The sequence below is a fragment of the Demetria terragena DSM 11295 genome, from assembly GCF_000376825.1.
GTDB classification, from domain to species: Bacteria; Actinomycetota; Actinomycetes; order Actinomycetales; family Dermatophilaceae; genus Demetria; species Demetria terragena.
Window position 1 is genome coordinate 1 of the sequence record NZ_AQXW01000004.1, and the last position, 115,343, is coordinate 115,343.

General features: G+C 64.5%; 111 protein-coding genes, 1 tRNA gene, 2 rRNA genes, 1 pseudogene and 1 riboswitch (1 of these 116 running past the window's edge). Of the genes and pseudogenes, 91 read left to right on the plus strand and 24 right to left on the minus strand.

Annotated elements, in window-relative coordinates; genetic code table 11:
- The 5 genes from F562_RS0104055 to F562_RS18000 form a co-directional block, all read left to right on the plus strand.
- A 23S ribosomal RNA gene (locus tag F562_RS0104055) occupies positions 1–87 on the plus strand; the annotation flags it as partial.
- Between the two features lie 137 nt (positions 88–224).
- Positions 225–342 (plus strand): 5S ribosomal RNA (gene rrf / locus F562_RS0104060).
- A gap of 115 nt (positions 343–457) precedes the next feature.
- Entirely contained in the window at positions 458–1,402 is a 945-nt protein-coding gene (locus F562_RS17990; RefSeq protein WP_018155654.1) for a tetratricopeptide repeat protein, read from the plus strand.
- A 121-nt stretch (positions 1,403–1,523) separates the two neighbouring features.
- A complete protein-coding gene (locus tag F562_RS17995) occupies positions 1,524–1,877 on the plus strand; it encodes a single-stranded DNA-binding protein (protein WP_040385243.1) in 354 nt (117 codons plus the stop codon).
- Between the two features lie 4 nt (positions 1,878–1,881).
- A complete protein-coding gene (locus F562_RS18000) occupies positions 1,882–2,910 on the plus strand; it encodes an HAD-IIA family hydrolase (protein WP_051080142.1) in 1,029 nt (342 codons plus the stop codon).
- A gap of 61 nt (positions 2,911–2,971) precedes the next feature.
- Here F562_RS18000 and F562_RS21005 read toward each other — a convergent pair whose 3' ends face one another.
- On the minus strand, positions 2,972–3,190 hold the full coding sequence (locus F562_RS21005) for a hypothetical protein (protein ID WP_211206430.1): 219 nt from the start codon (positions 3,188–3,190) through the stop codon (positions 2,972–2,974).
- The gene (locus F562_RS21010; protein WP_018155658.1) at positions 3,187–3,531 is read right to left on the minus strand and encodes a hypothetical protein; all 345 of its coding nucleotides are present in this window, start codon (positions 3,529–3,531) and stop codon (positions 3,187–3,189) included. The genes F562_RS21005 and F562_RS21010 overlap by 4 nt, the downstream gene beginning before the upstream one ends.
- Positions 3,532–3,567: 36 nt before the next feature.
- On the opposite strand from F562_RS21010, the gene F562_RS18010 reads away from it, so the two are divergent.
- From F562_RS18010 to F562_RS0104145, 12 genes are read left to right on the plus strand one after another with little or no spacing between them, the layout of a single operon-like run.
- On the plus strand, positions 3,568–3,813 hold the full coding sequence (locus tag F562_RS18010; RefSeq protein ID WP_018155659.1) for a hypothetical protein: 246 nt from the start codon (positions 3,568–3,570) through the stop codon (positions 3,811–3,813).
- A 20-nt stretch (positions 3,814–3,833) separates the two neighbouring features.
- Entirely contained in the window at positions 3,834–4,661 is an 828-nt protein-coding gene (locus F562_RS0104095; RefSeq protein ID WP_018155660.1) for a TlyA family RNA methyltransferase, read from the plus strand.
- Positions 4,658–5,605 (plus strand): NAD kinase, encoded by a 948-nt coding sequence (locus tag F562_RS0104100; RefSeq protein WP_018155661.1) that lies wholly within the window; start codon positions 4,658–4,660, stop codon positions 5,603–5,605. The genes F562_RS0104095 and F562_RS0104100 overlap by 4 nt, the downstream gene beginning before the upstream one ends.
- Positions 5,606–5,641: 36 nt before the next feature.
- Positions 5,642–7,378 (plus strand): DNA repair protein RecN, encoded by a 1,737-nt coding sequence (recN, locus tag F562_RS0104105; RefSeq protein WP_018155662.1) that lies wholly within the window; start codon positions 5,642–5,644, stop codon positions 7,376–7,378.
- 30 nt (positions 7,379–7,408) lie between these two features.
- Positions 7,409–8,590: a putative cytokinetic ring protein SteA gene (steA, locus tag F562_RS0104110; RefSeq protein WP_018155663.1), complete on the plus strand. Its 1,182-nt coding sequence runs from the start codon at positions 7,409–7,411 to the stop codon at positions 8,588–8,590.
- Complete coding sequence (locus F562_RS0104115) at positions 8,587–9,531, plus strand: copper transporter (RefSeq protein ID WP_018155664.1); 945 nt, start codon at positions 8,587–8,589, stop codon at positions 9,529–9,531. Before steA ends, F562_RS0104115 begins: the two co-directional genes overlap by 4 nt.
- Positions 9,528–10,313: a hypothetical protein gene (locus F562_RS0104120; RefSeq protein WP_018155665.1), complete on the plus strand. Its 786-nt coding sequence runs from the start codon at positions 9,528–9,530 to the stop codon at positions 10,311–10,313. Before F562_RS0104115 ends, F562_RS0104120 begins: the two co-directional genes overlap by 4 nt.
- Positions 10,310–11,923 carry a murein biosynthesis integral membrane protein MurJ gene (gene murJ / locus F562_RS18015; protein ID WP_018155666.1) on the plus strand — a complete coding sequence of 538 codons (1,614 nt, stop codon included), beginning with the start codon at positions 10,310–10,312 and terminating at the stop codon, positions 11,921–11,923. Before F562_RS0104120 ends, murJ begins: the two co-directional genes overlap by 4 nt.
- Positions 11,920–13,026, plus strand: a complete 1,107-nt coding sequence (locus F562_RS18020) for a glycosyltransferase (protein WP_018155667.1) — start codon at positions 11,920–11,922, stop codon at positions 13,024–13,026. Before murJ ends, F562_RS18020 begins: the two co-directional genes overlap by 4 nt.
- A 16-nt stretch (positions 13,027–13,042) precedes the next feature.
- On the plus strand, positions 13,043–14,728 hold the full coding sequence (locus tag F562_RS0104135) for a CTP synthase (RefSeq protein WP_018155668.1): 1,686 nt from the start codon (positions 13,043–13,045) through the stop codon (positions 14,726–14,728).
- Positions 14,725–15,351 carry an NUDIX domain-containing protein gene (locus tag F562_RS0104140; protein ID WP_018155669.1) on the plus strand — a complete coding sequence of 209 codons (627 nt, stop codon included), beginning with the start codon at positions 14,725–14,727 and terminating at the stop codon, positions 15,349–15,351. Before F562_RS0104135 ends, F562_RS0104140 begins: the two co-directional genes overlap by 4 nt.
- Before the next feature lie 36 nt (positions 15,352–15,387).
- Positions 15,388–15,960, plus strand: a complete 573-nt coding sequence (locus F562_RS0104145) for a phosphotransferase-like protein (protein WP_169333363.1) — start codon at positions 15,388–15,390, stop codon at positions 15,958–15,960.
- Positions 15,961–16,022: 62 nt separating this feature from the next.
- On the opposite strand, the gene argG is transcribed toward F562_RS0104145, so the two are convergent.
- On the minus strand, positions 16,023–17,435 hold the full coding sequence (gene argG, locus F562_RS0104150) for an argininosuccinate synthase (RefSeq protein ID WP_018155671.1): 1,413 nt from the start codon (positions 17,433–17,435) through the stop codon (positions 16,023–16,025).
- Between the two features lie 94 nt (positions 17,436–17,529).
- On the opposite strand from argG, the gene F562_RS0104155 reads away from it, so the two are divergent.
- Complete coding sequence (locus F562_RS0104155; protein WP_018155672.1) at positions 17,530–18,633, plus strand: DNA glycosylase AlkZ-like family protein; 1,104 nt, start codon at positions 17,530–17,532, stop codon at positions 18,631–18,633.
- A 24-nt stretch (positions 18,634–18,657) separates the two neighbouring features.
- A complete protein-coding gene (locus tag F562_RS18025) occupies positions 18,658–19,065 on the plus strand; it encodes a YchJ family protein (protein ID WP_026180985.1) in 408 nt (135 codons plus the stop codon).
- A gap of 1 nt (position 19,066) precedes the next feature.
- On the opposite strand, the gene F562_RS0104165 is transcribed toward F562_RS18025, so the two are convergent.
- Genes F562_RS0104165 through F562_RS20040 form a run of 6 tightly spaced genes read right to left on the minus strand, consistent with a single transcriptional unit; the run spans position 19,067 to position 22,583 of the window.
- A complete protein-coding gene (locus F562_RS0104165) occupies positions 19,067–19,594 on the minus strand; it encodes a GNAT family N-acetyltransferase (protein WP_018155674.1) in 528 nt (175 codons plus the stop codon).
- Positions 19,591–20,262, minus strand: coding sequence for a peptidylprolyl isomerase (locus tag F562_RS0104170; RefSeq protein ID WP_018155675.1), 672 nt, complete (start codon positions 20,260–20,262; stop codon positions 19,591–19,593). The genes F562_RS0104165 and F562_RS0104170 overlap by 4 nt, the downstream gene beginning before the upstream one ends.
- 28 nt (positions 20,263–20,290) lie before the next feature.
- Positions 20,291–21,097 carry an alpha/beta fold hydrolase gene (locus F562_RS0104175; RefSeq protein WP_018155676.1) on the minus strand — a complete coding sequence of 269 codons (807 nt, stop codon included), beginning with the start codon at positions 21,095–21,097 and terminating at the stop codon, positions 20,291–20,293.
- A 1-nt stretch (position 21,098) separates the two neighbouring features.
- A complete protein-coding gene (locus tag F562_RS0104180; RefSeq protein WP_018155677.1) occupies positions 21,099–21,485 on the minus strand; it encodes a type II toxin-antitoxin system VapC family toxin in 387 nt (128 codons plus the stop codon).
- Positions 21,479–21,733, minus strand: coding sequence for a type II toxin-antitoxin system VapB family antitoxin (locus tag F562_RS0104185; RefSeq protein ID WP_018155678.1), 255 nt, complete (start codon positions 21,731–21,733; stop codon positions 21,479–21,481). The genes F562_RS0104180 and F562_RS0104185 overlap by 7 nt, the downstream gene beginning before the upstream one ends.
- Positions 21,734–21,785: 52 nt before the next feature.
- On the minus strand, positions 21,786–22,583 hold the full coding sequence (locus F562_RS20040; protein ID WP_156822532.1) for a GNAT family N-acetyltransferase: 798 nt from the start codon (positions 22,581–22,583) through the stop codon (positions 21,786–21,788).
- Positions 22,584–22,878: 295 nt separating this feature from the next.
- Here F562_RS20040 and aspS point away from each other — a divergent pair, with 295 nt between their 5' ends.
- Both aspS and F562_RS18035 read left to right on the plus strand, forming a co-directional pair.
- A complete protein-coding gene (aspS, locus tag F562_RS0104195; protein ID WP_018155679.1) occupies positions 22,879–24,663 on the plus strand; it encodes an aspartate--tRNA ligase in 1,785 nt (594 codons plus the stop codon).
- A 118-nt stretch (positions 24,664–24,781) separates the two neighbouring features.
- Positions 24,782–25,396 carry an HAD family hydrolase gene (locus tag F562_RS18035; RefSeq protein WP_018155680.1) on the plus strand — a complete coding sequence of 205 codons (615 nt, stop codon included), beginning with the start codon at positions 24,782–24,784 and terminating at the stop codon, positions 25,394–25,396.
- A gap of 38 nt (positions 25,397–25,434) precedes the next feature.
- Here F562_RS18035 and F562_RS0104205 read toward each other — a convergent pair whose 3' ends face one another.
- Both F562_RS0104205 and F562_RS0104210 read right to left on the minus strand, forming a co-directional pair.
- Positions 25,435–26,196, minus strand: coding sequence for a GNAT family N-acetyltransferase (locus tag F562_RS0104205; RefSeq protein ID WP_018155681.1), 762 nt, complete (start codon positions 26,194–26,196; stop codon positions 25,435–25,437).
- Between the two features lie 26 nt (positions 26,197–26,222).
- Positions 26,223–26,633, minus strand: coding sequence for a DNA/RNA non-specific endonuclease (locus F562_RS0104210; protein ID WP_018155682.1), 411 nt, complete (start codon positions 26,631–26,633; stop codon positions 26,223–26,225).
- A gap of 116 nt (positions 26,634–26,749) precedes the next feature.
- Between F562_RS0104210 and F562_RS0104215 the strand changes: the two genes are divergently transcribed.
- From F562_RS0104215 to F562_RS0104240, 6 genes are all read left to right on the plus strand, one after another.
- Positions 26,750–28,162: a replication-associated recombination protein A gene (locus F562_RS0104215; protein WP_026180988.1), complete on the plus strand. Its 1,413-nt coding sequence runs from the start codon at positions 26,750–26,752 to the stop codon at positions 28,160–28,162.
- Positions 28,163–28,307: 145 nt separating this feature from the next.
- A complete protein-coding gene (locus F562_RS0104220) occupies positions 28,308–29,324 on the plus strand; it encodes an ABC transporter permease (protein ID WP_245553611.1) in 1,017 nt (338 codons plus the stop codon).
- Between the two features lie 98 nt (positions 29,325–29,422).
- Positions 29,423–31,213, plus strand: a complete 1,791-nt coding sequence (locus F562_RS0104225) for an ABC transporter substrate-binding protein (protein WP_018155685.1) — start codon at positions 29,423–29,425, stop codon at positions 31,211–31,213.
- 104 nt (positions 31,214–31,317) lie between these two features.
- On the plus strand, positions 31,318–32,295 hold the full coding sequence (locus tag F562_RS0104230; protein WP_018155686.1) for an ABC transporter permease: 978 nt from the start codon (positions 31,318–31,320) through the stop codon (positions 32,293–32,295).
- Positions 32,292–33,353 carry an ABC transporter ATP-binding protein gene (locus F562_RS0104235; RefSeq protein ID WP_018155687.1) on the plus strand — a complete coding sequence of 354 codons (1,062 nt, stop codon included), beginning with the start codon at positions 32,292–32,294 and terminating at the stop codon, positions 33,351–33,353. Before F562_RS0104230 ends, F562_RS0104235 begins: the two co-directional genes overlap by 4 nt.
- Positions 33,354–33,364: 11 nt before the next feature.
- Positions 33,365–34,468, plus strand: a complete 1,104-nt coding sequence (locus F562_RS0104240) for an ABC transporter ATP-binding protein (protein ID WP_018155688.1) — start codon at positions 33,365–33,367, stop codon at positions 34,466–34,468.
- Positions 34,469–34,859: 391 nt separating this feature from the next.
- Here F562_RS0104240 and F562_RS0104245 read toward each other — a convergent pair whose 3' ends face one another.
- Positions 34,860–35,165 carry a GIY-YIG nuclease family protein gene (locus F562_RS0104245; RefSeq protein WP_018155689.1) on the minus strand — a complete coding sequence of 102 codons (306 nt, stop codon included), beginning with the start codon at positions 35,163–35,165 and terminating at the stop codon, positions 34,860–34,862.
- 329 nt (positions 35,166–35,494) lie between these two features.
- Here F562_RS0104245 and alaS point away from each other — a divergent pair, with 329 nt between their 5' ends.
- From alaS to aroB, 7 genes are read left to right on the plus strand one after another with little or no spacing between them, the layout of a single operon-like run.
- On the plus strand, positions 35,495–38,191 hold the full coding sequence (gene alaS, locus F562_RS0104250; RefSeq protein ID WP_018155690.1) for an alanine--tRNA ligase: 2,697 nt from the start codon (positions 35,495–35,497) through the stop codon (positions 38,189–38,191).
- A 7-nt stretch (positions 38,192–38,198) separates the two neighbouring features.
- Positions 38,199–38,705: a Holliday junction resolvase RuvX gene (gene ruvX, locus F562_RS0104255; protein WP_026180989.1), complete on the plus strand. Its 507-nt coding sequence runs from the start codon at positions 38,199–38,201 to the stop codon at positions 38,703–38,705.
- The gene (gene mltG, locus F562_RS0104260; RefSeq protein WP_018155692.1) at positions 38,702–39,907 is read left to right on the plus strand and encodes an endolytic transglycosylase MltG; all 1,206 of its coding nucleotides are present in this window, start codon (positions 38,702–38,704) and stop codon (positions 39,905–39,907) included. The genes ruvX and mltG overlap by 4 nt, the downstream gene beginning before the upstream one ends.
- On the plus strand, positions 39,907–40,755 hold the full coding sequence (locus F562_RS0104265) for a shikimate dehydrogenase (protein ID WP_026180990.1): 849 nt from the start codon (positions 39,907–39,909) through the stop codon (positions 40,753–40,755). Before mltG ends, F562_RS0104265 begins: the two co-directional genes overlap by 1 nt.
- A gap of 34 nt (positions 40,756–40,789) precedes the next feature.
- Complete coding sequence (gene aroC / locus F562_RS0104270) at positions 40,790–42,004, plus strand: chorismate synthase (protein ID WP_018155694.1); 1,215 nt, start codon at positions 40,790–40,792, stop codon at positions 42,002–42,004.
- Positions 42,004–42,525, plus strand: a complete 522-nt coding sequence (locus F562_RS0104275; RefSeq protein ID WP_018155695.1) for a shikimate kinase — start codon at positions 42,004–42,006, stop codon at positions 42,523–42,525. The genes aroC and F562_RS0104275 overlap by 1 nt, the downstream gene beginning before the upstream one ends.
- Entirely contained in the window at positions 42,518–43,603 is a 1,086-nt protein-coding gene (gene aroB, locus F562_RS0104280; protein ID WP_018155696.1) for a 3-dehydroquinate synthase, read from the plus strand. Before F562_RS0104275 ends, aroB begins: the two co-directional genes overlap by 8 nt.
- Here the strand turns inward: aroB and F562_RS0104285 are convergent.
- Positions 43,600–45,162, minus strand: a complete 1,563-nt coding sequence (locus F562_RS0104285; RefSeq protein WP_018155697.1) for an FMN-binding glutamate synthase family protein — start codon at positions 45,160–45,162, stop codon at positions 43,600–43,602. The genes aroB and F562_RS0104285 overlap by 4 nt on opposite strands.
- 158 nt (positions 45,163–45,320) lie before the next feature.
- On the opposite strand from F562_RS0104285, the gene efp reads away from it, so the two are divergent.
- The 3 genes from efp to F562_RS18040 are packed head-to-tail and all read left to right on the plus strand — an operon-like array spanning position 45,321 to position 47,148.
- Positions 45,321–45,878 carry an elongation factor P gene (gene efp / locus F562_RS0104290; RefSeq protein WP_018155698.1) on the plus strand — a complete coding sequence of 186 codons (558 nt, stop codon included), beginning with the start codon at positions 45,321–45,323 and terminating at the stop codon, positions 45,876–45,878.
- On the plus strand, positions 45,875–46,330 hold the full coding sequence (gene nusB, locus F562_RS0104295; RefSeq protein ID WP_018155699.1) for a transcription antitermination factor NusB: 456 nt from the start codon (positions 45,875–45,877) through the stop codon (positions 46,328–46,330). The genes efp and nusB overlap by 4 nt, the downstream gene beginning before the upstream one ends.
- A gap of 23 nt (positions 46,331–46,353) precedes the next feature.
- Positions 46,354–47,148, plus strand: a complete 795-nt coding sequence (locus F562_RS18040; protein WP_051080144.1) for a heparan-alpha-glucosaminide N-acetyltransferase — start codon at positions 46,354–46,356, stop codon at positions 47,146–47,148.
- Between the two features lie 3 nt (positions 47,149–47,151).
- On the opposite strand, the gene F562_RS18045 is transcribed toward F562_RS18040, so the two are convergent.
- A complete protein-coding gene (locus tag F562_RS18045) occupies positions 47,152–48,081 on the minus strand; it encodes a sugar-binding transcriptional regulator (protein ID WP_018155701.1) in 930 nt (309 codons plus the stop codon).
- Positions 48,082–48,186: 105 nt separating this feature from the next.
- Here F562_RS18045 and F562_RS0104310 point away from each other — a divergent pair, with 105 nt between their 5' ends.
- The 29 genes from F562_RS0104310 (at position 48,187) to F562_RS0104450 (ending at position 78,018) form a co-directional block, all read left to right on the plus strand.
- On the plus strand, positions 48,187–49,509 hold the full coding sequence (locus tag F562_RS0104310) for an ABC transporter substrate-binding protein (protein WP_211206431.1): 1,323 nt from the start codon (positions 48,187–48,189) through the stop codon (positions 49,507–49,509).
- Positions 49,510–49,536: 27 nt separating this feature from the next.
- The gene (locus F562_RS0104315; protein ID WP_018155703.1) at positions 49,537–51,456 is read left to right on the plus strand and encodes a purine-cytosine permease family protein; all 1,920 of its coding nucleotides are present in this window, start codon (positions 49,537–49,539) and stop codon (positions 51,454–51,456) included.
- Positions 51,457–51,537: 81 nt separating this feature from the next.
- On the plus strand, positions 51,538–52,119 hold the full coding sequence (gene pyrR / locus F562_RS0104320; protein ID WP_018155704.1) for a bifunctional pyr operon transcriptional regulator/uracil phosphoribosyltransferase PyrR: 582 nt from the start codon (positions 51,538–51,540) through the stop codon (positions 52,117–52,119).
- On the plus strand, positions 52,116–53,042 hold the full coding sequence (locus tag F562_RS0104325) for an aspartate carbamoyltransferase catalytic subunit (protein WP_018155705.1): 927 nt from the start codon (positions 52,116–52,118) through the stop codon (positions 53,040–53,042). Before pyrR ends, F562_RS0104325 begins: the two co-directional genes overlap by 4 nt.
- On the plus strand, positions 53,042–54,358 hold the full coding sequence (locus F562_RS0104330; RefSeq protein ID WP_018155706.1) for a dihydroorotase: 1,317 nt from the start codon (positions 53,042–53,044) through the stop codon (positions 54,356–54,358). The genes F562_RS0104325 and F562_RS0104330 overlap by 1 nt, the downstream gene beginning before the upstream one ends.
- Positions 54,355–55,533 carry a glutamine-hydrolyzing carbamoyl-phosphate synthase small subunit gene (carA, locus tag F562_RS0104335; RefSeq protein WP_018155707.1) on the plus strand — a complete coding sequence of 393 codons (1,179 nt, stop codon included), beginning with the start codon at positions 54,355–54,357 and terminating at the stop codon, positions 55,531–55,533. The genes F562_RS0104330 and carA overlap by 4 nt, the downstream gene beginning before the upstream one ends.
- The gene (carB, locus tag F562_RS0104340) at positions 55,533–58,907 is read left to right on the plus strand and encodes a carbamoyl-phosphate synthase large subunit (RefSeq protein ID WP_018155708.1); all 3,375 of its coding nucleotides are present in this window, start codon (positions 55,533–55,535) and stop codon (positions 58,905–58,907) included. The genes carA and carB overlap by 1 nt, the downstream gene beginning before the upstream one ends.
- Complete coding sequence (locus tag F562_RS0104345; RefSeq protein WP_018155709.1) at positions 58,904–59,746, plus strand: iron-sulfur cluster-binding protein; 843 nt, start codon at positions 58,904–58,906, stop codon at positions 59,744–59,746. The genes carB and F562_RS0104345 overlap by 4 nt, the downstream gene beginning before the upstream one ends.
- The gene (locus F562_RS0104350) at positions 59,743–60,693 is read left to right on the plus strand and encodes a nitronate monooxygenase (protein WP_018155710.1); all 951 of its coding nucleotides are present in this window, start codon (positions 59,743–59,745) and stop codon (positions 60,691–60,693) included. Before F562_RS0104345 ends, F562_RS0104350 begins: the two co-directional genes overlap by 4 nt.
- A 31-nt stretch (positions 60,694–60,724) precedes the next feature.
- Positions 60,725–61,582, plus strand: a complete 858-nt coding sequence (gene pyrF / locus F562_RS0104355) for an orotidine-5'-phosphate decarboxylase (RefSeq protein WP_018155711.1) — start codon at positions 60,725–60,727, stop codon at positions 61,580–61,582.
- A 30-nt stretch (positions 61,583–61,612) separates the two neighbouring features.
- Positions 61,613–62,032 carry a VOC family protein gene (locus F562_RS0104360; protein WP_018155712.1) on the plus strand — a complete coding sequence of 140 codons (420 nt, stop codon included), beginning with the start codon at positions 61,613–61,615 and terminating at the stop codon, positions 62,030–62,032.
- Positions 62,033–62,157: 125 nt separating this feature from the next.
- A complete protein-coding gene (gene mihF / locus F562_RS0104365) occupies positions 62,158–62,478 on the plus strand; it encodes an integration host factor, actinobacterial type (protein ID WP_018155713.1) in 321 nt (106 codons plus the stop codon).
- A gap of 36 nt (positions 62,479–62,514) precedes the next feature.
- Entirely contained in the window at positions 62,515–63,099 is a 585-nt protein-coding gene (gene gmk, locus F562_RS0104370) for a guanylate kinase (RefSeq protein WP_040385422.1), read from the plus strand.
- Between the two features lie 6 nt (positions 63,100–63,105).
- Positions 63,106–63,369, plus strand: coding sequence for a DNA-directed RNA polymerase subunit omega (gene rpoZ, locus F562_RS0104375; protein ID WP_018155715.1), 264 nt, complete (start codon positions 63,106–63,108; stop codon positions 63,367–63,369).
- A 30-nt stretch (positions 63,370–63,399) separates the two neighbouring features.
- Positions 63,400–64,644 (plus strand): bifunctional phosphopantothenoylcysteine decarboxylase/phosphopantothenate--cysteine ligase CoaBC, encoded by a 1,245-nt coding sequence (gene coaBC / locus F562_RS0104380; protein WP_018155716.1) that lies wholly within the window; start codon positions 63,400–63,402, stop codon positions 64,642–64,644.
- 88 nt (positions 64,645–64,732) lie between these two features.
- The gene (metK, locus tag F562_RS0104385; RefSeq protein ID WP_018155717.1) at positions 64,733–65,953 is read left to right on the plus strand and encodes a methionine adenosyltransferase; all 1,221 of its coding nucleotides are present in this window, start codon (positions 64,733–64,735) and stop codon (positions 65,951–65,953) included.
- A 56-nt stretch (positions 65,954–66,009) separates the two neighbouring features.
- The gene (locus F562_RS0104390) at positions 66,010–68,091 is read left to right on the plus strand and encodes a primosomal protein N' (RefSeq protein WP_018155718.1); all 2,082 of its coding nucleotides are present in this window, start codon (positions 66,010–66,012) and stop codon (positions 68,089–68,091) included.
- Positions 68,092–68,125: 34 nt separating this feature from the next.
- Positions 68,126–68,806, plus strand: coding sequence for an HAD family hydrolase (locus F562_RS0104395; RefSeq protein ID WP_018155719.1), 681 nt, complete (start codon positions 68,126–68,128; stop codon positions 68,804–68,806).
- Between the two features lie 137 nt (positions 68,807–68,943).
- Complete coding sequence (gene fmt / locus F562_RS0104400) at positions 68,944–69,894, plus strand: methionyl-tRNA formyltransferase (RefSeq protein WP_018155720.1); 951 nt, start codon at positions 68,944–68,946, stop codon at positions 69,892–69,894.
- Positions 69,887–71,410, plus strand: a complete 1,524-nt coding sequence (locus F562_RS0104405) for an RsmB/NOP family class I SAM-dependent RNA methyltransferase (protein WP_018155721.1) — start codon at positions 69,887–69,889, stop codon at positions 71,408–71,410. Before fmt ends, F562_RS0104405 begins: the two co-directional genes overlap by 8 nt.
- Positions 71,407–72,072 (plus strand): ribulose-phosphate 3-epimerase, encoded by a 666-nt coding sequence (gene rpe, locus F562_RS0104410; RefSeq protein WP_018155722.1) that lies wholly within the window; start codon positions 71,407–71,409, stop codon positions 72,070–72,072. Before F562_RS0104405 ends, rpe begins: the two co-directional genes overlap by 4 nt.
- Before the next feature lie 59 nt (positions 72,073–72,131).
- A riboswitch (FMN riboswitch) is annotated at positions 72,132–72,258 on the plus strand.
- A 124-nt stretch (positions 72,259–72,382) separates the two neighbouring features.
- On the plus strand, positions 72,383–73,435 hold the full coding sequence (ribD, locus tag F562_RS0104415) for a bifunctional diaminohydroxyphosphoribosylaminopyrimidine deaminase/5-amino-6-(5-phosphoribosylamino)uracil reductase RibD (RefSeq protein ID WP_018155723.1): 1,053 nt from the start codon (positions 72,383–72,385) through the stop codon (positions 73,433–73,435).
- Positions 73,436–73,437: 2 nt separating this feature from the next.
- Complete coding sequence (locus tag F562_RS0104420) at positions 73,438–74,049, plus strand: riboflavin synthase (RefSeq protein WP_018155724.1); 612 nt, start codon at positions 73,438–73,440, stop codon at positions 74,047–74,049.
- Positions 74,046–74,747, plus strand: coding sequence for a nicotinamide riboside transporter PnuC (gene pnuC / locus F562_RS0104425; protein WP_018155725.1), 702 nt, complete (start codon positions 74,046–74,048; stop codon positions 74,745–74,747). The genes F562_RS0104420 and pnuC overlap by 4 nt, the downstream gene beginning before the upstream one ends.
- Complete coding sequence (gene ribB, locus F562_RS0104430; protein WP_018155726.1) at positions 74,744–75,973, plus strand: 3,4-dihydroxy-2-butanone-4-phosphate synthase; 1,230 nt, start codon at positions 74,744–74,746, stop codon at positions 75,971–75,973. The genes pnuC and ribB overlap by 4 nt, the downstream gene beginning before the upstream one ends.
- Positions 75,970–76,443: a 6,7-dimethyl-8-ribityllumazine synthase gene (gene ribH / locus F562_RS0104435; protein WP_018155727.1), complete on the plus strand. Its 474-nt coding sequence runs from the start codon at positions 75,970–75,972 to the stop codon at positions 76,441–76,443. Before ribB ends, ribH begins: the two co-directional genes overlap by 4 nt.
- Positions 76,444–76,454: 11 nt before the next feature.
- A complete protein-coding gene (locus F562_RS0104440; protein WP_018155728.1) occupies positions 76,455–76,718 on the plus strand; it encodes a phosphoribosyl-ATP diphosphatase in 264 nt (87 codons plus the stop codon).
- Positions 76,719–76,726: 8 nt separating this feature from the next.
- The gene (gene hisG / locus F562_RS0104445) at positions 76,727–77,575 is read left to right on the plus strand and encodes an ATP phosphoribosyltransferase (RefSeq protein WP_018155729.1); all 849 of its coding nucleotides are present in this window, start codon (positions 76,727–76,729) and stop codon (positions 77,573–77,575) included.
- Positions 77,563–78,018 carry a PH domain-containing protein gene (locus F562_RS0104450; RefSeq protein WP_018155730.1) on the plus strand — a complete coding sequence of 152 codons (456 nt, stop codon included), beginning with the start codon at positions 77,563–77,565 and terminating at the stop codon, positions 78,016–78,018. Before hisG ends, F562_RS0104450 begins: the two co-directional genes overlap by 13 nt.
- A gap of 6 nt (positions 78,019–78,024) precedes the next feature.
- Here F562_RS0104450 and F562_RS0104455 read toward each other — a convergent pair whose 3' ends face one another.
- Together F562_RS0104455 and F562_RS0104460 are read right to left on the minus strand one after the other, a co-directional pair.
- Positions 78,025–79,185 carry an FUSC family protein gene (locus tag F562_RS0104455; RefSeq protein ID WP_018155731.1) on the minus strand — a complete coding sequence of 387 codons (1,161 nt, stop codon included), beginning with the start codon at positions 79,183–79,185 and terminating at the stop codon, positions 78,025–78,027.
- Positions 79,186–79,211: 26 nt separating this feature from the next.
- A complete protein-coding gene (locus tag F562_RS0104460; RefSeq protein ID WP_018155732.1) occupies positions 79,212–79,778 on the minus strand; it encodes a nucleoside/nucleotide kinase family protein in 567 nt (188 codons plus the stop codon).
- A gap of 54 nt (positions 79,779–79,832) precedes the next feature.
- Between F562_RS0104460 and hisF the strand changes: the two genes are divergently transcribed.
- Genes hisF through F562_RS0104475 form a run of 3 tightly spaced genes read left to right on the plus strand, consistent with a single transcriptional unit; the run spans position 79,833 to position 84,354 of the window.
- Positions 79,833–80,585 carry an imidazole glycerol phosphate synthase subunit HisF gene (gene hisF / locus F562_RS0104465; RefSeq protein ID WP_026180995.1) on the plus strand — a complete coding sequence of 251 codons (753 nt, stop codon included), beginning with the start codon at positions 79,833–79,835 and terminating at the stop codon, positions 80,583–80,585.
- A 59-nt stretch (positions 80,586–80,644) separates the two neighbouring features.
- Positions 80,645–82,561 carry an ABC transporter ATP-binding protein gene (locus F562_RS0104470; RefSeq protein WP_051080185.1) on the plus strand — a complete coding sequence of 639 codons (1,917 nt, stop codon included), beginning with the start codon at positions 80,645–80,647 and terminating at the stop codon, positions 82,559–82,561.
- A complete protein-coding gene (locus F562_RS0104475; protein WP_018155735.1) occupies positions 82,558–84,354 on the plus strand; it encodes an ABC transporter ATP-binding protein in 1,797 nt (598 codons plus the stop codon). The genes F562_RS0104470 and F562_RS0104475 overlap by 4 nt, the downstream gene beginning before the upstream one ends.
- Positions 84,355–84,447: 93 nt before the next feature.
- Here F562_RS0104475 and F562_RS0104480 read toward each other — a convergent pair whose 3' ends face one another.
- The gene (locus tag F562_RS0104480; protein ID WP_020404945.1) at positions 84,448–86,199 is read right to left on the minus strand and encodes a hypothetical protein; all 1,752 of its coding nucleotides are present in this window, start codon (positions 86,197–86,199) and stop codon (positions 84,448–84,450) included.
- 179 nt (positions 86,200–86,378) lie between these two features.
- Between F562_RS0104480 and hisI the strand changes: the two genes are divergently transcribed.
- The 13 genes from hisI (at position 86,379) to pyk (ending at position 101,988) form a co-directional block, all read left to right on the plus strand.
- Positions 86,379–86,741 (plus strand): phosphoribosyl-AMP cyclohydrolase, encoded by a 363-nt coding sequence (gene hisI / locus F562_RS0104485; protein WP_018155736.1) that lies wholly within the window; start codon positions 86,379–86,381, stop codon positions 86,739–86,741.
- On the plus strand, positions 86,738–88,300 hold the full coding sequence (locus F562_RS0104490) for an anthranilate synthase component I (protein ID WP_018155737.1): 1,563 nt from the start codon (positions 86,738–86,740) through the stop codon (positions 88,298–88,300). Before hisI ends, F562_RS0104490 begins: the two co-directional genes overlap by 4 nt.
- On the plus strand, positions 88,290–88,877 hold the full coding sequence (locus F562_RS18050) for a Trp biosynthesis-associated membrane protein (protein ID WP_018155738.1): 588 nt from the start codon (positions 88,290–88,292) through the stop codon (positions 88,875–88,877). Before F562_RS0104490 ends, F562_RS18050 begins: the two co-directional genes overlap by 11 nt.
- 84 nt (positions 88,878–88,961) lie before the next feature.
- Complete coding sequence (locus F562_RS0104500) at positions 88,962–89,237, plus strand: HGxxPAAW family protein (protein WP_018155739.1); 276 nt, start codon at positions 88,962–88,964, stop codon at positions 89,235–89,237.
- A gap of 21 nt (positions 89,238–89,258) precedes the next feature.
- Positions 89,259–90,053 carry an indole-3-glycerol phosphate synthase TrpC gene (gene trpC / locus F562_RS0104505; RefSeq protein ID WP_018155740.1) on the plus strand — a complete coding sequence of 265 codons (795 nt, stop codon included), beginning with the start codon at positions 89,259–89,261 and terminating at the stop codon, positions 90,051–90,053.
- Complete coding sequence (trpB, locus tag F562_RS0104510; RefSeq protein WP_018155741.1) at positions 90,050–91,282, plus strand: tryptophan synthase subunit beta; 1,233 nt, start codon at positions 90,050–90,052, stop codon at positions 91,280–91,282. The genes trpC and trpB overlap by 4 nt, the downstream gene beginning before the upstream one ends.
- A complete protein-coding gene (trpA, locus tag F562_RS0104515) occupies positions 91,282–92,085 on the plus strand; it encodes a tryptophan synthase subunit alpha (RefSeq protein WP_018155742.1) in 804 nt (267 codons plus the stop codon). The genes trpB and trpA overlap by 1 nt, the downstream gene beginning before the upstream one ends.
- A 7-nt stretch (positions 92,086–92,092) precedes the next feature.
- A complete protein-coding gene (locus F562_RS0104520) occupies positions 92,093–92,557 on the plus strand; it encodes a MauE/DoxX family redox-associated membrane protein (protein WP_018155743.1) in 465 nt (154 codons plus the stop codon).
- 101 nt (positions 92,558–92,658) lie between these two features.
- Entirely contained in the window at positions 92,659–93,399 is a 741-nt protein-coding gene (locus F562_RS20045; protein WP_018155744.1) for a DsbA family protein, read from the plus strand.
- Positions 93,400–93,412: 13 nt separating this feature from the next.
- A complete protein-coding gene (lgt, locus tag F562_RS0104530) occupies positions 93,413–94,285 on the plus strand; it encodes a prolipoprotein diacylglyceryl transferase (RefSeq protein WP_018155745.1) in 873 nt (290 codons plus the stop codon).
- A 162-nt stretch (positions 94,286–94,447) separates the two neighbouring features.
- A complete protein-coding gene (gene gltB / locus F562_RS0104535; RefSeq protein WP_018155746.1) occupies positions 94,448–98,986 on the plus strand; it encodes a glutamate synthase large subunit in 4,539 nt (1,512 codons plus the stop codon).
- Positions 98,979–100,433: a glutamate synthase subunit beta gene (locus tag F562_RS0104540; RefSeq protein ID WP_018155747.1), complete on the plus strand. Its 1,455-nt coding sequence runs from the start codon at positions 98,979–98,981 to the stop codon at positions 100,431–100,433. Before gltB ends, F562_RS0104540 begins: the two co-directional genes overlap by 8 nt.
- A gap of 100 nt (positions 100,434–100,533) precedes the next feature.
- A complete protein-coding gene (gene pyk / locus F562_RS0104545; protein ID WP_018155748.1) occupies positions 100,534–101,988 on the plus strand; it encodes a pyruvate kinase in 1,455 nt (484 codons plus the stop codon).
- A 5-nt stretch (positions 101,989–101,993) separates the two neighbouring features.
- Here the strand turns inward: pyk and F562_RS0104550 are convergent, their stop codons facing one another.
- Both F562_RS0104550 and F562_RS0104555 read right to left on the minus strand, forming a co-directional pair.
- The gene (locus F562_RS0104550) at positions 101,994–102,716 is read right to left on the minus strand and encodes an aspartate/glutamate racemase family protein (protein ID WP_018155749.1); all 723 of its coding nucleotides are present in this window, start codon (positions 102,714–102,716) and stop codon (positions 101,994–101,996) included.
- Positions 102,717–102,739: 23 nt separating this feature from the next.
- The gene (locus F562_RS0104555) at positions 102,740–104,206 is read right to left on the minus strand and encodes an NCS1 family nucleobase:cation symporter-1 (RefSeq protein WP_018155750.1); all 1,467 of its coding nucleotides are present in this window, start codon (positions 104,204–104,206) and stop codon (positions 102,740–102,742) included.
- Positions 104,207–104,394: 188 nt separating this feature from the next.
- Here F562_RS0104555 and F562_RS0104560 point away from each other — a divergent pair.
- Positions 104,395–104,477 (plus strand) — tRNA-Leu (locus F562_RS0104560).
- Between the two features lie 85 nt (positions 104,478–104,562).
- Here F562_RS0104560 and F562_RS21015 read toward each other — a convergent pair.
- Both F562_RS21015 and F562_RS0104570 read right to left on the minus strand, forming a co-directional pair.
- A complete protein-coding gene (locus tag F562_RS21015; RefSeq protein ID WP_018155751.1) occupies positions 104,563–104,769 on the minus strand; it encodes a hypothetical protein in 207 nt (68 codons plus the stop codon).
- Positions 104,770–104,901: 132 nt separating this feature from the next.
- Positions 104,902–105,210 (minus strand): ArsR/SmtB family transcription factor, encoded by a 309-nt coding sequence (locus F562_RS0104570; protein ID WP_018155752.1) that lies wholly within the window; start codon positions 105,208–105,210, stop codon positions 104,902–104,904.
- 89 nt (positions 105,211–105,299) lie between these two features.
- Here F562_RS0104570 and F562_RS0104575 point away from each other — a divergent pair, with 89 nt between their 5' ends.
- Positions 105,300–105,911 (plus strand): ANTAR domain-containing response regulator, encoded by a 612-nt coding sequence (locus F562_RS0104575; protein ID WP_018155753.1) that lies wholly within the window; start codon positions 105,300–105,302, stop codon positions 105,909–105,911.
- A 653-nt stretch (positions 105,912–106,564) separates the two neighbouring features.
- On the opposite strand, the pseudogene F562_RS21130 reads toward F562_RS0104575, so the two are convergent.
- Positions 106,565–106,816 (minus strand): annotated as a pseudogene (locus F562_RS21130) (hypothetical protein); the annotation flags it as partial.
- 365 nt (positions 106,817–107,181) lie between these two features.
- On the opposite strand from F562_RS21130, the gene F562_RS18065 reads away from it, so the two are divergent.
- The 6 genes from F562_RS18065 to F562_RS0104610 all read left to right on the plus strand — a co-directional run bounded on the left by F562_RS18065 (position 107,182) and on the right by F562_RS0104610 (position 112,612).
- Positions 107,182–107,481, plus strand: a complete 300-nt coding sequence (locus F562_RS18065) for an ANTAR domain-containing response regulator (RefSeq protein ID WP_342661914.1) — start codon at positions 107,182–107,184, stop codon at positions 107,479–107,481.
- Between the two features lie 159 nt (positions 107,482–107,640).
- A complete protein-coding gene (locus tag F562_RS0104590) occupies positions 107,641–108,858 on the plus strand; it encodes a branched-chain amino acid ABC transporter substrate-binding protein (RefSeq protein WP_018155755.1) in 1,218 nt (405 codons plus the stop codon).
- Positions 108,859–108,935: 77 nt separating this feature from the next.
- A complete protein-coding gene (locus tag F562_RS0104595; protein ID WP_018155756.1) occupies positions 108,936–109,919 on the plus strand; it encodes a branched-chain amino acid ABC transporter permease in 984 nt (327 codons plus the stop codon).
- A complete protein-coding gene (locus tag F562_RS0104600; RefSeq protein WP_018155757.1) occupies positions 109,916–111,082 on the plus strand; it encodes a branched-chain amino acid ABC transporter permease in 1,167 nt (388 codons plus the stop codon). Before F562_RS0104595 ends, F562_RS0104600 begins: the two co-directional genes overlap by 4 nt.
- The gene (locus F562_RS0104605) at positions 111,079–111,912 is read left to right on the plus strand and encodes an ABC transporter ATP-binding protein (RefSeq protein ID WP_018155758.1); all 834 of its coding nucleotides are present in this window, start codon (positions 111,079–111,081) and stop codon (positions 111,910–111,912) included. Before F562_RS0104600 ends, F562_RS0104605 begins: the two co-directional genes overlap by 4 nt.
- Complete coding sequence (locus F562_RS0104610; protein WP_018155759.1) at positions 111,899–112,612, plus strand: ABC transporter ATP-binding protein; 714 nt, start codon at positions 111,899–111,901, stop codon at positions 112,610–112,612. The genes F562_RS0104605 and F562_RS0104610 overlap by 14 nt, the downstream gene beginning before the upstream one ends.
- A gap of 15 nt (positions 112,613–112,627) precedes the next feature.
- On the opposite strand, the gene F562_RS0104615 is transcribed toward F562_RS0104610, so the two are convergent.
- The gene (locus tag F562_RS0104615; RefSeq protein WP_018155760.1) at positions 112,628–113,407 is read right to left on the minus strand and encodes a DUF554 domain-containing protein; all 780 of its coding nucleotides are present in this window, start codon (positions 113,405–113,407) and stop codon (positions 112,628–112,630) included.
- A 21-nt stretch (positions 113,408–113,428) separates the two neighbouring features.
- Positions 113,429–113,860: a PaaI family thioesterase gene (locus F562_RS0104620; RefSeq protein ID WP_018155761.1), complete on the minus strand. Its 432-nt coding sequence runs from the start codon at positions 113,858–113,860 to the stop codon at positions 113,429–113,431.
- Between the two features lie 48 nt (positions 113,861–113,908).
- On the opposite strand from F562_RS0104620, the gene polA reads away from it, so the two are divergent.
- Positions 113,909–115,343: the 5' portion of a DNA polymerase I gene (gene polA / locus F562_RS0104625; RefSeq protein WP_018155762.1), read on the plus strand. 1,238 nt of this gene lie beyond the right edge of the window; only the first 1,435 of its 2,673 coding nucleotides appear in the window; the start codon lies at positions 113,909–113,911; the stop codon falls past the right edge of the window.

A 115,343-nucleotide genomic window follows, 5' to 3' on the forward strand; every position in this document is an offset into this window, starting at 1 on the left:
CAGCAGACTACTGGGTTGATAGGCCGGATGTGGAAGCACAGTAATGTGTGTAGCTGACCGGTACTAATAAGCCGATAACTTGACCATAATTAACCATAAGAACAAAACAAAGCATGAATACGCGTCCACTATACAATATCTGAAACAACACACCACAACACCAAACCCCCCGTACGCGGGAACAAGGGTTTGAGAAGAATGTTGGTGAAACAGTTTCATAGTGTTACGGCGGTTATAGCGGAGCGGGAAACGCCCGGTCACATTCCGAACCCGGAAGCTAAGCCCTCCAGCGCCGATGGTACTGCACTCGGTAGAGTGTGGGAGAGTAGGACACCGCCGGACTACCATTCATGAAGATGGTGTCAGGGACTGTGCGACTTTAGTCGCTGTCTCTGGCACCATCTTTTTGTCGTTCCGTAGTGCTATCTGCCGAATGCGGCAGGAGGAGAGGTCCGTCGTGAGTCGCGAAGAGGATGCAGGCAAGGGTTCCGCACGACGCCCGGACGACGGCCGTGGCGAACGCTGGCGCCGTGCGAGTGGTCGTGACAACGAACGCCAGGACAGCCCCCGTAGCCGCGACGGTCGTAGTGAGGAGCGTCGTACCTCGGCGTCACGTCCTGGACCGCGTTCCTGGGACCGGGGACCACGTCCAAAGGATGGTGGTCCCCGAAGGGAGCCGGTCATTCCCGAGGACATCACCGGTCAGGAACTTGACCGGTCAGTGTGGCGTGAGATGCGGACACTGTCCAAAGAGAACGCTGAGGGCGTGGCGCAGCATCTGGTAGCGACGGTGTCCTTCCTGGATGACGATCCGGACCGTGCCCTCGAGCACGCACAGACGGCGGCGCGGCGCGCTGGGCGTGTGGCGGCAGTGCGTGAGGGGCTCGGCCTGGTCCACTACCGGCGGGGAGAGTTCAGTGATGCCCTGCGGGAGTTCCGGACGGCTCGGCGACTGTCTGGCTCGCACCACCTCCTGCCCTACATGGCGGACTGTGAGCGTGGGCTGGGTCGACCTCAGCGCGCCCTCGACCTGGCCGCTTCTCCGGAAGCCAAGACGTTGGGCGAAGAAGACAATATTGAACTCGCGATCGTGGTGTCAGGTGCGCGACGTGACCTAGGACAGCCTGATGCGGCCGTCATGGTTCTCCGCATTCCTGCGCTGCAGAAGGCTAACCAGCAGCCCTGGGCCGCTCGGCTGCTGTACGCGTACGCCGACGCGGTGCTCGCCACCGGTAAAGACGACGAGGCCCAGGAGTGGTTTAGCCGGGCGGTGGTTGCCGATCAGAACCAAGAGACCGATGCCGCGGAGCGTCTGGCCGAACTTCAAGGCGTGGTTCTGGAAGACCTGGACGACGGCGAGGACCTTGACGATGCTGAGCCGGCAGACGACGAGACCGAATAGTTCACAGGCCTACGTCCTGGTCTGCCCGCCTTTAGCCGGTTTTCCACAGGGCCCGGTCCGCGCCGTGCGCTTGATTGCAGTTCGGACCAGGCTTGCCCTTACCTAGAGGAAGGGCGAACACGTGGACAAGGCTTACATATCCAGCAACGAGGTACGCCTCGTGGGGCGGGTCAGTGCAGCCGCTGAAGAGCGAACGTTGCCAAGTGGCGATGTGCTGGTGACCTTTCGGATTTCCGTACCTAGAGAGACACATCGTCGGTCGCCCGGCGCTCGGCAGGGGCGTACGCCATCAGTGGATGCGATTGACATCGCGTGCTTCACGGCCGCCACCCGTCGTCGCGCCCTGCGGTTCAAGGATGGTGAGCGCGTTGAGGTTGCGGGCGCTCTGCGAAGGCGTTTCTTTCGTACCGCGCGCGGTACGGAGTCGAGGTACGACGTGGAGGCCACCGGACTGCGGAAGGCACCGGCACAATAGGACTATGTGTGATGTGGTCTCGACCCCGCTCGATGGCATGGATGGCTTGGTCTGCGACCTCGATGGGGTGGTGTACGCAGGACCTAAGGCAATCCCGGGGGCAGTGGAATCGCTGAATGAGATCAGTGACCGGCTGCCGGTACTTTTTGCCACGAACAACGCCTCCCGCCCGCCAGATGTGGTGGCTGGGCACCTGCACGATCTGGGCATCACGACGACCACTGACCGAGTGGTGACCAGTTCCACCGCCGGAGCGCGCGTGCTTGCCGATTTGTTGCCCGCTGGCACGCAGGTTCTTGCGGTGGGCGGTATCGGTGTCGCTCGCGCGCTCGAGGACGTCGGCCTGCAGCCGGTGGGCGCGGTTGATTGCACGACGTCGCTTCCGACCGCCGTTCTGCAGGGCTACGGGCCCGATGTCACCGCGACCGACCTCGCGACGGCGTCCTTCGCGGTGGCGGCTGGTGCACGATGGGTCGCGACCAATCGTGACCTGACCTTGCCGACCGAGCGGGGTCCGGCGCCGGGCAACGGTGCTCTCGTCGCCGCAGTCGCGATCGCCACCGGTGTGGAGCCCGAGTCGGTCGGCAAGCCAGGGCCGTTGATGTATCAGCAAGCGGCTGATCTGGTGGATGCTCAACCCCGACGCATGCTCGGTGTGGGCGATCGACTGGAAACCGATATTGCGGGTGCCAGAGCCGCGGGGATGAAGTCGGCGATGGTGTTGACCGGCGTACACGGGCCGCTGGATCTGGCCGTCGCGCTGCGCGACATGCGGCCGGACTTCATCCTGAACGACCTCACGGACCTCTTGACCCCCTATGAACCAGTGTGCCGCGCCGGGGAGTGCGAGTTCACCTGCGGTCCCGCGCGATCAGGCTGGACCGGCAACCGTCTTGAGTTCTCCGGCGGCGGGATTGAACGCGTACGCGTCGTGCTCGCCGCGCTATGGCAGGCACGCGATCAGGAGATGCTCGACGCGGACGCCGCCAGGGAGGTGATGCGCAGTAGCGTGGGCCTTGATGAGTTGCGTTAAAGCGACGCACCCACAGCGTGAAGGTTAAGAGAGGCTGACGATGACACTGAATACCCATCACCTACGGGCTGCGATGCAATTCCTTGCGGGCGCTGGAGAAGTAACGCGAACCAAGGCTGTCGAGACTGCGCAGTTCCTGCTGAGCCTTCCGGCTCAGATACCCGGTGGAGCCGAGACGGCTGATCGTGCCGTGGCAGTGTCGAAGCAAGCGAGTGACCTCGCGGACGAGTTGATCAGCGCCGCAGCGGCGAACCAAGAGAATCTGCGACACATGATTCAACACGAGATCTCTACCCAACTCGGGCGTCTTGGCCTGTCAGGTGGCGCCGACCAGGAGGCTCCGTCCGCCGCGCCAGCGACGAAGACTGCACCGGCAGCGAAGAAGACGGCGGCAAAGAAGGCCACAGCGAAGAAGGCTGCGCCAGCGAAGAAGGCCGCGGCAAAGAAGTCGGCACCTGCCACGAAGAAGGCCGCGCCAGCGAAGAAGACGGCCGCGAAGAAGGCCGCGCCAGCCAAGAAGGCCGCCGCAAAGAAGACCACAGCCAAGAAGGCTGCGCCAGCGAAGAAGACGGCGGCAAAGAAGACTGCGCCGACGTCGAGCACCTCAACCACGACATCCACTCAGACTCCACCATCTGGAGCCACTGAGGGTCAGGCGTGACCGAAGACCAGACACCTGTTCAGGCGCCGGAGCCGACTGCTCCTACGCCTGAACCGGCCACCTCACCCCCAGACCGAATCAACCTCGATCTCCCTCCTCGTGAACCCACCGGGGACGCAGACGTCGACCATGCGCTGGCGGCACTGGACGATGTCAGCGGCGCTGGGCTCCAGGAACACCTGGAGGCAGTGGAGGCCGCTCAGGGTGCGCTGCAGCAGCGGCTAGCCGATACCCGTGGGTGATACCGAGCCGGGTAATCGCGATGGCCGACTCTGAATCCGACCTGTCGCACGCTCCGCGAGAGCGAGTCGACCAGGCCCTGGTGGCCCGCGGGCTGGCGCGTAGTCGCGCGCTCGCACGGGAGTACGTCAAGGCCGGTCGAGTGCTCCGTGATGGGGTCCCCGTTCGCAAGCCGTCCGAGGCTGTGGCGACGGACGCAAGCCTGGAAGTCTCGGGCGAGGTCGACCCTTGGGTGGGGCGCGCGGCGTACAAACTGTTGGCCGTGGTGGAGGCATTCCGGCCATACCTTGACGCCGCTGAGCGCCGGTGCCTAGATATCGGTGCCTCGACGGGCGGGTTTACGCAGGTGCTGTTGGCGCAGGGAGCATCGGAGGTGACGGCCCTCGACGTCGGACATGGTCAACTGGCGCAAGTGCTGCGTGATGACCCGCGAGTGGTGGAACGCTCCGGCACGAGCATCCGCGACGTGGGAGCCCAGGACCTTGGCGGTCCCTTTGACATGGTCGTAGTCGACCTCAGTTTTATCTCCCTTCGGCTGGTGATGGACCGGGTCGCTCAATGTGTGACAGCCACTGGCGATGTCATCGTCCTAGTCAAGCCGCAGTTTGAAGTAGGCCGCGCCGCGTTGAGCAAGACGGGCGTCGTGACGTCGGCCGTGCAGCGCGTCCAGGTAGTCCAAGACGTAGTGGAGTCGGCGCGCGCGCAGGGCCTGTATCCGCATGGGCTCCTCCATAGTCCCGTGCGTGGGACAACGGGCAACGTGGAGTACCTGCTCTGGTTGGCGCCGCGGACAGACGGCATGATGAGCACAATGGACCTCACCACCGCACTGGACCCGGCCGGCCGATGACCGCGACCGGAGACGTCCGCCCGCGAGCGGAGTCAGGCCAGCCGCGCCGAGTGTTGTTGGTCGGGCACCCCGGTCGCCCACGCGCCGTCGAGGTGGCGCGCGAACTGGTCGATGCGCTGGGCCGCCACGGAATCACCATGACCGGAGACGAGGTCGAGCTCCAAGAGTTCGGCCTGCTGGGGCGATCCAACGTCGAAGCGGTCAATCTGCATGAGCCAGCCGAGGGCACCGAGCTCGTCGTCGTCCTCGGCGGTGATGGCACGATCCTGCGCGCGGCCGAGATCGTTCACTCCTATGGACTGCCCCTCTTGGGTATCAACCTGGGGCACGTTGGATTCCTGGCTGAAGCCGAACCCGAAGACATCGACCACATCGTGGCCGGAATTGTGGACCGTTCCTGGACGGTGGAGCAGCGACAGACCCTCGAGGTCACCGCGCGCAAAGACGGCGAGATCATCTGCACCGGTTGGGCACTCAACGAGGCCACGGTCGAAAAGGCGGCCAGAGAGCGGATGCTCGAACTGGTCATCGAGATTGATGGCAGGCCACTGTCCCGGTGGGGCTGCGACGGGGTGGTCATGGCGACGCCCACGGGTTCGACTGCCTACGCTTTCAGCACAGGTGGACCCGTGATCTGGCCCGGAGTTGAGGCGCTCCTGGTGTGCCCGATCTCGGCGCACGCACTGTTCTCTCGACCTTTGGTGCTCGGTCCCGATGCGCGTCTCGCGATTGAACTTCTGACCTCCACAGAGAGCCGGGGCGTCCTGTGGTTTGACGGACGTCGACCCTTCGAGTTGCCCGCTGGTGCCCGCATCGAAGTGCAGCGAGGCCATCGGACCGTCGACTTAGCTCGGCTGACGCCGTCGCCATTCGTGGATCGGCTCGTCGCCAAGTTCGACCTCCCGGTCGCAGGTTGGCGCGGTCAGCGTGAACGGCGCGGCTGAATCGCCCCGCCTCCCTAGCCTCACTACAGTGATCGCGTGCTGAAAGAGATCCGCATCCAAGGGCTTGGCGTCATTGACGACGCCACGATTCCCCTTGGCGCCGGCCTCAACGTGCTCACTGGCGAAACCGGCGCAGGCAAGACCATGGTGGTGTCGGCGTTGGGCCTGCTACTCGGGGAGCGTGCCGACAGCGGCCGCGTGCGTACCGGCAGCGATCGTGCCTCAGTCGAAGGCCTCGTCGACGTGCCGCCAGATCATCCTGCTGCTGTTCGAGCCAAAGAAGCCGGTGGCGACGTCCAGGACGGCTTGATCCTTGCGCGAACCGTCGCAGGCACGGGCCGCTCCCGGGCGTTCGTCGGTGGGCGCTCGGCGCCGGTCTCGGTGCTCGCCGATCTTGGTGAGCACCTGGTCGCGGTCCACGGTCAGGCCGATCAATGGCGATTGCAGCGACCCGACCAGCACCGTGTCGTGCTGGATGCCTTCGGCGGCGACGCGATCCGCAAGCCGCAGGAGCGCTACCAGGAGCTCCTGCACGATTGGCGCCAGAGCCGACGTGAGCTGGCCGACCTCATGGCCCAACGTCGAGAACGCGCGCAACGCCTGGCCATGTTGACCAAGGCCCTTGAGGAGATCGAGCAGGTCAACCCGCAACCAGGGGAAGACGACTCGCTCCGGGAAGAAGCCGACCGCCTAACCCACGTTGATGCCCTGCAAGATGCCGCGCACACCGCGCAACTGGCCCTTCTCGGCGACGATCACGACGCGACCCACACTGCCGCCACCGTGACTGAGCTCGTGGCGCAAGCCCGTAGCGCGCTCAATGCTGCGGCCGGTCTGGATCCGACGCTGGCCGGGCTCGACAAGAGGCTCCAGGAGGTGGGTGTGCTCGCCGGCGAGTTGGGCGCCGATCTGGCCAGTTACCTCGCCGACTTGGACTCTGACCCGGCCCGGCTCGCGCAGATCCACGAGCGTCGGGCCACCCTCACGGCCCTGCAACGCAGCTACGGCGACACCCTCGAGGACGTCCTTGAATGGAGCCGCAACGCGGCAGTCGAGGCCGGCGAACTCGCCGGAACTAGTGATCGTGTCGAAGAACTCGAGCGCGCTGTTGCCGAGCTCGAACCGGCGGTGGGAGAGGCCGCAAGCGCGCTATCCGAGGCCAGGAAGGTAGCGGCCGCTGATCTTGCCGAGCAGGTCAGTGATGAGTTGGACCACCTCGCGATGGCCTCGGCCCAGCTCAGCGTTCAGGTGAGCCAACGCGAGGAGCAGGACGGACTGCCGCTGCCCGACGGGCGGCGCGTCCTGGCCCACCCCCATGGCGTCGATGACTTGGAGATCCTGCTGGCCGCAGGGTCGGGAACTCCGCCCCGGAGCGTGGCCAAGGCCGCCTCCGGCGGTGAGCTGTCCCGCGTGATGCTTGCCCTTGAGGTCGTGACTGGGTCCGGTGATGTCCCCACCTTTGTGTTCGACGAGGTCGACGCCGGCATCGGTGGTGCCGCCGCATTAGACGTCGGAGCACGCCTTCAGGCACTTGCCCAGCATGCGCAAGTGATCGTCGTGACCCACCTCGCCCAGGTCGCGGCGTACGCCGATCGGCACTTGGTAGTACGCAAAGAGGACGACGGTCATGTGACGTCAAGTGGTGTTGTTCTAGTCGAGGGGCGAGAGCGCGAATCTGAACTTGCCCGGATGCTCGGCGGAAAGAGCGATAGCTCGACCGCCCGCAAACACGCACGCGAACTCCTGGCCGCAGCGGCTCAGGTTGACCAGTAGAGGGCGCGTCCCGTGGCACGATGGACCGCGATGAAGAGTCCGCTCCGTCGGCGCGATAACGCCAAGCCCGCCGCACAGACCATCGGCACCGTGCGTGTGGATTCTCGGACCAAGAATCTGACGAAGCGGTTGCGTCCAGGAGATCTGGCGATCATTAATCATCGCGACATCGATCAAGTGAGCGCTGAGGCGCTGGTGGCGTGTCGGCCGTGTGCGGTGGTCAACGCCGCCCCATCGATCAGCGGGCGCTATCCCAACCTCGGCCCGCGCATCCTGATTGACGCGGGAATCCCGCTCCTCGATCATGTCGGCGCGGGCGTCATGGCCGTAGCAGAAGGCGAACTGGCGCACGTCGAAGCAGACCAACTATTCCTCGGTGATGAGCCAGTCGCGACTGGAACTGTCTTGACGGCTGAGCTGATTGAGGACCTCATGGACGAGGCCCGTGCTGGCCTCTCGGTGCAGATGGAGGCATTCGCCGACAACACCATGACCTACCTGCGAGAAGAGCGGGATCTGCTGCTCAACGGCGTGGGCGTGCCCGACGTACGCACCGACATGGACGGTCGAGCCGTGCTAGTTGTCGTACGTGGCTACCACTACAAGGAAGACTTGCAGATGCTTCGGCCCTTCATCCGGGATCGAAAGCCTGTCCTGATCGGTGTTGATGGCGGGGCCGATGCGCTGGTGGAGGCCGGTTACCGGCCCGACCTCATCGTGGGCGACATGGACTCAGTCAGTGATGCCACGCTTGCCAGCGGCGCTGAAGTGGTCGTGCACGCCTACCGCGACGGCCGGGCGCCGGGAATGCAGCGAGTCGAGGAACTGGGCGTCGAGAACGCCGTCGCCTTCCCGGCCACCGGGACCAGCGAGGACATTGCCATGTTGCTCGCGGACGACCTCGGAGCAGAGCTCATCGTGGCTGTCGGCACGCACGCGACCCTCGTGGAGTTCCTGGACAAAGGCCGAGCAGGCATGGCCTCAACCTTCCTCACCCGACTACGAGTCGGCGGCAAACTCGTCGACGCTAAAGGCGTGAGCCAGTTGTACCGCAACAGTGTCCCCACCTGGTCTCTCTTCATGTTGGTGGTGGCCGGTCTGTTTGCCTTAGTGGTGGCGCTGTCGGTCACACAGGCTGGATCAGCCATGCTTCAGGTCATGGGTGCTCGGTGGGATGACCTCTGGTCGTGGTTGGTAGGAGTCGTGACGTGATTGATTTCCGCTACCACCTGGTGTCCATCGTGGCGGTCTTTCTGGCTTTGTCGGTCGGCATCGTGATCGGCGCGACCTCGCTGCAGGGCAAGGTCGCTGGAACCCTCGAAGGCCAAGTCACTCAGTTGCGCGATGACAAGCAGCAACTACGTGGTGAACTCGGTGCCGCGAACGAGGGCAGCCGCCGCCAGGACCAGTACGCCGAGGACGTGGCACCGCGTGCCCTCAACAGTCAACTCAAGGGGCGCACGGTTGCGGTCGTGGCCCTGCCTGACACGCCGGGCTCCTTCGTCCGCGACAGCCGGGACAGCCTGGCACTGGCTGGCGCGACCGTCACCTCGACCACCGAGCTCAGCACCAATTGGGTCGACGGCGACGCGAAAGAGACCATGCAAGTGCTCAAGCGGGCTGGTCGAGCGCAAGGGGTCGCGGTCGACTCGCTTCCCGAGAGCCGCCTGGGTGGCCTGGTGCTCGCCGAGGCATTGAGTGTCAAGCCTGGTGCAGGAGCCTCCGCACGCGACCTGCGGCCGGGCCTATCCACCCTGGTGGATAGCGACCTGATCTCGGTAGAACCCAGTACCCCTCCGCGCGCCGACTCAATCGTCGTGCTGTGGCCGGGGATGGAGAAGTCGGTGCCGGGATGGGTCAATCTAGTGACGGCGGTTGGGCTCTCTGGTCGACCGGCTGTCGGCGTCTCGGCGGAACCCGTGAAGTCGAATGGCCAGCCCGCCGACGCGATGATCTCTACGCTGCGAGACAGCGCCGAGGTGACCGGAACGATGAGCACGATTGATCACGGGGAGCGGCCCACGGGTCTCGCCGCTATGGTGCTCGCGCTGCGTGACGAATACTCCGATAACTCCGGCCACTACGGCTTGGACGAAGATGCGGTCGCCGCCGCACCCAAGGTCAATGAAAAGGCCGAGGAGCCCGAGCCGTGACCCGCGCGCGCGTCGTGGCAGGCGCCGCGGCGGGCGCGACGTGCGTACGTCTCCTGCTGCATCGATCTGACCTGCTCCCGGGAGGTCGCCAGACCTGGGAGCGCACCAACCACGCTGGACGGACCGTGTCCCTCGCGGAAGGCCCGGCGGTGGTGTGCGGGACCGCAGCCGCCATCATCGGGTCACCACCCGCAGGGTGTGCGGCGGTGGCCTCCGGTGGCCTGGGCATGCTCGATGACCTCCTCGGAACGACCGAAAGCAAGGGCCTCCGTGGACACCTTCGGGCCCTTCGCGCCGGTGACCTGACCACCGGTGCCGTGAAAGTGGTCGGCTTGGCGGCGGTGGGCCTCATGTCCGCGGCGGCGATAGACCGCCGGATGACACCTAGCACGCTGGCCGCAGGCGCGGTGATCGCGGGGTCGGCCAACCTCATCAACTTGTTCGACCTACGCCCCGGACGAGCGCTCAAGGTTGGTCTGGTGCTGAGCGGGCCCATCCTGGTCGGCGGCGATTTCGCTGAAGGAGTGCTCGTCGGGACGTGCCTTGCCGCACTCCCGGAGGATGTGGCCGCTCAACAGATGATGGGGGACACCGGGGCAAACGCCGTGGGCGCACTGCTCGGTGCGGTGCTCGTCGAACGGGTCGGGTGGCGGGGGCGTACCGCCGCACTGGCACTGATCACCGGTCTCACCCTGGCCTCTGAGCGAGTCAGTTTTTCGCGCGTCATCGCAGGCAACACCTACCTGCGCCGCTTCGATGAGTGGGGTCGAGCGCGCTCGTGAGTGGCAGCGGGTCTGGACGCGGGCAGCAGATCGTGGCAGCGGTGGGACTCATTGCCGTCGCGACGCTGGCATCACGCATCGTTGGATTCGGCCGCTGGTTGGTCTTCTCCGCCACGGTGGGCGGCACCTGTGTAGGGGAGACGTACGCCACCGTCAACCAACTCCCCAACGTGTTGTTCGAAGTCGCTGCAGGAGGCGCGCTCGCCGCCGTGGTGATCCCGCTCGTGGGGCGGGCGCTTGCACAACGGGATCGAGTACGCGCCGATCACATCGCCTCCGCGCTGCTGACCTGGGCGTTGGCGCTCCTGCTCCCACTGGCCGTGCTGTTGGGCCTACTCGCGCAGCCGCTGACCTCGGCGCTGCTGGGTGATAACTGCTCGTCCGGTGCTCGCGATGACCTTGCGGTGCGCATGCTGCTGGTGTTCGCGCCGCAGGTCCCGCTCTACGCGGTGGGGATCATCCTGGGAGCCGTGCTCCAGGCACATCGCCGATTCCTGGCTGCCGCCATCGTGCCGCTGCTCTCCAGCGCGGTCGTCATCGTGGCCTACCTGACGTATGGCGTACTCGCCGACGCGTCGGGAGAACCGGGGAGTCTGTCGACGGGAGCGGAAATCGCTCTCACCGGCGGGACGACCCTGGGGGTGGTCGCTATGAGCCTGCCGCTGCTGTGGCCGATCCGACGGGCTGGGGTACGACTGCGTCCCACCTGGGCCTTTCCGCCCGGTGAGGCAGCGCGAGCCCGGCAATTGGCAGGTGCCGGAATGCTGGCGCTGATGGCGCAACAGGGAGCTGTTCTCGCCACGATCTGGGTCGCTAACCACGGAGGCTCAGTGGGCGCGCTCAACGTCTATACCTACGTCCAGGCCGTGTACCTCCTGCCTTACGCGGTCCTGGCGGTGCCCATTGCCACCGCGGCGTTTCCCAGCATGGTGGGGGCCGATGACCTCGACCCCGCTCCGGGGCGCGTACTCACCGCGGCGCTGCGCGGGGTACTCGTCGCTGGTGGGGTTGGTGCCGCAGTGCTGGTGGCGGCAGCACCAGCCATCGGAGATTTCTTCCTGTATCTCGATGTCGGTCGCGACACTGGCGGCGCCTCGAGCCTTGCGGCGATGGGGTCCACCGTGACTGCCTATGCCGTTGGGTTGTTGGGTTTCGCAGTTGCGGCGCTGCTCCAACGTGCCCTCTACGCGCGTGGGCGCAGCTGGACGACCGGCGCGGCAGTGGCCGTGGGCTGGTTGATTGCTGCGGTGATGCCCCTTCTGCTGGTGCGCTCACAGATCGGATCGGCCGATGCGTTGCGGATCCTCGGGTGGAGCAGTTCCGCGGGGATGTTCGTTTCGGCGGGAGTCCTTGCCGTCCTCGTCGGTCGAGTCTGGGGAAGGACCGTGATCAAGGAGGCAAGCCGCACCTGGATCACGGTGCTCGTCGCGGCGCTCGTATCGGGCGTTGTCGGTCGACTTGTGGCGAGCACCATGCCCACCGACGGGCTCGGATCGGCGGCCGGTGCAGGAATTCTGGGTGGCGTTGTGACACTGGTGCTATTTGTCGGCATTCTGTGGCTCGGGGACCGGAGCGCGTTGCGCTTGGCATGGACCAGGAAGGTGGCATGAGCGAGAACTCCGTACTCCTGGTTGTGGGCCGGGTCGCTGGTGGGGCGGGACGCCACGTCTATGAACTTGCCGCGGGGCTCGACGACCTCGGTTGGCGAGTAGTGGTGGCGTGTCCGGAAGCCGTCGCCGAGAACTATCGCTTTGCCGACATTGGTGTCGACGTCGTGACGGTTGAGATCGGCGCACGTCCCGACCCTCGACACGATGTGGTCGCCGTACGCAGGTTGCGCCGCGCGGCCGGCGACGTCCAGGTCGTTCATGCCCATGGCCTGCGCGCGGGTGCATTGGCGTGTCTCGCGGTGGCCGCGACCGTGCCGGTGGCGGTGACACTGCACAACGCGGCGCCCTCGGGTCGCTCGGGCCGGGTGGTCTTCGACATCCTGCAGCGGATCGTGGCGCGGCGTGCCGACGCGATCCTCGCGGTGTCAGAAGACCTCAACGCTCAACTGGCGCAGTTGGGTGCGACGTCCATACGGCCGGCCGTTGTTGCGGCCGCGCCGCCACGGCCACCTGAACGAGAGCGCGCCGAGGTACGCGAGGAACTGGGCGACCCTGACGTGCTCGCCTTGACGGTGGGTCGGCTGGCACCGCAAAAAGACCTTGACGGGCTCCTCGACGCGATCGGGCAACTCAGCCCGGATCTCGACCTCCTGCTCGTGATCGCCGGCGATGGTCCGCAGCGAGACGCGCTCGCGGACCGGATCGCGACCGAGGGACTGCACGTGCGTCTTTTGGGCAGTCGTGACGACATCCCGGATCTGCTGGGCGCCGCGGACCTGGTGGTTTCCTCGGCGCGCTGGGAGGGGCAGCCCGTATGGCTACAAGAAGCGATGCATGCCGGCGTGCCGGCCGTCGCGACGAACGTGGGCGGGACACGCGCAATCGTCGGAGAAGGCTCGCTCCTCATTCCATCCGGAGATTCGGCGCGCCTCGCGCAGGCGATCGAGAGACTCGCGCTCGACCGAGAATTGCGGGATTCTCTTGCTGCACAAGCCCTTTCGCAAGGCCAGACGTTGCCGACCCGGGCGGACGCCGTACGCGCCGCGGAAGCGATCTACACAGAGCTGAAGGGGCGCCCGCGCGCAGGTCACCGTTCGCGATGACGTAGGGTGACAGTCCGTGGCGGAGCAGACCAAGCACATCTTTGTGACCGGAGGCGTAGCCTCATCGCTCGGCAAGGGGCTCACGGCCTCAAGCCTCGGACGTCTACTTCGAGCGCGTGGCCTTAAGGTCACGATGCAGAAGCTGGACCCTTATCTCAACGTCGACCCTGGGACGATGAACCCGTTCCAGCATGGCGAGGTGTTCGTCACCGACGACGGCGCCGAAACGGACCTGGATATCGGGCACTACGAACGCTTCCTCGACGTCAACCTCAGCGGCAGCGCCAATGTGACAACCGGCCAGGTCTATAACACGGTGATCGCCAAGGAGCGCCGTGGCGAATACCTCGGCGACACCGTGCAGGTCATCCCGCACATCACCAACCAGATCAAAGACCGCATGCGCGCGGAGGCATCCGCGGCGAGCCCGCCAGACCTGATCATCACCGAGATCGGCGGAACTGTCGGGGATATTGAGAGTCTGCCCTTCTTGGAGGCGGCCCGCCAGATTCGTCAGGATGTCGGCCGTGACAACGTCTTCTTCCTGCACGTGTCGCTCGTGCCATACCTGGCGCCAAGCGGCGAACTGAAGACCAAGCCGACGCAGCACTCGGTGGCAGCGCTCCGCCAGGTCGGTATCCAGCCGGACGGCTTGGTCTTGCGCGCCGACCGCGAAATTCCCGTGGATATCAAGGACAAGATCTCGCGGATGTGCGACGTCGACTCCGAGGGCTGCGCCGCGTGTGTCGACGCGCCCAGCATCTACGACATTCCCAAGGTGCTGCATCGCGAAGCGCTAGACGCATTCGTCGTGCGACGCCTGGGCCTGCCCTTCCGTGATGTCGATTGGTCCGCCTGGGATGACCTCCTGGCCCGGGTGCACCACCCCGAGCACGAGGTCGAGGTAGCCCTTGTCGGCAAATACATCGACCTGCCGGACGCGTACCTATCGGTGACCGAGGCCTTGCGCGCCGGTGGTTTTGCGCACGACGCCAAGACACGCATCCGGTGGGTTGCCAGTGACGACTGCGGCACGCCAGAGGGCGCCTCGAAGGCGCTCGCCGGCGTCGATGCGGTCCTGGTGCCGGGCGGATTCGGGATTCGCGGGATCGAAGGCAAACTCGGCGCTCTGACCTGGGCTCGCGAGCGGAAGGTACCCACGCTCGGAATCTGCCTCGGCCTGCAGTGCATGGTCATCGAGTACGCCCGCAACGTCGCCGGCATCGAGGGCGCCTCGTCCAGTGAGTTTGACTCCGAGACCAAGGCGCCTGTCATTGCGACGATCGAAGAGCAGAAGGCATTCGTTGAGGGCGGCGGCGACCTGGGCGGCACGATGCGCCTTGGAGCGCAGCGCGCGGTGTTGAAGGAGGGCTCTGTGGTGGCGCAGGCATACCGTGCGTCAGCGGCCTCCGAACGCCATCGGCACCGTTACGAGGTCAACGGCGAGTATGTCGAGCAACTGGAACAGGCGGGGCTGGTCGTGTCTGGGAAGCACCCGGACCTGGGGTTGGTCGAGTTCGTCGAGCTCCCGTCCGAGGCGCACCCGTACTACGTCTCGACCCAGGCGCACCCAGAATTCAAGAGCCGTCCCGACCGGGCTCATCCGCTCTTTGCGGGCCTGATCGGCGCGGCGATCGACGAGCAGCGTGCGAGTCGGCTGGTTGAGGTCGAACGGCCTAAGGCCGAGGACGCATCATCGTGACCGAGCCGCTGGCAGACCGCGTCGAGTCCCGGCCGGTCCGCTCGCATGAAGTCCTTCATGACGGGCTGGTGTGGTCGTTGGTTCGCGACGAGGTGGACCTGGGCGACTCCATCGTCACTCGCGAATACATCGAGCATCCTGGCGCCGTCGGTTGCGTGGCCCTGGATGACCAGGCGCGGGTATTGCTAATCCAGCAGTACCGCCACCCCGGGCAAATCCTCGATTGGGAATTGCCCGCAGGTTTGCTCGATGTCGAGGGTGAGGCGCCGTGGATTGCCGCACAGCGCGAACTTGCCGAGGAGGCCGACATGGCCGCGGGTACCTGGCATGTACTCGCTGACTGGCAGAACTCACCCGGTGGGTCGAGCGAGAACTGGCGCTGCTTCCTCGCCCGGGATCTGAGTGCGGTCGAGACCGACTACGTGCGTGAAGGCGAAGAAGCCGAGATCGTGGTGCGCTGGGTTTCGTTGGATGAATGTGTCGAGGCCGCCCTGGCGGGCCGTCTCCATAACGCGTGCACTGTCGCGGGCGTGCTCGCTGCCGCAGCCGCACGTGATCGCAACTGGGCCACCTTGCGAGCCCACGACACACCTTGGCCGGAGCACCCGGCGTACGCCCGCTGAGTCGGCGAGCAGATGCCCGAGTCCTCACGTCGAAGCATGGGCCGTTTGGTGTTGCTGAACGGGCCGTCGAGCGTCGGGAAGTCGACGGCCGCTCGCGCCTTTGCTGACGCTCAGGCGACACCGTGGTTGGTGCTGCCGGTTGACCTCTTTCATGCTCAGCGTTCGCGTCCGGATCTGACTGTCCCGCAACACTGTTCGATGACCGAGGGTGATTGGCAGACCGTTCTTCACCAGACCAGGGCGGCGTACCACCGGGCGCTCGCTGGAGCCGCGGCCGCGGGTATGGATGTGGTGGGCGACCACGTTCTCAACGAGCCGTGGCGACTGGTCGACCTGCTCGACGTAACGCAGGGCCTCGATGTGTTTCTGGTGCACTTGCGTGCTGATCTGGACACATTGGAACGGCGTGAGCGAGAGCGTGGTGATCGTCAGGTTGGCACGGCACGAATTCAACAGAATCTGGTGTACGACCACGTGGACTGCGATCTCGAACTCGACACCACGAGGCGAGGCCCGCTCGATCTCGCATCCGCGATCACTGCACTGATGACCTCACCACCGCGAAGTCGCGCCTTCGATCGTCTGCGGACTAGGCAACCGCGCGGTTGAGTCGGCGTGTTGTGCTAGCTAACACGCGTACGGACTAGCACGACACGCCGACTCAACGGGTGTCAGTCGGCGCCGAACTCCATCGCCACGTCGTCCATCGCGTCGTCATCGCCCACGTTGGGGTTAGACGCGATCCGCTGAGCGCCGCCGGCCTCGAGCTCGCCGACCAGGGCGGTGTCACGGGTCGGCAGCGAGCCCTGGCTGGCGTACAGCTCGAGCTTCTCGCGGGTGTCTGCGATGTCGAGGTTGCGCATGGTGAGCTGGCCGATGCGGTCGGTCGGACCGAAGGCGGCGTTCTCGGTGCGCTCCATCGACAGCTTCTCCGGGTGGTAGGAGAAGGTCTCGCCCCGGGTGTCGACGATCGTGTAGTCCTCGCCGCGGCGCAGCCGCAGCGTCACCTCGCCGGTGACTGCGGAGGCGACCCAGCGCAGCAGCCCCTCGCGCAGCATGAGCGCCTGCGGGTCGAACCAACGGCCTTCGTAGAGAAGGCGGCCCAGCCGACGGCCATCGTTGTGGTAGGCCTCGAAGGTGTCCTCGTTGTGCACCGCGGCGACCAGGCGCTCGTACGCTGTGAAGAGCAACGCCATGCCCGGCGCCTCGTAGATGCCGCGGGATTTCGCCTCGATGATGCGGTTCTCGATCTGGTCGCTCATCCCCAGGCCGTGCCGTCCGCCGATGGCGTTGGCCTCCTGGAAGAGCTCGACGATCGAGTCGAACGACTCGCCGTTGATCGTGGTGGGGCGACCGCGCTCGAAGCGAACCGTGACTTCCTCGGGGCGGATCTCCACCGAGTCGTCCCAGTACTTCACGCCCATGATCGGCTCGACCGTCTCGAGCGAAGTGTCCAGGTGCTCAAGGGTTTTGGCTTCGTGCGTCGCGCCGAGGATGTTGGCGTCGGTGGAGTACGCCTTCTCCGCAGAATCGCGGTAGGGCAGGCCGTGCTCGACCAGCCACTCCGACATCTCCTGCCGGCCGCCGAGCTCCTCGACGAAGGTCGCGTCCAGCCACGGCTTGTAGATGCGCAGGCTCGGGTTGGCCAGCAGGCCGTAGCGGTAGAACCGCTCGATGTCGTTGCCCTTGAAGGTCGAGCCGTCGCCCCAGATGGAGACACCGTCCTCCTGCATCGCCCGCACCAGCAGCGTGCCGGTCACCGCGCGGCCCAGGGGAGTGGTGTTGAAGTAGGTGCGGCCACCGGAGCGGATGTGGAAGGCGCCGCACGCGATGGCGGCCAGGCCCTCCTCGACCAGCTGGGTCTTGCAGTCGACCAGGCGAGCCAACTCAGTGCCGTACTGGTCGGCGCGGCTCGGGATCGACTCGATGTCGTCCTCGTCGTACTGGCCGAGGTCTGCGGTGTAGGAGCAGGGGATCGCACCGTGATGCCGCATCCAGGCCACCGCCACCGAAGTGTCGAGGCCGCCGGAGAAGGCGATGCCGACGCGCTCGCCCTGGGGAAGTGAAGTCAATACCTTGGACACGCGGGCCAGGATACGTGTCTGGGAGCCCAGCGCGCTTGGCGGTCTTGCTGAATAAACCGGATCGCGGTGATGCGAGTTGGTTAGCCTCGAGTTCATGGAGTCCATTGGTCGCGCACAGGCTCTCGCGTGGCGGATGCGCCAGCAGTTGTTGGACCCGATCGGCGACGAGCCTCTCGAACGTGTCGTGCACCGACTCGGGGCCGTGCTCTCGATGGATGAAACCCTCGCGAACTTGGCAATCGGGGTGCGGCGTACGTCGCCGCAACCAGGCGACCTTGGCGCCGCGCTCGAACAGGGGCGGCTACTCCAGGTGTTTGCCTTTCGAGGGGCGATGCATTTGGTCTCGCCCAAGAGTGGCGGCGCTTTGCTGAGCGTGCGATCAGCTAGCCGTCAATGGGAGTTGCCCAGTTGGCGCGAGCACTACGGGCTAGAGCCCTCCGACTGGACGGGCTTCCGCGAGGCCGTGCGAGACGCGCTTACCGACGGTCCGCTGACGATCACCGAGCTGGGTACGGCCGTCACCCGAGACCGCCGATTCCGGCATCTGCGAACGGTATTCGACGAAGGCGCGGACACTCTGATCAAGCCACTGTCCTGGCAGGGCGACCTCAGCTTGGGATCGCTTCGCGATGGGAAGCGCACCGTTCAGGGATTGGGTGACCAGGCGGACTGGGCGGGAGTCTGGGACCTGGAGCAGGCGGGGCCGTATGTGCTCGCGGAATACTTCCGCCACTACGGCCCGGCGACCGTGGAGCAGGTCGAAACGTACTTCTGCGAGGGGCTTAGTGCGGGCCGAGCGCGGGTGAGGCGGTGGCTGGCGGACCTGAAGGATCGACTGACTGCGGTCGACCTGGCAGGGCAGACTCGGTATGCGTTGAGCGAGGACATCGATGACCTTGCCACCAGTCGCCCCAGCACCGCGATTCGACTGCTTCCCGGGCACGACCAGTGGTTAATGGGCCCGGGTACCAAAGACGAGCTAGTCGTCCCGGCTCCGTTGCGAACCTTGATGACCCGGAAGGCGAATGCCGTGATCATTGGCGGTGTTGTCGGTGGGACGTGGTCCATCCACGGCGAGCAGGTAGTGGTGCGAACAGTTGCGTCGGTGCCCGCGCACGACTTCGCGGACGAAGCGGCCAGGCTCAGCGCGGTTTTGGGTCGCTCGCTGGCGGTGGAGGCCAGTCGCATCGAGGTCTAAGCCGAGCGGGCTACGGTGTGGGACGTGAGCGCCTCTACGCCGGTCGAGCCTGTCGAGACCCCAGATCCGTGCCCGTGTGAATCTGGCCGCCAGTACGACGACTGTTGCGGCCCGCTCTTGTCGACCGAGCGCCTGGCCGACACTGCCGTGGAACTCATGCGCTCACGGTTCACGGCCTACCACTACGGCAACGCCGAGCACCTATGGCGCACCTGGCATCCGAAAACGCGCCCGGCGGAGGTCGAGGTCAACGACGGGGTCGAGTGGTCGGGGCTGACCATTCACCGCACCGAGGCCGGTGGTCCAGATGACCAGAGCGGGATCGTGGAGTTCACCGCGACCCACCAACAGGGTGACCTGCATGAGGTGGCCGTCTTTGAGCGCCGCGCCGGACGCTGGTTCTATGTCGGAGAGCAGTCCGACGAGGCGTGAGTCAGCGCAAGTCAAGGACGTGAAAGACCTTGTCTAGGCGTCGACCGTCTGAAGGTGCGACGAACTCGGCGAGTCGTCCATATTCGACGAAACCCTCTGACAGATAGAGCGACTCGGCCCGGGTGTTGTCTCCGCGGAAATCGAGGGTGAGTTGCTCGATACCGGCGCTTCGTGCACGAGCAACCAAGGCACGGACCATCGCCCGGCCGACACCCCGCCGGGAGTGGGGCGGAGACACAACCAGCTTCCCCAGGTCCGCGTGCGGCCGATGAGTCGGCCGGATGTATCGCGTCCAGTAGCCGAAACCTGCGACGCTCCCATCGAGCCAGGCGAGTAGCGCACAGGCATCCTCGGGTCCTGGCGCTGTCACCTCCTGAAGTAGGGCCGTGGTCTCGCGGAGCGTCGGCGGCTCGGTCCATCCGATCGCAGCATCGGCACAGACCAAGTCGCCGAAGATCTCGGTCAGCGTTTCGGATACCTGCGGGGTGAGGTCGGCCGTGCCAAGCCGGGTGAGTTGGATTGCCGTCATGGTCCTTGGCGCCCGGCCTTCACGTCGTAGATCCACACCGGCTGTGCGGGCGGGCCGTCCAGGTCGGGGTCGGCGATGCCGGCCGCGACGATCGCGTCGAGGGCGTCGTACCCGCTGATGAGGCGGCCGAGCACGGTGTAGTCCGGGTCGATGTTGGCGTGACTGTGCACTATGAAGAACTCGCTGCCGTTGGTGCCCGGGCCTTGGTTGCCCATGGCGATGGTGCCACGCGGGTAGGTCTCGGTACCGTCGACCTCGTCGTCGAACTCGTACCCCGGGCCGCCGACTTCCTGCTTGATCAGGTCGCCGCACTGCAGTACCCCGAGTCGCTCTGAGTTGGTGAGTCGGAAGCACTGGGTTTGGTCGTAGAAGTTATTGCGAGCCAGATGAACCAGGTTGCCGACGGCGCACGGCGCGGTGTCCCGGTTGAGCCGGAAGGTCATCGGGCCGTAGTTCGTCGCGATGCGTACGTCCACCGTCCCGTGGCTCTTCTGCTTCGCCTTCGGCAGCCGTACCGGTCGGGCGGCGGGTCGGTCTGGCGTCGGACGGAATTCACAGACCGCAGGCTTGTGGCCGCGGTCGGCGGCTGCGTTGGCGGTCGGTACGACGACAGCAGGAGCGGCGAGCGCTGTGACGGCGACGAGGGTGGAGATCAGTCGGGTACTCATGCCCGCGAACCTAACGCGGATGACGCTGCTACCGGGCGATTCTCGGGAGGTCGATTGCGAGATGCTCGGCGAGGTGCCGGGCGAGCGTCGTCGGGTCCTCCAGGTGCAGGTCGTGCCCGACTCCCGGCATCACCACGTGGCGTACGTCCCGCCCGGTCCGACACATCTCCTCGATCTGCGCCGGCGGGATGACTCCGTGCTCGCCGGTGACCAGCAGCGTGGCCGCGGTGACCGAGCGCCACTCGGCGCGCGCCTCGCGGGCGTGCACGTCGGTCAGCGCCGCAGCGAGCTGGTCGGGCCGCCAGGGGCGCCGGCCCTGAGGGAGACCCGCCCACCACCCATGCGCGACGGTGCCTGCGTCACCGAAGAACTGCTCGAACTCCTGCCGGCTGCCGAACTGATCCGGCCACGAATGCAGCCAGCGTGCAATCGGAGCGGTCGCCTCGGGGCCGTCCCCGCCAAGGCCGCCTTCGACGAGCACGAGGCGATGGATCAGGTCCGGTCGAGCGGCCGCGACGAGGAGCGCGGTGTGGGCGCCGACGGACTGCCCGACGAGGTCGACCGCGCCCAGGTCGAGTTGCTCGATCAAGGCGACGACGTCATCGACGAAGGCCTGCCGACTCATGTCCTCAGCCGCAGGTGTGCTTTCGCCGTGCCCGCGCAGGTCGACGCCCACGGCGTGCGGTGCGTCGAGCGCCGCCAGCACGCGCAGCCACTCGCCGCGGTGGCCGGCCAGGCCGTGCAGCAGGACCATTGGGCGACCAGGACCCACGTGATGGTCCGCGATGATCCGGGTTCCGTCCGGACGATCCAACTCCAGACGCACAGCGCTCATCTCACCGTGCCGGACGTACGTCGGTGTGGGTGAAGTCGTCGCCCTTGAACAACAACGCCTCGTCTCGGGTGATGGCTAAGGCGTAGCTGAAGCAGTCCCCGAGGTTGAGGCGGGCGGGGGAACCCGAACCTCGCCCAAAGCGGGCATGGGCGATGCGTGCGGCCTCGCTCTGGCGATCGTCGAAGGGCGCCGTCCGGATGCTCAGCGTCGACAGGAGGTCATGGGCTCGGGGCCAGGAGTTTCGTCCCGCGACCAGGTCTAGCTCCACTTTGCTCGCGGCGCTCAGATGTACGACCGAAGCTGAAGCCAGGACTTCCTCGAATTGGTCTGCCTCGGGCTCGCCGCGAAGGATCGCGATCAGGGCCGATGTGTCGACGACAATCACCACGGAAGTCCGGTCTCCGGATCGTAAAGGTCGTCGTCGGTGAGGAAGGTTTCGTCGCTTTCTGCAACGCGGCGTTGAATCTCCTTGATACGCGCACGAATCTCCTGACGACTAGGTCGGGTATCAGGCGTCTGCGCGAGGGCATCTCGGAGGGCATCACGAACGGCCCCGGTCGCGGTCGTGTGATTGCGACGGGCCAGTTCGTGCGCCATGCGGTGGACCTCGGGGTCCTTGATGTTGAGCGTCGGCATGGGCCGATTCTACCGTGGGTAGAACAGGGCTGAACAGCGGAATTTCGCGAGATCAGGTGGCCGGCACCGACAGCTGATAGACCCGCTCCTCGCCGTACTCGACGAAGCCTGCTCGCCGCAGGATCGGTGCCGAGGTGTCGACCCGGCCCTTGACCAGTGCCATCCGAGCGCCCCGGGCGGCGGCGTCCCGAAGGCGCCAGTCCAGCGTCGCGCGGTAGGCGCCGCGGCCGCGCTGGTCCGGATGGGTGCTGCCGCCCCACAGCGCCGCGACCCCGCCTGGGTAGAAAGTCGTCCCGCCACAGGCCGCAGGTACTCCGTCCAGATACGTGACGACGCGGACGGCGCGCCCGGCTTCGCGGTCCGCGACGTCCCGGTCGAGGCTGATCTGCGGGTCAGGGGCTGCTGAGCCCGTTGATCCGAAGGCTGCCTCGCTGATGGCGCGTATGTCGCGCACGTGGTCGACACCGGTCGGCAGGACGACCTCGGCGTCGTCGGGAATCTCGAGGTCGGGCAGCGGGCCGGTCAGGTCGAGTGCCAGAACGGCAAGTCGCTCGACCACCGCACCGCCGCGGGCAATCAACGCTTCCTCGAGACTGCGGGGCCGAGTGTGCTCGGAGATTGCGTTCCACCAGACCGAGTCTCTGCCCCAGGTGCGCGTCTGCTCGTCGACGATCGCGATGACCTGGCTGGTCGGTCGGTCGGACTGCACGGCGAAAACGCAGGTTTGGTGGAGGAAGTCGTTGCCGTACCGGACCATCGTGAACTCGTCTGTGTCCACTCGCTCCGCCTCTGGCGGCACCCAGATCATCCGCGCGGAAGCGGCCAGCACCGCGTCGGCATCTAGAGGCATGACCCGACAGTACGTCGCCGACCGGACCGGCATAAACCGATTCGCCGTAGCGGCGCCGTCTTCGTAGGATGAGCCACGTCTACAGCGGCGGCCTGACAAACCGCCGGTCACCCCTCACGGGGAGTCAGCCGTGGGCCGCGCGTACGGCGTACCGACGAGAGGCCGAGGATCCCTCGGCGAAGGTGTGGTGGCACCGCGATCTGGCCCCCGCCCACACCTCCCGGGCTGCCGTCTCCTCGGCAGGCAACCCGCGTGAATGCCCTTCGAGGAGAACCTGATTCGAAGGGATGAGTTCATGTTGAGAACACACGAGGCTGGCAGCCTGCGCGCCGACAACACCGGCGCCACCGTGACTTTGGCGGGCTGGGTGGCCCGCCGCCGCGACCACGGAGGCGTTGCCTTCCTTGACGTGCGCGACGCCAGCGGCGTCGTCCAGGTCGTGGCGCGCGATGAGGTGCTGACCGGAGGAGCGCACGACCTGCGCAACGAGTACTGCATCAAGGTCACTGGCGCCGTGCAGCCGCGCGAACCCAAGGACGTCAACCCGGACCTCCCGACGGGCGAGATCGACGTGGTCGCCGAGTCCATCGAGGTGCTGAGTGAGTCCGCCGCACTGCCCTTCCAGATTGATGAGCGCGTGACCGTCGGTGAGGAAGCGCGCCTCAAGCACCGCTACCTTGACCTGCGCCGCCCGGGCCCCGGCGCGGCAATTCGCCTGCGCAGCAAGGTGAACGCGGCCGCTCGCACGGTTCTGGCGGAGCGCGACTTCGTCGAGATCGAGACGCCGACCCTGACCCGATCGACGCCGGAAGGCGCTCGTGACTTCGTGGTTCCGGCGCGCCTGGCCCCCGGCAGTTGGTATGCCCTCCCACAGAGTCCCCAGTTGTTCAAGCAGTTGCTCATGGTCGGTGGCATGGAGCGCTACTACCAGATCGCGCGCTGCTACCGCGACGAAGACTTCCGTGCCGACCGTCAGCCGGAGTTCACCCAACTCGACGTCGAGATGTCCTTTGTCGAGCAGGACGACGTGATCGAGCTCGGTGAGGCGATCGCCAAGGCCGTGTGGGGAACGATCGGGATCGAAGTCCCGACGCCCATGCCACAGATGACGTACGCCGACGCGATGGCCAAGTACGGCTCGGACAAGCCGGACCTGCGCTTCGGCAACGAGTTGGTCGAGTGCACCGAGCTGTTCGAGGACACCACCTTCCGCGTTTTCCAGGCCGAGTACGTCGGTGCTGTGGTGATGCCAGGCGGCGCTAGCCAACCGCGGCGCCAGCTCGACGCATGGCAGGACTGGGCCAAGCAGCGCGGCGCCAAGGGGCTGGCATACATCCTCATCCAAGAAGACGGCGAACTGACCGGGCCGGTCGCCAAGAACCTGTCCGACGCCGAGAAGGCCGCGCTGCCAGAGCACGTTGGTGCCAAGCCTGGCGACTGCATCTTCTTCGCGGCTGGTGACACTAAGTCGTCACGCGCGCTGCTCGGCGCGGCTCGCCTGGAGATTGGCAAGCGCTGCGAACTGATTGATGAGGACGCCTGGTCGTTCCTGTGGGTCCTGGACGCACCGCTGTTCGAGCCGGCGGCCGACGCGGTGGCATCGGGTGACGTTGCAGTCGGAGCCGGGAAATGGACGGCGGTGCACCACGCGTTCACCATGCCCAAGAAGGAGTACCTCGACTCCTTTGACACTGAGCCCGGCGAGGCGCTGGCGTACGCCTACGACATGGTGTGCAACGGCAACGAGATCGGTGGCGGCTCAATCCGTATCCACCGCAAGGACATTCAGGAGCGAGTGTTCAACGTCATGGGCCTGTCCGAGGAAGAAGCCCAGGAGAAATTCGGCTTCCTGCTCGACGCCTTTTCATACGGCGCACCGCCACACGGCGGCATTGCCTTCGGTTGGGACCGCATCGTCGCCCTGCTCGCCGGCACCGACTCCATCCGTGAGGTCATTGCCTTCCCCAAGTCCGGCGGTGGGTATGACCCGCTGACGGCAGCACCGGCACCGATCAGCGATGCGCAGCGCGCAGAGGCCGGAGTCGACGCGAAGCCCGAGCCGCCCACGCCGGTCGAGTAGTCCCACGCCGGTCGAGTAGTCGGGAAGCCCGAGCCGTCCACGCCGGTCGAGTAGTCGGGAAGTCCGCGAGGCACGAGCGGACCTCCCGACGTATCGAGACCCCCGAGAGGAATCACCAATGGCTGAACTTCGACCTGAGGTTAAGGCCGTGCTGTGGGATGCCGACGGCGTCCTGCAGCACGGCACGCAGGACTGGCACCAGCGATTCACCGAGCTGGGCGGTCCAGGGTTCGCCCGAGCGGTGTTCAAGGCCGAGGAGCCTTCGCTGCGTGGTGAGGAGCCGCTGCGCAAGGGGATCGCGGCACTTCTGACGGAATGGAAGATCGACCTGACCGTCGAGGCGATGCTGGAACTGTGGACGCACGTCCGGCTCGACCAGGAGGCATTCGAGTTGATCGCCCAGGTGCGCAACGCAGGGACGCCCTGTTATCTGGCGACCAACCAGCAGGACTACCGGGTGGACTTCATGCGCAACGAGCTGGGCTATGACCGTCACTTCGATGGGACCTACTACTCCAGCGAGGTCGGCGCGATGAAACCGGAGCCTGCCTACTTTGAACACGTGCTCAAGGACCTCGGCCTCGAGCCGCACCATGCCGTCTTCATCGACGACAACCCACCGAATATCGATGCGGCCAAGGCGATCGGAATCCGGGCGTTCCATCATGAGCCGACAGCCGGGGTCGCTGGCCTACGTCGGATTCTGCGGTCGGCGTGCGTGGCGGGTTGTTGACGCGCTGGTGCGATACATCGCACCAGTCGGTGAACAAGTCACAGCGGCCGCACGAGTCGGCTCGCGAAAGCGTGGGCGACGCGATAGCCGAGTGAGGCATACAACGCGCGGGCGGCCGAGTTGTCGGCGTACATCCCCAGGGTGGCGACGCCGTCGGCCGCCACGCAGCCCCGGGTGAGGTTCGCTGTCATCGCTCGACCTAGTCCCTCGCCGCGGTGTTCGGGGTGCGTGACGATCCCGGTCAGGACACCATGACCAGTTTGACTGCGGTGCAAAGCGGCTGCGCCGACCAGGGCGGACTCGTGCCGCGCGCCCACCCATCGCTCGGTACGATCGGTGCCCGGCTCGGACTCTGCCGTCGGGTTGCCTAATTCGTTGAGCCGGGTGATCTCTTCGGCGTCGGCAGCATCGTCCAACTCGATGAGCCGGTCCTCGACGGGCGTACGCGCCGGCAGAGAATCGCTCCACAGCCAGTCCCAGTTACCGCCGGTCCCGACCCGGAAGTGGTGGTGCAGGCTCGGTTCCCGGTGTCGCTCCACCGAGATCGCCGCCACGCGCGGTGCCCAGGGTTGCTCGCGGGCCACCCAATCCAGCAGCTGTGCGGCGTCGGAGTCATCCGGCCCGATGACGCACGCGCGTGGCGGCCGAAGCGAGAAGTGTGGAACCAAGCGCATCGCCAAAGCGCTCCCGTGCCGGTACGCCGTCTCGCCGGCCTGCAGGGCCGCGTCGTAGAGGACGAACGGGTCGTTGTTGCTTGCTGCGGCGAGCGCGCGTTGATCAGTGATTGTTTCCGGACGCACCCGCAGATCGAATCAGATGCGGCCGGCTAGTCGATGGTCGGCTGGTCCCAGGTGATGATGATGTAACTCTGGCTGCCGGCGGTGAAGGTGATGCGCTGCGGGACCAGGCTGTGGCTGTCCCCGTAGTCCGGCACGACGTCGTAGGCCAAGTCCTCACACTGCTCAAGCGCAGTCACGACCGCAGTATCGATCTCCTGCTTGGCCCGAGCCGCGCCTTGCCCGGCCGTCACGATGTTCCGAATGTCTTCGGCGCCGCCGAAGATGGGGGACACGAGGTAGATCCGCTCCAGCTGTCCGGCATTGACCAGCCGTTCGACATCGTCGGGCTCGATGACGTCGGCGTACTCGGACCCATTGCGCAGGTCGAACATGCTCGTCGTGCTCGAGTCCTCAGCCTCCTCGGCTGGGTCGGCACTTGCGATCACATTGTCGAACATTTGAGTCCTCGGCTCCGGGGATGACGCATCGGTATGTACGTCGGGCTCTCACTCCACCAGACCACGTGTCGAGGCAGGACACAAACTCGCGGGGCGGGCGACGTAGCGTAGAGCGGGTGACTGACGACCTGTTCTCATCAGCGCGCCGCGACGCCTCGAGCGGGCCGAATCCAGGGGATTCGAGTCACGGGCCGCTGGCCGTGCGGATGCGCCCACGAAGCCTCGAGGAAGTACGCGGACAAGCGGACGTCCTGCGTGCGGGCAGTCCGTTGCGACGGCTCGTGGAGGGCGCCAAGGGCAGCGCTGGACCCATCTCAGCCATCTTGTGGGGACCACCGGGCACCGGGAAGACGACGTTGGCTCACCTGGTCGCCACCGCATCCGATCGCGCCTTCGTCGAGATGTCGGCCATCAACGCCGGCGTGAAAGACGTCCGTTCTGTCATGGATCAGGCAGCACGGGATAGAGATCTGTATGGGCGCCAAACGGTGCTCTTCCTCGATGAGATCCATCGGTTCTCCAAAGCCCAACAGGATGCGTTGCTTCCTGGTGTCGAGAACCGCCTGGTCGTGCTCGTGGCAGCTACGACGGAAAACCCGTCGTTCAGCGTGATCGCGCCGTTGCTGTCGCGCTCGATCATGGTGCGGCTGACGTCATTGACCGACGAAGACGTGGCGTCCCTGATCGATGCTGCGGTCAGCGATGAGCGTGGCCTCGGAGGACGGTTCGCGCTGAGTGACGAGGCGCGCAACCACCTAGTCCGGATGGCCGGCGGCGATGCGAGGTCTGCGCTGACGGCACTCGAGGCCGCCGCTGGAGTAGCCGAGGACGTGGCGCCGGGTGAGTCCTCAACTCAGGACGGCATCCCGATTGGCGTCGAGCAGGTCGAACAAGCCGTCGCGATCGCGGCGGTGCGCTATGACCGCGCCGGTGACCAGCATTACGACATCGCCAGTGCCTTGATCAAGTCGATGCGGGGCAGCGATGTTGACGCGGCCTTGCATTACCTGGCGCGCATGCTGGAGGCGGGGGAGGACGCCCGATTCATCGCTCGACGGATCGTGATTGCCGCGAGCGAAGATGTCGGGATGGCCGACCCGACCGCGCTGCAAACGGCTGTGGCGGCGATGCACGCAGTGGCCCAGATCGGGATGCCAGAGGCGCGGATAGTCCTCGCGCAGGCGGTCGTACACAACGCGATTGCACCCAAGTCCAACGCGTCGTACGCCGCGATCAACGCCGCGATTGCTGACGTCCGAGATGGCCGTGGGGGCGCGGTGCCCGCCCATCTACGCGACGCCCACTATGCCGGGGCATCGACACTCGGACATGGCGGCGGCTACCAATACAGCCACGACCAGCCCGGTGGTGTCGGAACACAACAGTTCCTTCCGGATGACCTGCACGACACGGCCGACTACTACCAGCCGACCGATCGCGGCTGGGAAGAGCGAATTGGTCCACGCTGGGCGCAAGTCCGCAGGACGATTCACGGCGGTTCACCCCAGATCGCGGAAGATAACGATTGAGTGACCTAGATCGCAGATGTCCCTCGATTCGGACGAGCGCTGTGGCAAAGTTGCGACGTCGGTCACCCTTCGAGGGTGCCGACGTCTGTCCATGTTTGTGAAACTGGCCCCTGGTGGTCAGTCTCGACGGTCCACGGAGGCCACATTGAGTGGAGTCGCCCCTGGCGATGCGGCAATTCTCGCCGAGGAGACCCCCGGCGGAGAGCAGCCCGAGAGTCAAGCTCCCCGCGAAGGTCGGTCCCCCTCGCAGATTGCGATTGAGCGGCTGCGCACGGACATTGTCGCGATGGTCAGCCTCGGCGTCATCATCTTTTTTGTCATCGTTGCGGTTGGCGCTCCGTTGTGGACTTCGCTCCTCGGGGTGGACGATCAACAGCATCAGGAACTCCTCGACATCAACACAGGTATCGGGCTAACGCAGATGAGCGCGGCGCACCCGTTTGGCGTGGAGGCTGGCAGCGGCGTCGACTTGTTCTACAAGTGGGCTTATGGAGCCCGGCCAAGTCTGGTGATTGGGATCCTGGCCGCCGGCGCGTCAGTCGTCATCGGTGCGATACTCGGTCTATTGGCCGGGTTCTTCGGGGGCTGGACCGATCGGGTGATCCAGTGGCTTATCGACTTCTTCCTCGCCTTGCCGTTCCTCCTGATGGCGATCGGCATCATCCCCATCGCGATCCTCCGTTTCGGCGGAGCCGACAGCATTGGCTTTATTGAACCAGAGACCGAGGCGAAAATTCGTTTCGCGGCGGTGGTCCTGGTGCTGGCACTGTTCGGGTGGACGACCGTCGCCCGCCTGGTCCGCGGTGAAGTGCTTTCACTGCGTGAGCGCGAGTTCGTGCAGGCGTCCAAGGCGCTAGGTGCCTCATCGTCCCGGGTGCTCTTCAAGGAGATGCTGCCCAATCTGGTCAGCCCCATTCTGGTCAACCTGACCATCCTGATCCCTGCCTACATCTCGGCCGAGGCTGGTTTGTCCTTCCTGGGAGTCGGTCTACAACCACCGACCTACTCCTGGGGTCAGACCATTGCCTCTGCCGAGTCCTACTTCGAGGCCTATCCGATTTGGCTCTGGGTGCCTGCGGGATCCGTGGCGATTCTGGTGCTGGCGCTGAGCCTGTTCGGCGACGCGGTCTCGGATGCCTTCAACCCGCAAACCCGGCGATAACGGCCCAGACACGAATGTCCATTTCAGTGCACCTAACCCTGTAGTTCCCGAACAAACTCTCGCGCATCGGACCGAGAGAACCTCAGAAGGAGATCACCATGCGTTGGACCAAGGTTGCGGCCTTTGCCGTCACCGGAACACTCGCTCTCGCGGCCTGCGGCGGCGGCGGAGATAGTGATAAGACCGGAGGATCTGGCAATTCCGGAAACGACGGTGAGGATTTCACGAAGGTGCCGGCGAGCGCTGCGTTTAAGCCCGACGCCAAGGGACCAGCGCCGGCGCCTGACGGCGCGAAGAAGGGGGGCACGCTGACGCTGAATGTCGAAACCGTGCCAGGCAACATGGATCCTTCCACGCAGTACTACTCCGACACGGGCATGATTCACCGGCTCCTGACTCGCCGCCTGACCACCTACAAGATGGAAGGCAAGAAGTCGGTGCTGGTGCCCGACATGGCTACCGACCTCGGTCGTCAGTCGGAGGATGGACTGACCTGGGAGTTCACCCTCAAGAAGGGTCTGAAGTACGACGACGGCACGCCGATCAAGGCCTCCGACGTCGAGTACTCAGTGAAGCGAGCCTTTGCGACCGAAGAGATGCCCGGTGGTCCGACCTTCCAGCTCGAGTACCTCAAGGGAGGTCAGGACAAGGACGGTAAGCAGACCTATCTAGGCCCGTACAAGCAGCCCGACGCGAAGTTCCCTGGCATCGAGTCGGACGACAAGGCCGGAAAGCTCACCTTCCACCTGACCAAGCCCATGGAGACATTCCCGTATCTCGCGGCGTTTACGATGTTCGGCGCCATTCCGAAGGACAAGGACACGAAGTCCGGCACCGACTACGAGAAAAACCCGGTTAACACCGGCCCGTACAAGGTCGACAAGTACGCCGAGGGCTCTTCGCTGAAGTTGTCGAAGAACACTAACTGGGACCCTAAGACTGACCCAGCGCGCAACCAGTTCCCGGACAAGATCAATCTGAATTTCGGGCGCCCCCAGGCACAGACCGCCAAGTCGATTTTCGCCGACAACGGTCCGGACCAGACGACCCTGTCCTACGACGGCGTCGACCCCTCCATTATCAAGCAGGCGCTTGGCGGGCAGAAGAGCCAGGTGGCGACCGGCCCGGACTCGTGCAACCAGTGGAGCTACTCCACGATGGACACGCAGATGATCCCGTTGGAGGTGCGCAAGGCTGTGGCCATGGCCTGGCCGACCCAGCAGATCCGGCTCGCTGGGAGTCTGACCGAGTTTGACGTGGCTCCCGGTGGCACCATCTCGGCGCCGCAGGTGCCCGGCTTCAAGAAGTACAGTTTGCCTGAGGGCCTGAACGGCCAGGGCTCAGGCAACCCCGACAAGGCCAAAGCCATGTTGAGCAAGGCGGGCAAGGCGGGCTTCGAGTTGTCCTTCTACTACGTCAATGACGACGACCAGGCCGTGAAGTCCTACCAGGCCAAGAAGCAGGGTTTGGAGAAGGCCGGCTTTAAGGTCAAGGGGATTGGGGTCAAGCAATCCCAGATCCGCGACAAGATTAAAGACCCTAAGGCCAAGGTCAACATGGGCAAGGGCGTAGCGACTGGCTGGTGCTACGACTGGCCAGCCGGCGACTCGATCTACCCGCCGCTGTTCAAGAGCAGCCTTCCGACCAATGGAGGCGTCGGCAACATCAAGGACAAGGCCCTGGACAAGAAGATGTCCAAGATCGCGGCCATGCCGATTGCCGAGCAGGGCGCCGAGTGGACCAAGCTCGACAAGGAAATTATGACGACGTACGTCCCGCTGGTTCCGATGTTCTATGCCAAGCAGGCCAATATCTTCGGTTCCAAGGTGAACAACGTGGTGCTCGACCCCAACGGTGGAACAGCACTAGAGAACATCTGGGTCGGCTGATCAGATTCGGTGGCGGTGGCTTCGCCGAGACATCTCAGGAAGCCGCCGCCACCGACTTGATTGCCAGCATCTGACCTATCTTCTGCCAGTGGGAGCCAGAACCCGTGCTTGTCTACATCTTTCGCCGTCTGCTGCTCGGTATCTCCGTGATGTTCGGGGTGATCGTGGTGACGTTCTCCATCTTTTTCCTCGGACCGAACGATCCCGCAGGTGCCATTTGTGGGGAGCAGTGCACGGCCGAGCGCTATGAGTCAGTCGTCAAGAGCCTTGGCTTGGACAAGCCCAAGACCGAGCAGTTCACGACATACACCAAGGGCTTGTTCGTCGGCACCGAGACCGAAGTGCGCAAGTGCGACGCGCCGTGCCTGGGCTGGTCTTACATCCAGAACCGCCCGGTCACTGACATGGTGCTCGAGGCGCTCCCGGTCACGACCTCGCTCATCGCGGGAGGTGTGATTGTCTATGTCAGCATCGCGCTCCTGTTTGGAGTCCTGGCCGCTCGACATCGGGCGACCTGGATAGACCGCACGATCGTGACGGTGAGCCAGTTGATTGGCTCGGTTCCTTACTTCGTGATCGCTCTGCTCTTCTATCTCTATGTGATGGTGATCTGGGGTGTGTTGCCCCGGCCCGAATATTCGCCGATCTCCGACGGCCCAATCCAATGGGCTATCGGAATGTCCGGGGTCTGGCTATTCTGGGGCGGCGTGGCGTCGTGCAGTTACATTCGATATGTGCGTGCCTCCATGATCGACACCCAAAATCAAGACTATGTGCGAACGGCGAGATCCAAGGGCCTGTCTGAGCGAACGATCTCAGTCAAGCACGCTCTGCGTGCCGCGATCGCGCCGTTTGTGACCTTGGTCGGATTGAACGTCGGACTGGAATTTGCCGGATCGATCTTCACCGAAACAATCTTCAACATCAACGGCATGGGCAATCTCGCCATCGATTCCTTTAATACGGGCGACCTGCCCGTCATCGCTGGCGTAGTGCTGGTCGGCGCGTTCTTCGTTGTGACCCTGAACCTCATCGTTGACCTGCTATACGGAGTGGTGGACCCCCGCGTGAAGCTGTCATGAGCACGGCATACGAAACCCAGCCGACGGTTCCCTCGGCGGGCGAAACAGTTCTTCAGGTTAAAGACCTTACGGTTCAGTTCCCCACGGCCGATGGCTTGGTGAGTGCGGTGAACGGTCTGTCGTACGAGGTTCAGCTGGGAAAAACCCTCGCCATCGTTGGTGAGTCTGGGTCAGGCAAGAGCGTGTCCAGCATGGCCGTCATGGGACTGCACGATCCGAAGAAGACCTTGATGAGTGGGTCGATCAATCTTGATGGCACCGAATTGGTCGGCGCGGCGCCGGATGTCATCCGTAAGGCACGCAGCAAAACAGTGTCGATGATCTTCCAGGATCCGCAAAGCTCGTTCCACCCGTTTAAGAAGATCGGCCCGCAATTGGCGGAGGCCTACCGAGTCCACAACAAGGTGTCCAAAGACGTTGCCATGAAGCGCGTCATTGAGATGCTCGATCGGGTCGGTATTCCGAGCCCGGACAGGCGTGCCAAGCAGTACCCGCACGAGTTCTCCGGCGGAATGCGCCAGCGCGCGATGATCGCGCTAGGGCTGATCAATGACCCCAAGTTGCTGATCGCGGACGAGCCTACGACTGCACTCGATGTCACCGTTCAGGCACAGATTCTTGACCTGATGTCGGACCTGCAGAAGGAGTTTGGCTCGGCCATCATCCTGATCACCCACGACTTGGCCGTCGTGGCCGAGGTCGCGGACGACGTGCTGGTGATGTACGGCGGGCGGTGCGTCGAGTACGGCACTGCCCACGAGGTCCTTGCCAATCCGCGGCACCCATACAGTTGGGGTCTGCTTGGTTCGGTCCCAAAACTGTCTGCCCAAGGCGGCGACCTGCAGACGATTCCCGGCTTGCCGCCATCCTTGATCAACCTGCCGACTGGTTGCTCGTTCCACCCCCGGTGCGCGTTTAAGGATCGGGTGGGCGAATCTTGCTCCACCACCCTGCCGGATCTCGTGGTGGCGCCGGGCGACCAGTCCCGCCGAACACGCTGCCATCTGGCCGACCCTGCGGAGATCTTCGATCACGAGATCGCCGCGACGCTGGAGTGAGGAACGCCAACATGACACACGACGAGAATCTGCCGCATGACGCTGACCACGCGGCATCGGCTCACTCCGAGACCATCGTGCACCCGCGCCGCGGTGGCGATCGTAAGCCTCTGCTGGAGGTGAAGGACCTCGTCAAGCACTTCCCGATCAAGGAGTTTGACGGGCTGTTGCCGACTAAACAGACGGTGCGTGCGGTGGACGGAGTGTCCTTCGACGTCGCGCCCGGCGAGACGCTCGGTCTGGTCGGAGAATCCGGCTGCGGTAAGACGACGACCGGTCGGATGATCACCCGACTCATGGAGCCGACGTCAGGCTCGGTGATATTCGATGGTCAAGAGATCGCGCACGCCAAAGAGCGCACGTTACGGCCGTTGCGTCGAGACTTGCAGTTCATTTTCCAGGACCCGTACCAGTCGTTGAATCCGCGGCAGACCGTCAGCAGCATCATCAGCACCCCACTGGAGATCCACAACCTTGTGCCGAAAAACAGGCGTAAGGCGCGTGTTCAGGAATTGCTCGAATTGGTCGGACTTAATCCTGAGCACGTGAACCGTTACCCCAACGAGTTCTCCGGTGGTCAGCGTCAGCGCATCGGTATCGCCCGGGCCCTCGCCGTGGAGCCGCGGATGATTGTGGCGGACGAGCCGGTGTCGGCACTGGATGTGTCGATTCAGGCGCAGGTGATGAACCTCCTGGAGAAGTTGCGCAAGGAGTTTGACCTCGCGTTCGTCTTCGTGGCTCACGACCTGGGTGTCGTACGCCACTTCTGCGACCGAGTCGCCGTCATGTACCTCGGCAAGATCATGGAGGTCGGTGACCGAGAAGACATCTACGACCAACCACAGCATCCCTACACTCAGGCGCTGTTGTCTGCGGCACCGGACATTAATGTCGTCCGGGGTGCCGAACCCGGCGAACGGATCAGGCTTGAAGGCGACCTGCCCAGCCCGATTAACCCGCCGAGCGGGTGCCGATTCCGGACACGTTGTTGGAAGGCGCAGGAGATTTGCGCCACCGAGGAGCCCGTGCTGGAGGAGAAGACCGGCGGCAAGCAGCTGCACCAGATCGCCTGCCACTTCGCCGAGAAGAAGACCGAGTTGGTCGCCCACATCTAAGCGTGTCCAAGCCCAAACCGCCGGTCGAGACCAAGCCCCGCAACGCCGGTCGACACCAAGCCCCACAACGCCGGTCGAGTAGGTCGAGGCGCTAGCCGAGGCCGTATCGAGTCCGAGCCCTCAACGCCGGTCGAGTAGGTCGAGGCGCTAGCCGAGGCCGTATCGAGATTGTTGTTTGCCTGTGGGCCTCGACTCGGCTGGACCGGCGGGTGGTGTGGCGCTGGTCGAGTCCAAGCCCTCAACGCTGGTCGAGTAGGTCGAGGCGTTAGCCGAGGCCGTATCGAGACCGATGTTTGCCCGGGGGGGTCTCGACTCGGCTCGCGCTGGGGCGTGCGGCTCGACCGGCGGGAGGTATGGCACCAGCTGGCTCGACCGGCTGATTGGTCACGGCTCACCGCGGTCGCGACCGCTTACGCGCAAGTTTCGGAAGGTCACCAAAACGGCCTTCGATGAGCGCCTCACGCTTCGCTCGGCTCCAGCCCTGAATCTTCTTCTCCATCGCGTACGCCTCGGCGACGCTTGCGTACTCCTGAGACCACACCAGCTCGATAGGTAGACGGCGAGCGGTGTATTTCGCGCCGTGTCCGCTGGCGTGCTGGTCCAGTCGGGTCTGAAGGCTCCTGGTGCTCCCGACGTAGTACGTGCCGTCACCGCACCGAAGCATGTATACCGAAGGCATGTCGTCAGAGTGCGACATGTTCTCGACGGTGTCGCGCTATCCCGGAGTGCCTGTGCACAGATCTTGCTTGGTGTGGGTCCCTGTGGATAGGTGTTTGGGTGGTCTCGATACGCCCTCGGCTAGCGCCTCGGTCTACTCGACCGGCGTGGTGGGGCAGCGCCTCGGTCTACTCGACCGGCGTGGTGTGGCAGCGCCTCGGCCTACTCGACCGGCGTGGTGGGCTTGGTCTCGATACGGCCTCGGCTAGCGCCTCGGTCTACTCGACCGGCGTGGTGGGGGCTCGGGGGGATATGGCATTAGGGTTGGGCGCGCTGCCTTGTTCGCTGCTCTACCCAAAGGAATGCCCCATGGAGACCGCTGAGATCCGCCGTCGCTGGCTGCGCTACTTCGAGCAGCACGGGCACGCCGTGGTTCCCAGCGCTCCGCTCATCTATGACGACCCGAACCTGTTGTTCGTCAACGCGGGCATGGTGCCGTTCAAGCCGTACTTGCTTGGCCAGCAGACTCCGCAATGGAAGCGCGCGACGAGCGTTCAGAAGTGCGTACGCACCGGGGACATCGAGGAGGTCGGCAAGACCTCCCGGCACGGCACGTTCTTTCAGATGAACGGCAACTTCTCCTTTGGCGACTACTTCAAAGAGGGCGCGATCACCCTCGCGTGGGGCTTGATCACCACGCCACAGTCTGAGGGTGGGTACGGCCTAGACCCCGAACGCATCTGGCCGACGGTCTTCCGCGAGGACGACGAGGCCTACGCGATCTGGCGCGACGTTATTGGCATCCCTGAAGAGCGCATTACTCGCCGCGACGAGGAAGACAACTACTGGAGTATGGGTGTGCCCGGACCTGGCGGTCCCTCCTCAGAACTGTTCTACGACCGTGGGCCGGAGTACGGTGCCGAGGGTGGTCCGGCGGTCGATGAGGACCGCTACATGGAGTTCTGGAACCTGGTGTTCATGCAGGACGAACTGTCAGCGGTGCGTTCGAAATCTGACTTTGACGTGCAGGGCCCCCTGCCCGCGAAAAACATCGACACCGGCATGGGCCTGGAGCGGATGGCCTGCCTGCTGCAGGGCGTCGACAACCTCTATGAGATCGACGAGGTCTTCCCGGTGCTGGACCGGGCGGCTGAACTCACCGGCAAGGATTACGGCGCGCTCTCCCAGGCCGACGCGGCGCACAGCCACCCCGACGACGTCCACCTGCGCGTTGTAGCCGACCACATTCGTTCCTCGCTGATGCTGATCGGCGACGGCGTGACGCCAGGCAACGAGGGCCGCGGCTACGTGCTGCGCCGCATGCTGCGTCGTGCGGTGCGAGCCATGCGACTCCTTGGTTACGACAAGCCAGCGTTGCCGGAGCTCTTCCCGATCAGCATTGAGCGGATGAGTCAGTCCTACCCGGAGCTGGAGGCGGACGCGGCCCGCATCAAGCAGATCGCCTACGCCGAGGAAGAAGCCTTCCGCCGCACTCTCGCGCAGGGCACGACGATCCTGGACTCAGCGGTATCCCGGGCCAAAACCGCTGCAGGAGGCGCGACGCCATCCCTCGCGGGGGACCAGGCCTTCGCCCTGCACGACACCTACGGATTCCCTATCGACCTCACCTTGGAGATGGCCGCCGAGCAGGGGGTCAAAGTCGACGAAGACGGTTTCCGCCGGTTGATGACCGAGCAGCGAGAGCGCGCCAAGGCTGACGCCAAGTCGAAGAAGTCCGGCCACGCAGACACTCACGTCTGGAAAGACCTGCGCGGCAAGGGCGCGACCGAGTTCCTCGCCTACGACGCGCTCGACTGCGAGGCAACAGTCACCGGCCTGGTGCTCGACGGAACGCAGGTCAACGAACTGCAGCCGGGCCAGAGCGGGCAGGTCATCCTGGACCGCACCACCTTCTATGCCGAATCCGGCGGGCAGATCGCCGACGACGGCATCATCGTCACGCCCCAGGGTCGCCTGCGCGTCCGCGATGTGCAGCGTCCGGTCAAGGGCCTCATTGCCCACACGGTGGAGGCGCTCGACGGCCCGGTGAGCATGGGCGACCTGGTGCAAGCCCAGGTCGATTCAGAGTGGCGCGTGTCGGCCTGCCAGGCACACTCAGGCACCCACGTCGTCCACGCGGCCCTGCGCCAGGTGCTTGGCCCGTCCGCGCTTCAGTCCGGCTCCTACAACAAGCCGGGCTACCTGAGGCTCGACTTTGCCTGGAATTCCGGGCTGTCCAGCGATACCCGTAGCGAGATCGAAGAAGTCGCCAACCTCGCGGTCCGGCAAGACCTTCCGGTCGCGGCGGCCTATATGACCCTCCCGGAAGCCAAGGACCTTGGCGCGTTGGCGCTGTTCGGAGAGACCTACGACGAGCAGGTCCGCGTCGTCGAGATCGGTGGCGAATGGTCACGAGAGCTGTGCGGTGGCACGCACGTGGCCCACTCCTCGCAGGTCGGAGCGCTCAGCCTGACAGGGGAGTCCTCCGTTGGCTCCGGCGTACGTCGGCTCGAAGCCTTCGTCGGCATGGAGGCATTGCGCTATCTCGCCAAAGAACGTGCGCTGGTCACCGAACTCAGCCAGTTGGTCAAGGCCCAACCTGCCGAGCTCAAGGACCGAGTCGCGGAGTTGCTCGAACGAGTCAAGGAGGCGGAGCGGGCCCTCAACCAGCTGCGTCAGCAGCAGGTGCTCGCCCAAGCGGGAAGCCTCATCGACCAGGCCCGTGACCTCAATGGCGTCCGTTTCGTCGCGCACGATGGCGGCGCGCTGGACGCGGGAGACGTCCGCACTCTCGCTCTGGATCTGCGAGGACGACTGGGTGACGAGTCGCCAAGCGTCGTGGCTGTCACCGGAGGCGGCGAGCGCCCGGTCGTGGTGATCGCCACCAACGATCAAGCTCGCGGACGAGGAGTCAAGGCGGGGGACCTGGTGAAGGTCGCCGCGCAGACTCTCGGCGGTGGCGGCGGCGGCAAGCCCGACCTTGCCCAGGGTGGCGGCAGCGATCCGAGCAAGCGTGGGCTCGCCCTAGAGCAGGTCGAGCAGACTATTCGCGACATCGTTCGCTGAGCCGCGGATGAGACGTGGAATCCGACTGGGGGTAGATGTTGGCCAGGCCCGCGTGGGCCTGGCGGCATCGGATCCCGACGGGATTCTCGCGACCCCAGTCGAGACGGTTGCTCGTGATCGCGACGGCCGCAAAGACATCCGGCATATCGCGCAGATTGCTCGAGACCGCGACGCCATCGAGATTCTGGTCGGGCTCCCCATCGGCCTGTCCGGCCGGGAAGGCGAGGCGGCGGACGGGGCACGTGCCTGGGCCCGCGAGTTGAAGAAGGAACTGGCGTCGACCGGGGTACGGTTGGTGGACGAACGCCTCACCACGGTGGATGCGCATCGATCACTGCGCGACAGCGGACTACGGATGCACGAGCATCGTGCGCACATTGATCAGCAGGCAGCTGTGCTCATTCTGCAAGTCGCGCTTGACTCCGAGCGCCTCACCGGACAGCCTGCCGGTGAATTAGTCGGCGGACGAAAGCCGCGTACGAAGCGTTCAGCCCACCCGAAAGGTGAGGAATGAAAGACCCGCATCTCGAAGATTCGCTCTTCGGGGATGAGCCCGAGCGGCGGCCAGAGCATGCCGCTGCGCAGCCACCACCGCGCAATCGCCGAGAGCACCGCGAGCATGTCGACTACGGTGACCCGTTCGATGAGGAGCCTCGTCAGCCCCGACGGTGGATCCCGATCGTTATTGCGCTCGCCTTGGTGGTGGGCGGCGGTGGGATCGCGTTGAAGACCCTCGGGTTGGGTGTGCCGTCGCTGAGTCTCGGATCCAGTGACGAAGGCGACTACTCGGGCGAGGGCCACGGCAGCGCTGAGGTCAAAGTCAGTAAAGGCGATACCGGGTATGACATTGGCGCGAGCCTCGCGGATGCGGGAGTCGTGAAATCCGCGTCCACATTCGCGGCGGTGTTCGGCGCCGACCCGGAGGCGGCGAAGGTCCGACCAGGCACCTACGCGATGCGCAAGGAAATGAGTTCGTCGTCAGCGCTGGCACTCATGCTGGACCCGTCCAGCCGCCAGAACGGCGGCGTGACCATCCCGGAGGGCCTGTGGGCTTCGGAGATTTTTGAGCGTCTGTCGAAGGCGACCGGACAACCGGTCGCGGACTACAAGAAGGTGAAGTCCGCCGACTTGGGCTTGCCCGCGGGCGCCGAAGGCAATATGGAGGGCTATCTCTTTCCCTCAACCTACGAGTTCTCCGACGACGAAAGCGCCAGCGATCAGTTGAAGCGGATGGTCACGGAGTTTGAGAAGCAAGTCAAACCCCTGGGCATCAGCCCCGCAGAGATGCATAGGACGGTCACGATCGCCAGCATCGTGCAGTCGGAGTCTCCTGGTGGCCAGGACGACGACAAGGTCGCACGGGTGATCCTCAACCGTATGCAGGACGGCGGCGAGACGGCCGGCAAGCTGCAGATGGATTCCTCCATCCATTTCGCCTTGAAGAAGCGCGGCACGATTACCACCTCAGACCAGGATCGGGCGGTCAAGAGCCCGTACAACACCTATGAGGAACAGGGTTTGCCTCCCGGTCCGATTAGCAACCCCGGACTGGCGGCGCTCAAGGCGGCGTCGAACCCTGCAGAGGGGGACTGGATCTATTTCGTCACAGTCAACCCGGAGACGGGCCAGACGAAGTTCGCGACGGACAAGAACGGCCATGATGCGAACGTGCGGGAGTTCCAAGCCTGGTGCAAGAAGAACGACGGAAAGTGCTGATGGCGCGGTCGCGAGCGGCCGTGTTGGGCTCACCCATCGAGCACAGCCTGTCACCTGTTCTCCATCGAGCGGCCTACGCCGAGCGTGGTCTGCACGACTGGGCGTATTCCTCCCATGACGTGAAGGTGCCAGAGCTTCGCGACTTTTTGCTCAGCCTGGGTCCGCACTGGCGCGGCCTATCGATCACCATGCCCCTTAAGGAGGAGGCATTGATGGTGGCCGAGCAGGCCAGCCCGACCGCCTTGCAAGTCGGCGCGGCGAACACCTTGATCCGCCGAAATGACGGTGGCTGGGATGCGGAAAATACCGACGTTCACGGTGCCACCGCTGCGCTGGCCGGTGCGTTCGCCACCACCTCGAAACCGATCACTAGCGCCGCGGTCATCGGGTCTGGTGCCACGGCGCGGGCGGTGCTCGCCGGGTTGCATCACCTGAACGTGCAGGCGGTGACCTTCGTTGTCCGCAAGGGCGTACGCGAGAGCACTAGGGCGCAAGCACTGGATCACGGATTCTCCCTGAACTCAGTCAATTTCACCGATCCGGTGGGTGATTGGGCGCAGGCCGATGTACTGGTCAACACCACACCCAGCGGAGCTGCTACTCCGTTGGCTGCGGCGCTTGAGCAGACACAGGCACCATCGGGCCAGGTCGTGCTGGATTGTTCTTACGCCGATTGGCCCACGGATTTCGCCCAGGCGTGCGAACAGCGCGGGTCGACTGTGGTCTCCGGTGTGGAGATGCTGGTGCACCAGGCCGCGGCCCAGTTTGAGTTGATGACGGGTCTTCAAGCCCCGGTGGAGGCCATGCAAACCGCGGGCCGAGCGGCATTGTCGGCTGACCGCGCGTGAGCCTCCTGAGCCTCGACATGGAAGGATCGCCGTCATGCTGCGCTGGATGACCGCTGGAGAGTCCCATGGGCCGGCGTTGGTGGCCGTACTCGAGGGTTTGCCCGCTGGCGTCGAACTCCGAACCGCTGACCTGCAGGCCGCCTTGGCACGGCGACGTCTTGGCTACGGTCGGGGCGCGCGGATGTCCTTCGAAAAGGACCAGGTGAGCCTCCTTGGCGGATTCCGTCATGGCTCCTCGATCGGCTCGCCGGTCGCTCTTCACATTGCCAACACCGAGTGGCCCAAGTGGCAGACGGTGATGAGTCCTGAGCCGGTCGAGGACGCCGACCTCGCCGCGGCAAACGATGTGGGCGCGGAGAAGGAACTGGCGCGCAACCGACCCCTGACGCGGCCCCGCCCGGGGCATGCTGACCTCGTGGGCATGCAGAAGTATGGCTTTGATGAGGCCCGCCCCATTCTTGAGCGCGCTTCGGCACGCGAGACTGCGGCGCGGGTGGCTCTGGGCCAGGTAGCAGCAAATTTCCTTCTCCAGGCGTACGGCATCCGGCTGGTCTCGCACACGATCTCGATCGGTGAAGGCCGCGTGGCCGATGGCGCCACCTTGCCGACGCCCGATGACGTCGAGCGGCTCGACGCCGACCCGGTACGCACCTTGGACGCCGACGGTTCAGCCGCCATGGTGGCCGCGGTCGATGCGGCGCGGAAGGCCGGAGACACTCTCGGCGGGGTCGTCGAGGTGCTCGCCTATGGGCTTCCGCCGGGTCTTGGATCGCACGTGCACTGGGACCGCCGTCTCGACAGTCGCCTGGCGGGCGCGTTAATGGGCATCCAGGCCATTAAGGGCGTCGAGATTGGCGACGGATTCCAGACGGCGGCTCGCCGTGGATCGGTGGCCCATGACGAGATCGTGCGCGCGGACGGCACCCTCACCCGGACGTCCGGTCGCGCGGGCGGGTCCGAGGGAGGTATGTCCACCGGCGATCCGCTGCGAGTGCGGGCGGCGATGAAGCCGATCAGTACGGTGCCACGGGCACTGCAGACCATCGACGTCGCCAACGGCGAAGCGGCGACGGCGATACACCAGCGGTCCGATGTGTGCGCCGTCCCGGCGGCCGGCGTGGTCGCCGAGGCGATGGTTGCCCTTGTGGTGGCCGAGGCGTGCGTCGAGAAGTTCGGCGGCGACTCCGTTGCTGAGACTCGCCGTAACTACGAGAACTATCTGGCAAACATTCCCAAGGTCATGCGCTGATGAGTCACCAGCGACGCCCGGTGGTCCTCATCGGCCCCCCGGGAGCAGGAAAGAGCACGGTAGGTCGGGCTCTCGCAGAGCAATCGAGCCGGGAATTCCTCGATACAGACGCGATGGTCGAGCAGACCGAGGGCCGCACGATCTCCGAGATCTTTGTCGACGACGGTGAACCTCGTTTTCGCGAACTTGAGGCTGCGGCGGTTCTCCGGGCGCTCAAGGAATCCGATGGTGTTATCGCGCTCGGCGGTGGTGCTCCGATGCAGGCCGTCGTCCAGGAGGCGCTCGCCGGCCATCAGGTGGTGTTCCTCGAGGTCAGTATTCGGGATGCTGCGCGTCGGGTCGGATTCGATCAGAGTCGCCCCCTGCTGGCGGTCAATCCACGCGCTCAGTGGACACGACTCATGGGGCAGCGCCGACCGACGTATGAGCACCTCGCGACCGTGACGGTGGAGACGTCCGGACGGACACCTGAGGAGATCGCCCAGGAGATTGCGCAGGCGATGGAGGCTCTCGGTGACTGAGGACCCAGTAGTGATTCCCGTGGGCGGCGCCTACAACGTGCTCATCGGCACAGGACTGTGGGATCGCCTTGGCGGCCTCCTTGGCGACCAGACGCAGCGGGTGCTCCTCATCCATGCGCCCGGGGTGCGCCACCTCATACCCGCGATCGAAGCGGCGTTGCGCCAGGGTGAGCGCAAGGTTGTCGTTGTTGAGACTCCCGACGCCGAACAGGCAAAGACCGCAACGGTACTCACCGAGTTGTGGTCTACTCTCGGCCAGCACGACTTCACGCGCAGCGATGCCGTTGTGGCGGTCGGCGGGGGAGCAACGACCGACCTCGGGGGCTACGTCGCGGCCTCCTGGCTGCGCGGAGTTCGAGTCATCCAGGTGCCGACAACACTGCTGGGCATGGTGGATGCCGCGGTCGGTGGCAAGACCGGGATTAACACGGCTGAGGGGAAAAACCTCGTCGGAGCGTTCCATGAGCCAGCCGCCGTGCTCATCGACCCCTCGGTGTTGGAGACCTTGCCCGCCCGCGACCTGGTGGCAGGCCTTGCCGAGGTCATCAAGTGCGGGTTTATTGCGGATCCCGTCATTCTTGAGCTGATCGAGGCTGACCCGCAGGCCGCTCTCGCCGTTGGTGGGGAGGTGTTGCGTGAGTTGATCCAGCGCGCTGTTCAGGTCAAGGCTGAGGTGGTCGCAGCGGACCTGCGGGAGTCTTCCTTGCGCGAGATCCTGAACTACGGACACACCTTCGCGCACGCCATTGAGCACGTCGAAAACTACACCTGGCGGCACGGCGATGCCGTGGCCGTGGGCATGGTCTATGTCGCCGAACTCGCCCACCGTGCAGGCTTGCTCGACGAATCACTGCTCGCTCGGCACCGCGCGGTGTTGTCCTCGGTCGGCCTACCCTTCGAATACGGCGGTGCCGCAGATTTCGAGGCACTCATGACCGCGATGCGTCGCGACAAGAAGACCCGTGGCTCGTTACTGCGGTTCGTGGTGCTTGATGGCGACGTTGCGCGTCCAACGCGGCTTGAGGGTCCTGAGGGCGCGTGGTTGCGTGGCGCCTACGACGCAGTGCGGGCCTCCTAGCGCGTTGTGGCCGAGTTCGGCGCGTGGCCTCCGGTCGGCGCACCACTCATCACCGAGTTGATCTCATCCTGGAGCCGCGGCCCGAGCACGCCCCATCCAGGCTCGTAGCCGTAGACGTGCCGCAATGTCTCACCGGAGCGCGTCCGGTCCAGCAGTTCGATGTCGTCGGGATCGATGAGCCCCGGATGCAGCACACCCACGGCCTCGGCGACCTTGAGTAGGTCGCGCCGCATGGTGCGGATGTAGTTCGTCAGCCGTTCGGACTTGCTGTCCGGGTCCAATCCGCGAGCCAGCCACGGGTGCTGTGTCGCGACACCGGTCGGGCATTCGCCGGTATGGCACTTCTGGGCTTGAATGCACCCGACCGAGAGCATCGCTTCCCGCGCGACGTGAATGAGGTCGGCTCCAAGGGCCATGGCGACCGTGGCCGACTTGGGCAAGCCGAGCTTGGCCGACCCGACAAATACCACGTCATCGGTCAACCCAGCGGCCGCGAATTCCTTGTAGACACGGGTGAATCCGACCAGGAAGGGGAGTGCGACCGAATCGGCGAAGACGAGCGGGGCCGCGCCCGTACCGCCTTCGCCGCCATCGACAGTGATGAAGTCGACGCCGCGATCTGTCTCGGTCATTTGGGTGACCAGATGCTGCCAGAACGTCATATCGCCGACGGCCGACTTGATGCCCACGGGCAGGCCTGTCTCGGTCGCCACGAACTCGACCCAGTCGAGCATCGAATCGACATCCTGGAACTCAGCATGGCGAGATGGGCTGATGACGTCCTTGCCGACCGGCACACCGCGAATCTGAGCGATTTCCTCGGTCACTTTCGCGCCGGGGAGGACGCCCCCGAGTCCAGGTTTGGCGCCTTGGCTGAGCTTGATCTCGATGGCGCGGACGGGCGCACCCGCGACCAGATCCTTGAGTTTGGCGATGTCGAAGCGACCGAGTTCATCCCGGCAGCCGAAGTATCCGGTTCCAATCTGCAGGATGAGATCTCCGCCCTTGCGATGGTGCGAGGACAGTCCACCCTCACCCGTGTTGTGCAATGCGCCGGCGCCGGCAACACCGCGATTGATGGCCTCGATGGCGGGTCCGGACAGTGATCCGAAACTCATCGCTGAGACGTTAAGCACCGACCCAGGGCGGTAGGCCTTAGCCCGCCCGCGTGCGGCACCAAGGACCTTCGCGCACGGCAGGTTAGCTTCCTCAGAGTGCATTCCCTCAGCGGGCACGGTGTCGCTAAAGGTGCGGTGTTTGATGATCGGGTAGCCGACGAGGTTCTCGATGTCGTCATCGGTGCCGAAACCGAAGTAGTTGTTCTGTCCCTTGGCGGAGGCATAGATCCAGGACCGTTGGTCGCGACTGAACGGCCGTTCCTCGTCGTTGCTGGAGATGATGTATTGGCGCAGCTCTGGTCCCACCAATTCCAAGAGATAACGCCCATGTCCGAGCACGGGAAAGTTGCGCAGGATGGCGTGCTTCTTCTGGGTGAGATCGCGGGCTGCGACGCCCGCGGTGAGGAGTGCGGCAATTCCGGCAGCGTGGGTCCAAGCCATAGGGCGAGTCTGGCGCATGCCGGGCGGTTTCATCCACCGTTTGGGGCCTGACCATTGCGGCTTAAAGCACTCGGTGTCGCCCGGTAGACTGTGCGAGATCCCTTTACACCTCGCGGGCCCCGGCGCGTCCGCAGGAGTTTCGACGAGCAGAGAGACCTATGGCTTCCACGAACGATCTGAAAAACGGCATGGTGCTCAAGATTGACAACAACCTGTGGTCGATCATCGAGTTCCAGCACGTCAAGCCTGGCAAGGGTCCGGCGTTCGTGCGCACCAAGATGAAGAACGTCCTGTCGGGCAAGATCATCGACAAGACCTTCAACGCGGGCCTCAAGGTAGAAACGGCAACCGTCGACCGGGCGGACATGCAGTTCCTCTATCGCGATGGCGACGACTTCGTGTTCATGGACACCAAGACGTACGACCAGATCAACGTCCCAGAGGCCACCGTGGGCAGTGCTGCCAACTTCCTTCTGGAGAGCAACGAGGCGATCGTCGCGCAAAACGAGGGAACCGTCCTGTATGTCGAGTTGCCGGCCTCGGTGGTGCTGGAAATCACGCAGACCGACCCGGGCCTGCAAGGGGACCGTTCCACTGGCGGCACCAAGCCAGCCACCCTGGAGACTGGCGCCGAGATCCAGGTGCCGCTGTTCTTGGAGACCGGCACCAAGGTCAAGGTCGACACCCGCGACGGGTCCTATCTGGGGCGTGCGTGACCGACGAGGCGAGCGCGCCCTCCCGGCGGGCCAGCGGGCCGACCACGCGGACCAAAGCCCGGCGCGAGGCGGTGGACCTGCTCTTTGAATCTGAGCAGCGAGCGGTCAACGTGATCGAGCTTCTTGAGCAGCGCATGGCCGAGCCAGTACGCGAGGTTCCGCCGCGTGCCTACGCGGCGCAGCTGGTGCGCGGCGTGGCCGCAAACTGGCATTCGATCAATGAAGCGCTCACGACGTACGCCAAGGGCTGGTCGCTGGAACGCATGCCGTCGGTGGACCGCGCCGTGCTTCGGCTCGGCGCCTACGAGGTGATCTATGAGGACGATGTCCCAGACGGTGCCGCGATCAGCGAGGCTGTGGCACTGGCTCGGGACCTGTCGACCGACGAATCGCCGACGTTCATCAATGGACTGCTGTCGCGGTTGTCCGAGGTGAAGACGACCCTCGTCTAGCGGGGAGAGGGAGCCGATCGGGCATGGCGAACGTCGGAGGGTCAATGCACACACCCACGCCGAGCACAGCCGCCCCGATGTCGACGGTTCGCACACCCCATAGGTCGCCTCGTATCGGGCTGATCGATGCTGGCCGCGGAGTCGCCATTTTGGCGGTGATCGCCTACCACCTGGTCTGGGATCTAGGTGACTTTGACTATCTCGCCGGGCACCCGGCCAGGTCTGACACCGGTGTCCTGATCGCGCACTGCATCGCCGGGTCGTTCCTGTTTCTAGTCGGGGTCAGCCTGGTGCTGGCACACGGCGATCGCTTTCGCCGCCAAGCGTTTATCCGCCGGACGCTGGAACTGGTGGCCTACGGCGTAGTCATCTCCCTCGCGACCTATATCGCGATGCCGGCTCAATGGGTGAGCTTCGGCATCTTGCAATGCATCGCCCTGGTCAGCGTGCTAGCGCTGCCGTTTCTGTGGGCATCGCGCATGGTGGCGGTGGGCGCAGCGGTCTTGGCCGTGGCACTTCCCGGGTTGGTAGACATTCCCGGTCGATCTCGGTGGGTGGCCTGGACTGGGCTGACGGAAGCCGGGCCGGTCACGATCGATCATGCTCCTGTCTTGCCGCTGTTTGCGTTGACCCTGATGGGGATTGTGCTCATGCGCACGCTTCGGATGCGCGGGGGAGATACCCGCCTGGCGCAGGTGTCAACTGATCGTCCGCCGTTGCAGTGGTTGGCCTTCCTTGGGCGCCACACGCTGGTGATCTATCTGCTCCATCAGCCGATTCTGCTCGGAGCGTTGTACGCCATCCGCTGGGCGACATAGACGCTAGGTCAGCAGCGCTTCCGCCAGGGCGTCGTCAACGACGAGCCGCCGGATCCATCGACCCCGCAACGCCGCTCGCGTTGCGGCGGCGCGGTTTACCCCGCGCGCCATCCCAATCACGGTAGGAATGCGACACAGTTGATCCGGGGTGAGCGTGATGATGCGTTGCGCAAGCGGACTGTCGGTGGTCTGCCCGTGCTCGTCGAAGAGCAGACCCATCGATTCACCGACCACGCCGCGCTCTCGGGCGGCCCGGGCCTCATCAAGGGAAAAGGCATCGTGAACTGTTGACCCGTCAGGTTCCCAGGCGCCGATGCTGCAGAGTGCAACGGTGACCTGGTCGACCGCCGCGCGGGCGCGGGCGATGTCGCCGTGCGCCTTTAGGGAGCTCGCACCCTCAGCGGTCGGCATGATGAGTGGCGCGTGGTACCAGAGCGTGTGGCCGTAGGTCATTCGCCCAGCCTCTCGAACAATGTCGTAGGCCGTCTCTTGCCCTGGGGTCACCAACGACCCACACAGTTGGACGATGTCGATCGCTGGCAGATGCGTGAGGGCGCCGATCGCGGCATGGACCGCGCGGGACCACGGGAGCCCCAGGACGTCATCGGCGGTGACCGTTCGTTCGACCACGCGCGCGGCTGCAGCGCCGACGAGTGCTGCAGCGTCGCGGTCGCCGATGCCGCGAACGACGACGCACTCGTCGAGGCCGAACTTCCTGGCCACGGCAACGCCCAGCGGATCATCTCCATCGGGATCACGAACCTCGATGGTGACCAACCCCATGGCGTGGGCGTCTTCGAGCAGGCGAGCGACCTTGAACCTACTGATCTGTAGCGACCGAGCGATGTCCGACTTACTCTCGCCCGCCAAGTGGTAGCGGCGCGCCACCGCGACGGCGAGGTGAGCGTGGTGCCTGGAGCGGGAATGGGGCATCGAGGCGCTCACCGTTCTTCCCCAGATCGTTGACACGGACTGTGACCCTGATCATACTCACCCGAGCGGGCAATGATGCTCAGACGTGCAGCGGAGGATGACGTGATGATCTGGTCAAGGCGAGTAGCCCCGGGAGTTGTTGCTCTCCTTGCGTTGGCTGGCTGCTCCTCGGATGAGCCTGCCGATGATGGCAAGACCTTGACGGTGGCGATCCCCGACAACGCCGACCTACAGCGCATGAAGTCGTTGGTCTCCGACTTCACGGCGAAGAATCCTGGGGTCAGGGTCTCCTTTGTGACTCTTGCCGAGGGCGAATTGCGGCAGAAGGTGACGACCGATGTCGCTGCTCAAGGCGGTCAGTATGACGTCGTCGCCTTGGGTGCATACGAGACAGAGATCTGGTCGGAAAAGGACTTCCTAGAGCCGATGACTGGGCTGCCCTCCAGTTATGACGTGGGGGACCTGCTGCCCAACATTCGCAGTGCGTTGACCGCCAAGGACGCGCTGTATGCCCTGCCGTTCTATGGGGAGTCGTCTTTCACGATGTACCGCAAGGACGTCTTCAAGAAGGCTGGGCTGACGATGCCCGCGAAGCCGACCTGGGAATTCATGAAGTCGGCTGCCAAAAAGTTGAGCACCGTGGACGGCGGCGATGTCTGCCTCCGCGGCAAGGCGGGCTGGGGCGAGAACGTGGCCTTCCTGACGGCCATGGCGAACTCCTACGGCGGACGTTGGTTCAACCAGGACTGGAAACCCCAGTTGGAGACTCCGGCCTGGAAGAAGGCCCTGAATACGTATGTGGCCCTAGGCAAGCACGCACCCGAGAGTGTCGCCAGCAACGGCTACAACGAGAACCTCCAACTGTTCCGGGACGGCAAGTGCGCCTTGTGGGTCGACTCCACCGTGGCCGGCTCGACGCTCACGGCTCAAGACGACCTCAAGGGGAAGGTCGGGTATGCACCGGCTCCCGGCGCGGGCGAGAGCAAGGACAGTTCCTGGCTGTGGGCATGGTCGCTGGCGGTGCCGACCAGTTCGAACAACAAGGCCATGGCAAAGAAGTTTGCGACGTGGGCGACCTCGCCGGAATACACCGAACTCGTGGCCGACGAGCACGGTTGGGCCAATGTTCCGCCCGGCGCACGGAAGTCTCTGTACCAGAACCAGGAGTACCTCAAGGCCGCGCCTTTTGCCCGCCAGACTGAGCGCGCGATTAATGCGTCCGACGCGCGGAAGCCGACGGTCGACCCGGTGCCCTACGTCGGTATTCAGTACGTCGCGATCCCCGAGTTCCAAGGCATTGGAACGGCAGTCGGCAACCGCGCGACGAAGGCGCTCACGGGCGACATCGACAGCGGTGAAGCACTGAGCAACGCGCAGTGGGTCACCACCAAAGTGATGGGCAAGCAAGATCGGCAGGCCGAGAAGTGATGGCCCAGCAGAACGGACTGAACTGACATGAGCATTCAGGAGACCAAGGCCAGTCCGGCGGAGATGGATCCCGAACTGGCGGCAATGGACCCCGAGCAGTTGCCGGTGCCCGAACACCGTACGCACGGGGCTGGCCACTTCGCGGGCCTGTACGCCGCCGAGCACGTGGCGGCGACGGAGTTCGTCTTCGGTGCCACGTTCGTGGCACTCGGCGCGGGAATTTGGGACATTCTGATCGGCCTGATCATCGGTAATACGTTGGCGATGCTCAGTTTCCGATTCATCACTGCACCCATCGCGGTGAAGGCCCGACTGAGCCTCTATACCTATCTCCAGCGCATCGCGGGTGACTCGGTGTCGCGGGTCTACAACGCCGCGAACGCGATCATCTTCGCGGTGATCTCCGCTGCGATGATCACGGTATCTGCAACCGCAGTTCGCGGTATCTTTGGCTTCCCTGCGCAGGAATCGGCCTATCCCACGCACATTGGTTTCATCATCATCGCGTTGGTCTTTAGCGCGGTTGCGGTCTTGGTCGCGGTCTTTGGCTTCGACACCTTGGCCGAGTTCGCGTCAATCTGTGGTCCGTGGTTGATGGTGATGTTCACCGTCGGCGGCATGGTGTTGCTGCCGATGCTCACCGAAACCATCGCCGGGACGACCCGGCTGACCAGCTTCGACCAGTTCATCGACGTCGCGAGTTCGACGGTCTTCACTGGCGTCAACTCCGAAGGAGAGCCTGGTATCGGGCTGTGGGAAGTTGCCGGGTTCGCCTGGGCCGCAAACACTTTCGCCCACTTCGGACTGATCGACATGGCGTTGTTGCGCTATGCCAAGAAGGCGCGGTACGCGTACGGCACGGCGACCGGCATGATGTTCGGCCACTACATTGCCTGGATTGCCGCCGGTCTCATGGGCGCCGCTGTGGCTCAGATCACCGCGACGAGCATCGCGGTTTTGGAGCCGGGCGATGTCGCATGGCACGCCTTGGGTGCGGCTGGCTTCGTGACCGTCATTGTGGCGGGGTGGACGACCGCTAACTCGAACATCTATCGGGCGGGATTGGCCGGGCAAGCGGTCTTCCCTAACGTGTCCCGGGTCAAGGTCACGCTCGCGGTCGGCGTCTTGGTCATGGTTGCCAGCGTGTTCCCGTTCGTCTATCGAAACATGCTGCCCTTGTTGACCTATGCGGGTCTGTTGCTGGTCCCCATCGGCGGCATCATCTTCGCGGAGCACCACCTGTTCCATCGGATGGGCATGACGCAGTACTGGTCGCGCTATCGCAAGCAGCGGACCAACGTTCCAGCGTTCGTGGCCTGGGGAGGCGCGCTCGTCGTCGGCTTCGGCCTGCAGATCCTGCAGGTGATCCCGTACTACTACCTGTTCATTCCCGCCTGGTTCGCCTCGATCATCATTTACACCGTCTTGGCTAAACGGGCTGGGGCTGGGGAGGACTACGCCGCCCATATCGCCGAGGACGAAGAGTTCAACGAACGGGTGCGCCTCTTCCATGAGCGGCGCGCGGCAACCGAGGATCCACGCACCTTCAAGGATTCTTCGATCATCGGCCACGGCCTACGAGCGGTGTGGATTCTCTCGCTCGTCGCGATCCTGGTGATGGCCTGGAACGTGCTCTTCCGCAGCGGCGACCTCTACGAGTACTACGTCAACCTCGACCGGTTCTATCTCGTGGCGTTGGTGGGTACGATCGTCTATTTCGTGACGACCTGGGGCGCATTACAGCGCACCAAGTGGTTGGCCAAGAAGCACCTGTCGAGCGAGTCGCGCGAAGCACCGCCCATTGACACCACCCAGCCGGCCCGTCGGGCAGCCCCTGCGACACACGACAGCAAGGTCGCTACTCGTCTCGAGGAGAGCGAGCAGCGGTTGCGGACCAAGGTCAAGGGTCGCCGGAAGCCGCCGCAGGACGATACGACCGTGAGTTGACGTTCTGCAGTCCGCTACGATGAGCGCGTTCGACATCCTTTAACGATTCCGTCCTGTGAGGCGGCGAAGGAGGTCCGCGCTGTGGCGCGTTCTGACTCTGGTGCACTGGCGGCTGACACCCAGCCTGGCCGCACCGTTCTGACATCCGATGAGATCGCCCGGGCGCTGCGCCGGATGGCCCACGAGGTGATCGAGCGCAATAAGGGCATCGACGACCTGGTCGTGCTAGGCATCCCCACCCGTGGCGTCGCACTGGCGGACCGTCTCGCGAGCGCGCTGACAGACGTGGAAGGTCAACCGGTGGCGGTTGGCTCGCTCGACGTGACCATGTATCGCGACGACTTACGCAGCCAGCCCACGCGGGCCGCGCACGCCACACAGATTCCCGACAGCGGCATTGACGACAAGACAGTCGTGCTCGTCGACGACGTGCTCTACTCCGGTCGTACCGTCCGGGCTGCACTCGACGCGCTCGGTGACCTTGGTCGGCCCAAGGCCGTACGCCTCGCGGTCCTGGTGGATCGCGGTCACCGCGACCTTCCGATCCGAGCCGATCACGTTGGCAAGAACCTCCCGACGGCCCAGAGCGAGCGGGTCAGTGTTCGGCTGGTTGAGCACGACGGCACCGAGGACGCGGTACGCATCGAGGATGGTGCGCGATGAAGCACCTGCTGTCCGCGGCGGACCTGTCCCGCGATGAAACCCTCAGCATTCTGGACACCGCACGGCAGATGCATGAGATCCAGCAGCGGGACGTCAAGAAGTTGCCCGCGTTGCGTGGTCGGACGGTCGTCAATCTGTTCTTCGAAGACTCGACTCGCACCCGCAGTTCGTTCGAGATCGCCGGAAAGTGGCTGTCCGCGGACGTCATCAATGTTTCGGCAAAAGGGTCCTCGGTCAGCAAGGGGGAGTCACTACGAGACACCGTCCTGACCGTGGGCGCGATGGGCGTCGACGGCATGATCATTAGGCATCACGCCAGTGGGGCGCCGCTGCAGGTATCCCAGTGGGTTGACGCTTCGGTGATTAACGCTGGCGACGGAATGCACGAGCACCCTACCCAGGCATTGCTTGATGCCTACACGATGCGGGAGCGCCTCGGCGACTTGGCAGGCAAGCACGTCGCGATCGTCGGCGACCTGACGCATTCACGGGTGGTGCGATCCAACCTGATGTTGCTGCGCACCCTGGGCGCACAGGTGACCTTGGTCGCGCCGCCGACACTGATGCCGAGCGGCATCACGACCTGGGCGGGTAGCGATGGCTTCGCGGTGACCTACGACCTTGACGCCACGCTTCCTCAAGTGGATGCCCTCATGATGTTGCGGGTCCAGCGGGAGCGGATGTCCGGCGGTTTCTTTCCCACTCCCCGCGAATACACCGTGGGCTTTGGGCTGACCCGAGATCGTCTCCGAACCCTCCCGGATCACGCGGTGATCTGTCACCCCGGTCCGATGAACCGCGGCCTAGAGATCGCCGCAGATGCCGCTGACGAGGGTCGCTCGGTGATCCTTGATCAGGTTTCTGCAGGCGTCGCCGTCCGAATGAGCGTGCTTTACCACCTGCTTGCAGGCGGCGAAAGCTGATGGGAGACAACGTGATCGATACTCCAAACGTCCTGCTCATTCGGGGCGCCGATGTCCTTGGCGAGGGACGCACCGACCTCCTGCTTCAAGAGGGCCGCATCGTCGACTCCGGGTCGCTCGGTGCGCCGCCCGACGCGGAAGTCATCGACGCCGATGGACTCGTGGCGTTGCCGGGGCTGGTCGACCTGCACACCCACCTGCGCGAGCCGGGTCGAGAAGACGCCGAGACCATCCGTACCGGGTCATCGGCGGCCGCCGCGGGCGGCTTCACGGCGGTGCTCGCTATGGCAAACACCAGTCCGGTCACGGACACGGCGGAGGCGGCCGAGCGGGTGTGGGATCTGGGCCAGGCCAGTGGCCTGGTGGATGTGCAGCCCATTGGTGCGGTGACCAAAGGCTTGGCTGGCGAAGAACTTGCCGAGCTCGGACTCATGGCGCGATCGCGCGCGTCGGTTCGAGTGTTTAGCGACGATGGCAAATGCGTCCACGACGCTCGACTGATGCGGCGGGCGCTCGAATACGTCAAAGCCTTCGATGGGGTGGTCTCCCAGCACGCTCAGGAACCGCGCCTGGCCGATGGGCAAGCGTGCTGTCACGAGGGTGAACTGTCCGGTCGACTCGGACTGCCGGGATGGCCAGGCGTTGCCGAAGAGGTGATCGTTGCCCGCGACGTCATGCTGGCGCGGCATACGGGATCGCGCGTGCACATCGCGCATGTCTCCACCGCTGGGTCGGTTGAGGTGATCCGGTGGGCCAAAGCCCAGGGCATCGCGGTGACCGCCGAGGTGACGCCGCACCATCTGCTGCTGACCACGGACCTGCTGACCGGATACGACCCCACCTTTAAGGTCAACCCGCCCCTTCGCCCCGAGGAGGACGTTGAGGCGTTGCGAGAGGCGCTTGCGGACGGAACCATTGACGCGGTGGCCACGGATCACGCACCGCACGCCCGCCACGACAAGGAGCATGCCTTTGCAGAGGCGGCCTTCGGCATGCTGGGACTCGAGCAGGCGCTATCGGTCGTGAGCACGGTGATGGTGGAGCCGGGACGGATGACCTGGAGCCAGGTGGCTCAGGTGATGTCCAGTCGACCAGCCGAGATTGCCGGACTTGACGGCCACGGAATCGCGCTCGCCAAGGACTCGCCAGCGACGCTGACATTGATCGACCCGACAGCGACCTATGTCGTGAATCGGGAACATTCGCAGTCACTTTCGCGCAACAACCCTTGGCATGGGCGCGAGTTGACCGGCCGGGTGCAGGCTACCTTCCTGCGCGGGCGCCAAACATTCACTCAAGGAAAGGTGCTCGCGTGACGAGCTATGTCGAGCGCAGCCGGGCCGTGCTGGTTCTGGAAGATGGTCGCGTCTTTGAAGGTCGGTCCTATGGTGCAGTGGGCACGACATCGGGGGAGGCTGTCTTCTCCACTGGCATGACGGGCTACCAGGAAACGTTGACTGACCCGAGTTACCACCAGCAGGTCGTGGTCATGACCGCGCCGCACGTCGGTAACACTGGCGTCAACGACGAGGACGCCGAGTCGCGCCGCATCTGGGTCGCGGGTTATGTGGTGCGAGATCCCGCGATTCGTCCGTCTAACTGGCGCTCGGTGCGCACCCTCGAGGACGACCTCCGAGAGCAGGGAGTCGTCGGTATCTGCGATATCGATACGCGCGCCCTGACCCGCCACTTGCGTGAGCGTGGCGCGATGCGGGTGGGAATCTTCAGCGGAGCGGATGCCGAGCGTCGTACCAGGGAACTGGTTCAGGATGTCCAGCGATCACCGGAGATGGCCGGTTCGGAGTTGGCCTCGGAGGTCTCGACACGCGAGGCCTACGTCGTACCCGCCGTCGGCTCGAAGAAGTTCACGGTGGCCGCTGTGGACCTGGGCATTAAGGCCATGACCCCACAGCGCATGGCCGAGCGTGGCATCGAGGTCCACGTCCTACCAGCGGACGTGAGCTTCGAAGCCATCCGCGAGCTGGAACCCGATGGGGTGTTCTTCTCCAACGGCCCGGGGGATCCGTCGACGGCACCTCAGGTCGACCTGCTGCGCGACGTACTCGATGCCCGGATTCCGTTCTTTGGCATCTGCTTCGGCAACCAGATCCTAGGTCGCGCACTGGGCTTTGGCACCTTCAAACTCAAGTACGGTCACCGCGGGATCAATCAGCCGGTGATGGATCGCTCGACCGGCAAGGTCGAAGTCACAGCCCACAACCACGGGTTCGCGGTGGACGCACCGCTCGATGGCGATGTGACGGCCCCTGCTGACGCCGAGGATGGTCGCTCCTATGGGCGCGTTCGCGTCAGTCATGTCTGCCTTAACGACGACGTGGTCGAGGGCCTCGAATGCCTTGATATCCCTGCGTTCTCGGTGCAATACCACCCGGAGGCTGCAGCCGGGCCGCATGATGCCGCCTACCTATTTGATCGGTTCGTTGACGTCCTGGAAGGACAGCGTGTGAAGTCAGAGAGTGGTGCCCGCTGATGCCGAAGAGTGACGACATCAAGAGCGTGCTGGTGATCGGTTCTGGCCCGATCGTCATCGGGCAGGCGTGCGAGTTTGACTACTCCGGCACGCAGGCGTGCCGGGTGCTTCGCGAGGAAGGCATTCGCGTCGTCCTGGTCAACTCCAACCCGGCCACGATCATGACGGACCCGGAGTTTGCTGACGCGACCTACGTCGAGCCCATCACCCCGGAGATGATCGAACAGATCATCGCCAAGGAGCGTCCCGACGCCGTCCTCGCGACCCTGGGTGGACAGACAGCGCTGAACGCGGCGATCGCCCTGCACGACAGTGGAATCCTCGAGAAGTACAATTGCCCCCTCATCGGTGCCAGCGTTGAAGCCATTCAACTGGGCGAGGACCGGGAACGCTTCAAGGGCGTCGTCGAACGATGCGGTGCCGAGTCAGCACAGTCGATCATTTGCAACGCGAACGAGGCCCCAGCCGGAGCCTCGGCGCACGAAAAGGTCGAGTTCGCGCTGGAGCGGACGCTTGCTGCCGCGGACACGCTGGGTTATCCCGTGGTGGTACGTCCGTCGTTCACCATGGGCGGCCTCGGCTCTGGATTCGCCTACACCCCAGAAGAATTGCGCCGCATGGCAGGCGCAGGGCTGCAAGCCAGCCCGACCACCGAAGTGCTCCTTGAAGAGTCGATTCTTGGCTGGAAGGAGTACGAACTGGAGGTCATGCGCGACCACGCTGACAACGTGGTGGTCGTATGTTCCATCGAGAATCTGGACCCCATGGGGGTGCACACCGGCGACTCCATCACGGTCGCCCCGGCGTTGACGCTCACCGACCGTGAATACCAGCGCCTGCGTGACATCGGTATCGCCGTCATCCGCGAGGTTGGAGTGGAGACTGGCGGCTGCAACATTCAGTTCGCGGTGAACCCTGCGGACGGGCGAATCATCGTCATCGAAATGAACCCACGGGTCTCTCGGTCGAGCGCGCTGGCTTCAAAGGCGACTGGATTCCCGATCGCCAAGATCGCGGCGAAGATGGCGATCGGCTACACCCTCGATGAGGTGCCCAACGACATCACGAAAGAAACCCCGGCATCCTTCGAGCCCACGCTCGACTATGTCGTGGTGAAGGTCCCGCGGTTTGCCTTCGAGAAGTTCCCGGCTGCCGACCCCACGCTGACGACGACCATGAAGTCGGTGGGTGAGGCGATGGCGATCGGGCGGAACTTCACCGAGGCGTTCCAGAAGGCACTGCGCTCGAGCGAGCGTAAGGACTCCACGTTCCACTGGGGCCCCGACTCCCGACCGACGACCGAGATGGCACGAGCCCTCTTGGAGGAAGCGCAGGTTCCCACTGACGGCCGAATCCTGTTGGTGCAGCAGGCACTTCGCGGAGGACTGTCAGTTGAGGAAGTCTTCGAGGCGACCAAGATTGACCCGTGGTTCCTCGACCAGATGCAACTCATCAACGACGTCGCGGAGCAGATCGCGCAGACCCAACAGCTCACCGCGGACACGTTGAAACTCGCCAAACGGCACGGCTTCAGCGACGCCCAAATCAGTCAACTCTCGAAGACGCCCGAGGCCGTGGTGCGCGGTGTTCGGCATGCCTTGGGTATCCGGCCGGTCTACAAGACCGTTGATACCTGCGCTGCCGAGTTCGCGGCCCAGACGCCGTACTACTACTCCTCCTACGACGAGGAGTCTGAGGTGCTGCCGCGAGAGCGACCCGCCGTCATCATCCTGGGCTCTGGGCCCAACCGCATCGGGCAGGGCGTGGAATTCGACTACTCCTGTGTCCACGCGTCATTCGCGTTGCGCGACCAGGGCTTTGACACCGTCATGGTCAACTGCAACCCAGAGACCGTGTCCACCGACTACGACACCTCCAGCAGGCTCTACTTCGAGCCGCTGACCCTGGAGGACGTCCTCGAGGTCGTGCACGCCGAGCGGGCCGCCGGGCCGATCGCGGGCGTGATCGTTCAGCTGGGCGGTCAAACCCCGCTGGGTCTGGCCCGCGCATTGAAGGCCGAGGGAGTGCCGATTGTCGGTACATCTCCTGAGGCGATCGATCTCGCGGAAGATCGGGGAGCCTTTGGCCGCGTGCTCGCTGAGGCCGAGCTGCCCGCGCCGCGGCATGGCATGGCATACAGCGCGGATGAGGCGGTCGAGGTCGCCAAGGAGATTGGCTTCCCGGTCCTGGTACGCCCCTCCTACGTCCTGGGTGGACGCGGCATGGAGATCGTCTATGACGATGCCACGCTGAAGGATTACGTCACCCGGGCCACGACGGCCTCACCGGAATACCCGGTGCTGGTCGATCGCTTCCTCGACGAAGCAATCGAGATCGACGTCGACGCGTTGTACGACGGCCAAGAGATGTACCTCGGCGGAATCATGGAGCACATCGAGGAAGCCGGAATCCACTCCGGTGACTCAGCCTGCGTGCTGCCCCCCGTCACTCTCGGGCAGGGCGAGCTCGACCGCGTTCGTCGCTCCACCTTGGCCCTGGCCGAGGGAATTGGTGTACGTGGCCTCATGAATGTGCAGTTCGCCTTGGCGCAGGACGTGCTCTATGTGTTGGAGGCCAACCCTCGCGCCAGCCGCACCGTGCCGTTCGTGGCCAAAGCGACTGGGGTGCAGGTCGCGAAGGCTGCAGCACGCATCATGCTGGGCAGTTCGATCCAGGAGCTGCGTGACGAAGGCATGCTGCCGCCCTCCGGTGATGGTGGCGCCATGCCGGTGCACGCGCCGGTCAGCGTCAAGGAGGCGATTCTGCCGTTCAAGCGGTTCCGCACTCGGGAAGGTGCTGTCGTCGACACCTTGCTCGGACCAGAGATGCGAAGCACCGGCGAAGTCATGGGCATTGACGCTGACTTCGGTACGGCTTTTGCCAAGAGCCAACTCGGATCAGTGACCGGTCTGCCAGAAAAGGGAACAATCTTCGTGTCGGTAGCCAACCGGGATAAGCGAGCCATGATCTTCCCCGTGAAGCGGCTGGCAGACCTCGGGTTCCGGTTGCTTGCGACCTCTGGCACCGCAGATGTTTTGCGGCGCAACGGCATTCGGGCAGAGGTCGTGCTCAAGCAGCATGAGACGGTTCGTGGTGAGGGTCAGGAATCGATCGTTGACCACATCCTGGCGGGCGAGGTCGACATGGTGTTCAACACCCCGTCGGGTCAAGATGCCCGGGCAGATGGTTACGAGATTCGGGCCGCTACGACGAGCATGGACAAGCCGATCATCACGACGGTTCAGCAACTGGGCGCCGCAGTGCAGGGCATTGAAGCGAGCCGAGCGGGCACGCCCGGTGTGAAGTCGCTGCAGGAGCATGCACGAGACCTGGATCTGTTTGGTCGCAACGGAACTGGCGAGCCCAACGAATGACCACCGCCGTCGCTGGCGAACTCATCGCGACGCGTAAGGCGGGTGCGTTCACCCTCCTGACCTTCGTGGCTCCCGGCGTTGGCGAATCGGCGCGGCCCGGACAGTTGGTGTCGGTGGCTGTTGGCGACGCCTCAACCGCGTTGGTCGCACGTCGCACCCTGCCACTGCGCGGCGTGACGCCCAGCGGGACCTATGGAGGTACGGCAGAGGTTGTGGTCGATGCCGAACGCGACCCAGGGGAGAGGTGGTTGGCGGATCGCCGGGTTCACGACGAGGTACACCTCATCGGTCCCCTGGGTCGGCCGTTTCCGTTGCCACAGCAGTCCGTCCCCTGCCTCCTGGTTGGCGTAGACACGGCGGCGGCCTCGCTAACCTGGCTCGCGCGGGCACTGCGCGATCGGGGCTGCGCGGTTGACCTGGTGATTGCCGGTGCCGATGACCGCCATCTGCTCGACGTCATCGAAGCTCGTCGACTCGTCGGCAATGTGACTGCGGTGACACCAGACTCGGGCGGCCACGCCGGAGCGCAGCGATCCCTGCGGAAGGCGGTGCGCGATGGCATCCGCAGGCAGGACTCCGCCATTGTCTATGCATCTGCTGGCGCTCGTGATCTCGCGCAGATCGTGGCGGTGGCCGACGAACTTCACGTCGTGGCGCAAGTATCGGTCCATGAAGACATGCCATGCGGAACTGGTTTATGTCAGGCATGCCTCGTGCCGGTCCGAGATCGCGACCTGACGGTTCACAGCATCCGGGCGTGTTCCGACGGACCGGTCGTGCGCGGCGACCGCGTGGTCTGGGACCAGTACCTCGACGGGTTGGGCGAGGTCGTCTCATGACGGCCATCAAGCCATCGCTAGCCGTCAACACCGCTGGGTTGGACCTGGCCTTGCCGATCATGGCCGCCGCCGGGTGTGGTGGATTCGGCCAAGATCTCGCCCGGCTCGGAGTGCTCAGCCACCTGGGCGCGTTGGTGACCCCGTCCATTAGCGCCCGATCGCACGCGACGGCGCATCGCGTCCGACTCCAGGAAGCACCCAGCAGTTTGGTGTTACCGACGGACTGGCCCAGTGTCGGGACGAACTCGCTCAAGGCTGACGCGCTGCCCTGGGACGTGGAGGGCGCCGTACCCGTGGTGGCGTCGCTCGTCGGCACCACGAGCAACGAATTCGGATCTGCAGCAGCTGGTTTGCGTCGCCAGACCGCGTTGCGTCACATCATGGGGGTCGAGGTCAACCTCGGCTGCCCCGACGCAACAAATCGCGGAATTCCGTTCTCGCACGCCGATTTTGCCGCGACGAAGGTGGTTTCCCGAGTCCGCGAGGAGCTGCCGCGCGACATCCCGGTCATCGCCAAGCTGAGCGCGGACGTGAGCGATCTCGTCGCGATCGCCCGTGGGTGTGTGAAGTCCGGCGCAGCAGGAATTGTGGTGACGGGGCCGCTACGGGCCCTGGCCATGAGCGGAACCCGACTGTCGCTGCCTGCTGAATCTACCGGCTTGGCCGGGCCTGCCCTGCTGCCGGTGACGCTCCGAGCCGTGTACGACCTGACGCGCGCCATCCGCGAGGGGCGGCTTCCGTCGGTCGCGGTCATCGCCGTCGGCGGCATCTCGACCGGCCAGCAGGTCGCCCAAGCCATGGCGGTGGGTGCCTCAGCCGTGCAAGTTGGCACCGCGCTGATTCATGACCCGGGCTCACTGGCCACACTTGCCCAAGACCTGTCAGCAGTCCTGACCGCCCACGACCTGACGGATGTCCGCGATCTGGTGGGGTTGGCCCACACCTGATGAATCTGGGCTCAGACCGAAGGAGAGATACGTGATCGACGCAAGCCAGGCCTACGGCGCTCGATTGGGCGCGGCCGTGGATGCTCACGGCCCGCTCTGCGTGGGTATCGACCCACACGCCGGTTTGTTGAAGGCCTGGGGGCTGACCGACGACCTAGACGGGCTTCGGCGCTTTTGTGACACGGTGGTGGAGTCGTTGGCGGGACAGGTCGCACTGGCCAAACCGCAATCAGCCTTCTTCGAGCGGCACGGAGCGGGCGGGGTCGCCGTGTTGGAGCACACGCTGGCGATGCTGCGTGAGGTGGGAGTACTCAGCCTGCTTGACGTCAAGCGAGGCGATGTCGGGTCGACGATGGATGCCTACGCCGAGGCCTACCTCGCCGAGGATTCGCCGTTGCGCGCGGATGCGATCACGCTCAGCCCGTACCTGGGTGTCGGCTCCCTGCAGCCAGCATTTGACCTTGCGGACCAGACCGGCCGGGGAGTGTTTGTCCTGGCCTTGACCTCGAACCCCGAGGGCGCGTCCGTGCAGCGGGCCAGCCTGGACGGCATCAGCGTTGCGGGCTCGGTCATCGAGGCCGTGACCGCGCGCAACGTCCGGGAGCGCAGCGCGGGCAGGTTCGGCAGTACAGGGATGGTCGTGGGGGCGACCACCGGCAAGCACATCGCCGACCTGGGTCTCGGGGAAGCGTTGGCGGCTTCGCGCGCACCATTACTCGCCCCCGGCTTGGGCGCCCAGGGCGCGGATGTCGACGACCTCGATCGCGGCTTCGGTTCGGCGTACCCCTTGGTGCTGCCGTCTTCCTCGCGGGGAATTCTTGAGGCAGGTCCCTCGCCTGCGGGACTGCGCGCCGCCATCAGACGACAGGCCGATGACCTCCAGGGTTGAGGTGAGGCACGCTCTGCCATAGTCACCACCATGGATCAACGGGTCTCCTTCATCACCCTCGCCGTGCGCGACCTCGCCGAGTCACGGCGGTTCTATGTCGATGGGCTTGGATGGAACCCGGAGTTGGAGGAGCCGGGGGAGGTCTTGATGTTCCGTGCGGGGCCGCAACTGATCTTGTCGCTTTGGGTTCGCTCGGAGTTTGCCCGCGAGGTAGGCGAACCCTACGACGGCCGAGGCATCGTACCGATCACCCTCTCGCACAACGTTTCTCGCCCGGAGGAGGTGGACGCGATTTTGGTGGATGCGCAACGGGCGGGTGCCTCAGAGGTGGGCGCCGCTCAAGAACGTGCGTGGGGTGGCTACACCGGGTACTTCGCTGACCCGGACGGTTTCCGTTGGGAAGTGGCCCACAACCCAGGTCCGATTGGTCTGTCTGTCCTTCCGACCTGAGCCGACCCAACCCCGCGTTGCTCGCTTCTGGCGGACTCGCTAGGTTCGAGCGAACACCGTCGACGGTGTCGAGATGGTGACGCGCACGGTCGCGTCGGCAGGTGACGACAGGAGGAGTTGGACTCGTGGCACTTCCTTCACTGACCCCCGAGCAACGCGCGGAGGCATTAGAGAAGGCTGCCAGGGCTCGGCGTGAGCGGGCAGCGGTCAAGAATCGGCTGAAGCACGCCCAGGGTTCCCTGCGCGAGGTGATCGAGAGTGGCAGGACCAACGAGGTCATCGGAAAGATGAAGGTATCCGCCCTGCTGGAGTCCTTGCCCGGAGTGGGCCGGGTACGCGCCCGACACATCATGGCCGAGGTCGGTATCTCGGAGAGCCGGCGCGTGCGTGGACTCGGAGTCAACCAAACGGCCGCCCTCCTCCTCCGCTTCGAGAACCGAGTCTGACCGCCCGTGACCGAGAACAAGGCGATAAACCAGGCGATGGCCCCCGCTACTTCTACCCAGCCGCTGGTTGTCCTCGCCGGCCCCACCGCAGTCGGCAAAGGCACCGTGGCGGCCTATATCCGGGAGAACTATCCCGAAGTCTGGCTCTCGGTGTCCGTGACCACCCGCCACCCACGACCGCGCGAGGTCGACGGGGTGCATTACCACTTCATCTCGCAAGAAGAGTTCGATCGACTCGACGCTGAGGGCGGACTGCTGGAGTCTGCTGTCGTGCACGGGCGTGCGTCATATGGAACACCCCGGCAACCAGTGCTCGACGCCATCGCCGACGGAAGGCTCCCGCTGCTAGAGATTGACCTCCAAGGTGCACGCCAGGTACGGCAGCGGATGCCCGATGCCCACCTGGTCTTTCTCGAGCCGCCTTCATGGGAAGAACTCGTCCGCCGACTGGTGGGTCGGGGCACCGAGACGGAGCAAGAACGCGCGATTCGATTGGCTACCGCCCGGGAAGAACTGGCGGCAAAATCCGAGTTCGACCGCGCCATAGTCAACGACGATGTTCGGCGAGCGGCCGAGGAACTCGTACTATGGATGCGCAACCCCCAACGCGACGAGAGTTGAACACCTGTGTCTGGCACAAAGGCCGCCCCCGAAGGCATCACGAACCCCCCGATCGACGACCTGCTTCAGCTCGCTGACAGCAAGTACGCCTTGGTCATCTACTCAGCTAAGCGCGCCCGTCAGATCAACGCCTACTACTCCCAGCTCTCCGAAGGACTGCTGGAGTATGTCGGGCCGCTGGTCGACTCACAGGTCAACGACAAGCCGTTGTCGGTGTCGCTACGCGAGATCAACGAGCGCCTCCTCACGATGGAGCGCCAGGAAGCCTGAGCCTCGGCTCAGGGCTCCCGCGCAAGCTGAATGCGCATCGTTCTCGGTGTCAGCGGAGGCATCGCGGCGTACAAGGCGTGTCTGCTGCTGCGCCGCCTGTCGGAGCAAGGCCATGAGGTCACGGTCATTCCGACTGAGGCGGCGCTGCGCTTCGTCGGCGAACCAACCTGGGCGGCGCTCTCTGGCCGTCCGGTCCAACACGACGTGTGGACGTCCGTCCACGAGGTGCCGCACGTACGCCTGGGGCAGTCGGCCGACTTGGTCATCGTCGCTCCGGCCACGGCCGACCTGATCGCGAAGGCCGCGCACGGGTTGGCCGACGATTTGCTCACCAACACTCTGCTGACGACGCAGGCGCCAGTGGTGATCGCGCCGGCGATGCATACCGAGATGTGGCAGCACGCGGCGACCCAGGCCAATGTTGCGACCCTACGGGACCGCGGCCTGCACGTGATGGACCCCGCGAGCGGTCGACTCACTGGCTCCGATACCGGGCCAGGCCGGCTCGCCGAGCCCGAAGACATTGAGGCCTTCGCGCTGGCTGCCGTGCAGGAGAGCCTTGGCGCCGGTGGTGCTTCCGCATCATCAGCGCTCGATCTGGCCGGCACCCGGGTGCTGGTGAGCGCCGGTGGGACCCGGGAGCCACTGGATCCGGTGCGCTATCTCGGCAATCGCTCGAGCGGTAAACAAGGGCACGCACTAGCCGAGGACGCTTCGCGCCGTGGTGCCCAAGTCACCCTGGTCACCACCACTGACCGACCGGCCCCAACAGGTGCGGACGTCGTAGGCGTTGAAACCGCGCTCGAGATGCGTGATGCAGTGCTGAGTCGGGCCGCCGACCACGACATCGTGGTGATGGTCGCGGCCGTCGCGGATTTCCGGCCCAAGGCTCGAGTCGACAGCAAAATCAAGAAGACCATTGGCCAGGACGACGCTCCCACCATCGAACTCGTCCGTAATCCGGACATTCTGGCCGAACTCGTGCAACAGCGGGGCGAGGCACGCTTCCCCATCCTGGTGGGCTTTGCCGCAGAGACCGGGGATCGCGACGGGGGAGTGCTCGACCATGCCCGCGCGAAGTTGATTCGCAAAGGCTGTGATCTGTTGGTAGCCAACGAAGTCGGTGACGGCGTGACCTTTGGCCAAGACACCTCCACGGTCCATCTACTACGTCTGGCCCACCCCGATGAGGTGCAGACCATCGGTCCTGCCGATAAGGATGTCGTGGCGCGCGCGGTGTGGGATGTCGCCGTTGAGATGCACTCCTGGTCCTAGACTCGGGAGCATTGCGGTAGCGGAGGCGCAACGTTTCGGGCCTCCTGCTTAGTCAGGTGCAGCTGTTATCCAGCGAAGAGGAGATTTCGTGGCACGCCTTTTTACGTCAGAATCGGTCACCGAGGGCCATCCCGACAAGATCTGCGACCAGATCAGCGACGCGATCCTGGACGCGATGCTCGCCCAGGACCCGCAGTCGCGGGTGGCGGTCGAGACCATGGTCACCACCGGCCTTGCGCACGTTGCTGGCGAAGTGCGGACGAAGTCCTATGCGCCGATCGCGCAGATTGTGCGCGACACCATCAGCGAGATCGGTTATGACTCCTCGACAAAGGGATATGACGGCACCACGTGTGGCGTGTCCGTCTCGATCGGCCAGCAGTCGCCCGATATTGCCCAAGGTGTCGACGAGGGCCACGAGAATCGGGTCGGGGGTGGCAAGGACCCGCTCGATGCGCAGGGAGCTGGCGACCAGGGCCTGATGTTCGGGTATGCCTGTGACGACACCGCTGAACTCATGCCGCTACCCATCTACTTGGCGCACCGCTTCGCCGAGCGGCTGACGCAGGTCCGCAAAGACGGAACGCTGCCGTACCTGCGTCCCGACGGCAAGACCCAAGTCACGATCGCCTATGAAGGTGAGAAGGCCCTCAAGCTGGACACCGTCGTGCTGTCGACCCAGCATGCTGAGGACATCAACCTCGATTCGATGCTCTCGCCGGACATCGAGCAGCACGTGTTGACGCCGGTCCTGGAAGACCTTGCTGCCAGCGGCAACGACCTGGACGTTTCTGACTACCGCAAACTCATCAATCCCACTGGCAAGTTCGTCATTGGTGGTCCCATGGGTGACGCGGGTCTGACCGGACGCAAGATCATTGTCGACACCTACGGCGGCATGGCCCGCCACGGTGGGGGTGCGTTCTCGGGTAAAGATCCCTCCAAGGTGGACCGCTCGGCGGCTTACACCATGCGCTGGGTCGCCAAAAATGTCGTCGCGGCCGGGTTGGCCAAGCGCTGCGAGGCGCAGGTGGCTTACGCAATTGGTAAGGCCCAGCCGGTCGGTCTGTACGTCGAGTGCTTCGGTACCGAGACCGCGCCGCTCGAGAGCATCCAGAAGGCCATCACCGAGGTCTTCGACCTTCGTCCGGCGGCCCTGATCCACGAGCTGGACCTCTTGCGACCCATCTATAAGCCGACGGCCGCCTATGGTCACTTCGGCCGTACGAGCGCCGAAGGTGTCGACAACGCCTTCACCTGGGAGCGCACCGACAAGGTCGACGCACTGCAGCGGGCCGTTCGCGGCTAGACCCGATCTGCTCGGCCGGTGTCGAGGATGTCGGTACTGCGCGGTTGAATCGGGGCATGGGCGCAGAACACTCGCACGGGGACGGACAACTTCACCTGTCCGTCCCCGTTGCTGTGCCAGCACGCCGCGCTTCCGGTGGGACTGTTGCTATCGCCGACGTCGATCCCATCGCGGTCGTGCGATGTGAGACCGGGCTGCCACACCTGGACCGCCCGTTCGAATACCTGGTCCCGCAGGCGGCTGCGCAGGATGCTGTTCCGGGCGCGCGGGTACGTGTCCGATTCGCCGGGCAGGACGTTGCCGGGTTTATCGTGGCGCGGCGCTCCACGGCTGAGCACGAAGGAAAATTAGCTCCGCTGCGCACCGTGGTCAGTTCCGAGCCGGTGCTGACAGCCAGCACGCTCGATCTCGCCGAGCGGGTTGCAGCGCGCTATGCGGGAACGGTCGAAGATGTCCTCCGCCTCGCGATCCCCCCGCGACATGCCCGGGCCGAAAAGGCGTTGTCCATGACGGGCGAGCGGCCCCACGTCGCGGTGCCCGAATCGTTGGGGCCGTGGGAGCACTACCCGGCCGGGCCAGCGCTAGTGGGGCGCATCACCGCTGGGGGAGACCCGGCGGCAAGTTGGCTGTGCCACCCGGGCGCGCCATCGGCTGATGCGGCGGACCCGCGATCGTGGTCCAGGTGTGTGGCGAGCCTGGCCGGGCATGCGCTGGCCGCCGGGCGCGGGGTGCTCATCCTGGTCCCGGATAGCGCCGATGTCGATGAGCTCGATGCGGCCATGACGGCTGCGTTAGGCACCCACCAGCATGTCCGTCTCAGCGCCGACCAGGGCGCGCAGGCTAGATATACCGCTTGGCTCAAAGTTCTCCGTGGCCATGTGCGGTGTGTGATCGGCACTCGCGCGGCGGCCTATGCACCAGTCACGGACCTGGGTCTGATCGTGAGTTGGGATGACGGGGATGATTCCTTCGCCGAGCCCCGCGCGCCGTACGCGCCGACGCGTGAGGTGTTGAGACTGCGGGCGGAGGCCGATGGTGCTGCCCTTGTCCTGGGTGGTTACACCCGGTCGGTACCCGTCCAGCAGTGGCTCGAGGACGGCTTTGTCCGGGCGGTCGAGCCCGCGAAAGGTGCGCGGCGGCCTGCCCTGGTCTACGTCGCGGGCGAGGACCACGACGTGGCCCGCGATGGCCCGGCAGCGCGCGCTCACCTGCCGAGCTCCGCGTGGCGAGCGGCCAAGAAGGCGCTCGAACTCGGGCCAGTCCTCGTTCAAGTGCCGCGCCGCGGTTATCTGCCCTCCCTGTCCTGCCAGACCTGCCGTCGACCGAGCCGATGTCAGGCATGTCAAGGACCGCTGTCCCAGCCAGCGCGGGCCGCCCGTCCGGTCTGCCGTTGGTGCGGCACCGAGGCAGACCGAGTGGTCTGCCCCTCCTGTGGCGACGATCGAGTGCGGTCCGGTGTAGTCGGGGCGTCTCGAACCGCTGAAGAACTCGGCCGGGCGTTCCCTGGCGTGCCCGTGATCCAGTCCAGTGGAACCACTGATCGGCCCGAAGTCGGCGACACCCCGGCGCTGGTTATCGCTACCCCCGGGGCCGAACCGACGGCGACCAGCGGTTATGCCGCGACGCTGCTCCTCGATGCGTGGGCCCTGCTCGACCGGCCAGCGTTGGACGCTGGCGCTGAAGCTTTTCGTAGGTGGTGCGCGGCCGCGGCTCTGACCCGGTCCAGGGACGACCAAGGCGCGGTCGTCCTGTGCGGTGCGCCCACGCATACGACACTTCCACCCGTCGAAGCACTCGTGAGGTGGGCTCCGGCGTGGTACGCCGAGCGCGAGGTGCACGACCGGCGAGAGCTGGGACAGCCGCCAGCATCCTGGATGGCGATGCTGACTGGTGGGCGCGCCGCGGTTCAGGGCTTGCTTGATGTGGTGGAACTGACCGATGACGCGATCGTGCTTGGCCCACTGGAGATGCCGACGCGCGCCGGTGGCGAAGGCAGCGTGCAGGCGCTGATTCGTGCTTCGCATGACTCGGGTCCGCGATTGGCCAAGGCGTTGCACGATGCCCGGAGCGTACGCAGCGCCCGGAAGACGCCGGGAAGTGTGCAGGTTCGCATCGACCCCCACCCCAGCCTGCTGTAGCCGTCGGCAGTTTGATTGGGTGGGCGCTGTGGATATGCACCGTGATCGCGAGTTGAGCGACGACGTACTCGATGACCCGACACTGGCACCGAGTCTTGTTGACGCCGTGGTGTTTGACCTTGGCAATGTGCTTATCCGCTGGGATCCCTTTCGCGCCATCGCCGCGGGTGTCGGCGAGGAGCGCGCGCGGGCGTTTCTCAACCATGCGAGCTTCGACTTCGCCGCGTGGAACCACGCCCAGGACGCGGGGCGCAGTTGGGTCGACGGCGAAGAGGCTGCGATCGCCTCCCATCCTGACTTGGCTGACGAAATCCGTGCCTACCGTGCCAACTTCAGCGCATCGCTGGTCGGTCCAGTGGATGACACCGTTGCCGTCTTGCGCGACCTCCATCGGGCCGAGGTGCCACTCTTTGCCCTGACGAACTGGTCAGAAGAACTCTTCCCGGAGGCGGTGGCGCGTTTCGATTTCCTCGACCTGTTCCACGACATCGTGGTGTCGGGGGAGGAAGGGGTCGCCAAACCCGATCCGGAGATCTTCGATGTGCTCGAAGGCCGGCTGCGACACCTTGGTGGCTTGGAAGACAGCATCTTCATCGATGACAGCGAGACCAACGTCCTGGCAGCAGAACGCCTCGGCATGGATGCCATCCATTTCACCGGACCGGGGCACCTGCGCGAGGATCTGCGCGCCCGTGGTCTTCCGTTACCTGCCTGAGTCCTCCGTGACGAGGGCGCGGTGGCGCCACCGGGGTCTCATTAGACTGGTGGCATTCCTCGTGCCATACCCCTAAGGATTTGCGTGCCCATCCGCCCCATCACGATCGTCCCAGACTGCCCACTCCGCGCCCTCGGATGTGCGACGTGACCAGCACGGGCCTCCGCGTGGTGTTCGCCGGGACCCCAGAGGTCGCGGTGCCCTCGTTGCGGGCGCTGTTGGTATCACGGCACGAGGTCGTCGGCGTGGTGACCCGGCCAGATGCGCGCTCAGGTCGAGGCCGCCGCGAGGCCGCGTCACCGATCCGTGCGGTCGCGGGCGAACACGACCTGCCGGTGCTGACGCCGCAGCGTCCATCCGATCCAGACTTCCTTGCACACCTTCAGGAGTGGGCTCCAGATGTCTGCCCGGTGGTGGCCTACGGCGCCCTGGTGCCGCGCGCGGCCCTGGACATTCCGGCTTTGGGTTGGGTCAACCTGCACTTCTCTTTGTTGCCTGCTTGGCGTGGCGCAGCACCGGTCCAACACGCAATTCTGCACGGCGACGAAGTGACCGGCGCGAGTACCTTCCTCCTGGAGGAAGGTCTGGACACCGGTCCGGTGCTGGGGACGATGACCGAAACTGTGCGGCCCAATGACACGAGCGGCGACCTGCTCGGACGCCTTGCTGACGGGGGAGCAGGACTGCTCACCGCAACTCTGGACGCACTTGCCGACGGGGCTGTCACGCCCGTCGCGCAGGCCAACGACGGTGTCAGCCTGGCGCCGAAACTGACGCCGGTTGACGCCCAGATCGATTGGCAGCAGCCGGGATTCGCGGTCGACCGTCGAATCCGAGCCTGCACCCCGGCGCCTGGTGCTTGGACCACGCATCGTGGGGCGCGGCTCAAGATCTTTCCCGTGGAGGTCGCAGCGAGCCGGGAATTGGAACCAGGGCAGGTCCGGGCTGGCAAGCGCGAGGTACTGGTCGGCACAGGCGCCGGCGATGTGTGCCTGGGACGCGTGCAGCCCCAAGGCAAGAAGCTCATGGCCGCCGCCGATTGGGCGCGTGGCATCCGAATCAGTGAGAACGAGGTGCTCGGTGGCTGAACGACAGGGTGGATACCGCAACGATCGCGGTCGCCAGCGACCCGACACCCGACGCAATCCACACCGCGAGCGCTCGGCGCAGCGACCAGCCGATCGACGCCGCGAGTCTGATGCGCCACGGCGGGTCGCGTACGACCTCTTGCGCGCCGTGGATCGCGGCGCCTACGCCAATCTCGAACTCCCTAAGTTGCTGCGAGCGGCTGGCCTGCGTGGTCGAGACGCATCCTTTGCCACCGAGTTGTCCTATGGGGCTATTCGGATGCGCGGACTCTATGACCCCATCATCGAACTAGCTGCCGGACGGCCCGCAACGCAAATCGATCCGCCGGTGCTCGACACCCTGCGCCTCGGAGCCCACCAGTTGTTGTCGATGCGCGTGAAGCCGCACGCGGCCGCCTCGGAGACCGTCGCCCTCGCACGAACGGTGAACGGTGCCGGTGCTGCGGGCTTCGTGAACGCGGTATTGCGCCGGATCAGCGAGCGAACCCGCGAGGAGTGGATTTCCGAGGTGACCGCAGGGAGGGACGAGGACGACGCGCTTGCCGTCGAGTACTCACACCCTGCGTGGATGGTGCGCGCCTTGCGCGCCTCGCTGGCCGAAAGCACGACCAGCGATGGGCCGGACGCTACGGGTGAGCTCCGGGAGTTGCTCGCGGCACACAACGAGCCGGCCAAGGTGGCCCTCGTGGCGCGTCCTGGGTTGTGTGATGTTGAGGAATTGGTCGATGCGGGTGCCACCGCCTCCGAGCTATCACCAGTCGGCGCTTTGATGGAGGCTGGCGACCCAGGTTCGATTGCTGCGGTCCGGGAGACCCGCGCTGCCGTTCAGGATGAGGGCTCCCAGTTGCTCGGCATGGTCTTGGCCACCGCGCCCACGACATCGAGCGCGCCGGGGGAGCCCGAGCGGTGGCTTGACCTGTGTGCTGGCCCGGGAGGCAAGGCCGCCTTGCTCGCGACCCTCGCGCAGCAGCAGGGTGCCCAACTTTTCGCCAATGAGTCCAGCGAGCATCGGGCCGATCTCATCGACCAAACGCTCCGCGCCGCCGTTGCTGCGGGTATCGAGGTCATGGTCGGAGTGGGTGATGGGCGTGACCTCGGAGCGGAAGAGCCCGCGGCCTACGACCGGGTACTCGTCGATGCACCGTGTACGGGTCTCGGGGCCTTGCGCAGGCGTCCCGACGCACGCTGGCGCCGGACCGCCAATGACATCGCCGATCTCACGACGCTCCAAGAGGAGCTCCTTGCTTCGGCGATTGAGGCGACCCGTATCGGCGGGCTGATCGCGTACACGACGTGTAGTCCACATGTGGCCGAGACGCGTGTTGTCGTCGACGCTGCCGCCCGGTCGGGAACGGTCGAGCTCATCGATGCGCGTCCATACTTCGTCGATGCGGCAGGCAACCAGATCAAGGCCCTTGGCGAGGGACCGACCGTTCAGTTGTGGCCACACCGTCACCGCACCGACGGGATGTACATCGCGCTGATGCGCCGCACCGAAAAGGACCAGTCAGCATGAACCGTGGCCAGATCGCACCCAGCATCTTGTCGGCCGACTTCGCCTCCCTGAGTGCCGAACTTGAGCGGATCAGTAATGCCGACTGGGCGCACATCGATGTCATGGACGCGCACTTCGTGCCCAATCTGACGCTTGGATTGCCAGTGGTTGAGGCGTTGCAGAAGGTCACGCCCATCCCACTGGACTGCCATTTGATGATCGAAGACCCAGACCGCTGGGCGCCGGCGTACGCCGAAGCAGGAGCCGGCTCGGTGACCTTCCACATCGAGGCGGCACGCGACCCGCGTCACCTGGCTCGCACGCTTCGCGCGGCAGGAGCCCGGGCATCGATGGCGCTGAAGCCGGCTACCCCGTTCGAGCCTTACGAGGAACTCCTCCCTGAGGTCGACATGGTGCTGGTCATGACTGTTGAACCTGGGTTTGGTGGCCAGTCGTTCATGGCCGATCAAATGCCAAAGGTCGCCCAGGTGCGCGAGGCAGTTCGCCGCCACGGCGGCGAGATCTGGGTTCAAGTCGACGGCGGTGTCTCGGCCGCAACAATCGAACAATGTGCCGAGGCAGGTGCCGACGTGTTTGTCGCCGGGTCGGCGGTCTATGGAGCCGAGAGCGCCGCAGGTGCCGTCGATGAACTTCGCGCCTTAGCTTCTGCTCACCTGGCCTGAACCCCGGCTGAGGCGCGCGTGCCACCGTGCTGGGTCGTCGTGCATACTGGGATGAGAAGTACGTGCTCCGGGGTCAGTGAAACTCTGAGCCGGCGGTGATAGTCCGCGACCCAATCGCTTCGGCGGTTGGCTGATCTGGTGAAACTCCAGGACCGACGGTGAAAGTCCGGATGGGAGGCGCGCGTGGGTCGTTTCGGCGACCGGTGAGTGAGGTGACCCGAGCGGGTCTGCTTCACGTCATGTACGACGCCTTGCGTCGTGCTCACCCACCACCCCGGAGTTCGTGACAGCACGAGCGCGAGGAGTGGAGATGGTGGGCCAACAACCCCCTGCAGCGGCCGACGACCGCGCCATGCTCGCGCGCGCCGTGGAGTGTGCTGGTCATGGGCCGATCGTTGATCCCAACCCTCGCGTGGGAGCCGTGATCGCGCTCGAGGGTCGTGTCGTGGGCGAGGGCTTTCACCGTGGTGCAGGCCATCCGCATGCAGAAGTGGCGGCACTGAAGGCAGCAGGAGAAATGGCCGCGGGTTCGACGGCATATGTGTCGCTCGAACCGTGCAGCCACCAAGGGCGGACCGGCCCCTGCACCACCGCACTTCTCGACGCAGGCGTTGCCCGGGTTGTCTACGCCGCTTCAGACCCCAACACTGAAGCAGCCGGTGGAGCCGAGGTGCTGCGCGCGGCAGGAGTTCGATGCGACCACGTTCCGACGCCTGAGGCTGACGCGGTCAACCGACGCTGGGCATACGCCATGACCCACGGACGACCATTCGTCACCTGGAAGGTCGCGGCAACCCTCGATGGTCGGGTTGCGGCACGGGATGGCAGCAGTCGTTGGATTACTGGACCGGCGGCGCGCGGCGACGTTCACACATTGCGCGCCGAAGCCGGCGCAATCGTGGTCGGCACCGGCACGATGCGCACTGACGACCCGTCCCTGACGGTGCGCACACCTTCTGGCGACAGCTTGCCGAAGCAACCCCTCCGGGTGGTCGTGGGACGCGAGCCCGTACCCGACAGCGCCGCTATCAGGGCGAATGATCACTGGTTGCAAGTGTTTTCCCACGACCCGTTCGAGGCGCTGGCCGCAATTCACCGGCGCGAGATCCGACATGTGCTCCTCGAAGGCGGCCCGACCGTGGCCGCGGCGTGGCTGCGAGCGGGCGCCATTTCCGAGGTGGTGGCCTACCTCGCTCCCACGGTGCTGGGCTCTGGACCGGCCCTCGTCGGCGACCTCGGGATCAGCACCCTGTCGGACGCCTTTGGTCTCGAACTTGTCGACCTCACTCGAGTCGGCTCTGATGTCCGCCTCGTCCTACGTCTTGCCTCACCGTCGAATACCGCTCTGGCCCAAGGAGTCTGACCATGTTTACCGGGATTGTCGAAGAACTTGGAACTGTTGTCGCCGTCGAACACCGCGATGCCTCAGCGGTTTTCGAGTTTTCGGGTTCGCTCGTGACGGACGGTGCTCGCCCAGGCGAGTCCATCTGCGTCAATGGGGTCTGCCTGACGGTGGTTGAGCCTGGCGAAGGCTCGTTCACCACAGATGTCATGGCGCAGACCCTCGATCTGACCAACATCGGGAGCCTCGCGGTGGGCGACCGCGTCAACCTGGAGCGCGCCATGGCCGCTGACGGTCGCTTCGGCGGTCACGTGGTGCAAGGCCATATCGACGGGATCACGCGGGTCCGTGCGATCCAACGCTCCGCGGACTGGACCGTGATGTCCGTTGACCTTCCTAGCGCACTGGCCCGATACATCGTTCCTCAGGGATCAATCATCCTCGACGGGATCTCCCTCACCGTGTCAGCGGTATTGGACACCACCTTCGAGGTATCGCTGATTCCCACCACATTGGGGCTGACCACTTTGGGGCACAAAGGAATTGGCGACACCGTCAACATCGAGGTCGACGTGCTCGCGAAATACGTCGAACGAATCCTCACCTACCGGGACCAGGAGCTGGCCAACGCATGAGCAACATCCTTCTGGATCTTTTCGAAGCTCAGATCACCTTCGGTGATCAACACATTCTGTGGCGTGAGGTCATCGGGAACCTCTTCGGTATGGCCTCAGCGATCGGAGCCCTGCGCCGCAAAGTGTGGGCCTGGCCCGTGGGCATCATCGGCAACCTCCTGCTCTTCACGGTGTTCTTCGGCGTCGCCTTCTCCAACCCGCAGCACGAGACTCTATTTGGTCAGGCAGCCCGGCAGATCTTCTTCATCATCACCTCGGTTTATGGCTGGTACCGCTGGCAAGAAGGCCGACGCATGCGGGGCCAGGACGCTCCAGCCATCGCTCCGCGCTGGGCGACTGCCAAGGAGCGAACGGCGTACATCGTGGTGTGGGTCGCAGGTGTGCTGGTGAGCCAGCAAATCTTCGCGGCTGTCGGCGCAGGTTGGCCCGCACCGCGGTGGTACTACTGGGCCGACGCCTGGATCTTCGTCGGGTCGGTCGTTGCGACGTTCGCGATGGCGCGTGGCTGGATCGATTTCTGGCTCGCCTGGATCGCCGTCGATCTGGTCGGAGTGCCGCTGCTCCTGCATTCCAAGTTCTATCCGTCGGCCGTCCTGTATGCCGTCTATGGCGGCCTCGTCCTCTACGGCTTCGTGGTGTGGTGGCGCGCATCGCAACGCGAGGCACCTGAACGTCAACTGGAGGTGATGTCGTCATGACCGAGTTCAGCCATCAATGCCGGTCCTGGGCCACGGTCGAACAGGCCGTCGATGCCATCCGTGCCGGTCGTCCCGTCCTGGTGTTGGATGACGAAGATCGTGAGAACGAGGGCGACCTGATCATTGCCGCCGAGTCGGCGAGTTCCGAGTGGGTCGGATTCGCGATCCGGCACGGATCAGGACTGATCTGTGCCCCGGTGGACGCGGCCATCGCCAACTGGCTCGACCTGCCGCTCATGGTGCAGAAGAACCAAGACCAGTTACGGACGGCCTACACGGTCACGGTCGACGCGGCGCATGGTGTCACCACGGGTATCAGTGCGCAGGACCGTGCCCGAACCCTGCGCGTGCTCGCCGAAGCAGGGAGCCCAGATGATTTGATCCGTCCCGGTCACGTTCTGCCCCTGCGCGCGCGACGCGGCGGGGTCTTGGAGCGGGCCGGACACACCGAGGCGGCTGTCGATCTGTGTCGGCTCGCTGGGATGGCACCCGCCGCAGGAATTGTCGAACTCGTGCACGATGACGGGTCCATGATGCGAGCCGACGCGGTGCTCGCGCTCGGGGCCGAGCATGACCTGCCGGTGCTCACGATTGCCGAACTGGCCCGGTGGCGGCGACAACACGACCTCGTCAATCGGTTGGCGACAACGGCGCTTCCCACCGAGCACGGCACGTTCACCGTCCACGGCTATCGGGACCAACGAACCGGAGCCGAGTTGCTCGCCCTGGTGTCGCCGCGTGGGCTCACCGATCGACCCGTTGTCCGGGTGCACTCCGAATGCTTGACCGGTGACGCATTGGGATCGCTGCGGTGCGACTGCGGCCCCCAACTGACTGCGGCCCTGGACGCGGTGGCACGCGAGGGTGGCGTGGTGGTCTATGTGCGTGGGCATGAGGGGCGCGGTGTCGGATTGATCGACAAACTGCGCGCGTACGCGCTGCAGGACGACGGGCGTGACACCGTCGATGCCCAGGTCGAGTTGGGCCTCCCCATTGACGCGCGCGAATACGACGCCGCAGCAGCCGTATTGCACGACCTTGATGTCACCACGCTGGTTCTCCTCACCAACAACCCACTGAAGGCCAACGCCCTCCGTGAGGCCGGACTGGACCTGGAGATCCGGCCACTTCGGGTCGGCATGAACGCCATCAACGCCAAGTACCTCGACACCAAGCACACCCGGCTCGGCCACCTCGCCGAGCACCTGACGAATGGAGCCAAATGAGCGGCGCAGGAGCACCGACCCTGACGGTCCAAGCGGACGACCTCAACGTCGCGATCATCGCGGCGTCGTGGCACGACGTCGTCATGACCGGCTTGGTTGACGGCGCACGGCGAGGACTCGCCGAAGCTGGCGTGCCGGATGCTTCGGTCACCCTCGTACGGGTCCCCGGTTCCTTTGAACTGGGCGTCGCGGCGGCTCACCTGGCGCCACGTGTCGACGCCATCGTTGCGCTCGGTGTGGTGATTCGCGGCGGGACACCTCATTTCGACTATGTCTGCCAGGCGGCGACGAATTCCCTGGCCGAGGTCGCCGTGCGCACCGAGACCCCAGTGGGCTTCGGCTTGCTGACCTGTGACGACGAACAGCAGGCGCTGGACCGTGCCGGACTCGAGGGTTCGGTGGAAGACAAAGGCCATGAGGCAGCGACCGCAGCGGTGGCCACCGTCGTGGCGCTCCGTGCCGCGGTCTAGCCTGGTCCCTCGTGAAGACGTTCGAGCAACTCTGGGATGAGTTGGCGGCTAAGGCACAGGATCGCCCCGCTGACTCCGACACCGTCGCGGCACTGGATGCCGGCGTACATGCCATCGGCAAGAAGATCGTCGAAGAGGCCGCCGAGGTATGGATGGCAGCCGAGCATGAAGGCCCTGAGCGCACCGCCGAAGAGGTCAGCCAGTTGATTTATCACCTCCAGGTGCTCCTGTTGGCCTCCGGCCTGACCCTGGATGACGTCTACCGAAACTTGTAAGAGGACCCATGCTGAAGATCGCCGTTCCCAATAAGGGAATGTTGTCCGAACCAGCCGCCCAGATGCTGCGCGAGTGTGGCTATCGCGGTCGACGAGACTCCAAAGAACTGGTCATCGTCGACGAGGAAAACGACCTAGAGCTCTACTTCCTCCGGCCGCGGGATATCGCCGAGTACGTCGGATCCGGCATGCTCGAGGTCGGGATCACCGGTCGAGACATGCTGCTGGACTCTGGTAGTCCCGCGGAGGAAGTCCTTGCGCTGGGATTCGGTGGTTCGACCTTCCGCTACGCCGGGCGCCCCGGGTCCGCCCAGTCCATTGCTGACTTGGAAGGTCGCCGCGTCGCCACCAGTTTCCCGGGCCTGGTGCGCGCAGACCTGGAGCGGCACGGAATCCACGCCGAGGTGGTCCGTCTCGACGGCGCCGTCGAGACGGCGGTGACCCTTGGCGTCGCCGACGTGATCGCCGATGTGGTGGAGACCGGCGCGACGTTGCGCAATGCCGGGCTGCAGGTATTTGGCGAGCCGATTATGAAGAGTGAGGCGGTGCTGATCCGGCCGGCTCAACCGCGGGATGAATCGGGCACCGTCGAGGTGCTGCTGCGTCGGCTGCAGGGTGTCCTGACTGCTCGGCACTATGTGCTGATGGATTACGACATCCGTGCCGAACTCGTCGAGCGCGCTTGCGAACTCACGCCGGGACTCGAATCGCCCACCGTGTCGCCGCTTCACGACAAGGACTATCGCGCGGTGCGCGCAATGGTGCCGCGACGTATTACCAACCAAGTGATGGATGACCTCTACACCGTCGGAGCACGCGCGATTCTCGTCACCGAGATTTCGGCGTGCCGGTTGTGACCGGATCAGACCCGTACGCCACTTTCCGCCCCGTCGGGGGGCGCCTCGTCCCGTTGGCGGTCGGCGTGATGTGTCTGCTGCTCTTTGGGGTGATCGCCGTGTTCGTCCCTAGCGAGCGTTTCGGTGGTTTGGACCGAGTGTTCATCGCACTCGTGGGCGTCGGGCTGGCTGCGGGCATGTGGCGATTCGCTCAGGTTCGTGCCATTCCTTCGGAGGATGGGTTGGAGGTCCACAATCTCATCGTCACTCAGAAACTGGCCTGGGCCCAGATCGTGGACGTGCAGTTCGGCGCGGGTGCTCCGTGGCCCGTTCTCGAACTCGATGACTTCGACACCTGCAGTGTGATGGGCATTCAGCGCAGTGACGGACCACGCGCCGCGGCGGAGGCGGCACGGCTAGCGGCGTTGGTTAAGGCACACACACGCACGGCCACGGACAGCTGAGGCCCGCTAGAGATCGAGTTCGTCCGAGCGATGCGGGACCTCAGCCCGGACCTGTTCGTAGGTCCACCCAGTCAGCATGAGCAGATCCACCACAATCGACCGCAGTTGTGCGCGGATGACCTCAGCTGACAGCGAAGTCCTCCCAGTCCCGACCGTGCTCTGCAGGGCGACGTCCTCGGATAAGAGCAGCAGCGCCGGCCGCACATTCTGCGGAACCCGCCGCTCGGCGAGTTCCTCGGCCATCTCATCCATGACCTTGGCCAGGTCGTCGACACTGGCCAGATAGGCCGGTGGGATGACCTCGTGCTCAAGGATCGCGACGGTGACTCGCCGGACCAAGACTCGAATGTTTCGCAGCGCGCGGTCTAGTGGCTCGGTGATGTCGGCGATAGCCGTGACATTGGCTTGCTGCTTTCGTCGGAACGGTGACTGGCGGGTGACCGCAATGCCCTCGGCGGTTGCTTCCCGGAGGGCGTCCATGAGCTCCTCGCTGGCCCGAGCGCGCGATAGCGCGGCGTCGGCGCGGCGCTGATCTCGCCGACGGCCAGCGGTTGCACTCTCGCGCAGGACCTCAGCAAATTCGGTGAGTACGGCACCGGCCTGGACCCGGGGGCGCCGCAGGGGAGTCAGCGGCGTCACGGTCGCCATCACGAGGGCCACGCCACCGCCGACCACAGCATCAATCCACCGGCTGAAGGCACCAGCGGTGCCAGCGAACAGGACGGTGACGATCATCGCCTGGACGCCGGCCTGCACCATCATGAGACCGCCAGCGCCCAGGAGCACCGCGAGAGACATGGCGCACATGACCACGATGCCCAACTGCAGCGGTCCGGTGCCGAAAAGGTGGACGAACAGGTCGCCGATCACGACACCGATGGCCACTCCGACGGTGATTTCGACGACCCGCCGCAGGCGCTGGCCGTACGTCAATCCCAACGCGATGATCACCGCGACGGCGGCGAAGAAGGGCTGAGCATGTCCCAGCAGGTAGCGCGCCAGGCTCCAGGCGATCGCCGCGCCGACGGCGCACTGCACGATGAGGAAGGCTCGGTCGTGCAGCCGGTCGAGGCGAATCCGGAAGGCCGAGCGAGTCAGCCTGGGTCGCGGATCTAGTTGGCGGCTGACTCGATGCAGCGCGTTGCTGTCCGTGCCATCACCACTCATGCCACCAGATTAGGGCGCGCGGCACCCTAGGTGCTGGAGGCCTCCGGACCGTCCGTGCGGAAGGTGAGGTGGGCGTGCTGTTCGGTCTGGTCCTGCGCATAGATCGCCCGCTCCTGGGCTGCCCATCGTTCCCAGTGTGGCGCGAACATCTCACCGTCGCGCTCGAGACCGCGTCGCATGCGTTCGTCTCGGTGAGCATCCAGCCAGACCCGCACGGTGGCGTAGGGCCGGGCAATGCCTACCGAGGACGCGCACCCTTCAACGACAAGATATTCGTGCCCTCTCAAAGCGACGTGCTCGGCGTATTGATCTGCGAGCCAGTCGAATCGGCGGTATCCGGGCTGCTCGCCCCGGTGAATTGGTGCGAGGACTTGCGCGACCAGGAGCGCTGGCGCTGCGGCGAGGCCGTCCCATCCGGGGAACAGGTCGTCCATGTGGATGAGGGGAGCCTGATCCAGTCGGTCGGCCACCACGGTCGCGAGAGTGGTCTTCCCCGAGCCGGCGGGGCCGTCGATGGCGACGATCGTGACGGTGGTGCGATGCTCTGCGCGGGCTCGCGAGGTGACCTGGTCGGCTGGAGAAGGATCGGCCATCCGACCACTGTAGGTGGGCGCGCGAGGGCTGTCCGGCCGCGATAACCTTGCCGGGTGCCTGTTGCGATCCGTGTCATCCCATGCTTGGACGTTGACGCTGGTCGAGTCGTGAAGGGCGTCAACTTCATGGAGTTGCGCGATGCGGGCGACCCGGTTGAGTTGGGTCGCACCTACGACGGCCAGGGTGCTGACGAACTCACCTTCCTGGATGTCACGGCATCCTCTGCGGGCCGGGATACGACCTACGACGTGGTTCGGCAAACAGCCGAGGAAGTCTTCATCCCGCTGACGGTCGGTGGCGGAGTGCGGTCGGTGGATGATGTGGATCGTCTGCTGAGGGCTGGCGCGGACAAGGTCGGCATCAATACCGGTGCGATCGATCGGCCGAGCGTGATCGCTGAGATCGCAGACCGATTCGGCGCCCAGGTGCTCGTCCTGTCGGCAGACGTACGCCGGGAAGGTGGACGATTCGAAGTCACCACGCACGGCGGTCGCAAAGGAACGGGCATTGACGCCGTCGAGTGGTGCGTGCAGGCAGAGCGGCTGGGGGCGGGGGAGATCCTGTTGAACTCCATGGATGCCGATGGGACCAAGGACGGTTTTGATCTGGAATTGATCCGCGCCGTCCGATCCGAGACGGCGCTGCCGTTGATCGCCAGTGGCGGCGCAGGGAAAGTGTCCGATTTTGTCGAGGCCGTCGACGCCGGAGCCGATGCGGTGCTCGCGGCCTCGGTATTCCACTTCGGGGAATTGACGATCGGGGACGTGAAGGCAGCGCTGCGTGCCGCTGGCCATCCCGTACGCTGACCGACGCAGGCCGAGGGGTCCGCACCTTCTTAAGAGAGTGAGAAAATAGACCCGTGACGATGGCGCCACCGACTCCTCCGAAGGCGTCGCGGCGCACCCTGCGCCGAGGGCTTCGCATCGTGGGTTATGGCTTCCGCGATGTTCCGCGTCCGCTGTTTTTCTCTGTGATCGGAACGGTCCTCTACGGAGTCATGACCGTCCTCACTGCTCGCGTCATTGGGCAACTGATTGAGACAGTCGTCGAGCCAGCCGTGCGTGCCGGTGAGCTCACCGGCTCCCAAATCTGGACCATCGTGTGGCAGTTGGGTGGAGTCGTCCTGCTCACGGTGGTCGGTGTCCTCCTGCGCCGCATCGGGGCGGGCTACGCAGTCTTCACACTGCAAGCGATCTATCGCCGACGGGTGACTTCGCAGTACCTCCGGCTACCGCTCTCCTGGCACCACCGGCATCCCTCCGGACAGTTGCTGAGCAACGCGAACGCCGATGTCGAAGCCACCTGGAATGTGTTCAACCCGTTGCCGATGGCCATCGGCGTGCTGGTCATGCTCGCCGTCGGCGGAGTCGAGATGCTGCGGGTTGACTCAGTCCTGGCGTTGATCGGATTCCTTGTCTTCCCAGCACTATTCGCGGTCAACCTTGTATTTCAGTCGATCATGTCGCCCCGCGTGACTCGCGTGCAGCAACTTCGCGCCGAGGTGAGTGAGGTCGCGCACGAGAGCATCGAGGCTGGCCTGCTCGTCAAGGCCATGGGCCGTGAGGAGCAAGAGACCGCCCGGTTCGGCGAGCGTACGAACCAGTTGCGCGATGCCTCCATCCTCATGGGGCGCACGCGCGGCACTTTTGACCCGGTGATTGAGGCGATCCCCACGCTGGGAACGCTCGCCGTTCTCGCCGTCGGGACCGCACGGGTCAAGAGTGGGGATGTTTCGGCCGCCGAAGTGGTGCAGATCGCCTATCTCTTCTCGGTCCTCGCGTTCCCTGTGCGCGCCTTTGGATGGGTCCTCGCGGAGCTTCCAAACACGGTCGTTGGGTGGGACCGGATCTCCTCGGTGCTGCGGGAGCAGGGCGAGATGCCGTACGGCGACAAGGATCCCAAGGAACCAGCCATAGGTGCCGCCGACTTGGATGGAGTGTCCTACGCCTACCAGGTATCTGAGCGGGCGGTACTCGGTGCCGCGCAGGCTCCACGTTCCGACTCCGACCCACCGGCCGAACTGGTCCCGGCACTTCGGAATGTCACGCTGGACCTCGCCGCAGGTCAGACCACCGCCATCGTCGGACCGACGGGTTCAGGAAAATCGACCTTGAGTGGTCTGACCGTACGGCTGATGGATCCCGATGATGGTCGGATCGAACTCGACGGTGTCGATCTAAGGAGCATTCGACGGGGTGGCATTCCGCGTGTTGCCACGCTGGTCGCCCAGTCGCCCTTCCTGTTCGATGACACCATCGCTGGCAATGTCACGCTGGGCCGGGACATCGAGCTCAGCCGGGTCAGTCGCTCCCTTGACGTTGCCCAGGCCTCCGGTTTTGTCGCCAGGCTTTCATCGGGTCAGGACACCCGCGTGGGGGAGCGGGGTGCCAGCCTTTCGGGTGGTCAACGTCAGCGAATTGCGTTGGCACGGGCCATTGCTGGGGATCCGTCGCTGCTGGTGCTCGACGACGCGACCTCGGCCGTCGACCCGGCCGTCGAAGGCGCGATCCTTGATGGTTTGCGTGAACGCAGCAACGGCATCACGGTCTTGGTCGTGGCATACCGCATGTCGACGATTGCCATGGCTGATCGAGTGGTCTACCTCGCGAATGGGCAGGTGGAAGACCAGGGAACACACGCGGAGTTGATGGAGCGGACACCCGGCTATGCGCGTCTGGTGACCGCATACGCCCGTGAGGCCGCCGAGCGGGCCGCAGTCGCCGCTACCGAGGAGCATGACGAGCATGTGACGGTCGAGCAGGGAGCGGGGGAAACCTCGTGACGTCCCAGCAGGCCGAATCCGCACAGGTCGGCGTGGGGTCCGGTTTAGGCACGTGGGCCACGGTGCGCCGCGGGCTAGACCTGAGTCCCCAACTGCGTCAAGGCTTGGGGCTGACGCTGTTCCTCGCGCTCATCGCGACCTCGGGCAAACTGCTGATCCCGCTGGTGGTTCAGCAGACTCTCGACCGGGGGATCCTCGCCGAGGGCGGCCCCAACACCGACCTCGTGCTGTGGATGGTGCTCGGCGCGGGGGCGGCAGTGCTTCTGACCGGTTTGGCGACTTATCTGGTCAACGTCAGGCTGGTCACCCGCAGCGAGCAGGGTCTCGCGGAATTGCGGACCAAGGCCTTCCGGCATCTGCACGACTTGAGCCTTCTGACGCAGAACAACGAGCGCCGCGGCTCGTTGGTCTCGCGAGTTACCAGCGACGTCGACACGATCAGCAAGTTCGTGCAGTTCGGTGGCCTCATCCTGATGATCTCGGTCTTCCAGGTCTTAATGGCGACCGTGCTGATGCTGTTCTACAGCCCCATGCTGACGCTGGTGGTCTACATCTGCTTCGTGCCGTTGTTCCTGCTCATCCGGCGGTTGCAAGGGGTCGTCGGTCGCGCCTTTACGCGGGTCCGCGAGCTGGTCGGCGACATGCTGGCGGCGATCTCGGAGTCGGTGGTTGGCGCGGAGACCATTCGTGCGTACGGCGTCCAAGACCGGACCGGCGAACGCGTGGACGGCGCGATTGAGTCCCACCGGCGAGCGGCTATCGGCGCCCTGACGCGTGCGGTTATTGCCTTCAGCACGGCTCAACTGGTGGCCGGGCTGACGACGATGGCCGTGCTGGTTGTCGGCGCGTGGATGGCCTCCGACGGCAACCTGACGTTGGGCGAACTCGCGGCGTTCATCTTCTTGGTCAATCTGTTCGTGATGCCAGTGCAGATGGCGACCGAAGTCCTCAATGAACTGCAGAACGCGGTCGCCGGGTGGCGGCGCGTGATCGGAATCCTCGACACGCCCGCCGATGTGACTGACCCACCGGACGGCGTCACCTTGCCGCGCGGACCCATCACAGTGGACTTCGACAAGGTGTCCTTCGCCTACCCCGGCGGGGAGACGGCTCTGGCTGATGTCGACCTGACCATCACGCCGAGCACTCGGGTGGCCATTGTCGGTGAAACCGGTTCCGGCAAGACCACCCTGGCCAAGTTGTTGACTCGCCTGATGGACCCGGTGGATGGCCGAGTGCTTCTCGACGGAGTGGATCTCAGGGACATCGCGTTCGCGTCACTGCGCTCTCGAGTGGTCATGGTCCCGCAGGAGGGCTTCCTGTTCGATGACAGTTTGTTGGCCAACGTGCGCTTTGGTCGGCCACAAGCAACCCGCGAACAGGTGGAGTTGACCTTCACCGAGCTCGGGCTCCAGGACTGGGTCGAATCGCTGCCGCACGGGCTGGAAACAGAGGTGGGACAACGAGGTGAGTCGCTCTCGGCAGGCGAGCGACAACTCGTGGCTCTCGCGCGTGCCTACCTGGCCGACCCTGACCTGCTTGTCCTCGATGAGGCGACCTCCGCCGTGGACCCATCCACGGAGGTCCGCATCCAGCGCGCCGTTGATGGACTGTCCGCCGGGCGTACCTCCATCGCGATTGCGCATCGACTCTCGACCGCCGAAGCCGCCGACGAGGTCATCGTGGTCGATCAGGGTCACGTGGTGCAGCGTGGTCCGCACTCCACGCTTCTGGCCGAAGAAGGCAGCGTGTACGCCCGGCTGCACGCCTCGTGGGCACGCCAGCAGGTCTAGGCGCCGCCACGCTCGCCTCCGCGACACACAACTCGCGACCAGAGAGAGGCCCACCCCCGCATAAATCGGGGGTGGGCCTCTCTCTGGTCGCGGCTACTGGCCGGAGGAACCGTCGCCGCCGCGCTTGCGGAAGCGACGGATGCCATCCTCGACGGCGTCGCGCACGCCGCCACCGGTCGAGCCGGTGCCACCCTGCGAGGTACCACCCTGGGCGCCACCGCTCTGAGTGTCGCCGCCCTGCGCCTCGCCGCGGTTCTGCATGCGGTTGCGAACCTCGCCTTCGACCTTGTCGCGCAGTTGGCCGAACTTGTCACCCGGCGTCTGCCCGTCCTGGCCCGGACGGTTCCACCGCTCCTTGGCGGTGTCTTGCACCTTGTGGCGCAGGTCCTGCAACTTCGCGGCCCCACCGCCAGCTCCGGCAGCACCGGCTTCGGGTTCAGACGCCGATGGGCTGACTGGCGAATTGCCTGGGGCGGCGGGAACCTCGGTGACATGGTCGACGCCGCTCGTGCCCGCTGCGGGGTGAGCGATGTCGCGATCGAGTTCCTCGGACGAGCGTGGCTCGTGCTGCTCGAGGTTCACGGTCTCATCGGCCGTGTCACCGGATGGGGTGTCATTGACCGGCAGGTCATTGCCACCACGCGGTGCCTCGATCGAGCTCTCCGCACTTGCGTCCTGGTGTGGTCCAGATTCGGGTTCCTGATACCACTGCTCACCACTCGCGCTTTCGTTCCCTTCGGGTGTGGCGTCGAGTTGGTGCTCCGGCTCGGCAGCGTGCCGAGGCTGGTCGTCGCTCCAGCCGTCCTCACGCGCGGCGGCATCCCGCCCCGCCAGGCTCTGGTCCGAATCGTCACTGGCCGGCACGATCTGGCCCGGAGCGCGGTCGTCCTCGACCGCGTCATGGGAACCAGCGTCATGGGAACCCGTGTCGAGCGTGCCCGTGGTGTAGGAAGAACCTTCCGCGGCGTCCGGGTCACTCGTCAGGTCGGCGGCGGCTGCACGGTCGAGGCCGTCGTCCTGGGGACTGTCGGCGATGGACTCGCGCTGGTACGGGTCCGCACTGGTTTCGACCGTTTCCGGCGCGTTATCGGCCGGTTCGGTGGTCTCGAAGTGCGTGCCAGCGTCCGGGTCGTCGGGCGAGCCGGTGGTGTACGACGAACGGACCGGTGCCTCCGAGGTGTCCGAGTCGCTGTCAACGCCGGAGTCGGCTACGTAGGTTTCCTGGTCGGTGTTGTCCTCAGGGCCGTCGACGACAGGCTCGCTCTGGTAGGTGACAGGAGTGGGCTCAGCTGTGGCCGGTTCGTTGTAGACCGGTTCGGTATGGACCGGTTCGGTATGGACCGGTTCGGTGGCCCCGAAATCCGTGGCCGGCTCCTCGTCGGGTGAGCCGTCCGGTGCGCGAACGTCGTCGTCGGCGCCGAAGTACTCCCGGTCGGAGTCCGCGGGCATCGTCGGCACACCACCGTCATTGATGTCGCCGCCGGGCGAGGTGGGATCAGCGTCGTTCACTGCAGGGTCGCCCACCGCCGGGTCGCTCTCGGCGGCGTGCCGCGGCTGCGCAGAGACAGAGTGGGCGTCCTGGTCCCCAGCCGGCGTGTCATCGCGCACCGCGGTGCTCGATGGTTCCTGTTCGGGCTGGTCGTCCCGCCCCAAGGTCGCGGCGCCAACTGCACCGGCGCCAACGGCTCCAGCTCCAGCAGCCCCGGCTGCGGTCCGTCCCGAGACACCAGACGAGTGCTGCCCGTCCGACGACTCGGCCGCCTTGAAACGGCGCACGAGTGCGACGCCCAGAAGTACCAGTAGGACCAGAACGATCAGCCCTAGAATGATCCAGATGTTATCCACGGCGTTCTCCTCGCCTTGACTATCGCGTTCGGGTAGCCGCGCCGTCGGCACGTTACCCCTTCGTATGTCCACCGTAGTGAAGATGCTGTGCGTCGTTGAACTCCCGCGCCAGCAAATGAGAATTACTCAACATTGGGTCGGCACTGACCTCCTCGAAGCGGGCACGGCACAATGAGGGTGTGATCGACCAGACTGCCCCCTCGCTTGCCCCTGAGATCGCCGCCCTGCTGTCCCGTAATCCCAATGGACTTATTGCCGCAGTCATCCAGCAATACGACAGCGGTGACGTGCTCATGTTGGGCTGGATGGACGACGAGGCGCTGCGCCGAACGCTCTCCGAGGGCCGCGTGACCTTCTGGTCGCGAAGCCGCGAGGAGTATTGGCGCAAAGGCGACACCTCCGGGCACATCCAGGTCGTGCGCGAGGTGTCCCTTGACTGCGATGGTGACGCCCTTCTCGTGCAAGTTGATCAGCACGGTGCCGCCTGCCACACCGGCGAGGAATCCTGTTTCTACCGCGACCTGTCGGCGACTGTCGGATGACCGCAGATGATGTTCACGCCGACCTGACCTGGGGCCAGATTTGGCCCAGTTTCGAGCTATTCGTCGAGCTCGGGCGCGATCGCCGCGTGGTACCAGTCGTCCGACGCCTCCTCGCCGATGGGGAGACCCCGCTCGGGGTTTATCGAAAGTTGGCGGCGGGGCGCCCAGGCACGTTTCTGCTGGAGTCAGCCGAGCACGGGGGAGTGTGGTCGCGGTATTCCATTGTGGGCGCCGCCAACAGCGCGCTACTGACCGAGCAGGACGGCGAGGCGGTCTGGCTGGGAACCCCACCCGTAGGCGTGCCCACCCAGGGTCGTCCCCTCGATGTTCTGCGCGACACGGTGGCTGCTTTGGCGACCGCAGCCATTCCCGGCCTGCCGCCGCTGACCGGGGGCATGGTCGGCACGGTCACCTATGACGCGGTACGCAACTGGGAACGTCTTCCAGACACTGCCGACGATGTGCTCGGCTTACCCGAGTTGGGCATGCTGCTGGCGACTGATCTCGCGGTTCTGGATCACCGTGACGGGTCAGTGCTATTGATCGCCAACGCTATTAACCACGACGGCACCGAGGCGCGCATTGATGAGGCCTACGCCGACGCGGTGCGCCGCATTGAAGCCATGAGCGAGGCCCTCGCCGCGCCAGCGCCGTCCACGGTCGCTGTTCCTCGCGACGTCAATCTCGCAGTCGACAGCACGCACACCCGCGGGCAATTCCACGACGTGGTCGAGGCGTGCAAGGCCGACATCCGAGCCGGTGAGGCCTTCCAGATCGTGGTGTCTCAACGGTTCTCCGTCGACTGCCCCGCCGATGGGCTGGAGGTCTACCGCGCGCTGCGGGCGTCCAATCCGAGCCCATACATGTACTTCCTCCGGTTGCCGCACCCCGGTGGCGGAACGTACGACATCGTCGGCTCTAGCCCAGAGGCGCTAGTGAAGGTTTCCGGACGCCGAGTCATCACTCACCCGATTGCGGGGTCCCGCCCCAGGGGCAAGGCGCCCGAGGAAGATCAGCAACTCGCGGATGAGTTGTCGGCCGATCCTAAAGAGCGGGCCGAGCACCTGATGCTTGTCGACCTGTCCCGCAACGATCTCCAGCGGGTATGCGACGCCGGAACGGTGGACACCGTCGAGTTCATGCAGGTGCGTTATTACAGCCACATCATGCATCTGGAATCCACCGTGGTCGGTCAGTTGTCCGAGGGCCGAAGTGCCTACGACGTCCTGGCCTCGACCTTCCCGGCCGGCACCTTGTCTGGGGCACCGAAGCCGCGCGCTATGGAGATCATTGAACGTCTCGAAGGCACTCGTCGCGGGGTCTACGGCGGTGTCGTCGGTTATCTCGATTTCGCGGGGGATCTCGACATGGCCATCGCCATCCGGACCGCGGTGCTGCGTGACGGTGTTGCCCACGTCCAGGCTGGAGCCGGCATTGTCGCCGATTCGGTGCCTGAGTCGGAGTATCAGGAAACGATCAACAAGGCAGCGGCTGCGCTACGCGCGGTCTCGACGGCTACGGGCATGACCAGCCTGAGCGAGGGCGCGGATGAGCACTGAACCCGCGCGCGCTGTCCCCAAGATGCTGGTTCTAGGGACGGCTGCCCTGGCCGTCCTCGTGATGCTCGCCAGTGGAGCCCGGACCTGGGTCACTGGGCGCGTCGATGATCCGGTCCTGTCACAAACCGCAGTGTCGGTGGCGGGTAGCGACGCGGCATCTGGGGTGCTGGCCACCGCCCTGGTCGGCGCCGCTGCCGCGCTTGCCGCAGTCACCGGCGGACGCGTCGTGCGGTGGATCGGCGCTGTGTCGTTGACGGCTTCAGGAATCCTGGGCGTGGCCCTCACCGTGCCAGCGCTTATGGACCCAGAGTCGATTGTGAGCCAACACGCCGCGGCCCAGACCGGACGCACCGGTTCGGTTGATGCCGTGGCTGCGCCCACGTTCTGGGTTTACCTCAGTCTCCTTGCGGCAGCGGTCCTGGTGCTCGCGGGCGGCGCGGCGATCATGAGCGTGCGGCGCTGGCCGGGCCTGACGAGTCGCTATGAAGCACCGGCCTCCGGCGGGTCGACTAGCGCGCGCGCCACCGAGCAAGAGTCGGATTGGGATCGGCTGAGCCGCGGCGAAGACCCGACCTGAGCATCACGAGGCGAGCCCGAATCGGGGTTGTTCCGAAAGCCTGACAGAATGGGACGGAGCACCCGGAGCAAAGGAGATCGACCCATGGCCGAGGTAGACCCATACCACGGAAGCACTGATGACCACGGCGCAAGCACGGCGGCGTGGAGTGGTGTGCTGGCGCTGATCCTGGCCTCTGGTCTGATCGCAGTCGGGGTCTACATCAACAACGACCTCATCACCGTGGTGGGCGTCGTGGTGGGCGTCCTGGGCCTGGTCGGCGCGATTGTCATGGCCAAACTTGGCTTCGGCGTGGCAGCCAAGCGGCGCGAAATGGCCGACCTCCGGGCATCCGGCTCGTCGCCCGCATCGCACCACTGAACGCGCTGGTGACCTGCCGACGTGTCTACCGTTCTTGACGAGATCATCGTTGGCGTGCGCGCCGACTTGCGGGACCGCCAATCCGCGACGTCCCTTGCTGACCTTCGGGGGCGGTTGAGGGATCAACCCCCGGCACGCGATGCCATCAGCGCCTTACGTGCCGATGGCCCGCTCAAAGTCATCGCCGAGGTGAAGCGCCGTAGCCCGAGCAAGGGCGACCTCTCGGCCATCCCCGACCCCGCTGCCCTCGCCAGCGCCTACGCGCGCGGGGGCGCGAGCATTATCTCCGTTTTGACCGAGCAACGTCGCTTTGGCGGCAGTCTGGCTGACCTGCAGGCCGTTCGTGCGGCGGTCGAAACTCCTTTACTCCGAAAGGATTTCGTCGTCGAGTCCTACCAAATCGACGAGGCTCGCGCCCACGGCGCCGACGTCATTTTGCTGATCGTGGCCGCCTTGGAGCAGCCGTTGCTCGCCGATCTTTACGCCCAGGTGCTCGATCACGGAATGACACCGTTGATCGAGGTGCACGATGAAGCGGAGACCGCCCGAGCGGTCGAACTTGGTGCCGAGGTCATTGGTGTTAACGCCCGCAATCTCAAGACCCTCGAGGTTGACCGTTCGGTTTTCAGCCGACTTGCCGAACTCATTCCGGCAGATCGCATCAAGGTTGCTGAGTCCGGGGTCCGCGGACCTGCCGATGCAGCCGAGTATGCCGCTGTCGGAGCCCATGCCGTGCTCGTCGGTGAGGCCCTGGTGACCGGGGGCGACCCAGCCAGCGCCGTGGAACAGATGCGTCAGACCGGAGCCCGTTCATGACTGATACCACCGTGCCAACAGATGCCAACGTCCAGACCGGTCTTGGTCGGTTCGGAGAGTTTGGTGGCCGCTACGTGCCAGAGGCGTTGGTCGCCGCACTTGAAGAACTCGACGAGCAGCGGCTCAAGGCCAACCACGATCCAGGTTTTATCGGCGAGCTCGCCGAACTGCATCGCAGTTATACCGGGCGGCCGAGCATCATCACCGAGGTGCCTCGGTTCGCCGAGCACTGCGGTGGTGCCCGTGTGGTCCTGAAGCGAGAAGACCTCAATCACACGGGCTCGCACAAGATCAACAACGTGCTGGGTCAGGCGCTGCTCACCAAGCGAATGGGCAAAACCCGCGTGATCGCCGAAACGGGTGCGGGCCAGCATGGTGTCGCGACCGCAACGGCTGCCGCGCTGCTCGGCCTGGACTGCGTGATCTACATGGGCCGAGTCGATACCGAGCGCCAAGCCCTCAACGTCGCGCGGATGAGATTGCTCGGGGCTCAGGTCGTGCCCGTCGATCATGGCAGCCGCACCCTCAAAGACGCAGTCAACGAGGCCTTTCGTGACTGGGTCGCCAACGTTGAGCACAGTCATTACGTCCTAGGCACCGTGACCGGCCCCTACCCATTCCCCGAAATGGTGCGGGACTTCCATCGCATCATCGGCGTGGAGGCGCGCCAGCAGGTGCTCGATGCCTACGGACGCCTGCCCGATGCGATCTGTGCCTGCGTGGGCGGTGGGTCTAACGCCATGGGCATCTTTCACCGGTTCATTGACGACTCCGGAGTCAGGCTCATTGGTCTGGAGGCGGCTGGCGAAGGCCTGGAGTCGGGTCGTCACGCCGCCAGGTTCAGCGGTCAGGCGATCCCAGGCGTGCTGCACGGAGCCTTCACCTACGTTCTTCAGGACGAAGACGGACAGACCGTCGAATCCCATTCAGTGTCAGCGGGATTGGACTATCCGAGTGTCGGACCCGAACACTCATTCCTCCGAGATAGCGGTCGCGCAGAGTACGACTCGATCACCGACGACGAGGCGATGGAGGCGTTCCGATTGCTGGCGCGCACCGAGGGCATCCTCCCGGCGATCGAATCTGCCCACGCGCTGGCAGGCGCCATGAAGGTCGGTCGAGACCTGGGGCCGGAGGGCTTCGTGCTGGTCAGTCTGTCCGGGCGAGGCGACAAAGACGTGGATTCCGCCGCCCGGTGGTTCGGACTGCTTGATGAAGGAGAGGTCTGATGAGCAGCCTGGCCACTCAATTGGACGCGTGCCGTGCGCAAAACCGGCCAGCGGTCGTCGGATACCTCCCGGTGGGCTTTCCCGACGTCGAGGGGTCGATCGAGGCCATGCGCGCCCTGGTCGAGTCCGGGGTCGACATTGTCGAGGTCGGATTGCCGTACACCGACCCACTCATGGATGGGCCCGTGATCCAGACGGCTGCCACGCGGGCGCTCGAGAGTGGCGTACGCGTTCGTGACGTATTCCGGGCGGTCAAGGCCATCGATGAGGCCGGGGCAGCAGCCGTTGTCATGACCTACTGGAACCCAGTGTTGCGTTATGGGGTAGACGAATTCGCGCACGATCTGGCAGCAGCCGGGGGTAGCGGGATGATCACTCCCGACCTTGTTCCCGATGAGGCGGCGCCCTGGATGTCCGCCAGCGAGGAACACGGGCTTGACCGAGTTTTCCTCGTCGCGCCGTCGTCCACGGCTGAACGACTCGCCTCCACCACAGCCGCGTCCAGTGGCTTTGTCTACGCGGCGTCACTCATGGGTGTCACCGGTGCTCGAACGGCCGTTGATGATGCCGCCGAGTTGCTGGTGAGCCGAGTACGCGAGGTCTCCGATCTCCCGGTGTGTGTAGGCCTCGGCGTCTCCACCCGCGACCAGGTGGCCCAGATCGGTCGCTATGCCGACGGCGTCATCATCGGATCAGCGCTCGTGCGCTGCCTCGTGGACGCTGACACCCCCGCGGATGGCCTGAGGGCCTTGCGGCATGTCGCGAGCGAGCTAGTGGCTGGGGCTCACGAGAGTCGCCGGTGACCTCCGGATGAGTTCAACCGTCAAGGACGTTGTCGGCCTGGTTTTGCGCCTCGTGGTCGGCGCCGTACTTGTTGTCGCGGGCGGGATCAAGGTCGACAATCTCGGTGAGTCGCGGCAGGCAACACGGGCGTACGACCTCATGCCGGTTGATCTGGCCAACTTCCTTGGCTCACTGCTCCCATTCGTCGAAGTGGCGCTCGGCCTGATGCTCATCATTGGACTCCTCACCCGAGCCGCGGCCATTGGTTCGGCACTGCTGCTGCTCGCGTTTATCGGCGCGATCGCCTCGGCGTGGGCGCGAGGACTGACGATCGACTGTGGCTGCTTCGGCGGCGGTGGGCAGGTCGACAGCCAAGACACGCGCTACCTCCAAGAGATCCTGCGCGACGGTGCCCTCGTGATCGGCGCCATCTGGCTCGTGGTGCGCCCCCGGACCCGATTCAGCCTCGACCACCGGCTGTGGGGCGACTAAACCCCAGCCATTCAGCATCGGTCCAGGGCTCATCCGTACCCTGGAAGCGCGGTCCGCCTGTCGGCGTGCCGCACCCGAAACTGCGAAGGAGATCTACCAGCATGCCGCGTCCCGACGCCTCTGCGAAGTTGTCAGCGACGAAGCCTCCGCAGGGACCATCCAAAGTTCTCATTGGCGCGGTGATTGCGGTGGTGCTGATCATCGTGGGTGGAATCGCCTGGCTGCGGACAGACCCGTTTGCCGGGCCAGCCGCCGCCGCGCCACAGGGCGGCGTCGCCGGTGGCAAGGGCGTCGTGATGTATCCCGGCAAGGCCAAGGCAGGTGCGCCGGTGGTCGATCTCTACGAGGATTTCCAGTGCCCCATCTGCGGGCAACTCGAACAGGCCAACGGCAAGTCGATGACGGAGATGGCGAAGGCAGGAGACATCAAGTTGGTCGTGCACACCATGTCCTTCCTCGACGGGAATCTTGGCAACGATTCCTCCGCGCGGGCAGCCAATGCGGCGTCGTGCGCCGCTGACGCGGGTGCCTTTCCTGAGTACCACGCGGCCGTGTTTGCGGCTCAGCCTGAGAAAGAAGGCAACGGCTACTCGGACAAGACGTTGAAGGCCGCCGCGCAGTCCGCCGGCATCAAGGGCAAGAAGTTGACCACCTTCACCCAGTGTGTGGACAAGGGCAGTTACGGCGGTTACGTCGAGGACACGCAGAAGGCGGCAGAAGAGGCCGGGGTCAACGGCTCCCCGCAGATTAAGGTTGACGGTGAGAGCCTCGACGAGGCGCAGATGAGAACGTTGATCGAGAAGCCCAACAGTTTCTCCCAGATCCTGAAGCAGGCTTCGTGACAAGGACCCGGCGATGATCGCCAGCATCCCTAGCCCAACGTCCTCCGTTCTGTGGCTCGGACCCATTCCGTTGCGTGGGTATGCCCTGTGCATTCTCGCGGGGATCGCGTTCGCCATCTGGAGCACCGGCAAGCGTCTGGCTGCTCGTGGCGGAGACGCCGATGACGCCTTGGCAGTGGCGTATTGGTCAGTGCCGTTCGGCATCCTGGGCGGGCGGCTGTACCACGTCATCACCACGCCACAGCCATACTTCGGCGAGAACGGCAAGCCCCTCGACGCCTTCAAGATCTGGGAAGGCGGGCTGGGAATCTGGGGTGCGATCGCGCTCGGCGCTGTCGGCGCCTGGATTGGCTGTCGCCGCTACAACGTGCGCTTCTTGGTGTACGCCGATGCCGCAGCCCCCGGCGTTGCTGTCGCCCAAGCGATGGGGCGAGTCGGCAACTGGTTCAACAATGAGTTGTACGGCGAGCCGAGTGATGCCCCATGGGCGTTGACCATTCACGAGATGGATTCGGGCAAGGCGGTACGCGATACCGCTGGTGACCCGGTGGTGCTGGGCACCTTCCAACCCACCTTCCTCTTCGAGATGGTCTGGCTCCTGATCGTCGCCGCAGTGGTGTTCCTGGCCGGACGACGATGGAGTTTGCGGCAAGGGCAGTCGTTCTTCCTGTATGTGCTGCTCTACCCAGTCGGCCGCCTTGCCATTGAGCTGATGCGTACCGACCCGGCGAACGAGATCTTGGGACAACGAGTCAACGTCTGGGTGTCGATCGTGGTCTTCCTCGGTGGGCTCGCGGCGTTCCTGTGGTGTCGGCGTACCCAGCCTGCGTCGCCGGATCTCGTGACGACTCCCGAGACTGAGGACGAACCGCGCGCGTCTCACTAGTCAAGATGCGCGTCCGTGTTGTGGACGCTGTGACGTGCCCGCTAGACTCAAGGCCCAACCACGCAAGCCAATGACGTCCTGCTGGTGATCTGCCCCTTTGGCGGCAGTCGTCACTCTGCCAGTACTCGATGACGGCACCGCCACTCGAGACAGGACATGCACATGGGTCTTGCCCACTTCTCTGCCAGCCCGGCCGCTCAGGGTCTCTATGACCCGTCGGCCGAACACGACGCGTGTGGTGTCGCCATGGTGGCCACCATGCGCGGCAGCGCTGGACACGACATCGTCGACCATGCGCTGACCGCGCTGCGTAACCTCGATCACCGGGGCGCGACCGGACACGACCCGGCGGTCGGTGACGGCGCTGGCATCCTGACCCAGGTTCCAGATCGTTTCTTTCGCGAGGTCGTCGACTTTGAGCTCCCGCCCGCAGGCGAGTACGCCGTGGGGTTGGTGTTCCTGCCGACGAGCAGCGAGCGCCAGTGGCACATCGGCGAGCAGTTGGACATCGCCGCCTCGCAGGAGGGCTTGCGTGTCCTGGGTTGGCGGGATGTGCCGGTCGATGACTCGCTCGTGGGTGCGGCTGCCCGAGACACGATGCCGGTCTTCCGCCAGGTGTTCTTCGCCGCGCAGGAGGGGGGCGTTGCGGGTCTGGAGCTCGACCGCCTCGCGTTCTGTTTGCGCAAGCGAGCCGAGCACGAACTAGAGGTCTACTTCGCCTCACTGTCTGCACGCACGCTGGTCTATAAAGGCATGCTCACGACCGGCCAGTTGGAGCCGTTCTTTCCCGACCTGTCCGATCAGCGGTTCGAGACCGAGCTCGCGCTCGTCCACTCTCGCTTCTCCACGAACACCTTCCCGAGTTGGCCGCTTGCCCACCCGTTCCGATTCATTGCCCACAACGGCGAGATCAATACCGTTGAGGGAAACCGCAATTGGATGAATGCGCGCGAGGCCATGCTGCGCAGTGATGTGCTGCCCGGCGATCTTGAACGGCTCTTCCCGATCTGTACCCCAGGAGCTTCGGACTCGGCAACCTTCGATGAGGTGCTCGAACTGATCCACCTCGGTGGTCGCAGTCTCCCGCACGCCGTTCTGATGATGATCCCGGAGGCGTGGGAGAACCACGCCACCATGGACGAAGATCGTCGGGCTTTCTACGAGTACCACTCGGCGTTCATGGAGCCGTGGGATGGGCCAGCCTGTGTGACCTTCACCGATGGCACCCTGGTGGGAGCGGTACTCGACCGCAATGGCCTGCGACCCGGGCGTTATGCCATCACCAGCGATGGATTGGTCGTCCTCGCATCGGAAGCTGGTGTCCTCGAACTGGATCCGGCCACCGTGGTGCGCAAGGGCCGCCTGCAGCCCGGCAAGATGTTCCTCGTCGACACCGGCGAAGGGCGAATCGTCGGGGACGACGAGGTCAAGTCCCAGCTCGCGGCCGAGCACCCCTACAAGGAGTGGCTGCATGCAGGCATCGTCCAAATGTCGGATCTTCCTGAGCGCGAACACATTTGGCACTCGCCAGCGTCGATCGTGCGTCGCCAGCAGACTTTCGGATACACCCACGAAGAGTTGCGCATCCTGTTGGAGCCCATGGCGAGCAAGGGCGCAGAGGCACTTGGCTCGATGGGTACTGACACGCCAATTGCGGTGCTGTCGAACCGGCCTCGCATGTTGTTCGACTACTTCATCCAGCACTTCGCGCAGGTCACCAACCCGCCGCTGGACGCCATCCGTGAAGAGTTGGTCACCTCTCTTGGCACGATGATTGGCGTCGAAGGAAACCTGCTCGAGGCCTCGCCGGGGCATGCGCGGCAGGTGTCTCTGGACTTCCCGGTCATCGATAACGACGTGCTGTCCAAACTGGTTCACATCAATCGGGACGGCGACCTGCCCGGCTACGCGGCGTACGTCATTCGCGGCACCTATCGCGTCGACGGCGGAGTGAGCGCACTACGCGCCCGACTGCGCGGCATCTTTGCGGAGGTGGACCAGGCGATTGAGGACGGGCACCGCTTCGTGGTGTTGTCCGACCGCGACAGCAACGCTGACTTTGCGCCTATTCCGTCGCTGCTGTTGACCGCCGCCGTGCACCACCACCTCATCCGGACCAAGACTCGTACCCAGGTCGGACTCATCGTTGAAGCTGGCGACGTCCGCGAGGTACACCATGCAGCGTTGCTGATCGGCTATGGCGCCGCGGCGATCAATCCCTACCTGGCAATGGAGTCGGTTGAGGAACTAGTCCGCACTGGTCAGATAGCCGACATCTCACCGGAAGACGCCGTCAAGAACCTCATCAAGGCGCTCGGCAAGGGTGTGCTGAAGGTGATGTCCAAGATGGGGATCTCGACCGTGGCCTCCTATCGAGGGGCGCAGGTTTTCGAGGCCATCGGGCTGTCACAGGAATTGGTCGATCAGTACTTCGTCGGCACGGTGTCGCGCCTCGGCGGTGTCGGCCTGGAGACCATTGCTGAGGAGGTTGCGGCACGGCACGTCGTCGCGTACCCCGCCAGTGGCGTTGAGAATCCGCACCGCACGCTCGACGTCGGTGGCGAATACCAATGGCGTCGCGAGGGCGAACCGCACCTGTTCAACCCGGAGACAGTATTCCGCCTGCAGCACGCCACCCGTGAGCGTCGCTACGACATCTTCAAGCAATACACCCAGGCGGTCGATGATCAGTCGGAGCGACTGATGACCTTGCGGGGTCTCTTCCGGTTGACGAGCGATCGACCGAGCATTCCGATCGACGACGTCGAACCCACCTCAGAGATTGTGAAGAGGTTCAATACTGGCGCGATGTCGTACGGCTCGATCAGTATGGAAGCCCACCAAACTCTTGCCATCGCGATGAATCGCCTTGGTGGACGGTCGAATACGGGTGAAGGTGGCGAAGACCCCGAGCGGCTGGTCGACCCCGAGCGACGGTCGGCGATCAAGCAGGTAGCCAGCGGGCGGTTCGGCGTCACGTCCCACTACCTCACCGAATCTGACGATATTCAGATCAAGATGGCACAGGGCGCCAAGCCTGGCGAGGGCGGCCAACTTCCGGGGCCGAAGGTATATCCGTGGGTCGCTCGTACCCGCCACAGCACCCCAGGCGTCGGGCTGATCTCGCCGCCACCCCACCACGACATCTACTCCATCGAGGATCTCGCGCAGCTGATCCACGACCTCAAGAACGCCAATCCGGCAGCCCGCATTCACGTCAAGCTGGTGGCCGAGAGCGGGGTTGGCACGGTCGCTGCTGGCGTCAGTAAGGCGCATGCGGACGTCGTGCTCATCAGTGGGCACGACGGTGGCACCGGCGCCTCGCCGCTGACCTCCCTTAAGCACGCTGGTGGTCCGTGGGAGCTCGGGTTGGCCGAGACTCAGCAGACCTTGTTGTTGAACGGTCTTCGGGACCGCATCGTGGTGCAGGCGGATGGGCAGTTGAAGACCGGCCGGGATGTCGTGATCGCGGCGTTGCTTGGTGCCGAGGAGTTCGGCTTTGCCACCGCTCCATTGGTCGTCAGCGGCTGCGTGATGATGCGGGTATGCCACCTGGACACCTGCCCCGTCGGCATTGCGACGCAGAACCCCGAACTGCGAAAGCGCTACTCCGGCAAGGCTGAATTTGTGGAGACCTTCTTCCATTACATCGCGGAGGAAGTGCGAGAACTCTTGGCCGAGTTGGGTTTCCGCACGATCGAGGAAGCGGTGGGCCAGGTGGCCGCGCTCGACACGGCGCGTGCCCAAGAACATTGGAAGGCCGCGGGAATGGATTTGGGTCCCATCCTGGAGCGAGTGGCGATGCCCTTCGGTGGGGATCTGTTCCACTCAACTGAGCAGGATCACGGACTGCAGAAGGCGCTGGACCAGCAACTCATCGCGCTCAGCTCGGACGCGTTGGAAGACGCAGCGCCAGTTCGCCTTGAAGTTCCGGTCAGCAACGTCAATCGCACCGTCGGCACCATGCTTGGCCACGAGGTGACTAAGCGTTACCCAGAAGGCCTCGCCGACGGCACGATCGATGTGTCGCTGAACGGCGCGGCCGGACAATCCTTCGGTGCCTTTGTGCCACGCGGCATCACGTTGCGGCTGTACGGAGAAGCCAACGACTACGTCGGCAAGGGGTTGTCAGGCGGCCGGGTCGTCGTCCGACCGATGCGTGAGGCCGCGCTCGTTGCCGAGCAGAATGCGATTGCTGGCAACGTGATTGGCTACGGCGCGACCAGTGGAGAGATCTTCCTTCGCGGTCTGGTCGGTGAACGTTTCTGCGTCCGGAACTCAGGTGCGTCCGCGGTAGTCGAAGGCGTCGGCGACCACGGTTGTGAGTACATGACCGGAGGCACGGTACTGGTCCTTGGGCCGACGGGCCGCAACTTCGCGGCCGGTATGTCCGGTGGCGTCGCGTACGTCTTGGACCTCGACCCTGCGCTGGTCAACCCCGAACTCGTCGATGTCCATGGTCTGCGGCCGGATGACATCACTCGGGTGAAGGAACTGCTGGAAGGGCATCGGGACTGGACCGATTCCCAGGTGGCCGCGCGACTCTTGGAGGACTGGCCGGCAGCGGTCGAGCGATTCTCGCTAGTCCTTCCGCGCGACTTCCAACGCGTACTCGACATTCGTGAGGCGGCGACCGCGGAGGGCTTGGACCCCGACGGCGACCGCGTCTGGGAGCGAATCATGGAGGCACACCGTGGCTGATCCCCGTGGATTTTTGACCACCCGTGAACGTGAGCTGCCGCAGCGTCGGCCCGTTCCGGTCCGCATCAGGGACTGGAAAGAGGTCTACGAGGAGCAGCAACTCGGCACGTTGCAGCGGCAGGCTGGCCGCTGCATGGACTGCGGAATTCCGTTCTGCCATCAGGGTTGTCCGCTGGGTAACCTGATCCCCGAGTGGAACAACCTCGCACGCACAGGGGAGTGGAGTGATGCGATCGAGAGATTGCACGCCACGAACAACTTCCCGGAATTCACTGGACGGCTCTGCCCCGCACCGTGCGAGACCGCGTGCGTGTTGGGCATTAGTCAGCCGGCGGTGACGATCAAGCAGGTCGAGGTCACCACGATCGAGCAGGCCTTCGAAGATGGCAATGTCACGCCGGAGATTCCCATACGTCTCTCCGGAAAGACCGTCGCCGTGGTCGGTTCGGGACCCGCAGGTCTGGCGGCGGCACAGCAACTCACTCGTGCCGGGCACACCGTGGCGGTGTATGAGCGTGCCGATAAGCCGGGAGGTCTCCTGCGCTATGGCATACCCGAGTTCAAGATGGAGAAGGCTGTTCTGGACCGACGCCTGGAGCAGATGCGGGCCGAGGGAACTCGATTCAGGTGCAATCAGGAGATTGGCCGCGACATTACGCTCCATCAGTTGCGCCAGCGGTATGACGCCGTAGTCCTCACCACCGGCGCCACCGTGCCGCGCGGACTGCCCGTTCCCGGTGGTGACCTGGAGGGTGTGGTGCAGGCCATGGACTTCCTGCCGGACGCCAATCGGGTGGCGCTGGGCGAGACCGTCGAAAACCAGATCGTCGCGACCGACAAGGACGTCGTCATCATCGGCGGCGGCGACACCGGAGCCGACTGCATCGGAACCTCCCACCGTCAAGGTGCGCGGTCCGTGACTTCGCTGGAGATCATGCCGCAGCCAGGTGAGGATCGTCCCTCTGGTCAACCCTGGCCGACCTACCCCATGCTGTTCCGGGTCGCGAGCGCGCACGAAGAAGGCGGCGATCGGGTTTACGCGACCAGTACTCAGGAAGTCCTTGCCGGAGATGATGGCCGCGTCCGCGCGTTGAAGCTCGTCGAGGTGGAACGCACCGACTCGGGTTTCCAGGAGATTGAGGGCACCGAGCGCGAAGTGCCAGCACAACTGGTGCTGTTGGCGATGGGGTTCTTGGGACCGGAACAGGGCCTGGCTCAGGAACTTGGGCTAGAGACCGATGAGCGATCCAACATTGCGCGCGACGGGTCATACATGACCAACGTCCCCGGTATCTTCGCTGCCGGCGACGCTGGGCGCGGTCAGTCATTGATCGTCTGGGCAATCGCCGAAGGTCGTTCTGCCGCAATGAACGTCGACGCTTTCTTGTCGGGATCGTCGGCATTGCCGGCACCGGTCAAGCCGACTGATCGGCCCCTGACTGCGTGACTTTGTGCCGCCGATGGGCACGATTCAATTCGTGCCCAGCGGCGGTGCCCGTAGTGCGGACTAGGTGCGGGAACCTCGTGGGCATCACTACCCTTGAGGTATGCGTCGAGCCAAGATTGTTGCCACCCTCGGTCCTGCTACGAGCACCTACGAACGCGTCCGCGCGCTCGTCGATGCGGGGATGGATGTAGCCCGACTTAACCTCTCGCACGGCGCCTACTCGGACCACGAGGTGGTCTACGAGCATGTGCGTCGCGCGAGCGATGAATCCGGCCGCGCCGTTGGGATCCTGGTGGACCTGCAAGGACCCAAGATCCGTACGGGCCGATTCGCTGATGGCCCGGTCATGTTGGCAGTGGGCGACACGTTCACCATCACCACCGATGACATTCAAGGCGACGCCGATCGGGTGTCGACGACATACAAGGGCCTGCCCGGTGACGTACGCCCGGGTGACGCCCTGCTGATCGATGACGGCAAAGTCATGCTGTCGGCCATCCAGGTCACCGATACCGACGTCGTCGCCACGGTCACCGTCGGCGGCATGGTCTCCAATAACAAGGGGATCAACTTGCCTGGTGTCGCCGTGAGCGTTCCGGCGCTGTCGGAGAAGGACGAAGAAGATCTGCGTTGGGGTTTGCGCCTGGGCGCGGACATTATTGCGCTCTCCTTCGTGCGCTCCGGTGAGGACATCGAGCGCGTGCACGAGATCATGGACGAGGTCGGCATTCGGCGCCCGGTAGTCGCCAAGATCGAGAAGCCGCAGGCGGTCGAGAACCTTGAGAACATCGTCGACGCTTTCGACGCCATCATGGTGGCGCGTGGCGACCTTGGGGTCGAGCTGCCGCTCGAAGAGGTCCCCCTGGTGCAGAAGCGAGCCGTGGAAGTCGCCCGGAGCAACGCCAAGCCCGTCATCGTGGCCACCCAGGTGCTGGAATCGATGATTGAGAACCCCCGCCCGACGCGCGCCGAGGCTTCCGACTGCGCAAATGCTGTTCTTGACGGGGCGGACGCCATCATGCTGTCCGGTGAAAGCAGTGTGGGTGCATATCCCATCGACGCGGTGCGCACCATGGCCCGGATCATCGAAAGCACCGAAGAGCACGGCATCAGCCGGATCGCGGAGTTTAACCACACGCCCAAGACCAGTGGTGGTGCGGTGACCGCGGCGGCGGCTGAGATTGGTGACGTCCTCGACCTGCCCGGTCTGGTGGTCTTCACTCAGACAGGAGACTCCGCACGTCGGATGTCGCGGTTGCGCAATAGCCGTCGGATGCTGGCCTTCACGCCGATTCCTGAGGTGCGCAGTCAGCTCGCTTTGGTATGGGGGATCGAGACCTTTTTGGTACCCGAGGTCCGGCACACCGACCAGATGGCCGTCCAGGTCGACGAGTTGTTGCTGGAGTGCGGTCGGTTCAAGGAAGGCGATCGCATCATCATCGTGGCCGGCTCGCCCCCCGGGATCCCCGGATCGACCAACGCGCTGCGGGTGCACAAGATGGGCGATGCCAAGAACAAGGTCGCGCCGGCGTACGCGGACCTCAACCAGGACTGAGAAGGTCAGTCCGGCAGCGGCCAGCCAGTGAGGCGCTTAGCTCGCGGCCGGGCATACGTCCGGATCTTTGACGTCGAAAGTCCTTGGCGCACTAGGCCTTCGGCGATCACGACGGCTGCGCGAACTCCATCAACAACGGGGACGCTCGTCGCCGCAGAGACCGCAGCCTCCAGGCCGGCCATGCCGCCGCATCCGAGACAGATGACTTCGGCGTAGTCATCCTCGACGGCCCGCTGGGACTGTTCCACGATGGCGTGCACCGCGCGATCGGGCTCGGCCTCCAGTTCAAGCACGCCGAGGCCAGAGGCGCGCACGGAAGCGCATCGTGAGTCGAGTCCGGCGAGCTTCAGCCGGTCTTCGATGAGCGGCACGGTGCGGTCGAGTGTGGTGACGACCGAGAACCGGTACCCGAGATAGAGCGCCGTCGATGCCGCGGCCTCAGTGATGTCGACGACCGGTACCTCAAGAATCTCTTGGAGTCCTTCGCGGCCGTGCTCGCCATAGCCGGCCTGGATGACCGCGTCATAGGGCTCTGCATAGCGGGTCACCACATCCATAACGCCAACGGCGGCCAGATAGGACTCGAGGTTGCCTTCGCATGACTCGGCGCCGAATCGAGGGGTGAGACCGACGATTTCGGTCCCGGACGCGGCGATGGAGCGCGCCGAGTTCGCGATGGCCTCGGTCATGCTCTCCGTGGTGTTGACGTTGACGACGAGGATGCGCATTCGGGTCTCCGATGACGTTGCGGTCAATGCGTGCTCGGGACGGCGATCGATTCACCATCGATGTCCCGGTATGGTCCGTCCCGGTCAGCGACGCTCCAGTAAATCAGACCGCCCATCGCTGCTCCGATGAACCAAGAGAAGTCCGAGGCTGCCTCAAAGACGGGCAGGAATGCGACCAGGAGCGCAAGCCCAGCGCTGGGCAGCAGTGCCACAACAGCTCGAGGGTTGATGCCTTGCAGGTAGGCATACTCGCCCTCGTCTGTGTCGATATACAGGTCGGGCACATTGATCTGGGTCCGCCGGATCAGCCAGTAGTCGACCATGATGATTCCGAACAGCGGCCCTAAAACCGCGCCCAGTCCGCCGAGGAAGTAGGCGACGACCTCGGGGGAGTTATAGAGGTTCCACGGCAGAATCAGCAGGCCGATGGTGCCGGAGATGAGTCCGGCCCGTCGGAAGTTCAGATGCTGCGGAAAGAGATTGTTGAGGGTGTAGATCGGCGCCACGAAGTTGGCCAGCAGGTTCACCGCGACCGTCAGCACGATCAGGGCCAGTCCGGCCAGCACCAGGAGCAGCGTGACCGGAAGCTGCTGGATGATCTGCTCGGGCTTCTCGATGATGCGGCCGTCGATGGAGTATTGCGATCCGGTGAGCAGCACGACGATGCCGCCGAACACCAACGTGTTGAGCGGAATTCCGACGAAGTTCCCGCGGACGATCGCACTCTTGGAGGAGGCATTACGGGTGAAGTCGCAGAAGTTGAGCACGAACGTTCCATAGATCACGACCCAGAGGCCAGCGGCTCCCAGGATGGCCAACCACATGTCGAGGCCGGTCTTGGTGTCTGGAGTGCTGAAGGACAGTGAACCGCCAGCGCGGACAAACATCCATACCGCGAGGCTTGCCATGGTGATGAGGATGACAGGGCCAGCGACGGCTTCGTAGCGACGGATCATCTCCATCCCGTAGCTCACCACGACCAACTGGAGCGCCCACAACACGACGAACGAGATCCACCCCAGCGTCGAAAGTCCAAGAAAACTGTTTTCGCTGAGCGACGCTGCCGAAGGGATCATCGCAATGATGAGGATGTTCAGCACCACGGAAGCGAGATAGGTCTGGATGCCGAACCAGACGATGGCTACCGTGCCGCGTACCAGCGCCGGGATCTGAGCGCCCTTGGTGCCGAACGCGATTCGGCTCATCACGGGGAAAGGGACACCGGTCTTCTCTCCCATGAAGCCCGACAGATTCAGAAGCAGGAAGAGGAAGACTCCACCGAGGCCGAGGGCGAGCAGGATTTGCCAACCACCGAGGCCAAGGGCGAACAGGCCGATGGCGAAGGTGTAGTTGCCGAGGCTGTGGACGTCGTTGGCCCACAACGTAAAGATGTTGTACGTCCCCCACGTCCTCCCGGCGCGTTGTGTCGGCGCGAGGTCGGCGTTGTAAAGGCGGGGGCTGACCTGTTCGGTTGTGGGCGGCGCAGTCATCGCAGAGCTTTCGCGTCGAGGTCGGGTGCGGCGGGTCACTTCCGTCATCTCGAATCGAGATCTCGCCCGTCGGAAAAGTAGTGGTGGTCAAGAACCGTGTCAACCGACGTTTTGCCTGGTGATCTCGTCCTGCCGGGGAGGCGGATGTGCTCTCTGGTGCGGTTGTCATCTATCCTGTGTCGGCACCCGCCGGGGTGGTGGAATGGTAGACACGGAGCACTCAAAATGCTTTGCTCGAAAGGGCGTGCGGGTTCAAATCCCGCCCTCGGCACCGACTAAATTCTCTCGGCAATAGTCAGGGCCTCAACTCACGGTTCGTGGGTTGAGGCCCTGACTGATGTTGCGCTGTTCGTCCCTCATCGCCGGTCGAGCAGGGCTGCGAGAACTAGGCGGCGTGCTTGCAGGTGGCGCAGGTGCAGTCGGCGCAGACGCACGAGGTGCACGGCTCGCCGCCGCAGTTGGCGCACGAGCATACGGAATGGTTGCAGGTCGGGCACGTGCAATCTGCGCAAGCGCAGGTTGCGCAGCTGTCCTGACAATCGGCGCACTGGCACGTCGTGCATTCGTCGTAGTGGCCTTCGTGCTCGCGGTGGAGGTGGCCGTCGTGCACATAGTCGACGTGTGACTCGTGGACAACCGCCTCGTGTCCGCAGCCGGGGCCGTGGGTGTGCGCGTGCTTCTCGGCAGCGGTGTGGTCAGTCATGGTGCTCATCGTGGCTCTCTTCGGTGTGTCGGTAGGCATCCAGAAAAACGTGCGCGACGTGGTCGTCGAGCAGCGTGTAGGTGGTCGTGCGACCCGTGCGGGTCGCGGCGACGACCCGGGCTGACCGCAGCACCCGTAGGTGCTGCGACATCAGCGGTTGGGAGACTCCGAGTTCGTCGGCCAACTCGGTGACCGTGCGGCCATGCTCGGTGAGCCGGTGGACCGCTGCCGCGCGTACCGGCGAGGCAAGGGCTGCAAAGAGTTCGCTCACCGTGCCGTAGCGATCAACGGTCGAATCCACAGATCCATAATGATCTGCGCATGTATTTATGTCAAGGATCGGTGCGGGCGTGCACGGCTGTGGGCGTTGAGAACATTTAGGCTGATGTCGTGACTGAGAACGCCGACCTCCCCGCGTCGTCGGGTCAGCGCATCCTTGTGGTTGAAGATGAGGCGCTCATTCGCATGGACTTGGTCGAGATGCTGACCGAATCCGGTCACACGGTGGTGGGTGAGGCCTCGAACGGCGAGGCAGCGGTCGTACGCGCTCGAGAACTTGAGCCCGACCTCATTCTGATGGACGTCAAGATGCCCGGGCTCGACGGCATCACCGCGGCCGAGCGGATCGGCAAGGTCGCGCCCATCGTTCTGCTGACCGCCTTTAGCGACGACAACCTCATCGATCGAGCGCGAGATGCCGGCGTGATGGCGTACGTCGTGAAGCCATTCACCATGGATGATCTGCGCCCGGCGATCAGCCTGGCTCGCGCGCGCTGGATGGAGCAGCGGTCGTTGGAGGCTGAGATCGCCGACCTGGAAGGCCGTTTCGAAGCACGCAAGGTCATGGATCGGGCAAAAGGGGTCTTGATGAGCAGGCTCGGGATTGATGAGCCGGAGGCATTCCGCTGGTTGCAGAAGAACGCCATGGACCGGCGGATGGGGATGCGCGAGGTCGCTGAGGCGGTCATCGGCAGTCGGAGGGAGTCCGCGGAGGGTGGATGAATCCACCCTCCGCGGTGCGAACTAGGTGCGATGCGACACGCGACTTTTATGTCTGGCAGTGCTAGGCACGCAGCACTCCTCCGCAAGGCGGATGGATTTCGCAATTTTCAGAACTCGTCGCGCCGCGCTATAGCCATTGTCGTCCGCGTGCGCTAAGGTCGAAATCCTATACTAAGTTCGCCTAGTTCAAGGCGACATTTACGGGATAGGTGAAGACATGAATCGCCGTTCAATTATCGCCGCCATGTTTGTTGTGCCAGTCAGTGCTGGGCTCTGCGCGCCAGCCGCAGTCGCAGCGGTGCCGGATCCGGTCGATAAGAGTTGGTCGGGAACGAAAGTGGCCAGTTATATTGTAGGCGCCGGGCAGAGGGTCAAGGTGAGCGTGAACTATCGCTTTTCAGCGCACAACGGCGATTATGTGTATGGCGGATCCACTAGCGCGACATTCACAGGCTCTTCGGCCGACTGTAGCTTCTATCAGTCCAAGCGTGGACGGTATGTCACATACGGCGGGAACTCTAAAGGCGCATATCAATGGTCTTATTATGTGAAAGCGGGGTACCCCGTTGGCGCCACCACGAGTTACAATTACTCGACCGTCATCCTGAAAATTCATTCCAGCGGAGTGGTCACAATTAGATCGACTTAAAACGTCAATGTATATAGAGGATGCAGAAAGGCCCGCTCGCCAGGTCATTGCTAAATCTCGACAATTGTCGGCGTGGGAGTTGTGGCCTGAGGTTGGCGGCCTCTAGCAGGCTGTGGGCGATATAATTGCTGAGGTTCCTGGAGCCGAGTTTGGAGTCGAACGTGTTCGAGCTGTCCGTTGATCGGCTTGGACGGGCGGTTTCTGGTGCCTGGCCAGTTGAGGTGGCGAGTACGTCGGCTGCGTGCTTCTTCAATGTTCAGTCTATTAGCGACCTTGACTGACGCCGTGCGGGTCGCGCGCGAAAAATCACGGGAATTGCCCACGACCTCTGGGGCGTCCGTTAACGCCCGAAGGTCTCGCGCACCTTGAGGTCGATGGCGAGCGACTGCTTCATTACGTTCCCGCCGATGCCACTGCTGACAAGCGTCGTGCGGTGCGCGAACACTGGTACCGCGAGCAGGGAGTAGTGAACTCGAGAAGTTGGGGGATTCGCGGGGCTCAGGAGAGTAATCCCATCGCGTCTGGTGGGCCCAGCCGAAAACTGGAGTAGATGGTCGTCGGTCGCGCCGTGTAGGTTTCGGGATATCTCACCAAGTGATGGGTCCGAGCGAAGTTAAGACGGTGGACTCACTCTCCAGTTATTCACCGTGGACGATCTGCGCCCCGGCGATCAGCGTGGCTCGCGCGCGCTGGATGGAGCAGCGGTCGTTGGAGGCTGAGATCGCTGACCTGGAAGGTCGTTTCGAAGCACGCAAGGTCATGGATCGGGCAAAAGGGATCTTGATGAGCAGACTCGGGATTGATGAGCCGGAGGCATTCCGCTGGTTGCAGAAGAACGCCATGGACCGGCGGATGGGGATGCGCGAGGTCGCTGAGGCGGTCATCGGTGGGGTGGAAGAGGGCGAAGACGGTGCGCCGTAAACAGTGTTCTCAGATCACCGTGTGAACACGAGTTCTCAAAAAAGCACCACCTGAGGTCCCGCAGCAGACTAGGTTCAGCAATCGACCTAGGTGGTCAGCCGTGTCGAATCCGCCGTGGGGGCAGAGGGCACGTCCCAAAATTTCATCTGGAGGCTGGGTATGTCTCGTTCCATCCGTACGTCGGCAGCATTTGCTGCCCTCGCATTGCTATTGAGCAGTTGCGCCAATCAGGACAGTGAAGGTGGGGCCACGTCCGCGGCGCCCGAAGCTGGCGAGCTACCTGTGCAGACGTCGATCGATGTGCCCAGCGACGCGCTGAAGGCGGCTGGGGACGGCAAAGCCAAGTGCGCCGCCGACACCACGATTGCCTACATCGGCGCGATGACGGGCGACAACGCACAACTCGGTATCAACATCTACAACGGCGCTCAACTCGCGATCAATGAGCACAACAAGGCCAACCCCGACTGTCAGGTCAAGTTCAAGAAGGTCGACACCGAAGGCGACGCCAACAAGTCGACCGGACCCGTCACTCAGGTCACCAAGGAAAAGAACGTCGTGGGCGTCGTGGGCCTGCCGTTCTCGGGTGAGTCCAAGGCAACGGGCAGCATCTTTGAACAGGCGGGCCTGGTGCACATCACTCCAGCCGCCACCGGGCCGGCACTGTCGCAGAACGGCTGGAAGACCTTCTTCCGCGGGCTGGGTAATGACAACGTTCAGGGCCCAGGCGTGGCCGATCTCGCGACCAAGCTCAAGGTCAAGAAGGTCTTCTTGATCCAGGACGACTCCGAGTACGGCACCGGCCTCTTCCAGACCGCTAAGAAGGCGATGGGCGCGGACAAGGTGGCCGGCGAGGACAAAGTGGTTCAGAAGCAGAAGGACTTCTCCGCCACGATCGATAAGATCCTGAAGTCCAAGGCTGACGCGGTCTTCTACTCCGGCTATTTCGCCGACGCTGCCCCGCTGAACCAGCAACTGGTCGGCAAGGGATTCAAAGGCACCTTCATCGGCCCAGACGGGGTGAAGGACGACCAGTACATCAAGCTCTCTGGCGACTCCTCAAAGAACACCTACTTCACCTGCCCGTGTATTCCCGGAGAGTTGATCAAGGACTTCAGCACTGCCTATAAGGGCGTTTCGGACGGTAAGGAACCGGGCACCTACTCCGTCGAGGGTTATGACGCAACGGCGATCATGCTCAGCGGCATCGATAAGGGCAAGGCCACTCGACCGGGACTGCTGGACTATGTCACGAAGTACGAAGGTCAGGGCTTGAGCAAGAAGTACAAGTGGGATGACAAGGGCGAACTGGCCGAGTTGCCGGTCTTCGGCTACCGCGTGAAGGACGGAAAGATCGTTTCCGTCGGCGAACTCTGAGTAGTCCTGGCTTGGCGGAGGCTCGCGAATCGTGAGCCTCCGCCCCTGTGGGGAAGGCCCCTTTCTTGAATGCTCTTGTGACTGCTGACGATTCGTGGGTATCACTGAACTGGTCGGCTCTGGGTGACGGATTCCTCGGTGCGACCTTTGATGGACTGACCTTCGGGTCGATTTACGCGCTGGTCGCCCTCGGCTACACCTTGGTGTACGGCGTACTGAACTTGATGAATTTCGCACACTCGGAGGTCTTCATCACCGGTGCGTACGCCGTGGTGTTCACGCTGAGCGCGTTGGGTTTTGGTGCCTCCGTGCCCAACTTGGCGTGGTACGAGATCGTCCTCAACCTGGTGCTCGCATGTGCTGCGGCGATGGCCGCGGCGGCGGGCGTCGCGTTCCTGATCGAACGGATCGCCTACCGCCCGCTCCGAAAACGCGGGGCCTCCCGACTGGCCTTCCTGATCACGGCGATCGGTATGTCGTTCGTGGTCCAGAACATCTACTTCGTCTGGCGGTCGGCCAACGCCGAGCCGTCCGTGACGATGTTTGAGAACCGCGCGATCTTTGACATCGGTGGAACGCTCATCTATCTGGATCAGGTCATCATCGTCACCGCTGCGCTGATCATGATGATTGGCGTTGATCAACTGATTCAACGCACCAGGCTCGGTCGCGGAATTCGCGCAGTCGCACAGGACCCGGATACCGCGACCTTGATGGGGGTGAACCGAGAACGCATCATCGTCTTGACCTTTGTCATCGGTGGGGTTCTGGCTGGGGCAGCGGCGCTCTTCTACGTGATGAAGGTGCCCTCCGGAGTGGTCTACAACGGCGGCTTCATCCTCGGCATCAAGGCCTTCACCGCGGCTGTGCTCGGTGGCATCGGCAATGTGAGAGGCGCGTTGCTGGGCGGGCTGCTGCTGGGCGTGATCGGCAACTACGGCCAGATCCTGCTCGGTAACGGCCAGTGGACTGACGTTGTCGCCTTCGTCGTCCTGATTCTGGTCCTGATGGTGCGACCTGAGGGAATCCTCGGGAGCAATCTGGCAAAGGTGCGCGCATGACTACCCCGATTGAAAGTGCCGCCAACGAACAGGCTCACCTCGAGGAACAGGCCCAACCTGGTGAGAGCCGGCGCGGGAGACTCACGGAGCGATGGGACCACCTCGAGCGCTGGCAGCAATGGGGTTTCCTGGCCCTGGGCGGCGCCCTGGTGTTTTTCCTCCCCGTCATCAACCCCCCGATCTTGTCTACCGAACCAGCGAACGATTTCCCGATCGCCTGCGCCAACATGGCGATCTACGCGTTGGCCGCACTCGGGCTCAACGTGGTCGTCGGACAGGCCGGACTTCTCGACCTGGGGTATATCGGGTTCTTCGCTGTGGGTGCCTATGTGACGGCATTGTGGACCAGTGACGATTCGACCTTTGTGCACATTCCGTATCTCTGGACGTTGCCCCTCGCCGCCATCGTGACGATCGCTTTCGGTATTGCGCTCGGTGTGCCCACGTTGCGGCTGCGGGGCGACTACCTGGCGATCGTGACCCTCGGATTCGGCGAGATCATTCGGCTGCTGGCCACCATCGTCCCCGCACTCCAGGGTCAGACCGGGTTCAAGAATGTTGGCTCGCCTCCGGGTACCGCGAGCGACGGAACCAAATTGTTCGCGATCAACAATGGAACGCCGTGGTACTGGCTCACGGTCGCTCTCATCGTCCTGTTGATGCTTCTCCTGGGAAATCTTGAGCGCTCCCGCGTCGGACGGGCCTGGATCGCCACGAGGGAAGACGAAGACGCCGCTGAAGTCATGGGTGTCCCGACCTTCAAGTTCAAAGTGTGGGCCTTTGCCATCGGCGCCGCGCTGGGTGGACTTTCAGGGGCGCTCTTCGGTGGCCTCAACGGATTCGTCAACAACCAGAAGTTCGACGTCCAGACCTCGATGCTGTTCCTGGCCGCCGTCGTCCTTGGTGGAGCGGGAAACAAGTTCGGGGCCATTCTCGGTGGCGCCTTCGTGGCGTATCTCCCGCTACGGTTCACCGGGATCGCCGAGTACAAGTACCTCATCTTCGGCGTCACGTTGGTGACGTTGATGATTTTCCGCCCGCAGGGGCTGCTCGGCGCACGCAACCACTTGTTGGCCTACGCCGGCCGCGCGCGCGATTGGCTAGCCCAACGAGAACGACATCCACAGCACCATCAGTCGTCGCAGAAGGAGGGCCGGACGTGAGCATCCCAGCGGAGCACATCACTCCCGAGCGCGACATTGATGTCGCCGTCGGTGAGTCACTAGTCGAGATCCGCGACCTGACGGTCGAGTTCGGCGGTCTGACCGCGCTGGATTCAGTGACGTTCGATATTCGACGCGGCGAGATTCTGGGCCTGATTGGTCCCAACGGTGCGGGCAAGACGACCTGCTTCAACGCGATGACCGGCGTCTATAAGCCGACCCGAGGTAATGTCACGCTCGAAGGCGAAACCCTGCTGGGGCGCAAGAAGCACCAAATCACCCGCCTGGGCTTGGCGCGGACCTTCCAGAACATCCGGCTTTTCGGGCAGATGACGGCACTCGAGAACGTCGTCGTCGGCCTGGATGCGCGCCACAAGACGAGTGTTCCGGGTGCCATTTTCCGCAGCGCCCGGCACCGGCGAGAAGAATCTGAAGCGATCGATCGCGGACTCGCGCTGCTGGACTTTGTCGGGATCGCGCCGCAGGCAGGGGAGTATGCACGCAACCTGCCCTACGGGCACCAGCGTCGGTTGGAGATCGCCAGGGCCTTGGCGACGGAGCCCAAGTTGCTGTGTCTGGATGAGCCCGCGGCCGGCTTCAACCCGGCCGAGAAGGACGATCTGATGACGCTCATCAGGCAGATCCGAGATGACGGCTACACGGTATTGCTCATCGAGCACGACATGCGATTGGTGATGGGCGTGACTGACCGCATCGTGGTGCTGGAGTTCGGCAAGAAGATCGCCGACGGAGCGCCGCAGGACATCCGTGACGACCCTCAGGTCATTGCGGCGTATCTAGGCGAGGAGAGCGACGATGGCGCTGCTTGAGATCGACAACATCTCGGTGCACTACGGGCGTATCCAGGCGATCCATGATCTGTCTCTCACCGTGGAGGAAGGCGAGATCGTGAGCTTGATCGGCGCCAATGGTGCGGGCAAGACCACCACGATGCGTACCCTCGCCGGCCTGCTCAAGGTGTCGGCAGGGTCAATCTCCTTTGCCGGGGAGGACATCTCCAAGGTCCCGGGGCATCTGCGGGTGGTACGCGGCATCTCGCTCACGCCCGAGGGGCGCGGAATTTTCCCCGCCATGACCATCATGGAGAACCTGGACATGGGTGCCTACGCGGTGAAGGACAAGTCGTCGATGGCGGCTGACCTGGAACGTGTGTTTGATTTGTTTCCGCGACTGAAGGAACGGCAATCGCAAGCTGGCGGAACGCTGTCCGGTGGTGAGCAGCAGATGCTCGCGATTGGCCGAGCGCTGATGGGACGGCCCAAGTTGTTGCTTCTCGACGAGCCGTCGATGGGTTTGGCGCCGCAGTTCATCCGGCAGATCTTCGCGATCATCAAACAGGTCAACGAACAAGGCACCACGGTGTTGCTTGTGGAGCAGAACGCCAATCAGGCGCTGGCCAAGGCCGATCGTGCGTACGTGCTGGAGTCGGGGCGGATCACTCGCACAGGCACTGGCAAGGAGCTGCTGGCTGATCCGGCTATCAAAGAGGCATACCTCGGCGCGGCCTAACCTCGACTCGCATCGCTATCCCGCGAAGGCGCCTACAGCGGCGGTGAGCAGTGGCGCGACGGCCAATGCCGGAAGCATGTCGCCGACCGGGATTTCGCGAATCTGTAGTAGTCGCAGGCTGATTCCGATCAGAAGCAGCCCACCGGTCGCGGTGAGGGCGGCGATGTGAGCTTCTGGAAGCACGCTGCCAAGAGCCATCCCCAGCACGGTCAGTACGCCCTGCACCACGGCGACCGACGCCGCACTCATGAGGACACCGACGCCGAAGGTCGAGGCAAACGCCAGGGCTGCGAAACCGTCGAGTACTGACTTCAACACCAACTGGTCGATGCCGCGGCCAAGGCCGTCGCTCAGCGGGCCAAGGATCGCTAACGGCCCCACGCAAAACAGCAGTGAGGCGGTCATCCACCCCTCGATGAAGCGTTCGCGTTCGGCGTGGGTTGAGCCGGAACTGCCAGATGACCCATGGCCGGAGACACGACGCTGAATGCGCCCTGCCAGGCCTTCAAGACGTCGCTCAATACCCAGCAGCGAACCAGTGACCGAGCCGATGAGCAGGCTGCCCAGAATGATCAGCACCGGCGCACCGGCGCCCACAAAGTCCTCCAGCGCGGGGTCGGTGACCTGGTAGGCCGACAACGCGGCCATGAGCATGGTGACAAGTCCTAGGCAGTCGGTCACCACCGAGCGGGTGTGCTCGCGGAGCCGATTCCCCAGAACCATTCCTAGGCCGCCACCGATCAAGATGGTCGCGATGTTGATCAGGGTCCCAAAGCCAGGGAACGGAGCGCTCACGGCGCGACTCTACGAGACGCGTTAGCTGGCTTTCGTCGGGGCGTCGCGCAGCACGCAGGTCAGGCGCGAGGTGTTCACCCGGCGGCCCTCATCATCGACGATCGTGATGTCGTAGGTCGCCACGCTGCGTCCTTCTGACAGTGCCGTCGCGGTCGCCGTCACGGTGCCCGAGCGGACGCCGCGGTGGTGGGTGGAGTTGATCTCCAGACCCATCGCGGCCCGGCCCTTCCCAGCCGCCAAACTCGCGGCGATCGACCCCACCGTTTCGGCCAGCACCACGCTGGCGCCTCCGTGGAGCAGTCCGTATGGCTGGGTGTTGCCCTCGACTGGCATCCGGGCGACCACCCGGCCAGGGGTCACCTCGACCAACTCAATACCCATGCGTTCGATCAGCGTGCCCTTGGCGCCCGCCGTCATTTGGGCGATCAAGTCCACGTCGTTGCTGTCGCTCATCGCGGTCCTCTCGTCGTGCTGTCGGTGTTGGGCCCTAGAGTTTCATGGGTGAAGCGACTTCTGCTCCTCGACGGACACTCCTTGGCCTATCGCGCGTTCTTCGCCCTTCCGGTGGAGAACTTCTCCACGACGACGGGTCAGCACACCAACGCGGTGTACGGCTTTACTTCGATGCTCATCAACGTGCTTCGTGATGAAGAGCCGACGCACGTCGGCGTGGCATTCGACGTGAGTCGCCAGACGTTCCGTGCCGAGGAATATGCCGACTACAAGGCCAACCGTTCGGCCAGCCCGGATGAGTTCAAGGGCCAGGTCTCTCTCGTCCACGAGATCCTCGATGCGCTGAAGATCCCCGCAATCGAGTTGCCCGGCTACGAAGCCGACGACATCATCGCGACGCTGTCCACGCAGGCCGTCGATCAAGACTTCGATGAGGTGTTGATCTGCTCCGGCGACCGAGACGCGATCCAACTCATCAACGACCGTGTCACGTTGCTCTATCCGCGGAAAGGCGTCTCGGACCTGGCCCGCATGACTCCGGCGGCGGTGGAGGAGAAGTACGGCGTCCGCCCGGATCGGTACAGCGACCTGGCCGCCCTGGTGGGGGAGCAGTCGGACAACCTCCCCGGGGTGCCTGGTGTCGGGCCGAAGACGGCGGCGAAGTGGATCGGACTTTACGGCGGGCTGTCCGGCATCGTGGACCACATCGGCGAGATCAAGGGCAAGGCCGGGGAGAGCCTGCGCGAACACCTTGACGCGGTGCTGCGCAATCGCCGCCTCAATCAACTGCTGCGCGACCTTCAGTTCGACACCTCGGTCACTGACCTCGAGCGGCGTACGTGGGATCGCGATCAGGTGCATACGGTGTTCGATGGGCTGGAGTTCCGGATCTTGCGTGACCGGCTCTTCCAGACACTGGAAGCCGGAGGCGACGAGGCAGAATCCGCCATCGAGGTCAATGGCGCCACGATTGCTGACACGGAGGTCGGACCGTGGCTCGATGAGCACGCGCCCGCCGGAGTTCGCGTCGGCATGGTCGTGCTGGGCCGATGGGCGCAGGGATCAGGCGACGCCTTCGGCGTGGCGATCGCAGGCGAAAAGGCCGCCGCCTATATCGACCTCGAGGCACTGACCCCCACCGCCTCGGAAGCCCTGGCCGAGTGGCTGGCCGATGAGGCCCGACCCAAGGCGCTGCACGAATCCAAGAGCGCCCGGCACATGGTGAGCGCCCGGGGCCTTCACTTGGCTGGAGTTAGTCAGGACACCGCGCTGGCGGCCTATCTCGTCCGACCGGACCAACGTTCCTACGACCTGAGCGACTTGGTCTTGCGCTACCTCAAACGCGAACTCGCCGATCCGGAGCCCGGCGGCCAGGGGATGCTCGACCTCGGTGACACGGGGACGCCAGCTGAGGCGCAACGCGCGATGGAAGAAGCGGAGGCCGTCCGGGAGCTTGCCGCACAACTGGACACGGCGCTTGAAG

Coding starts and splice junctions, on each gene's coding strand:
- F562_RS18000 (WP_051080142.1), top strand. CDS start 1,882: ATGTGTGATGTGGTCTCGACCCCGCTCGATGGCATGGATGGCTTGGTC.
- F562_RS0104095 (WP_018155660.1), top strand. CDS start 3,834: ATGGCCGACTCTGAATCCGACCTGTCGCACGCTCCGCGAGAGCGAGTC.
- F562_RS0104100 (WP_018155661.1), top strand. CDS start 4,658: ATGACCGCGACCGGAGACGTCCGCCCGCGAGCGGAGTCAGGCCAGCCG.
- steA (WP_018155663.1), top strand. CDS start 7,409: ATGAAGAGTCCGCTCCGTCGGCGCGATAACGCCAAGCCCGCCGCACAG.
- F562_RS18020 (WP_018155667.1), top strand. CDS start 11,920: ATGAGCGAGAACTCCGTACTCCTGGTTGTGGGCCGGGTCGCTGGTGGG.
- F562_RS0104145 (WP_169333363.1), top strand. CDS start 15,388: ATGGGCCGTTTGGTGTTGCTGAACGGGCCGTCGAGCGTCGGGAAGTCG.
- F562_RS0104155 (WP_018155672.1), top strand. CDS start 17,530: ATGGAGTCCATTGGTCGCGCACAGGCTCTCGCGTGGCGGATGCGCCAG.
- F562_RS0104165 (WP_018155674.1), bottom strand. CDS start 19,594: ATGACGGCAATCCAACTCACCCGGCTTGGCACGGCCGACCTCACCCCG.
- F562_RS0104170 (WP_018155675.1), bottom strand. CDS start 20,262: ATGAGTACCCGACTGATCTCCACCCTCGTCGCCGTCACAGCGCTCGCC.
- F562_RS0104175 (WP_018155676.1), bottom strand. CDS start 21,097: ATGAGCGCTGTGCGTCTGGAGTTGGATCGTCCGGACGGAACCCGGATC.
- F562_RS0104185 (WP_018155678.1), bottom strand. CDS start 21,733: ATGCCGACGCTCAACATCAAGGACCCCGAGGTCCACCGCATGGCGCAC.
- F562_RS20040 (WP_156822532.1), bottom strand. CDS start 22,583: ATGCCTCTAGATGCCGACGCGGTGCTGGCCGCTTCCGCGCGGATGATC.
- aspS (WP_018155679.1), top strand. CDS start 22,879: ATGTTGAGAACACACGAGGCTGGCAGCCTGCGCGCCGACAACACCGGC.
- F562_RS18035 (WP_018155680.1), top strand. CDS start 24,782: ATGGCTGAACTTCGACCTGAGGTTAAGGCCGTGCTGTGGGATGCCGAC.
- F562_RS0104210 (WP_018155682.1), bottom strand. CDS start 26,633: ATGTTCGACAATGTGATCGCAAGTGCCGACCCAGCCGAGGAGGCTGAG.
- F562_RS0104225 (WP_018155685.1), top strand. CDS start 29,423: ATGCGTTGGACCAAGGTTGCGGCCTTTGCCGTCACCGGAACACTCGCT.
- F562_RS0104235 (WP_018155687.1), top strand. CDS start 32,292: ATGAGCACGGCATACGAAACCCAGCCGACGGTTCCCTCGGCGGGCGAA.
- F562_RS0104240 (WP_018155688.1), top strand. CDS start 33,365: ATGACACACGACGAGAATCTGCCGCATGACGCTGACCACGCGGCATCG.
- F562_RS0104245 (WP_018155689.1), bottom strand. CDS start 35,165: ATGTCGCACTCTGACGACATGCCTTCGGTATACATGCTTCGGTGCGGT.
- alaS (WP_018155690.1), top strand. CDS start 35,495: ATGGAGACCGCTGAGATCCGCCGTCGCTGGCTGCGCTACTTCGAGCAG.
- ruvX (WP_026180989.1), top strand. CDS start 38,199: ATGAGACGTGGAATCCGACTGGGGGTAGATGTTGGCCAGGCCCGCGTG.
- mltG (WP_018155692.1), top strand. CDS start 38,702: ATGAAAGACCCGCATCTCGAAGATTCGCTCTTCGGGGATGAGCCCGAG.
- F562_RS0104265 (WP_026180990.1), top strand. CDS start 39,907: ATGGCGCGGTCGCGAGCGGCCGTGTTGGGCTCACCCATCGAGCACAGC.
- aroC (WP_018155694.1), top strand. CDS start 40,790: ATGCTGCGCTGGATGACCGCTGGAGAGTCCCATGGGCCGGCGTTGGTG.
- F562_RS0104275 (WP_018155695.1), top strand. CDS start 42,004: ATGAGTCACCAGCGACGCCCGGTGGTCCTCATCGGCCCCCCGGGAGCA.
- F562_RS0104285 (WP_018155697.1), bottom strand. CDS start 45,162: ATGGCTTGGACCCACGCTGCCGGAATTGCCGCACTCCTCACCGCGGGC.
- efp (WP_018155698.1), top strand. CDS start 45,321: ATGGCTTCCACGAACGATCTGAAAAACGGCATGGTGCTCAAGATTGAC.
- F562_RS18040 (WP_051080144.1), top strand. CDS start 46,354: ATGGCGAACGTCGGAGGGTCAATGCACACACCCACGCCGAGCACAGCC.
- F562_RS18045 (WP_018155701.1), bottom strand. CDS start 48,081: ATGCCCCATTCCCGCTCCAGGCACCACGCTCACCTCGCCGTCGCGGTG.
- F562_RS0104310 (WP_211206431.1), top strand. CDS start 48,187: ATGATCTGGTCAAGGCGAGTAGCCCCGGGAGTTGTTGCTCTCCTTGCG.
- F562_RS0104315 (WP_018155703.1), top strand. CDS start 49,537: ATGAGCATTCAGGAGACCAAGGCCAGTCCGGCGGAGATGGATCCCGAA.
- F562_RS0104325 (WP_018155705.1), top strand. CDS start 52,116: ATGAAGCACCTGCTGTCCGCGGCGGACCTGTCCCGCGATGAAACCCTC.
- F562_RS0104330 (WP_018155706.1), top strand. CDS start 53,042: ATGGGAGACAACGTGATCGATACTCCAAACGTCCTGCTCATTCGGGGC.
- carB (WP_018155708.1), top strand. CDS start 55,533: ATGCCGAAGAGTGACGACATCAAGAGCGTGCTGGTGATCGGTTCTGGC.
- F562_RS0104345 (WP_018155709.1), top strand. CDS start 58,904: ATGACCACCGCCGTCGCTGGCGAACTCATCGCGACGCGTAAGGCGGGT.
- F562_RS0104350 (WP_018155710.1), top strand. CDS start 59,743: ATGACGGCCATCAAGCCATCGCTAGCCGTCAACACCGCTGGGTTGGAC.
- F562_RS0104360 (WP_018155712.1), top strand. CDS start 61,613: ATGGATCAACGGGTCTCCTTCATCACCCTCGCCGTGCGCGACCTCGCC.
- gmk (WP_040385422.1), top strand. CDS start 62,515: ATGGCCCCCGCTACTTCTACCCAGCCGCTGGTTGTCCTCGCCGGCCCC.
- coaBC (WP_018155716.1), top strand. CDS start 63,400: ATGCGCATCGTTCTCGGTGTCAGCGGAGGCATCGCGGCGTACAAGGCG.
- F562_RS0104390 (WP_018155718.1), top strand. CDS start 66,010: ATGGGCGCAGAACACTCGCACGGGGACGGACAACTTCACCTGTCCGTC.
- F562_RS0104395 (WP_018155719.1), top strand. CDS start 68,126: ATGCACCGTGATCGCGAGTTGAGCGACGACGTACTCGATGACCCGACA.
- fmt (WP_018155720.1), top strand. CDS start 68,944: ATGTGCGACGTGACCAGCACGGGCCTCCGCGTGGTGTTCGCCGGGACC.
- rpe (WP_018155722.1), top strand. CDS start 71,407: ATGAACCGTGGCCAGATCGCACCCAGCATCTTGTCGGCCGACTTCGCC.
- ribD (WP_018155723.1), top strand. CDS start 72,383: ATGGTGGGCCAACAACCCCCTGCAGCGGCCGACGACCGCGCCATGCTC.
- F562_RS0104420 (WP_018155724.1), top strand. CDS start 73,438: ATGTTTACCGGGATTGTCGAAGAACTTGGAACTGTTGTCGCCGTCGAA.
- pnuC (WP_018155725.1), top strand. CDS start 74,046: ATGAGCAACATCCTTCTGGATCTTTTCGAAGCTCAGATCACCTTCGGT.
- ribB (WP_018155726.1), top strand. CDS start 74,744: ATGACCGAGTTCAGCCATCAATGCCGGTCCTGGGCCACGGTCGAACAG.
- ribH (WP_018155727.1), top strand. CDS start 75,970: ATGAGCGGCGCAGGAGCACCGACCCTGACGGTCCAAGCGGACGACCTC.
- hisG (WP_018155729.1), top strand. CDS start 76,727: ATGCTGAAGATCGCCGTTCCCAATAAGGGAATGTTGTCCGAACCAGCC.
- F562_RS0104455 (WP_018155731.1), bottom strand. CDS start 79,185: ATGAGTGGTGATGGCACGGACAGCAACGCGCTGCATCGAGTCAGCCGC.
- F562_RS0104460 (WP_018155732.1), bottom strand. CDS start 79,778: ATGGCCGATCCTTCTCCAGCCGACCAGGTCACCTCGCGAGCCCGCGCA.
- F562_RS0104470 (WP_051080185.1), top strand. CDS start 80,645: ATGGCGCCACCGACTCCTCCGAAGGCGTCGCGGCGCACCCTGCGCCGA.
- F562_RS0104490 (WP_018155737.1), top strand. CDS start 86,738: ATGACCGCAGATGATGTTCACGCCGACCTGACCTGGGGCCAGATTTGG.
- F562_RS18050 (WP_018155738.1), top strand. CDS start 88,290: ATGAGCACTGAACCCGCGCGCGCTGTCCCCAAGATGCTGGTTCTAGGG.
- F562_RS0104500 (WP_018155739.1), top strand. CDS start 88,962: ATGGCCGAGGTAGACCCATACCACGGAAGCACTGATGACCACGGCGCA.
- trpB (WP_018155741.1), top strand. CDS start 90,050: ATGACTGATACCACCGTGCCAACAGATGCCAACGTCCAGACCGGTCTT.
- trpA (WP_018155742.1), top strand. CDS start 91,282: ATGAGCAGCCTGGCCACTCAATTGGACGCGTGCCGTGCGCAAAACCGG.
- F562_RS0104520 (WP_018155743.1), top strand. CDS start 92,093: ATGAGTTCAACCGTCAAGGACGTTGTCGGCCTGGTTTTGCGCCTCGTG.
- F562_RS20045 (WP_018155744.1), top strand. CDS start 92,659: ATGCCGCGTCCCGACGCCTCTGCGAAGTTGTCAGCGACGAAGCCTCCG.
- lgt (WP_018155745.1), top strand. CDS start 93,413: ATGATCGCCAGCATCCCTAGCCCAACGTCCTCCGTTCTGTGGCTCGGA.
- gltB (WP_018155746.1), top strand. CDS start 94,448: ATGGGTCTTGCCCACTTCTCTGCCAGCCCGGCCGCTCAGGGTCTCTAT.
- pyk (WP_018155748.1), top strand. CDS start 100,534: ATGCGTCGAGCCAAGATTGTTGCCACCCTCGGTCCTGCTACGAGCACC.
- F562_RS0104550 (WP_018155749.1), bottom strand. CDS start 102,716: ATGCGCATCCTCGTCGTCAACGTCAACACCACGGAGAGCATGACCGAG.
- F562_RS0104555 (WP_018155750.1), bottom strand. CDS start 104,206: ATGACTGCGCCGCCCACAACCGAACAGGTCAGCCCCCGCCTTTACAAC.
- F562_RS21015 (WP_018155751.1), bottom strand. CDS start 104,769: ATGCACGACGTGCCAGTGCGCCGATTGTCAGGACAGCTGCGCAACCTG.
- F562_RS0104590 (WP_018155755.1), top strand. CDS start 107,641: ATGTCTCGTTCCATCCGTACGTCGGCAGCATTTGCTGCCCTCGCATTG.
- F562_RS0104600 (WP_018155757.1), top strand. CDS start 109,916: ATGACTACCCCGATTGAAAGTGCCGCCAACGAACAGGCTCACCTCGAG.
- F562_RS0104610 (WP_018155759.1), top strand. CDS start 111,899: ATGGCGCTGCTTGAGATCGACAACATCTCGGTGCACTACGGGCGTATC.
- F562_RS0104620 (WP_018155761.1), bottom strand. CDS start 113,860: ATGAGCGACAGCAACGACGTGGACTTGATCGCCCAAATGACGGCGGGC.